This is a genomic window from Rhizobium sp. 01T444 (assembly GCF_056398305.1).
The window spans coordinates 1-112,596 of record NZ_JBFTPD010000018.1; the positions used below are offsets into that span (position 1 = coordinate 1).

Consider the following 112,596-nt stretch of genomic DNA (forward strand, 5'->3'; position numbering starts at 1 on the left):
CCCAGCTCGTGCAGGCGTGAAGCAGCTTCTCGTTGAGCGGCCCGATCTTCGCGATAGCCGTCCTGATCTTTGTCAGCGCCTGCGCGTCCATGTTTTCGATGACGCGGCTGAAGATCGCTTCCTTGTCCTTAAACTGGAGATAAAGAGCCGGGCGAGACATCCCGGCCGCCTTGGCGATATCGCCCATGGTCGTACGAGCGAAACCGTAACGCACGAAAACCGACTCCGCCGCGCAGAGGATATAGTCTTCTTTGTCAGCTCTGGCATCCATGCCTCTTCAGCTTCAGTTCGGCCTGTTCACCGCGCCTGGACTTGTAGACATAAAGCGACCGGTCGATCTTCAGCACCGAGCATGAGCGCCGTATCGAGACCTTCCAGTCGGCCTTGACTGTGTCGACAAGCTTCCGCTTGCGGGCAGGCCTCAAAGCTTTTTTGAGAGCACATCCTGCAGCATGGCCTTGTCCAACGACAGGTCGGCTACGATCCGCTTCAGCTTGGCGTTCTCCTCTTCGAGCTGTCGCAATCGCTTCATCTCCGAAGGCATYAGCCCCGCGTATTTTTTGCGCCAGTTGTAGAAGGTCGCATCGGAAATCCCTGCCTTGCGGCAGACCTCACCGATCGGCGTCCCATCCTCCGCCTGCTTCAAAACGAATGCGATCTGCGCTTCCGAAAACTTCGAGGCCTTCATCGAATTCYCCTCTTCTTCCCAACAGGGATCATAAGTGGAAAATTCCAGGTCCGAATGGCCTAATTTAACGGGGGCACGTCAGTTTCACGGACGAACAGATTATCGGCATTCTCAAAGAGCACGAAGCGGGCACGCCTGTTTCGGAGCTTTGCCTATCTAATCTATAAACGAGGCGGCACGCGTCGCGTTTATTATCTCTAGCGCAAGATTTCATTATTGAACAATATGAGTACTTTGCCCGGACCGAATGCATACTTCACCACGTCCTCCACCGCGGGTAAAATATCTGCATAACTCTTGTCATTGAGGCTGACCAAAAAGATGCTGCGGGCGGCAAAGCCATACTCGCCGGCAATTTCATTCTCAATTTCGTTCGTGGCATCGACCTTAGAAATCAAGAACCGGGATTCAAACAGTCCGGGGTGCCGTAGCAAAAGCTGAGTAACAGCGTGCTTCGCAACTTCACACGGCTCGGCCACATAACAAAAAAGATCGATTGCCATATCACGCTACTCCCCGAATTTTATAATCTTAAAGCCACCTGAACGGTCAATGATGATAGCCTGTTTAAGCCCTGGGATCGCGTAGGCAGTTAGTTGAGCTTCCAGTGCAGCGGGTGATACAGAACTGTCAGCCAGATTGACGACAACCCTTTCCGTTTGGCCGTTCGTTATTTTTCTCGCAATTTCAGATGCTATATTCCGAGCATTGCTGGTAGAGGGCGCATAGTTGTCAAATATCTCTCCGTTAATTCGGTAATCTGGTTCTTTAGGACCGGCGATGACTGGGTTTTGTTCAACTTTAAATCCGTTTTGCGCCAATAGCTCCGCGCTCTCGTTCTCTCTTATCAGCGAGCGTCTCGTTGCCTGTACGAGCAGGATGAACTGGAGGGGAATGATGTCCCCAAGCTCGATGCGCTTCGAGAATCCGCGCGCGAGCATGCCGATAGCTTCATCGTAAAAAGCGATCTTGAGGATGCCGATCAACGGGAGGCGACGCCCGGCGTGCGGGAACAGCCTTGAACAAAATACCGATCTCAGTTGATTGGTGTGTAGCTGTTTCTCCACCAGAGAAGTGATCAATTCGACCTGAGCCGGCGGCACAGCCCTCCCGCGTTCCGCTGCTCCGCGCTGCCTTGCCGTCAGGCGCCGATCTGGCAACCGGGCGAAGCGATGAGGAGACCGAAATCCTGGAAATAAAACGTGGCTATGGAGCCCTTGGCGAATGCCCGCCGAGGGCGAGCCACCTTCTTGCAGGCCGCAGGAACATTTAGATCAGACCGAAGTTTGCTTAAAGGACGCGGCGGCCATGTCTCCTCTCGATGTGTCACGAGAGATGTCGCGTCTCCTGCACGACGCCCTCGATCCCGCCGGATCGGGGGTGTTGCATGATCCGGTCGACCCGGCAGCGCAGACAACCCGTTTCAAGCGCCATTTTGTTGAGAAAACCGGTGCTGGCATGATGATCGATCGAAAGTCAGCGATCCGTGTCGGTGACGGCGCCGCATTGAGGAGAAGTGAGAAGACTCTGTCCCCAAACGCCGACGCCTCGGCAGAGGACGTAACGTTTTGAGTTCAGCTTCTACCCAACCATCGAAACCCGCTTTCTTCGGCTACTCGACACGCTCCGACCGCTGCGCGAGTTGACGCCGTTATCCACTCTGCTCGACGTTTAGCATTCCTGCTCTGACGGGGCGCGTCAGCGACGTCGCAAGAGCCGACCGCTTTGGCTTCCCAGAATTTCTTTTTCAAGTGGAGCTGGAACCAAAGGAGACGTTTTGAGGTTCGTTGACCGACTCGCCGGCCTTGACCTCCCACAAGGCGAGATCGCCCCCCGATCGCTACGTCGCCTTGTTCCTCCGGCGCGGTCTCCCCCAGTCGGAGGAATTTTTATCGTTCGGAAGAGGAAATATGTGGGTCTCAGTTGGTCAACTGACCTGCGGCTCCTGTACGAACCACCAGACCGGAAGTACTGGTGTCACCGATAGGCGAGCGAGCATGATTAGGGCAAGCCTCAGTCTCGCCCAATATCGATCGGGTATCGGATCCCGGATCTGTATGACAGAGTCGGTCGCGGCGACGACTCGAAAAATATCCGCAAACTGGCAGCGACGGTGTTGAGAGGTCGGCAAAACACAAATTACGAGAAAGGGCGAGGTGTCTGAGGAGCGGCGAACCCTGCACCGGGACCAACCGATAGTGGAATTCGCTCGGGGCGTGGAGCAGGTCAGAACTGAAACGACCAGATCAACTTGCGAACTTGTCACCGCTTCCGCGCTGTGGGTTGCTCCAGTTGTTATCGGTCAAAACACGTTTGAGGCGCGCTTGTTCCAGGGCGTGCGTTGATTGAGATCACGAGCTGTGCCGTTAGGGCCTACCAGCCGAGAAGAGGACACGTTAGCAGCTGTAAACGGGCGATCGGACAAGGAACGAATTTGGTCGCCCGAAGTTGAGCTGCGAGCCAATAACGAGGTGCTACGATGGTTGAACATCAGCTGCCGAGCCGCCAAACGCAAGAACGGCCCGAAGTGCCTAAGACGCAATATGCCGAAGGGGGTCATCTCGACTACCCGCCGGTCGCCGATGCCGCAATTGCGCAACAGCGGAAGAAATTGTCACTGCCTGACTACACGCTTTTGATGAAACAATCCCTTGAGGGCCGTGCTTAAGCGCCCCGCCGGCAGTTCCTGCTAATAAGTTCGGCTGGAACGAGAGGCGCATGTACTGGCGGGAGGTACAGCATGAGAGAAGTGTCACCGGCGGGGCTCAGCGATTCAAAGGATATACCGAGACTATTGTCAAATTTGATTGAGGTTGCATATTACCCGCCTTGATTGTCCCCTTACGGTCTGGTGCTGTGAAGCTTAATCCTTGGAGAGAGTTCGAGCCGATTGTTCTCGTGTTCGAAAACAAGAAGAGGCTGATCAGTACCGCGCATGAGGCGGCCGCCGTACTGATCAAAGATTGGCCTGGTGACGACGGTGACGAGTACTGCGTAGCGGTCCGAACTTGCTGGGAAGTTATCCTCGGGAAGATGGACGCCTTTGAACTACGGCGCGCGTTGTTACGTGCCGCAGAAGAGGCGGGAATTGCTGCCATCGCGGCGGTGCATTGATCGACGTCACCGCTCGCGAACGGGACGCCGCTGCCCATACATTCAGATTTGTTGGATCCCCCTGCTCTCCTGGCCGGTGCCTATCCGTTCAAGCGGCCGGTCCGGCTCCTTGGCGTAACATTGTCGTCGCTGATCAATGACAAAGAATCCAAAAACGAGGAACAATCGCAACTCGGCCTCCGTTTCCGAGCAGAAGAAACTGGAGCAAATCAAGCATTGAAAGCCGAAATGTTCCTATCCTGTATTCGCGTTATCGACCTTGAAACTGCCGGCAACGGGCCGAGCGATGTCTGCGAGATCGGGTGGCAGGACGTCGTTCAGGACGAAGATGGGCGGTGGGAAGTTTCGGGGGAGCGTGGCTCGGCGCTCGTGAATCCGGGCCGGCCGATTTCGGCCGACACCATGGCGATCCATCATATTCAGGATGACGAAGTCGCGAGCGCACCGTTCTGGAAGGAGATCGCGCCCAGCATCTTGCGGCCACCGCACCCGATCGCCGCGCTAGCCGCGCACCGTGCCGCCTTCGAGCAGCGTTATTGCACGCCAAGACTGGCCGGCGTTACGCCCTGGATCTGCACGTGGAAATGTGCTTTGCGTATCTGGCCGGAGCTTCCGAGGTTTTCCAACCAGATGCTGCGTTATCAGCGCAGGCCCGAAGGGTTGATCCATGAGATCGGCCTGCCCGCCCATCGGGCCATGCCCGACGCCTATGTCACGGCCCATCATCTGCGTGACGAGCTAAATGCCGCTTCATTGGATGAGCTCCTGTTTTGGAGTTCTGAGCCGGGCTTGTTACCGCGGGTTCCGGCGGGTCCTGATCGCGGCAAAAGCTGGGATCGCCTATCTATGGAGACACTCACCGCCTTCACAAGGGACCGCGACGGCGACATTCGCTTCAGCGCCGAGACGGAGCTTCTGCGGCGAGGAGAGAAAGCACCCACGGTGTCGGTTCCCGCCCAGCAGACGCTTTTGTGACTGATTTGACATTACATGATGAGCCCGGACCGCCAACTTGAAGACACGCCATCCGATGATCGTGACAGCCCAAATTGCGGAGCATGATCTCATCCCTTTCGATCTGCTACGTCAGAAACATTTTCCCCAAGACCGGAATTTCCTGCGGGCTCATCTGACGATGTTTCACCGGCTGCCGGGCGAATATGTTGGAAGGATCGTCGCAAGCCTTCAATTTGTTGCGAAGGAGACGCGCACGATTTCGGCCCGCGCTAGCGGCGTCCGTCATCTCGGAGCCGGCGTGGCATTCACAATTGAAAGCACTGAGCTGAACTCGATCCGCGATGCCCTACGCAGCGATTTCGTCCACTGGTTGGGGTCACAGGACATGCAGACGTGGCGGCCGCACATCACGATCCAGAACAAGGTCTCCGTCGCCGAAGCGAACAAGCTTCATCGCGAACTCGCCGGCAATTTCCATCCCTACGACATCACGATTGTGGGTCTCGATCTATGGAGATATCTCGACGGTCCTTGGGCAAGCGAAGCCACAATGCCATTCGCTGATTAGTTCACTGATACCTTCAGAACCGTTTTATGGCTCGGATCCAATCGAAGGAAACTCGGACTGGGTACAAGTCTGGATTTGCTCCGCCTCCGGTCAAGGACCAAAGGCAAAGCGAACAAAGCCTGCCGTGGGAGGAGGGCTTAAGGAACCGACCAGCGTTCTGAGCCAAGCTGCAACATCTGCCATCGGCCCGGCGATGTTCGACGAACTTTTCAGCAGGCTTGGTAAGATCGAAGGGGCGTCCACGCAACTTCGCGGGACGTTGTCGAATACCTCGCACCCGACATAGTCCGTAAAACTATTTCCTGGGACATCAAGATGAACCGCATCCTCAAGGATGATGCGAACAAGAAGCAGGCTGAGGTGGATGTCGTAGCGATCAATGGCAATGCATCAATCACCTCTTCGAGTGCAAAGGCTACAGTCCTGTGGCGAAATCCCGGACAGTGATTCAAGCGATGGTTACACCACAACGTGCCGGCGGCCTTGAGTGCCATCAAAAACCATCTCCAGGCTCGAGCGGGAAAATGCAGGTTCGCTTCGGCTGATCAAGCCGCCTGAATGGATCCGTCTTCATATCGCTCGCCGAAATGCGGATCGGTATAGGCCCTCAGATCTTGCGGAGGATGTCCGAACATGCGCTTGAACGTCTGGCTGCAGGACGTCCGCGATCGGTATCCATTGTCTTCTGCGATCGTCGCGAAAGCGAGATCCGTCTCGATCAAGGCTCGGCGCACGCGCTGCATCCGCCACCGCGTCACATAGTCGAGAGGTGCGACACCCACGACGGACTTGAACTTCTGTGCAAATGACGAGCGTGACATGCCGGCAGCCGATGCCATTGATGCGACCGACCAATCCGCGGCCACATTGTTGTGGAAGCTTCGCATGGCGCGCGCGAGCTTTGGATCAGCGAGACCAGCGAGCCAGCTTGCCTGGCCCGGGCCATTTTCGGCGAGATAGGCCCGCAAGGCTTGAACGAGAAGGATATCGGCAAGTCGATCAACGATCACATTCTCGCCGGGTGCGCCTCCACCCGCTTCAAGGCCAAGAAGCTCCAGCGTTCTCCGTAGCGGGCCGGCCCCCGGCGATGAGGCTTTGATATGAATGATCGGAGGTAGGGCGCTCCTCAGCCAGGCCGCCCCTTCTTCGTCGAAAACGAACCGTCCGCCAATCACCACCTTGTCGATCGGACCGTCGCCCAACCGGATCGTTCCATCCTCGCCTCGCGCGCCAGCAAAATAGATGTTCCCGTCGATATCCTGGACGTTCTCCGAGTTCGAGGTCCTGTAGGGCAGGCCGTCCGTCAGCAGATAGCAGTCCCCAGGACCAAGCTCGATCGGTATCGGGTTCCCCTTGACCCAGAGTCGGAGACTGCCGGAGAGTACAGCCCCGAACTTGATGTGGTCGTATCCCGCGAACCTGAGAGCGTAGGGGCCGGAGGACTCGAACCGGATCGTGGCAACGCGCTGGACCGTGAACATCGTCAAAATATCGGACAGGGGATCCATTTTACACCTTTGGACGATTGGATACTCATTGCGGACTGTAGAAGACGTAGCGTCCATCGCGCAAGTTTCTTGATGGTGTTATCTGTCACTTCAACCGCAGGAGAGACAGATGCAATACAGTCAACTCGGCACGACAGGCACGTTCGTTTCCCGGCTTTGCCTTGGAACAATGACGTTCGGCGGGACGGCCAATCCCATCGGCAATCTCTCGTTGGAGGAGGCCGACCGGATTGTCGGCAGGGCGATCGATGCCGGCATCAATTTCATTGACACGGCGGATGTCTACACGGGCGGCGGTTCGGAAACCGTGCTTGGAGACGCGCTGACCGGTCGTCGCGCAAATCTGGTTCTGGCCACCAAGGTCAGCAGCCGCGTCGGACCCGGACCGAACGATGTCGGCCAGTCCCGGATCCATATCATGGCCGGGCTCGAAGCAAGCCTGCGCCGGCTGAAGACCGATTACATCGACCTCTACCAGCTCCACAACTTTGACCGCTTCACACCTTTGGAAGAGACACTTGGCGCTCTTGACGATGCCGTCCGGCAGGGAAAGGTTCGCTACATCGGTTGCTCGAATTACATGGCTTGGCAGGTCATGAAGGGCTTGGGCATCTCAGATCTCAATCGATCTGCCCGTTTCGTCTCCGTGCAGTCCTACTATTCTCTGGCTGGACGCGACATCGAGCGTGAACTCGTTCCTGCGTTGACTGATCAGGGGCTTGGATTGCTATGCTGGAGCCCGCTGGCAGGCGGGTTGCTCTCGGGTAAATTCGACCGAAGCGGCACTGAGGACAAGGACTCGCGCCGCGCCAAGCTTCAGTTCCCACCTGTAGACACCAAGCGGGCGTTTGAAATCGTCGATGTTCTTCGCGACCTTGGTCCCAAGCATGCCGCGACGCCGGCGCAGATCGCGCTGGCTTGGCTCTTGTCCCGTAAAGCCGTGACAAGCGTCATCGTCGGCGTCAAGCGCCTTGACCAGCTCGAAGACAATCTCGGAGCGACTGGCGTCTCTCTCGACACCGACGATCTGCAACGGCTCGACGCGGCCAGCCGACTGACGCCGTCCTATCCGGGATGGATACAGACCTACCGTGCAAATTCGCGCGTCCCGCAAGGCCATCCGTTTGCCGGCCCGAGCTGGGGACCGGGCGACGAGCCTGTCTAATTTCTCAACAATACGAACACATCAAGGAGATGATCATGAAAGCCTGGCAGATCGACGGGTTCGGGACCCCGTTTCAACTTCGCGAAGTCCCCATGCCGGAAGTTCGGCCGGGCAGCGTCCTCGTCAAGATCGAGACATCCTCGTTGATGTCCTACCTGAAGGAATATGTCGAGGGCAAGCTGCCCACCTACCGGCCGCCCCACGGCGCATTCACGCCCGGCGGAAATGGATTCGGCACTATCGAGGCCGTCGGTCGTGACGTCTGGCACCTGAAGCCCGGCCAGCGGGTTGTGCTTTCCTCTCACCTCGTTACCAGCGAGAATGTGGCTGACAAAACGCAGATCCTGATCGGTGTGACCAACTTCGGCGGCGCTGGCGAAGCCCAGATGGCTGACTGGCCTGACGGCACCCTAGCAGAATATGCGCTGTGGCCTGTCTCGGCCGTGACGCCTGTAGACGGCCTTGATCACATTCCAGCAGAAGAATTCTCGATCTTCAGCCGTTGCGTGGTTCCCTACGGCGGGCTCATTCGCGGCCGCTTGGCTGCAGGTGAGACAGTCATCATCAACGGCATCACCGGCGCTTACGGTACCGCCGCCGCACTTGTTGCGCTTGCCATCGGCGCGGGTAAGGTCATCGGCGCTGGACGCAACAAATCGAAGCTCGATGCAATCGCGAAGGCAACCGGTGGACGGGTAGCAACGGTGGCGATGAGCGGTGATGTCAAAGCTGATGGCGAAGCTCTCCGGGCCGCTTCCGGCGGTGGCGCAGAACTCGCTTTTGATATGGTTGGCCAGGCAAGCGATCCCAGCACGACCCTCTCGGCGTTGGGGAGCCTCCGGCGAAACGGTCGGCTTATCCTCATGGGCAGCATGACGGTGCCGGTACCAGTTAACTACATGCAGATGATGGGCAACAACCTGGAGATCATCGGTCACTTCATGTACGAGGCTGACGCACACCTGAAGCTCCTCAACCTTCTGAGGATCGGCCGTCTCGACATGAGCCCGATCAAGGCGAATGTCTATCCGATGACTGACCTGCCTAACGCAATGGAAGTCGCCCGATCGGCCGACAGCCTCGAATGTGTGGTCGTTCGAAACGATCTTGGCTGATCTCGGCCGGGAACAGTATCAATTACTCAAAATCGGAAAGGAGAACGCGATGAAGGTCGCTGATATGGTATTCCGTCTTTACGTGGAGACGGACAAGTTTGAAAGCACGATCGCATTCTACGAGACGGCCCAGGCAATCGCCTGCGAGCTGAAATTCGATAATACCGAAAAGCGCATCAAGGGCGCCAAGATCGGCAAGGTTCTGATCCTCGCCGGCGCCAAGGAGGATCTCGCAGCCGTCAACGATATCTCTGCGATTTTCTATGTCGACGCGCTCGACGCGTTCATTCCCTGGCTAAAGGATAATGGGGCGGTGATCTTGCATGATCCGGTGACCATCCCCTTCGGCCGGAACATGACTGTCCGCAATCCCGATGGCCTTGTCGTCGAATATTTCGAGCCAAAAGCTGCGCCGTGATCAAGCCGTCCTTCTCTGGCGCTCAACGGAACTGAAGCGTCAGATTTTATTTGACTGATCGTTCAAGAATTCATAACGTTCCGGTATGGCAAGACCAAAAGTTTTTGATCCCGACGTTGCCCTCGATGTAGCGATCGAGATTTTCTCTCAACATGGATATGAGGGAACCTCTGCAGCGGCGCTGACAGCAGGGATGGGCGTCGGTCGGCAGAGCCTCTATGATACATTTGGCGACAAATGGCAGCTCTATCTCATGGCGTTGCGCCGATACGTCGACAGAAGTGTTGCGAAACAGGTCAAGGAGCTCCGGGCAGCACCCAATGCTCTTGATGGTATCGCAGCCCACTTTTCTGTTCTTATCGATGAAGCCTGCGCATCGATCCGGCCGGCGTGCTTGGGCGTGGGCGCGATTTGCGAATTCGGCCGCGAGAAGCCGGAGGTCACGGAAATCACCGACGCGTCGAACCGGGTTCTGACACAGGCGCTTACAGCACGCATCATGGAGGCCCAGGCGGCAGGCGAGATTGACGCTGAGTTGGATCCAGAAAGCGCGGCAGCGTTCCTGGCCGCTAACCTTGTTGCGATCAAAATGGCGGCCAGGGCAGGGGCTGGACGTCAGAAACTTCAGTCAATTGCAGCGATGGCTGTTCGAAGTCTGCGGTAATTTTTTTGGCTTATTCTGGAATGATCGTTCAATTACGTCGGATGGTCCGCTGCCTAGAAGGAGAATGAATGTGATGAAGGCAATTGTGTTAAGACAGCGCGGAGCTGCCGAAACGCTCGTCCTGGAAGACATCGAAGCACCGGTTGCTCGCGCCAACGAAGCGGTGGTCGACGTCTCTGCGTCCGGCGTCAATTTCATGGATATCGGGGTTCGCAATGGACTACTCTGGAAGGACAAGGCTCTTCCGCTTGTTCCCGGGGTAGAGGGGGCGGGTACCGTCGCCGCAGTCGGCTCTGGCGTCACTGATCTTCGACCCGGGCAAAGAGTTGCCTGGGTTTACGGCCCCGGTAGCTATTCTAAGCAGATCGCACTTCCGGCCGCATCCCTCGTTCCTCTGCCTGACGACATTACGGATGAGACGGCGGCTGCCCTGATGATGCAAGGGATCACGGCAAGCCACTTCGCAACACGGTTCTACGAGACAAAGCCGGGCGACGTGGCGCTTGTGCATGCGGCAGCGGGCGGCGTCGGTTCCCTTGTCAGTCAGATCGTCAAGCTTAGGGGAGGAACCGTGATCGGCCGCGTCTCAAGCGAGGAAAAGATCGGTGCCGCCCGCGCAGCGGGCGCTGACCACATGATCGTCGATAGGGAGGGGAAATTCGCGCAGCAGGTTTTGGATCTGACTGACGGGAGAGGAGCCGATGTCGTCTTCGATGGTTCCGGTGCATCAACGTTTCAGGATTCAATGGGATCTCTGGCAAGACACGGCGTTCTCGCCTACTACGGCCCAGTACTCGGTGCTCCTCCACCGATCAACGTCGCCACATTGCCGCGTAGCATAAAGATCGGCTTCCCAACCTTTGCCGACCATATTCCTGATCGTGATGCGTTGCTGGAGCAAACCGCGATTTTGTTTGAATGGATCCGAAGTGGCGAGCTCAAGATCGAGGTCGGAAGCCGTTACGCGCTGTCGGACGCGGCTCTGGCTCACGCCGATTTGGAATCGCGCCGCACGACGGGTAAGCTCCTGCTAATTCCCTAATGTCGTCGACCCCTCCCGTAACTGTTTGAAGAAATTCACTTTCACGGGTCGGTGGTTCCAGTCCCTTCAACCCAGCCAGTTGCCAGACCGAACAGTCAGGCGGCGGCAACGGTCCTTGAATATCTAATCATTTGAGTTATATTAATGCTCAAAGGAGCACGGCAAGCGATGTCGTGATATTCATATGGAACCTGCAACAGCAAGAGTTACATCGAAGCGCGAAGTCAAGTCTGATCTCGATCAGATGACCCCGGAGGAAAAGCTTCTGCGGGCGATTTTCGGCGAGCCATCGGAACCCGCGCGTCGCGGTAAGCGGAAGAAGACTGTTTCTGTTTCCGACTTCGAGGAAATCTTTCGAGCACCGGCTTGGCAGCGGATTGAGATGATTCGAGAAGGGATTAGCGCACGAGATGTGAAGCATCTGCAGGAGCGGCTTGGCATACCTCAGAGTGTGCTTCTAGAAAGCCTCAGGATGTCAATCGCCACGTTGAATCGAAAGGTGAGTAGGCAGGAAAACCTATCCCCGGAGGATAGCGAGCGTGTGTTGGGCGTTTCCAAGCTCGTGGGCCAAGTTACCGAAATGGTAAAGCAGTCTGGCGATACAAAAGGATTTGACGCTGCAAGCTGGCTGGCCGGCTGGCTACAGCAATCCGTGCCGGCTCTTGGCGGTGCCCGTCCACTCGATTTCATTGATACGCTCGAAGGGCAGGCAATGGTGTCGCAATTACTCGCCCGGATGCAAAGCGGGGCCTACTCCTGATGCCCGCAGCGTGGCGGATCGCGGCGGACACTCCAGATTACGAAGCGGATGACCTCACAGGAACGGGTGCGAAAGTTACCGGAGGGCGATGGAATGCGCCGGGCTTCGCTTTGCTTTACTGCGCGGAAAACATCTCCCTCGCGGCGATGGAGACGCTCGTGCATTTTGCTGCATCTAGCTTACCTTTAAACCGCTACCTCGTCAGAATCGACATCCCTCAAGCCCTATGGGAGGCAAGCGAGCGGCTGGATGCCAAAACGGCGCCGGTAGGATGGGATGCGCTACCAGCGGGGCGCGCCAGCTTGGCCTATGGCTCGACCTGGCTGGCTGAACGTCGGTCTGCCTGTTTGTTCGTTCCTTCGGTCATTGTACCCGACGAGTTGAATGTGCTCGTCAACCCGCTGCACCCAGACGCTGGTAAAATTTCAGCCATGAAGGTCCGCAGGTGGCTTTACGATTCGCGCCTGAAGTCGAAGGCCTAAATCACCTGCAGCCAACCAAGATCAGGCTTCGCCCCGGCGAGCCAGCACCGCACGGCTTCGCGCCGATGAGGCGCGCTCGCGCCCATCGCTGCGTTGACCGTGCGGCTTACGCTCGGAACCGCAAGAATGGCTTGTAGAACCTGACGCCGTACCCTTCGGTCGAAGCACGCAGTTGCGGATCGCAATGAGACCAGACCTCCGCTTGCATGTCGACGATCGCCAGCATGCCGGCGACATTTTCGCCGAGGTTTGCCAGATGCTCCAGTCGCGCGGCGGGATTCACGAACTCTTCGTACACGACTGTTTCGGTCTCTTTGTCATCGAAAAGATGTCGTAGCGGATCGTGCCCGTGTCTTTTTCGCGTGCCAGCCTGATGCTGTCTGCAGCGATGCGCTTGAATTCCTCCAGGCTGCCGACTGGGACGCTTCGAAGGCTGGAGCCATTACGGAAACTGCGCTCCAGCAGAACCCCGATCTCTGTGGCATCATCGACGTCCGGGATGGACAGGGCATCGGAACCGGTGCTTCGATCAAGCGGGCCGGCAAGCAGGATCAGATTCATCACCTCGGGGGCGGCGCGCAGAGCAGGTGTGATGGTCTGTTGTACGGCACCTATTAGATGGTCATCAACTACGACGTCCCGGGCATGGGCCGCGACGCCTCGTGACGGCAATGTCGCGCTCGGACGCCGCGCCGTCACTCACGGCTCAACGCCGAGCCGATCAGCGATGTGATCTTCTCCGTATCCGCTGGAGTCGCCGGATTGTAGACACACAGGCTGAGATCCGTCCGGCCGTCGACCGAGAAGGTCGAATATTCAAAGGCGAGCGGGCCGAGAACCGGATGGCGGATGCGCTTGATGGCCTCGCCATGAATCTCGCGAACATCGTTGTTACGCCACATAGCCCTGAACTCGGGACTGAGTCGGCAGAGCTCATCGACGAGAGGCTCGACCTCCGCCGCGGCCCCGGCACGCGCGGCCTCAACACGGAATGCACCCACGATGTGGCGTGCCACGCTCTCCCAGTCATACTGCAAGGCACGGGAACGCGGATCGAGGAAGACTACGCGCAGCACATTGCGCTGGTGCGGCGGCAGCGAGCCATAGTCGCCCGGCATGACGGTGGCCGCCCGGTTCCAGGCGAGCACGTTCCAGATCGCCGTCCCGGCTCAGTTTAGCAAGGCAATGAGTTCCTGCATGGATGCCATGTCGCTACAACAAGACGGCGACAAAGCTCGCGGAGCTTTCGTTGATGCTGCCCACACCGCGGGGATCCGGGTTTTACCCGATTGATTTCGTGGGCCTGGTTTGTCTCTGCGCTCCAACGCCACCGCTCAACCATGGACATCTCCTGCAGCTCAGTTGGCGACCGTTGCATCTGCGCTATCTCCAATTGGAAACATGGGAGTCGACAGATGAAGGTCCAAAAATTCAGTGTATCTGACGCAAAGCTAGTCAAGTCGCCTGGACAGAATGCCAATATCTATGTCGGAAATCTGATCGACGAGAAAAACGGCGGCCCTGTCACTATCGGTTACGGCAAATACGCTCCTGGTCAGACGCTCACCGAAAAAATGGCCGTCGATGACACGATGATAGTCTTGGAAGGCCGGCTATCCGTTTCCACGCGCGATGGCACCGTCACGGCAGGTCCAGGCGACATCGTCTACATGCCCAAAGGGGAGGCGGTGACTATCTCGACGGAGGGGGAGGGCGCGCTCACTGCTTTCGTTACATATCCGCACTGGGCGGAAGCCCATAAGGGATGAGACGTCATAGTTACACAGCTTGGCATTGCCCAAGCATCCGTCCGTCTGGAGTCTCCAGGAGACGCGCTTGCTAAAAATTTACCGCGATACCGATGGCACCGTCATGTCGGGCGGGGCCGATGAAGATTTGCCGGGCCATGTGATCTGGATGGACCTACTCAATCCCGATGAAGAGGAGATCGACTTCGTCAGACGCCGGGCGAAGGTGAGAGTGCCGACGCGCGAGGCTCTGAGCGAGATCGAGGCGTCAAGCAGGCTGTCGAAGGAGGGTAATCGGATTTATCTCAGTGCGCCGGTCGTCGCACACGCGACGCTCGAGCACGCAGAGCTTTCCCCGGCAGGTTTTATCGTCGGCCCCGATTTTCTTATAACGGTTCGTTACGAGAGCCAGCCCGCTTTCGATGCTGTTGCTGAAAGGCTGGCGCAGGACGAAACCCTGGCCAGCGGCATGGGGGTCTTCGTGGCGCTGCTCGAGGCGATCGTGGACCGCGGTGCAGACGTTCTGGAACATTTGGCGACTGCCGTCGACGAGGTGTCCAAGACGGTCTTTAAGGGAGACCTCAGGGGCTCGGCATCTCCTCGCAGCGCCAATTTCACACTCCGTCGAGCGTTGTCCAAGGTAGGCGCTCTCGGAGACCGATCCTCAAAGGCCCGAGATGTGCTCCTTGGCGTCGGTAGAATGGCCTCGTTCACGCTGGATGTATGTCACGACATGCTGTCGGATGAATTCCGAGATCAACTCCACGCGGTGGCGAAGGATGTTGCTTCGCTGAGCGACTACGAGACACACCTTTCCGATAAGACGCAGTTCCTCCTGGACGCAGTCCTGGGCTTCATCACCATCGAACAGAACGACATCTTCAAGGTGCTGACAATCGCGTCTGTCGTTGGCGTGCCGCCCACTTTGATGGCCGGAATATGGGGAATGAACTTCAAGTTCATGCCAGAGCTGAATTGGCCTTGGGGATATCCCTTCGCGTGGGCCATCATCATCCTAAGCGCCGTCGCACCACTGCTTTGGTTCTGGCGCAAAGGGTGGTTTTGAGATTGCAGAAATTCGAAAGCCCACGGAGATTGGCTCCACCAGGCACTCTCGGATCCCGGCCTTAATCTGTTGAGACGTCATCCGCTGGAGAGATTTCTACGTCGGGCGTCAGAGGAAACCGATCGGATCAAACTTACAGTGCCTTCCTTCCGAACGGCCGTGCTCGTCACGTGCGCGAGGTCGCCCGAGGGAAGGGGGCGTCGGGAACTCTCGAGCTTGGGATTGACTGCTTCCGCGCCCTTGAAGAAGTCGTCCATTGAGATTGACAGCGCTTGTGCGATCTCGAACAGAACGCTGGCACTAACGCGGTTGGTGCCCTTTTCGTATTTCTGAACTCGCTGAAACGTCTCGTCGCGGTTTTCCAACGGAGGCTATCCGCACGTGCGAAGAGGAAAGACTATTGGGTCGCCAGGTCCGGATATTCGGCAACAGCGGCCACCACGAAGTCCATGACCGCACGGACCGCAGGAGTTTTGTGAAGGTCACGGTGAACCAAGAGCCATATGTCGCGTGCGAAGTGTGGTACACGCTCGTTGATCCGAACTAGATCGCGATCGCGGTCGCCAATAAAGCAAGGCAAACCTGCCACGCCCACTCCTGCCCGCACGGCGATTAGGTGTTCGCTTGAGTAAGTCAGTTCACAGACGATCGGACGTCGGCCGGCTATGCCGACCAGCCACGATTGTGCCGGCGTATCGGCAAAAGTCTGGTCCCACCCTATGAACTCCCAGCGGTCGGGGGCGGCCAGATGAGCATAGGAACGGTGTGCATAGAGCCCAAAGGCCATTGTCCCGATCTTCCGTGTCACGCTGCTGATCTCCTCCGGCCTGATGAACCGTACAGCGACATCAGCCTCTCGACGGCTCAGCGAAACCCGCTGCGGTTGCGAGGAGAGCGATAGCCGGATGTCGGGATGCTTCTCCCTGAAACGCGTCAACTGGTCGGTTAGAAGATGCGTTACGAGCACGGGTGGAGCGCTCAGCGTGATCCGGCCAAAAAGCGGGGCGTGAGCGGCTTTCGCCAGACGAGCGATACCATCAGCCGCAGTCTCCATTTCCACGGCCCGGTCGAAAACCTGCCTGCCCACGCTGGTGAGACGGCAGGACCGCGGCAGGCGATCCACCAGTTTCACGTCAAGGTCGGCCTCCAGGGCGGCAAGCCGCCTGCTTACAGTCGCGTGATCCACCTTGAGGCTGCGGGCAGCGCCAGACAGCGTGCCGCTCTGAGCAGCTGCGAGGAAATGCCGAACGTCTTCCCAGTCAATCATCTGTGCAGAATCTCCAGGCTTACCGGCATATATACCGAATTTTCGCAGGGATGCCATCCATGTACTTTGGGCGTCAGAATTTATCATAAGGAAGGCGAACATCATGACCGGACAACGCTTCAAGATCGGCATCGTTGGCGTGCAGCCTGGAAGGAGCTGGGCCGCGCGCGCCCATATTCCGGCTTTGCGCTCTCTCTCCGGCACCTTCGAGATCGTCGGGATTGCCAACACCACCCAGGTCAGTGCCCAAGCGGCCGCAGCCGAAACGGGGATATCAAAAGCCTTCGCCGGCGTTGCCGAGTTGATCACATCCCCTGAGGTCGACATTGTCACTGTCGCGGTGAAGGTACCCCCACATTTCGAAATCGTGAAGGCCGCGATCGAAGCGGGCAAACATGTCTATTGCGAATGGCCGCTCGGAAATGGATTGGCGGAAGCCAGCGAGATGGCTGCGCTGGCCAAGGCACGAGGCGTCCTTGGCGTGGTGGGAACCCAAGCGCGTTTCGCGCCGGAGATCGAGTACCTGAGAAATTTGATCCTCGACGGCTTTATCGGCGAGGTGCTGTCGACGACCTTGGTAGCGCGAGGCGGGACTGCACTCGGCGGCGGCACTATTCCTGACGCGAAGACCTACGGATATTTGCTGGACCGCGCCAATGGTGCAAATATGCTGACGATCCCAGTGGGGCATACGCTGGCGGCGCTGAGGCATGTGTTAGGCGACATCGTGGAAGTTTCTGCTGTAGTAACGACACGGAGACCCATGGTGACAGCAATCGATACCGGTGAAACGTTACCGGTATCGGCACCCGACCAGGTGCTTGTGAGCGGGGTTTTGACCAGCGGCGCACCCATTTCTATCCATTACCGCGGCGGCGCGCCGCGGGACGGCGATGGGTTGTTTTGGGAGATTCATGGGAGCGAGGGCGACATCCGGGTCTCTGGTTTGTCGGGCCACGTGCAAATGGTGCCTCTTTCACTGACGGGTGCCCGCGGCAGGGAGACAGCATTCCGTGCGCTTGAGATTCCCGCCACGTACCGGGCTGGTTGGCCGGAGGATGTCGAGCCTGGGAATGTCGCACGCCTCTATGCAAACATGGCCCAGGATTTACGGGAAGGCACTCATACTGCGCCGAGCTTCGAGGACGCAGTCGCAGTGCATCGAGTGATTGACGCGATAGAGAGAGCGGCCGAAAGCGGACATCGCGTTGTGCTGTCGTGAGGGATTACGTTTTATGCCGTGGGGCTAACACCGAACGTCTACCGCTTCGTCGGCGCTGCCCGCTTGCCATGAAGCTGGCGCTGGAGATCGCACGTATCTTCGATGTCATCAACCGGAGCCGACCACCAGAAACGCAGGATCAGCTTCCGTGTTGGTTTTGGCCGCACTGTTCAAGACGGCGGACGTTCAATCCGGACGCGGCTACGAAAATCAAAACGGAAGCCCGCATTGCGGCACGGAGACGGTGTCGCCTCGGAAGACATTAAAATCGGCATCGCCATTGCGCCGCTCATGGCTGCCAAGCCTATGAGCACGAACTTCAAAAAGCCGCTCATGACAGCTCCTCCAATCGAACTTCAACCTCAAGCGCTGGGCTTTGTTCCTTTCTCCAATCGGATCGTACGCGGGTATGATGTCCCTATACCCGCGACTGATTTCAGCCACACAACTCGGACGACATAGTCCCGCCAATCGAAGCGGTGCCAATTATTAGTGCTTAATGGAGGGAATTATGGTTCAAGATCACTTGCCGCTCGCCGGAAAGGTCGCCTTGGTCACGGGTGGTTCGCGCTGCATGGGAGCGGCGATCGTCAGACGGTTGACCAGGGATAGCGCGCAACGTCGCCTGCAGTTACTCGTCGTCCAAGGACAGCGCTCTTGCGGCTCGATGGCGTTGCTGACGGCGTCGATGCGCCTAAACCTAGTGAAATAGATCGGGGAGCTCAGACATTGCAATTCTTCGCAATCTCTCGGCTTCCGAAGCATCGATCGATCGGTAGGGAAACCGCAGACGAGTTGCCACGGGTCCCCAATTGCCGATCGCACTCAGCAATTTGTCGAGGGCAGCGTTCGAAAAACCCATGTTTTGGCGGAAAGGGACGATATGATTGTCCATGAATGCGCAGATGCGTCGCTCGAGATCGAGTGCGGCATCGATATTGCTGCGCATCGACGCCGTCCACTTTTGCGCGCCGCGGGGACTGAGGCAGGCGACATTGGAAAACGAGCCTGCCGCCACACCCTCCTTCGTGCCGGTTGCAAGATGGTGGCCGGGAACGAAGAGAGACTGGCCTGCAAGATGACGACGAGCCTCTGCATACCAGGAGCTGTCGCCGTCGGCGAGCTTGATGCCGCTCACGCCAGGCACTGACGCGCAGACCACACCCAGTTCCTTGGGCGTGAGGACGCGCTTTGCATGTGGCGGATTGTAAAGGATGAGCGGAATTCCATCAGCCGTTTGCGCAGCACGGTTCAGGAAGTCGACCGCTTCGGCATCGGTGAGCGGCCACCAGTCTGGGAGTATCACCTGAATGGCGGCGGGACGTAGTGCGCGGGCCCGACGGACGCGATTGAGCATGATCAGCGGGTCGGGCTGGCAGGCGCCAATCACAAAGGGCATCGAGGCTGCGCTGCAGCGCTCGGCCAGCAACGCCTGGATCCTGTCGAACTCCTCCTCAGTCTGATTGTGGAATTCACCGGCGGTGCCGTTCGAATAAATGCCATCGACCTTGGCGTCGATGAGGATGTCGATCTCCTCGCCGAGCTTGTCGAATTCGATGCTATCGTCGGGCGCAATCGGCAAAAGCAGGCTAGCCCAGTTTCCGAGCAGGGTTGGTTGCGACGTCTTCGCATTCATCACTTGTTTCCCTGTGGCGTCAGTTCAGTTGAGATCGTTGCGGATGCAGGCCTTGTATTGGCCTGGCGCGACCTCCCGCAGTTGAGGAACTGTGGCGGCGCAAACATCGAGCGCGCTCGGACAGCGCGTGCGAAAGACACAACCGCTCGGCGGATTGGCCGGGCTTGGAATATCGCCTTTGAGGATCTGCCGGTGACGCCGGGCATCCGGATCGGGTGACGGAATGGCGGAGAGCAGCGCGCGCGTATAGGGATGCTGAGGCCTCGCATAAAGGTCGGCGCTCGGTGCGATCTCCATGATGCGGCCGAGATAGAGCACGATGACCCGGTCGCAGATATATTCGACGACAGCAAGATCATGCGAGATGAACAGCATGGTCAGGCCGAGTCGTTGCTGCAATTCGCGCAGAAGGTTGATCACCTGCGCCTGGATCGAGACATCCAGCGCGGAGACCGGTTCGTCGGCGACGATGAATTCGGGCGACAGGGTCAGGGCGCGGGCGATGCCGATGCGCTGGCGCTGCCCGCCGGAAAACTCATGCGCGTAGCGATTGATCGCATCGGCCGGCAGCTCGACCTGCGCCAGGGCGGCTTGGGCTCGTTCAAGCCTGTCGCGGGCCGATCCGATCCCCTGGATCTTCAAGCCTTCCGTGAGGATTTCGCCGATCGTCATGCGCGGTGACAGGCTGGCGAAGGGGTCCTGGAAAATATACTGCATGCGCGGCCGTTGCCGCCTAAGCGCCCAAGCGGAGAGGTCTGTCAGTTCTTTCCCATCGAAACGGACGCTGCCGGACGACGGTTCGACGAGCCGAAGGACGGAGCGCCCGATCGTGGTCTTTCCGCTGCCGGATTCGCCGACAAGCCCGACGACTTCACCCTTGCCGATATCGAAGGAGATGCCTTGCAGGATATTCAGCCGTGCACCGCGGGACGTATAGTGTTTCGAAAGGTCACGGACGGAGAGCAGGGGTTCGCTCATCTAGATCTCCTGCCATCTGATGCAGCGGCTTCGATGCTGCGAATTGATCTTGTCAAGCGCTGGAACCGCGGCGCGACAGGCATCGACCGCGAATTTGCAGCGCGGCGCAAAAGCACAACCGCTCGGCATGTTCACCAGGCTCGGGACCATGCCGGGAATGGCTGCGAGCTTTTCACCCGCCTGTTTCATCCGTGTTGCGTCGCCAAGCCGTGGCATGGAGGCGAGCAGGCCCATCGTATAGGGATGCTTTGGATTGCGGAAAACCTCGCCGACCGGTCCCTCCTCGACGATCCTGCCGGCATACATGACCGCGACGCGATGGGCGATTTCGGCGACGACGCCGAGATTGTGCGTGACGAAGAGCATCGCCATGCCGCGCTCGCGCTGCAGTTTGAGTAGGAGATCGAGAATCTGCGCCTGGATCGTCACGTCGAGCGCCGTGGTCGGCTCGTCGGCAATCAACAGCGCCGGATCGCAGGCGAGCGCCATTGCGATCGTGGCGCGTTGGCGCATGCCGCCGGAGAGTTCATGCGGGTATTGGCCGGCGCGGCGTCTGGCGTCCGGTATGCCGACGCTTTCAAGCAGCGCGACGGCGGCATTCATCGCCGTCTTGCGGTCGGCGCCGCGATGGATGCGGATCGGCTCGGAGATCTGGTCGCCGATCGTGAAGACGGGATTGAGGCTCGACATCGGCTCCTGGAACACCATGCCGATGTCGTCGCCCCTGATCCTGCGCATGCTCTCCTCGTCGAGAGAAACAAGATCCTGGACTGCACCGGAGCGCGTCGTCAGGCGGATGCTGCCCGCGGCGATCACCCCGATGTTGCGGGTGAGCAGTCGCATGACCGAGAGGCTAGTCACAGACTTGCCGGAGCCGGATTCGCCGACGAGCGCGAGCGTCTCGCCGGCGGCGACCGTCAGGTCGATATCGTTGACCGCCGTGATCTCGCTGCCGCGGACGCGGAAGATCGTTCGCAGTCCCTTGATGTCGAGTACGGGTTCGGCGGTCTGTTCCATCGTCCGGCTCAGTTCAGTAGGCCGGTTGCGCGCAGGATTTCGTCGATCCGCGCGGTTTCGGCCTCGTTCAGGGAGGCACGCGGCCGCGGCATGACGGCGGAATCGATGATGCCGAGGCTGCGCATGGCTGTCTTGAAGGCGCCGATGCCCGCGGCGCCGCCGCTGACGCGGCCCTGCGCGACCCAGACGATTTCGAACAGGTGGCAGAGTCGCTCCTGCTCCTTCTTCGCGGCGACCCAGTCGCCGCGCTGCGCGGCATCCCAGAGGCGCACATAGCCGTGCGGATCGACATTGGCGATGCCGGGAACGACGCCGTGGGCGCCCATCAAAAGGGCGTTGTCGACGACGATCTCCGAGCCGGTCATCAGGAAGATGTCCTTGTGTTCGGCAAGGTCGAGGAGCGCATAGCGGAAGTTGCCGTCGTCGCCGCTGGAATCCTTGAGGCCGATGATGGCGCCTTCTTTGGCAAGGGTGACGACGGTCTGGCGCTGCAGCTTGACGTGAACGCAGACGGGAATGTCGTAGGCGACAAGGGGAACGTCCACGGCGTCGCGGATATAACGGAAGTGATCGAGAATCTCTGACTGGCTGGTGACGGTGTAGAATGGCGCCGTCACCACCACCGCATCGGCGCCGGCCGCCTTTGCGACCTTCGAATGGGCGATGACCCGATCGGTGGTCGGATCTATGACGCCGACGATCAGCGGCACGCGGCCATTCACCACCTTGGCCGAATGTTCGATGATTTCCCGCCGGGTCTTTTCGTCATGGAAGACCACTTCGCTCGTTGAGCCGAGTACGAAGACGCCATGGCAACCGGCATCGATCAGATGCTCGAGCACCCGCGTATAGGAGGGATAGTCGACGGTGAAATCCGGATTGAGCGGTGTTACGACGGGGGGGACGACACCCTTGAATTTGGTCATTTCGCTTCTTTCGATTGTCAGTTCAGTTCGGCACGCGGGTCGAAGGCATCTCTGAGGCCATCGCCGATGAAGTTGATTGCAAGCACGGCAAGGATGAGCGCAGCGCCGGGGAAGAGCCATTGCCACGGATATTGTTCGAGCACGGCGGTCGAGCGCGCCGCGTTCAGCATGTTGCCCCAGCTGGCCGCCGGCGGCGCAATGCCGAGACCGAGGAAGGACAGGCCGGCCTCCAGCAGGATGGCATTGGCGATCTGCAAGGTCGCATAGACCATGAGAATATCGATCGAGTTCGGCAGGCCGTGGCGAAAGAGCAGATGCCCGATGCCGGCGCCCATGCCGCGGGCGGCCATGACGAAGTCGCGTTCACGCAGTTCCAGCAGCCGGGAGCGGATCATCCGCGCCAGCAGCGGCCAGGAGAGCAGCGAGATGACGAGCACGGTCGGCCAGATGCCGGTGCCGGCAATCGAGGCGAGCACAAGCAGGAAGATGACGGGCGGCAGGGTCATCACGAGATCGACGAAGCGCATCGAAACGGCGTCCGTCCAACGTCCTGCAAGCGCCGAGATGGCTCCGAAGAGGAAGCCGATGACCGCGGAAAGCGCAGTCGACGCGATGGCGACCAGCAGCGAAATCCGGCCGCCTTCGAGCACGCGCGCAAAGACATCGCGACCGACGCCGTCGGTTCCGAACCAGTGCTTTGCCGTCGGGCCGCTGTTCATCGCCAGAAGATCGATGTCGTTCGGCTGGAACGTCCACCAGAGCGGATAGGACAGGATCAACAGCAGCATCGGAACGGCAATGCAGACGCCGGCAACGGCTGCGCGGTTGAGCAGAAAGCGGCCGAAGGCGCGGGCAAGCGGCCCCGGGCTGCGGCGTTCAGGAGAGCGTGCCAGCATGATCAGCCCACCTTGATGCGCGGGTCGACGACCGCATAGGTGATGTCGGTCAAAAGATTGACGACGATGACGCAAGCACCGATGACGAGCGTCGCTCCCATGATGACGGGGTAATCGCGGGTCTGGACGGCATCGACGAGCAGCAGTCCCATGCCCGGCCAGTTGAAGACGCTCTCGATGAAGATGGCGCCGCCGATTGCAAGCCCGATGGTGGAGCCGATCAGGGTGACGATCGGAAGAAGCGCGTTACGCAGCGCATGTTTGCAGATGACCCAGAATTCGAGAACGCCCTTGGCACGGGCCGTGCGCACGTAATCCTGGTTCAGGACTTCGAGCAGCGAAGCGCGCATGTAGCGCATGATCAATGCGGCTTGCGCGACAGCCAGAAGTGCGGCCGGCAGGATGAGATGGTGGAGGAGATCGCCGACCGAGAACTCCTCTCCCGGCGTCAGCATGCCCCCTGATGGCATCCAGTGCAGGCGGACCGAGAAGATATAAAGGCCGATCAGCGCGCTGAGGAATGCCGGGCTGGAAATACCGGCAAGCGCAACCACCGACAGGGAGAGATCGGCAAGCGAATTGCGGCGGACGGCGCCGATCACGCCGCAGGCAATGCCTGCGACGGTGGCGAAGGCAAGTGCGGTGCCCATCAAGAGCACTGTCGGCCCGATCCGCGACAGCACGAGACCCAGAACCGGCTGGTCGAGACGCTTGATCGAATAGCCGAGATTGCCCATCAGCGCCTGCTGCAGCCAGCCGAGATACTGGACGGGCAGGGGCTGATCGAGCCCGAGGCTGCTGCGCAGATCGGCAAGATCCGACGGTGACATCGGCAGGTTCGGATCGACATAGGCATCGATCGGATCGCCGGGCGTCAGGCGCAGCAGCAGGAAGATCAGCATGCTCAGGGCGAGGAGCATGCCTATTCCTATGATCAGGCGTCTAAGACTGTATCGGAGCATCGTTCATTCGTCCTGTCAGGGTGGCCGGAGCCACCCTTGAGGCCTTGCGGAAAACGCCTATTCGGCGATCGACCATTTCTGCGAATCGGCTTGGTAGGGGCCACCGCCCGGCGCCGGCGTCCAGACGAAATCCTTCACCTTGGTCGAGACGATGCCGTAGCGGTTTGCCACCCAGAGCGTCGCCCAGGGCAGGTTGGTATTCATCACCTTGCAGACGTCCTGATAGGCGGTATCCCGCTTGGCGCTGTCCGGCTCGGCAAGCGCGCTGTCGAGTGCCTTGGTGAGGTCAGGCATGCGAACTCTCGCGACATTCGGTCCGGCCGGGGGGATCTGCTTCTCGTTGAGGCCGACATTGATGCTGCCGGCGTCCGGCCCGTTCTGCAAACCGGCATAAACCATCTGGAACTGGGCGACATCCGGCGTCGCGTTGAGCACGATGCTGTTGTAGGTCGGGGCATCGACGGCGCGCGGGACGATATTGATGCCGACCTGGGCAAGCATCGCCTGGACCGCGGCAAGGACGTTGGTCGCGAGCGGCGTGGTGTAATAGGTCAGAAGCGTGATCGGCTTGTCGCCGTTGATCTGGTCCCAGCCGGCTTCCGTCAGCAACTGCTTGGCCTTCTCGGGATCGTAGGCATAGGTGTCGATGCCCTGCGGTATCAGCTGTTCGGCGACATAGGCGCAGTTGGCCGGCTTGGCGGCGCCGCCATAGAGGCTCTGGATGATGGCATCGCGATTGATCGCGTACATCACTGCCTTGCGGACGCGCACATCCTTCCAGAGCGGGGAATCGTGGTTGAAGCCGAGATAGTTGACGACGAAGGAGTCACCTTCGATGACCTTGAAGTCCTTGTTGTCCTTGAAGGTCGGCACGTCGTTGGAATCGACGTAGGTGAACTGGATTTCGCCGGATCTCAGCGCCGCGATCGCTGCGGCCGGGTTAGCGAAATAGCGATTGATGATGCGTTCCAGCGCGGGCTTGCCACCGCGATAATCGGTGTTTGCGGCAAGTTCGACATACTGATCCGAGACATATTTGGTGAATTTGAACGGGCCGGTGCCGATCGGGGTGGTGGACCACCACGTGTTCTTCGCCAGCTGGTCGGCCGGTATCGAGGAGAGCGCATGCTCGGGCAGCATCATCACCTTGGTCATCGTGTCGAGAAAACTGCTGCTGGGTGCGCCGAGCTTGATGACGACCGTGCGATCATCCGGCGTCTCGACCGACGATATGCCCTTCAGTCGGGCAGCGAGCACCGAGCCGGTTTTCGCATCCGTCGCAAGGCCCATGGTGAACTTTGCGTCCTTGGCGGTGAAGGGCTTGCCGTCATGCCATTTGGCATCGGCCAGCTTGAACGTGTAGGTCATCTGATCCGGGCTGACCTCGTAGGCGCTTGCCAGCGCGCCAACGACCTTCTGCAGCTTCTCGTCATAGGTGATCAACGGCTCGTAGTAGATGCTGAGCCAGGTGAAGCCGGCCGTCGCCGCAAGCGGGTTGAAGTTGCCTTGGAAGCCGCCGGGGCCGACATCGAACCCGCCGGACAAAGTGGCGGCCTGAGCCTGGGTTGCAACGCCCGAAGCGACAAGAGCCGGAACGGCAACCGTCGACAGCAGGGCGCCAAGCGCGATAACGGATAATCTAGACAGTCTTTTCATGTGTTCCTCCCACGTTTGAACTTGTCTTGTTGTTGGCAATCACCCGGGCAATACCCTCGTAGTGACGATCCAGGCGCCTGCGCGCCTCCTCCAGATCCTTTGCCTCGATCGCATCGACAATTGCGGCGTGATCTCGCCAGGTCGCCATCGGATCGACATTCTCGAGGTTGACGAAATCCGATGCCTTGTAGAAGGCGAGCCAGAACACATCGATCAGTCGTACGAGCGTCTCATTGTCCTGGCAGCGAAACAGCAGCCGGTGGAACAGCTGGTCATCCGCGGCGAAGGTTTCGCCGCGTTCGGCATGGGCGCGCATCCTGTTGACGGTCGCACGCAACTCGGCGAGATCCTCCGCGCCGATCATCTCGATCGTCTTGCCGATCAATCCCACTTCGAGCGTGCGGCGGATTTCGATCACTTCTTCGATCTGTCGCAACGCTCCGCCAAGGCCATAGGCAAGGTTGTCGAGGAGCGGTTCGAAGGAAAAGGCCTTCACGAAGATGCCGACACCACGCCGTGTCTCCAGTACTCCGAGCGATTCCAACGCCTTGATTCCTTCGCGCAGCGAATTGCGGCTGACGCCGAGTTGGGCGGCGAGCTCTCCCTCGGCAGGTAGCAGCGTCCCCGGCGCCAGGCCGTTATCATGGACGTAAGCGCGCAGGCTTTCCTGCACGGATACATGCAGCAGCGGCGCGCGTGTCAGCGGCTTCATCGATTTCAACGCCATGCCTGATCTTCTCTTCGCCTCGCCGATAAGATGGGAGTTACATATCCACTTGTAGGATATCTGTCAAATGGGCAGGTTTGGAACTGTCTGTGGAAATCTGGTTTCGACCAAGATGATTGCCCCATCATCTTAATACCAGTATAGATCCAGAGGAGTTTCGCAGAGAAATTTTGAGAGCATCGGTAACGCTATGGCGACGGATGAACTGATCGACGTGATCGGCAAGGAGTTACAGGCCTCGGCATCGGGTCTGCCGCTCTACAAGCGGCTAAAGTCGGCGATCGAAACTGCGATCCTTTCGAATGCGGTCAAGGCAGGCGCCGTGCTGCCCGGAGAGCGGGTGCTTGCGGAAGCCCTGTCGCTTTCGCGCGTGACGATACGCAAGGCCCTGGCGCTGCTTGAGGAGGAGGGCTTTCTCAATCGCCGTCACGGATTTAAGACCGAGGTCGGATCACGGGTCGAAAAGTCTCTTTCCACACTCACGAGCTTTTCGGAGGATATCCTTGCGCGCGGGCTTACTCCCGGATGTATATGGCTTTCCAAGCAGATAAGCCGACCTTCCCCCACGGAAATGATGGCGCTCGGAGTGGCTGGAAACAGCCATATCCTGCGCATGAAGCGCATCCGCACAGCCGATGACGTACCGATTGCCGTCGAAACATCAACGGTCCCCGTTCGCTTCATTCCATCGGAAAGCCTGGTCGGCGATTCCCTTTACGAAGCGCTAGAAGCACGCGGGTTTCTTCCGCAGCGTGCCGTCCAGCGTATGCGTTCGCGGGCGGCCTCCGCGGAGGATGCGCAATACCTCCATTGCGAAGCCGGAGCGCCGCTGCTGATGACGGAGCGCCGCTGTTTTCTCGGTGACGGCCAGATCGTCGAATATTGCGAGAGCCGCTACAAGGGCGATGTTTATGACTTCGTGTTCGAGCTGACGCGATGATACCAGTCATAAACTGGTTGTAATCTGGTACTTTCGAATTATCGTGATGCGGAAATGGAGTGTCACGATTGCAGCGCGACGACATCAAGAAAAGCCTTATCGTCTCCTGCCAGCCGGTCCCCGGCGGGCCGACGGACACGGCTGAATTCGTTATTGGATTTGCGAGAGCCGCCGTCGATGCGGGTGCAAAGGCATTGCGGATCGAATCCGTCGGCTATGTGAAAGCGGTACGCCCTGCCGTGACCGTACCGATCATCGGCATCGTCAAGCGCGATCTCGATGACAGTCCGGTGCGGATCACGCCGTTCGTTGCCGATGCAGAAGCGTTGGCGGATGCCGGCGCCGACATCATCGCCTTCGATGCGACGGATCGTGTTCGGCCGGCATCCATCGAAGCGCTGGTCGAGGCTGTCAGAGCACGCGGCAAGCTGACGATGGCTGACTGCTCGAACCTCGACGACGCGCGCAACGCTTTGGCAGCCGGGGTCGATTTCGTCGGCACAACGCTTTCCGGCTATGTCGGTGGGCCTGAGCCCGTCGATCCGGATATCGACCTGATCAGAGCGATGCGAGCACTCACACCCTATGTCATTGCCGAGGGCCGCATTCGCACGCCCGAGCAGGCAGCAAGTGCCGCCGACGCCGGAGCATTCGCCGTCGTCGTGGGGTCAGCGATTACACGCACCGAGCATGTTACCTCGTGGTTTCGCGATGCCGTTGCCGCGGCCTACGATGCCGACAGCCTGCAGACGGCGCTTGCCATCGATATTGGCGGCACGAAGACGATGGCAGCGCTCGTCAGAGGCAGCGACGTGCTGGATGAAATGACGGTGCCGACGGCACGGGAAGCAGGTCCGGATGCGTGGCTTTCCGTGATCGCGGACGCTACTCGATCCTGGACGGATCGCTATTGCCGCGTCGGCATTGCCGTCACCGGTTTCATTCAGGATGGATGCTGGTCGGCCCTCAACCCGGCAACGCTCGGGATCCCCGACCGCTTTCCGTTGGTTGACAGGGCAAGCGCCGTTTTCGGCAAACCGGTTTTTGCGATCAACGATGCGCAGGCGGCCGCTTGGGGAGAATATCGGTTTGGCGCCGGTGTTGGTGGCGATCTGGTGTTCCTGACCATCTCGACCGGCATCGGCGGCGGCATTATCGTCAATGGTCGTGCGCTAACCGGGCTCGCAGGCCATTTCGGGCTGATCCGTGGTCCGTCCGCCGGGCAGTCGCCGCTTGAAGATCAGACGTCTGGCCGCTGGATCGCGGCGGAGGCCCTAAAGGCCGGACACCCGGGTACCGCAGCCGAAGTGTTCGAGCAGGCCGACCGCGGCGAGACCTGGGCTGGCGAGATCGTCTCGCAATCGGCATTTCGTGCGGCAACGCTCTGCCGTGACATTCAGATGATGCTCGATCCGACGCGTATCGTCATCGGTGGCGGCATCGGCCTTGCGGCGGGTTATCTCGACCGCATGCGCGATTGTTTTGCGGGTGTTGATCCCAGGGTGACGCCTGTTCTGGTGGCCGCCAAGCTCGGCAGCCGTGCGGGTATCATCGGCGTGGCGAGCCTTGCAGTTCAGGGTGACTGATGAATTCCGGAAGACATCGATCCTAACCTAACCAAAAAAGAGGGAACTACGATGACATTGAACAGAACGACCCTATCCGCGCTTGCCGTACTTCTCGCAAGCGTTGCTCTGCCTGGTACGTCCAATGCGACAGTCACCGTTCTCGGCTGGCCAGGCGGTTCGGAAGAAACGGCGCTGCGCGCAGCCGTCGAAGAATACAATAAGACAGCCGGCATCAGCGATGCCGACAAGGTCGAACTTTTGTTCTTCAACCGGGAGGGCTTCTTCGACAAGCTGCAGGCCGACATGGCAGCGGGCTCGACCGCCTTTGATATTAATCTCGTCGCCACTTACTCGATCGGCCGCTACGCGCCGTATATGGAACCCGTCGATCTCGGCGATGGCGCTGCCAAGACGTTTGGCGAATCCGTGCTGAAGACCATGCAGTTCGACGGCAAGCAGTACGGCGTGCCGACGGATCTGTCGCTGCATTTCATGTACTACCGCAAGGATCTGATCGATGCGCTGATGAAGGACGATGCGGCCAAGAAGAAATATGCCGAAATCGCCAAGCAATATCTCGGCAAAGAATTGCAGCCGAGGGATCCGGACAGCTGGACGTGGGACGATTGGGCGGCGACGGCTCTCTATTTCTCCAAGCAGGTCAATCCCGAAAGCCCCGTGCGCTATGGCACGGTCCTGCAGATGAAAAACCTGCTTTTCAACATGATGGTGTTTCAGTCTTTGCCACGCTCCTACGGTGGAAACTGGACCGATGAACAGGGCAATATCACCGTCGATTCCAACGCCTACAAGACTGGCCTCGAACTTTATAAGAAGCTTTACGACGCTGGCGCTTCGCCCAAGGATTCACTGAGTTACGAATATGCCGAGACCAATGCCGCGTTCGGTTCCGGTCAGGCGGCAACAGCTCTTCAGTGGAACGCCGCTGCCGCGGATCTCACCAGTGCCGAGAAAACCCCTGCCGTTGCCGAGGTCACCGGCATTGTGGCGCCGCCGGCCGGGCCGGATAGCCGCGCCGACCATATTCACGGCCTTGGCCTCGGCCTCAACAAGAACGCCAAGAACAAGGACGGCGCCGTCAAATTCCTGAAATGGCTGGCAAGCGAGGATGCCGCCTTGCTCTATGCCCGAAAGGGCGGTTCGCCAGCCCTTACCCCTGACGTGGTGGCGAAAGTTGCCAAGGAACGTCCCGATCTCGTCAAGCTCGGCGAGTTCGCTAGCAAATACGGCTACGTGATGAATGGAGCGACCTCGGCCAACGCACTCTCCGTCTATGAACTGCAGGCCAAAGAGTTCACCGGTTACTGGTCGGGCCAGCAGAACCTCGACGATGCGCTGGCTCACACCAAGGCCGGAATGCAGGACCTCTTGAAGAAGTAATATCAGCCGGACGCCTTGCCTCCTGCAAGGCGTCCGGCCCATCCGGCGGATTGAAATGGCGATCATAAAACGTGCCGAGGCAAGAGCCTATCTCACGCCGCTCGTGGGGTTCCTGCTGCTGTTTCTCGGCTTTCCTGCGGTCATCAACCTCATCTATTCAGTCTCGACCGTTGACTTCCAGACCCTGCGAAGTCCGACGCTGAGCGGCTTTGGCAACTATCTTTCCGTGCTCGCCGATCGCGATTTCTGGCGCGCCACGTCCTTTTCCCTGCGTTTCGGCATTCTGACGGCGATGATCGAATGCCTGCTCGGGCTGTTCCTGGCGATCTTTCTGGCACCGCTTTTATCGAAGCGGTCGGCACTGATGGCGCCGCTCATGCTGCCGCTGATGGTGGCGCCCGCCATGATCGGCCTGATGTACCGCCTGGTGCTGCACGAATTTGCCGGGCCTGTGCCCTATTATCTCTTCATGTGGTTTGGTGACAGCCCGGCCTTTCTCGACGCTTCACATGCATTGTGGACCCTGATCGTGGTCGAAACGCTGCAATGGACGCCGTTCGCCTTCCTGCTCTTCTACATGGCTTATGTCGCAGTGCCGATAGACGTGCGCGAGGCAGCCTCGCTCGATGGGGCTTCGGCCATTAAAACCCTCTGGTTTGTCGAGCTGCCGTTGATGCTGCCGACACTGGTCATCGCCTTTTTCATCCGTTTCATCGACGGCTTTCGGGTGTTCGACAATGTCTACGCCCTGACGGGCAGCGGCGCGGGCGGCTCGACGACATCATTGTCGATCTATATCTACCAGGCGTTTTTCAAGGAGGGCGCGATCGGCAAGGCAGTGGCGGCTTCCGTCGTCCTCTTCCTGACGTCGCTTATCGTGCTCTACGGCCTCAACTGGCTGGCTGGCCGCAGGAGACGTGGGCCATGATAAACGCACTGCGCTGGATCGTCTTTGCCGTTGCCGCTGTCGCAATGAATTTTCCGGTCATCGTCACACTGGTTACGTCGTTCAAAAGCGCGCGTGAGCTCTCGATCAATCCCGGTTTGTGGATCAATCAGCCCACGTTGGAAAATTACCTGCGTGTTCTGACGCAGATCGATCGATTCAACATCTATTTCTATCTTTGGAACAGTATTGTCGCCTCGTTGATCGGCACCGGGCTTGCAATCCTGCTTGCTTTTCCCGCTGCCTATGCGATCGCAAGGAGCGAGGTGGGCAAACACACGCTGCTGCCTGTTGTCATCAATCTGCGCGCCGTGCCGCTCATCATTTTCGCGATCCCGCTTTACATGATGTACCAGTTTCTGGGCCTGCTCGACACTCAGCTTGGTCTCGGCCTGATCCTGACCATCGTCAACACGCCGCTGGCGCTCGTCATCCTCGTCAATGCGATTTCCGACGTTCCGCTGGAACTGGACGAGGCGGCGAGGGTAGACGGGGCGAGTTCGTGGCAGATCATGGTCAGCATCATCCGGCCGGTGGTGCGGCCCTCACTGGTGACGACCTTCATCTTCGGCTTCATCACCGCTTGGAACGAGTTCCTCTTCGGGTTGATGCTGACGACGAACAAGGCAGTGCCGATGACGGTCGGTGCATCGTTCTTCTTTGCCGCGAGCGGGGGCGGCGTCCAATGGGGCACGGCGTCTGCGGTCATGATCCTCGGCGCTCTGCCGCCTGTCCTCCTCGGCTTGCTGATGTATCGGCAAATTTCGGGCTCGATGACGGCGGGGGCTATCAAAGGCTAGGCGAGGCATTTGGATGACAAACGCAAGAATTGCGAGCCTTCCATGATTGCTTGTCCGACCTGAGTGAAAATACCCAAAATCCACCGCGTGTTCGGAATTCGAACAACTTAATATCGCCATCACGTCCAGTACTTTGCCAATCGGAAATGACTGCGTGAGGCGATCGCCCTACAGACAAGGCGGCGTAGGCCCGTTTTCTGCCCTATTGCCTCGAGCTGAGGGTCCTTAGCCCTCCTACAAGAGCACCAAAAGGGCGGGGCTACGGCTGAGTCGTACCGATTGCTGCGAGTCTTTCTGGCAACACCTATGCGGTAACTGAAATCTTGGACGCATTTGACTGGCTTGGAACGTTTCGGTTGCGGTAACAGTAGGACTGCAAAGCAATTTGCACGGCCGGGACAGCTGGAGAAACAACGTCCGCACCACCTGGAGTAGGACCTTGATGAACGCGGATATGATAGCCGCCTGGGCGCTGGAAAACGGATTCCATGCGATCGATCCACGAAATTATCGTCGCCATGACAATGCAGGCGTGATCACGATCGAAATCAAGAGGATGTCATTCCTCCTCATCGATGAGAGGCAAGGATTTCGACCGCGGCTGATATCGCGGTTGTTCAAGGACATTCCCATCAATGTTGGGCGTGGCCGCTTGCACGGTCTTCTTCCTGACCGCTATCCCAATAGCTTAGCATAGTCGAGCAAACGACGGCATCTTGCCGCGCTGATTGGCGCCGGTCTCTTGATCCACAACGACAGTCCGAACGGCAAGCGTTATGCACACAAGAATAGTGCGGAAACGCTTGGGGAGGCCTTCGGCTTCTCGCTGGCGCCGTCGCTTGCGCGCTCGGAAGAGATCAAGACGCTGGCGGCCCAAGTCGGGGCCAGAACAAGAGCAGTCCGAAATCGATGGGATGGAAGGCTCCCGCTCCCCCGGTGCTAGGATGGCATCGGTTAGGATGGACAAACCGGGAGCGTTCGAATGGAATAGATCTCTACTGTTGGCATCGATATAGCGAAATCGGTGTTTCAGGTTCATGCGATTGATGCCGAGGGCAATGTAGTTGTGCGGCGACAGTTGCGTCGCCAGCAGATGTTGAAATTCTTCGGACAGGTGCCGCCTTGCCTCATCGGCCATCGAGGCTTGCGGAACGGCTCATTAGTGGGCCCGCCAGCTTTCGGCTCTCGGGCACGACGTGCGGTTGATGCCGCCAGCCTATGTGAAGCCTTACGTCAAAAGGCAGAAAAATGACGCCGCGGACGCTGAGGCGATCTGTGAAGCAGTGACGCGGCCGACAATGCGTTTCGTGCCGGTGAAATCCGTAGAGCAGCAGTCAGCGGCGATGTTGCACCGTTCAAGAGCTCTGCTCATCAAGCAACGCACGATGCTTCTGCACTCGATCCGTGCCCATCTTGCCGAACTTGGCATTTCGATTGGTGTGGGAACTAGCCAGGTGGTCCGCGTCGTACGGGAGCTTGCGGAAGGTGAGCGATCAGAATTGCCGGAGCTTGCCCGGTTCGTCCTTGAGGCGCTGGCGAAGTTAGTTTGCGACCTGGCGCAACGCCTTCAGGCAATCGAAAAGAAGCTGATCTCCTGGCATTACAAGAATGATCTATCGAACCGACTGGAAACCATACCTGGAGTGGGTTTTGTCACGGCGTCGGCCCTGTCGTCGATTGTCCCCGATCCGCAGGCTTTCAAGTCAGAGAGACATTTTGCCGCCTGGCTCGGCTTGGTGCCGCGACAGAACTCCTCCGGAGGCAAGGCTCGGCTTGGCCGCATCAGCAAGCAAGGAAATCAATATATCCGGCAATTACTGGTGCTCGGCGCAACCTCTGTTTTACGCTACATTCGTCGCGACGGAGGTAGTGGCACAGGATGGATCGGTGGCTTTTTGAGGCGTCGACCGCCAAAGGTCGCAGCCGTCGCTCTTGCCAACAAGATGGCTCGCATCGCGTGGTCGATCATGACGCGAGGCGGCGAATATGAGGAAATCAACGATCTGAGAGCGGTTCAGCCCGCAAATAGCTGAGGCCGTTCGAAGTTTGAGGCCAAAGGGGTAAGTGAAGGCAGCAACTCGATCCCGATGGATCGGCCGAACCCGTTTAGCGTAGCGGACGTCAAAGTCCATCTAATCGATTGGGGGCACGATCCTGGCGGAACCCTTCAAGGCCAGCAGTCGAAAGAAGGGCTGCATCAAAGGCCGGACACACGACTGCACTCGAGATGCGCTGCATAACGAAGCCACTTTCCCTCAACGCGGGAGCCTTCCACACACGATGCCATCCTAGCACCGGGGGAGCGGGAGCCTTCCATCCCATCGATTTCGGACTGCTCTTGTTCTGACCCCAAAAACAGAGCGGATGCGTTCCGTCCCAAACGGCTCACGGTGGAGAGACGGGAAGCCAATTTGCTGACGTCCGAAACGGGAACGCCGAAAACCACAACCGCCAACTTCTGGCGCTAACCGCAGCGCCTAGAGCGGCAGTAGACATCTGCTAGCGCAAGATCGCCCACCATACCGCCGGTCCGTGCGATTCCAACGAGAGCTCCGATTTGTGCAAACGAACGGTCAGTTCTGGCTTGGGCTTTAAGACCGAGCTGCTGCCAATGCATCAAGCATGATCGCCACCCTCGCGAGGTCATCTTCGTTCAAAGCCTCGGCCGCTGACGAGATGCGTTCTTGAAGGCTGCGTTTGGGACTTTTCGCAGACTCATCGGGTTTGTCTGATAGCAGCTCATCGAGGCTCGTCATCAGTACCGCTGAGATTTTTACAAGCGTAGCGAGATCCGGTTGCCGGGTTCCGGAGATGTAATTTCCATATCTGCGTTCACTCAAACCGACGCGTCGAGCAACCTCGGCGTTTGAAATTCCAAGCTGTTCGGCTCGCTTTTTGAGGTTCGAAGAAAAAGTCTCCATGCCCACATTTTGTTCATGACGGGCACCACGGGTCCATGTACAATACGTTGTGAAATTAAAGAACAAAACGTGGGAATCATGGAACTACGCCAGCTATCCTACTTCGTTGCGGTGGCCGAGGAGCTGCATTTCGGCAGGGCGGCAGCCAAGGTGCATATCGCCCAGCCGGCTTTGTCGAACCAGGTTCTGGCACTGGAGAAGGAACTCGGCGTGCAGCTGTTTCTCCGCACGACACGGCGGGTGGAACTGACAAGGGCAGGGGCGGCGTTCTACGAACGCTCGGTCAGGATCCTGAGCGAAGTCGACCTGTCGACCGAGATCGCCCGCTCGGTTGCCGGCAAGACGGCGAAGAGGATTGCGATCGGCACCGTCTATCCTGCCACCATCGGCGTGCTGCCATCCTTCCTGTCTCGCATCGCCCGCAAATATCCCGATATCCGCCTGCATATCGAAAGCGGCACCACCGATGACATCATCCGCCATATCGAGGCAGGCCGCATCAATCTCGGTTTCATTCGGCCGGTGGAGAATATCGGCTCCTTGCGCTTCTTCTCGATTGCCCACGAGCGCTACTTGCTGGCTGTTGCCAGGGAGAGCCCACTATCGCTGAAGAGCGAGATCGACATCGAGGATCTGCGCAATGAGAAGATCATCTCCTTTTCCCGCCAGAACCTCTCCTACAGCGAGCGGTATTTCGCCGAAAAGTTCGAGGAACACGATCTGACCGACAATGTCGCCTACACATGCGACGACACCTTCTCGCTGGTGTCGCTGGTTTCTGCCGGCCTTGGCATCGGCTTCGTGCCGGAATGGACGCAGGATCTGCCGAACCGCGGGTTTGAACTGAAAAAGGTGAGGGGGATCGATTTCAAGATCGGGCTCGGTGTCGCCTGGAACAGGGAGGATCCGACGGCCTCACGCGACGACATCATCGATATCGCCCGGTCGCTCGCGCGGCCGGGCAGGTGAGGGAAGGCAAACCTAGTTGCCTTCCCCTATCTTTACTGGCGCCTTTTGCGCCAGGGTGCATTCTTCTGCCAGTCGCCGGCCATGATGCTCCCGTAGGGGATCACCTCGTCGACCACTTCGGCCAAACCATAGTGTTCGATCTGCGACCGCACGTTCGCAGCACTCTTGTAGGCACTCGGCAGTTCCGACACATCCGCGAAACCGGAGAAGAACCGCGCGTCGAGGCCGCTTGTTTCCTTCTCCAGAATAGCCGCGATGTTGTTCGGGCTAAGGCCTCGCGAATCCGCCCCATATTCTGCAGACAACTGCCTCATATGTGCGCTGCGCGAAAAGTTGCGACCGGCGCCATGTGGCGAGAAGCCGAGACCATGGGCGGCATTCGAGCCCCGAACGATCAGGATCGGTTCCGCCATATTGAGCGGAATGATGGTCAGATCGGTCGCGTCACGCGCCCAATTGTCGAAGGCAGGGGTCGCACCCTTTCCATGGTAGAACAGCCCGTCCGACTTCCGGAAGACGAAGTTGTGTTCGTTCCAGAAACGATCCGCGACCTTGGCCGAAAGCTTTTCCGCCGCCATGTCGTGAAGGACATAGTGGTTTTCCTTCGTCCACTGCCGGATCGTCTGCAGCGCTGACCAGTAGAAGTCACCTTCCTCTGTATCCGCCGGAATCCAGGCGTTTTCCCTATGCGTCTCGGGCGAGATCAGTTCGCGAAACCTGTTCGCGACCTTCATGCCCCTGTCGTAGAGCCGCGCACCCGGTGCTCGCGATCCATGATGGGTGACAAGCGCGGTTTCGCCGGTCGACTTCATCGTTCCGACATAGGCGAAATGATTGCCGTCGCCCTGGGTCGCGAAATGCTCGATGCCAGCGCTCAGCGCACCGTCGCGCAGATAAGGATTCTGCTCGAAGGCCGAAAGCGTCGCCGCGGAAGGCTTGAGCTGAGCACCGCGCGGACGGCCGCCGGGACCGAAATGCGTGACGGCATGCACGGCATCCAGGAGCGACTTCGGGTCCGTGCCTGGAAAGATCGAGATCGCCATCGAGCAGCAGATATCGGCCGAATGCATGCCCGGATGGATCGCTTCGGAGGCGACGACGCCGCCGACCGGGATCGTTCCGACCGGACCGGCCGGGCAGGCGTCCGGCATGATCGCCGCGGCCCGGACGACCGGCGTGCGCACCAGTGCGCGCATCGTCGCATTGACCTTCTCGACATTGTCCTGTTCGAAGCCGTTCTCGGCGCGGATGTTGGAATAGATCTCGATATCGTTGTCCGCCCTCAAGGCAAGCGTCGGCCCGGGCTGGAAGGCCCTTGCCGCTTCCAGAGCATCGGCGACCGAGCCACCCTTGCCCAAAACCGCGTTGGCCGCATCGAGAGCCGGGCGGAACCACTTCCCCTGGCTCATGCCGGCATCGATCAAATCCTGTCCGCTCATTACCGCTATCATTGTCTTTTCTGCGTCTGCAGTCCTTCTTGTTCAATTCTCTTCTATGCGCTGTTTGGCGACGAACCGTGCCGGAGGCCGTGACGGTCGCTCTTAAACGGTTCGTGCCAGATACATTTCAAGTGGCGTGCCAACCGGAGGAAATGAGCCTGAAGAAATCGAAGGATTCTTGTATCTATTGGTTTTAATGAGATAAAAATTCCTGGCGTCGCCGCAAAAATCTCTCGTTGCAGGATTGGTAACTCAGCGAATATTATCTACCCTTATAGTAGCTTATAATTTTGGATAAGACATGAAGCGACGTGTGGCTATCAGCATATTGGGAACCACCCTGGATGCGGGGAAATGGGAAAATCGCTGGAGCCGCTGGCGGCCCAATGTCGCGCTCTGCCAGCAACCCGGGCTCTTCATCGATCGGCTGGAATTAGTTCACGACAATCACGCGCAGCAGCTGTGTGATCGGATCATCAGCGACATCGGGACAGTCTCGCCAGCGACAGAGGTGCGCAGCAATGTCGTCAATTTCCGCGATCCCTGGGACTTTTCGGAGGTCTATACGAAGCTTAGGGACTTTGCCCGCAACTACAGCTTCGATCCTGACACGGAAGACTATCTTGTCAACATCACCACAGGCACCCATGTGGCGCAGATCTGCTGGTTCCTGCTGACCGAGGCCCGCATCATTCCTGGCCAGTTGTTGCAGCTCTCGCCGCCCCGCGACCGGGAGCCAGAACAGGATTTCGCCGGCACGCATCGGATCATCGACCTCGACCTTTCCCGCTATGACGAGATCGCCAAGCGCTTCGCCTCCGAGCGGGAAGACGCCGCCTCTTTCCTGAAATCGGGGATTTCGACCCGCAGTACCACCTTCAACAGGATGATCGACGAGATCGAAAGGGTGGTGATCCGCTCGACGGCGCCCGTTCTCCTGACCGGGCCGACCGGTGCCGGCAAGTCACAACTCGCTCGCCGGATCTACGAACTGAAAAAGAGCCAGCGCAAGGTCAGCGGACCTTTCGTCGAGGTCAATTGTGCGACCTTGCGCGGCGACCAGGCTATGTCCACCCTGTTCGGCCATGTGAAAGGCGCGTTCACCGGTGCTGCCGGCGAGCGCGCCGGCCTGCTCAAGTCCGCCGACAAGGGCGTGCTGTTTCTCGACGAGATCGGCGAACTCGGCCTTGATGAACAGGCCATGTGCCTGCGCGCGATCGAGGAGAAGAGGTTCCTGCCGATGGGGGCAGACCGGGAGGCGTCCGCAGACTTCCTATTGCTTGCCGGCACCAATCGCGATCTCGGCGAGGATGTCCATAAAGGCAGGTTCCGCGAAGATCTCTATGCCCGCCTGAACCTTTGGACGTTCCAGCTGCCGGCTCTCCGTGAGCGCAAGGAAGATATCGAGCCCAATCTCGACTTCGAGCTCAAGCGCTATCTGGAACGTGAAGGCGAAAACGTCACCTTCAACAAGGAAGCGCGCGAACGCTATCTTGCCTTTGCGACCGGCCCGCAAGCCGTTTGGAGCGCCAACTTCCGTGATCTGTCGGCCTCGGTAACGCGTATGGCGACACTCGCGCCGCATGGGCGCATCACGACCGACGTCGTTGATGACGAAGTCCGGAGACTGAAGGCCCTTTGGCGCACAGCAAATGACGATCAAGCAGCCGACGCAATCATCATTGAATTGCTGGGCGCCGAGGTTGCCGATCGTCTCGATCGCTTTGACACAGCGCAACTTGCCACCGTCCTTCACACCTGCCGAGAACACCCAACAGCAAGCGCTGCCGGCAGAGCCCTATTTGCAAACTCGCGTCTGGAGAAGAAGAGCAGCAATGATGCAGATCGTCTGACGAAGTATCTCGCGCGGTTCGATCTCCGGTTCGAGGACCTTAAGAAGTGACATCCGAGACGGAAATAAGCGGGTCGGCGGTTCGAGCCCATTCAAGAGCGTGGGTTGCGGCGCATCGCAGATGCTCGTCATTCAACAATATGGAGAGTGGGAACTTCAAATCTACTTAAAACGATCCTCGCTTTCAGAGCTCGTTGCCACAATATCGAATGGAGTTGACGCTTCAACTTGCTGAGGTATCCGTTCTAATCGGCAGAATACGCGCCATATTTTCATCAACTGAGCTGGCAAAGGTCTTAGGCTCAGAGCACCGAAACAACAGCCTTGGCAAGGTCATCGAGCCGGTCCTCCCTGAGGCCCGCGACATTGAAGCGGGAATCACCGACCATATAGATGCCGAACTCATCTCGCAGGCGGTTGACCTGCGCTTCGGTCAGGCCGAGCCGCGAGAACATACCCCGGTGGTCGGCAATAAAGTCGAAGCGCGAGGAGTTGGACTGGCGACGGAGCGCCTCGGCAAAGCCCTTGCGCAGGTTGAGCATGCGAAGCCGCATTGCTTCGAGTTCGGACTTCCAGTCGGCGCGCAGCTGATCGTCCTCGAGGATAAGGCGGACGGCGGCAGCGGCATGGTCCGGCGGCATGGAATACAGCACGCGAGTGGTAGCGAGCGCCTGACTGCCAGCGATCTTTACAGTTTCTGGGTCCTTGCCCATCAGGATGACGGCGCCGACGCGGTCGCGGTAGACCGAAAAATTCTTCGAGCAGGAGGTGGCGACGGCCATTTCCGGCACCTTGCTTGCGAGCAGGCGAACAGCGGCGGCGTCTTCCTCCAAACCATCGCCGAAGCCCTGATAGGCAAGATCGATGAAGGGGAAAAGGTCGCGTTCGACAAGAAGATCCACGACCGGACCCCACTGCTCGATCGTCAGATTGGCGCCGGTCGGGTTGTGGCAGCAGCCATGCAGCAGGACGACGTCGCCGGCCTTCGCCTGCTTTAATCCCTTGAGCATGGCATCGGCCTTCACCGTGCCGCTGGCTGGATCGAAATAGGGATAGGTCGCGGTTTTGAAACCAGTAGCCTTCAGGATCGGCACATGATTCACCCAGGTCGGGTCGGAGAGCCAGATGGTGGCGTCCGGCCGGGCCTTTACCAGCAGGTCGGCGATCGTGCGAAGCGCGCCCGAGCCGCCCGCTGTCTGGCAGGCGAACATGCGTGAGAGATCGGCCTCCTCGCCAAAGACCAGCCTCAGCATGGCCTTGTTGAAACCTTCATCGCCTGCCATGCCGACATAGGTTTTGGTCGTCTGGCTTTCATAAAGGCGCTTCTCGGCGTCACGCACTGCTCGCATGATGACGGTCGCACCCTGCGAATCCTTGTAGACGCCGACGCCGAGATCCATTTTCCTCGGCCGCTCGTCGTTCTTGTAGAGAATCGAGAGGCTGAGGATCTTGTCCGGCGGAGCGGCAGTGAGAGTTTCGAACATAGCTTTTCCTTCGAATTGAGGTCAAATGCGGAGCTGCGTCAGCCACCCCGCATTGGCTGAATCAATGCTCCAACTCACTTTGCGATCCGGCGCGGATTGCAGAAAGCACCTGCTTTTGAAGCGCAACGAATTCTGACGAGGCAATCATATCCTGGCTGCGTGGGCGGGCGAGGCCGACATGGAAGGTCGCGTTGATGCGTCCCGGATTGATGCTCATCGCCACGATACGGTCGGACAGGTAAACGGCTTCTTCGACATCATGCGTGACGAACAGCACGGTCAGCCGATGCTCTTCCCAGATCTGGGTCAGCAGTTCCTGCATCTGGTGACGGGTCAGAGCGTCCAGCGCGCCGAACGGCTCATCCATCAATAGCATTTTCGGTCGATAGGAAAGGGCACGCGCAATGGCGACCCGCTGCTTCATGCCCCCCGACAGTTGAGAGGGGAATGCATCGGCGAACTTGGTGAGCTTCACCAGTTCGATGTGGTGGCGGGCGACATCCCGGCACTCTGCCTTCGGCAACCCGGCCGCCTGCAGGGCGAATTCGACATTCTGCTGCGCGGTCAGCCACGGCAACAGCGTGTAGGATTGGAAGACAACGCCGCGATCGAGCCCAGGGCCGACGATCGGCGAACCATCCGTCAGAAGAACGCCGTTGTCGAAGCCCTGAAGTCCGGCGACGATAGACAGAAGCGTACTTTTGCCACAGCCGGAAGCACCGACCAGGGAAACGAACTCGTTGTCGGCGAGTTCCAGATCGATATTGCTGAGGGCATGAACGCGGCTCTTCCTGCCACCATACCATTTGTTCAGACCCTCGATCTTGAGTTTGGGATCGCTCATCTCAATGCCTCGAAGCGTAACGGAAGAAGACGCGCTCGAGGGCCTTCATGCTCTGGTCTGTGATCAGACCGAGCAAGCCAAGGAGCAAGATGTAACCAATGATCGTCTGCGTCTGGAAATATCGCTGAGAGACGACGATGCGATAGCCGAGGCCGGATGTCGCCGCGACAAGTTCTGCCAGCACAAGCCAGGTCCAGGCCCAGCCGAGGCTGATACGCAGCGTGTCCCAGATGCCGGGGAGGGTAGACGGCAAGACGATGCGGCGCAGGATCCTGGTTTCTGACATTCCAAGCGTGCGGCCAAGTCCGACGAAGTCGGTTGGCACACGCTTGACGCTGTCCATGACCATGAGCACCTGCTGGAAGAAGGTTCCGATAAAGATGATGACGAATTTCTGAATGTCGCTTGTGCCGGCCCAAAGAATGGTGAGCGGAACGAAGGCGACAACCGGCATGTAGCGAACAAAGTCGACGAAGGGCTCGATGGCCGCTTCCCACGTCTTGAAACAGCCGATCATGATCCCGATCGGGATCGCCAGGGCCGATGCAATCAGAAAACCGACGAGCATGCGATAGATACTGATCCCCGCATCGGTCCACAGCGTGCCATCGGCCGCCAATTCCACCATCTTGGCCCATACCGCTCCGGGCGAGGGCAGGAAAATCGGTTTCACCCAACCGGTAACGGTAGCAAGCCACCACACGGCGAAGAGCAGAGCAAAAACGGCAACTGCAATCATAAAAAACGACTGACCGCTGATCGGATCCCCGATCCGAAAGGCACTGGGTGGTCTACCGACACCCGCGCGCGATTGCGCGCGGGGCCTTTCCTTCGCTGTCGACGACAATTCTGAGCTAGACATTACGGTCCCGTTGGTGGCCAGAGGTCACTTGTTCGCTGCATCGACAAACGATGTGTCGATCATGCTGTCGGCGGAAACGTCCTGGGTCACGAGGCCGGCTGTTTTGGCCGCCTTCAGAACGTCGGCGAAGGTCTTGGTCTTGAAGTCACCGGCAAAGGCCTTGGCTGCTTCGGCAGAGGTATAGTATTGGACACCGTCGAAAGCCGTTTTCAGATCATCCGGGGAGGCGCCGACGGCCTTCGAGATGATGGTGCGGTCCTCGTCCGTATTGGCCTTGTAGTCGGCCAGAGCCGCATCCCAGGCCTTGATCATGGCCAGAACCTGTCCGGGCTTCTGCTTCAGCACCTCCTCGCGAACGACGAGAACGTCGGAAACTAGGCCCGGATCTTTGCCGGCTTCAAAGAGCAGCTTGATATTCTTGTCTTGGGTCAGCGCTGTTGAAATGTAGGGCTCGTAGGTGACGGCGACCGGAACACGGCCTGCAATCAGTGCCGTCCCGGCATCAGCTGCCGGCATTGGCACGCGGACGATATCGTCGATCGTCATGCCGTTGCTGGCAAGCGCGTAGTTCAACAGGATGTCGCTTGTCGTGCCTTCCTCGAAGGCGATGTTCTTTCCTTTGAGGTCAGCGACGCTCTTGATTTCGCTTCCGGCAAGGATTGCGTCCGCCTTCAGGCTGAAATCAAGTAGCGAGACGATCTTCACCGGCAGGCCGGCGGCAACCATGGCCATGGCCGTGTGCGTGGCGATATTGGCAGCGTCGAGCTGACCGCTGGCAAGTGCTGCGTTGATGTCCTTGTCTTCGCTGAAGTTGACAAGCTCGACTTCCTCGAGGCCGGCTTTCTTGAACAGGTCCTTGCTCGCGGCTACGTGCCATTGACCGTAGCCAAGCCACGGCTCGATGCCGATCTTGAAGGTGCCCGGCTCCGGCTTGGACGGGATCTGATCCTGAGCGTTTGCCTGTGCCGTGACAAGAACGCCGACGATCCCGAGCGCGATCGCTGCGCGGGAAAACTGCTTGCTGATGGATTTGTAGTTCATTGGGAACCCCTCTTTTGATGATTTTAACGGATCACATGGCTTGCATCTTCTTAAGTTTGACGCCCGACCATCAAGCTCTTGGCGGGCGGACATCCTGTGTGAGTACGTGTCTCCTTTCGCCGGCGTTAGCGGTTACTGTTTTAGTATGAGGTGCGAGCCACGTTCCTTGAGGTCGGCGATCGAGCCGACGCCCATCAAAGCCAAGGTAATCGAGATCTCGCGGCGCAATGTCTCGATCGCACGGTCGACGCCGGCCTGGCCGGCGGCTGCGAGGCCATAGGTATAGGCTCGTCCCAACATGACGCCGTCGGCGCCCATTCCAATTGCCTTGACAATATCGCTTCCCCTTCGCACGCCCCCGTCGAGCATCAGAGAGAAATCCGGTCCGACCGCGGCGCGGATGTCGGGGAGTGCGGTGATCGTGCTCATGGCACCGTCGAGTTGGCGGCCGCCATGGTTCGAGATGACAATGCCGTCGACCCCGACCGCTTGCGCTTTCGTCGCATCCTCTGGTGAAAGAATACCCTTGATGACCAGCTTGCCTTTCCACCGGTTGCGCAGTGCCTCGATGTCCTTCCATGCGAGCCTTTTGTCGATGCGCCTGGAAAGATTGGCGGCCTGTTCGAGCGCTCCTCTCCCGAAGTCTGTGCGATGCTCCACCGCCCGAACGGAGGGCATGCCGCCGCGACCGACATCGAACAACCAGCCAGGCTTTCGGCAGAGGCTTGCGAACAGTCGCGGTGTGATACGCGTAAGAGATCGGAAGCCGTTTCGCACATCGCGTTCGCGGATGGCGGTGATGGCCGTATCGACGGTCACGTACAGCGCCTCGACACTGGCCTCGTCCGCAGCGCTCAGAAGTTCCTCGCAGAGTGCGCGGTCGTCGAGCACATAGAGCTGAAAATGCAATGCGCCGTCAATCGCTTGGCGGAGGTCTGCCAGCGACGCGATCGAGAAGGTCGAAAGGCAGAAGGGGATGCCGGCAGCGTGAGCGGCGCTGGCTGCCTTTTGTTCTCCATTCCTCGTGTAAAGGCCAAGAAAGCCGACCGGTCCCAGCATAAAGGGAAGAGGATGTCGCCGTCCGAGGTATTCGGTCGACAGATCAGGCTCGGAATAGTCGCCGAGAACGTTCTGACGCAGCCGCAAAAGCGAGAAATCGTCCCTGTTTCGACGATAGGTTTCCTCCGCAAAAGAGCCGCCGTCGATGTAATCGAAGAAGAGCTTCGGCAATCGCTTACGAGCGGCCAGCCGGAGGTCATCGATATTGACGATCGTCACAGTCTACCCCTCCGGATCTATCTTTGCGAGGAAGCCGGTTACCAGGTCCGCGCCATCATCAGGCTCCGCCCCTACCATCATCGCCACTGAAAGGCCGATCAGGGAGGATGTCGGATTGTGGCTTGTAGCACCGGCCCGCAGGTTCATGACGAGTGTCGGGCAGAGGAAAAGCCCGAGCCGGACGACCTTTCGCCAGTCAGAAGGAAGCATGCCCCGTTGCTTGAGGGCGGCAAGCAACGGCTTCCAAATCGCCTCGGCCTTCGTTTCCAGAAGTGCCGCTCGAACCGGACTTAGCGTCCAATCGAAATCGGCAAAGAGACGGCCATTCTCGTACCTTGCTGTCGCGTTGAATTTCTGCTCGGCGATCGCGGGATCATAGAGCCAATAGGGATGAGCAAGGATATTGTGGAAGGTCGTCTTAACCTCTGCGAGAAGCGCCGGGATGTGCTCGCCGGCGAAGGCCGGATCAAAGAATGACAGGCTCGTGCGCCCTTGCTGCCGTTCGAACCAGACATTGGCGTTGTGGGCGTCGCCATGTGCCGTCACGCCGCCACTATCCGCCAGACGGGCAGGGTTCAGTCTTTCGTGCGCGGCGTCGAACAGTTCCCCAAGCGTGTTGCGGTATTCGATGCCATTGATGACGAAGCGGGCTTTCGAGAGCGTGTCCCAGGAAAGCGTGACGCCGGGAAGTTCGAACGCCTTGCCGACGTAAAAGCTCGCCAGCCGGCCACCAGGGTAGGTTCCGTCCGGCGCAGTGACCAGCCGGTCGTAGAATAGCCGGTGGACCGGCTCCTTTGCGACTTGATCAGGCGTGACCGGATGCAGCGTCTTCAAGTAGACGGACAGGACGGCCTCATTGAGCCGGCGCTCCGCATCCACGGCCTGACTTACCATTTGCTCATCATGAAGCTCGTCGAGCGCGCGCAGAACATCGGAAAAGCGCGGATCCGTCCTGCGCCTGTAGACAAGGATCTGTTCGCCCGGAAGGGTCGACATCATGATCGGCTGATCTACCGGCAGGCCGGCCTTGGCAAGGATATCGGCGCGATAGTACTCGCCGCTCATCTCCTCCTCATTTTCCTCCTGATGGAATTTGAAGAAGTACGGCTTTCCGTCTGCCTCAAAGAAACCGTTCAGCGAATTGAGGCTGTATTGATCGTGGTTGATTGCCAGATCATGTGCCTCGACCCCGAACAGATCTCGCAGCAGGTCGGCAAGAAGAGCTTCGGCACTACCGTCGCGCGTCTTGGCCTTCTCCCGAATGGCTGCGGTCCGACTGTTGGGCTGCCCCATGATTTCTCTCACTCCTGGAACGACGCGAAGACTTTTCATTTCTTGGGCGGCAAATATCTGCTGCCAAGCGAGTAGCGGCTTCCGACATAGGTGAAGGTATTGACCGTGGCGATCGTCTGCCCCGTCCACGTCTTGCGGTGCAACACCAGACAACTGTCGCGCTCACGAATGTGCAGGAGGCGTGCATGTCTCTCCGTCGCTGGGATGGCGCTGATGAGATGCTCGACTTCGGTGAGCGGCGTACTGTGCTGCAGGTAATCGTAGGTACCGATGGACGTAAAATCCTGATCGAGATAGTTCTTCACGAGCTCTGTATTGACGTACCGCTCCTCCAGTTGAACAGGCACGCCATTCTCGTAGTGAACGACCATCGAGTGATCGACGGGGCGGAGCTTTTTGAACTCGAACGCGTCCAATAGCATTTTATCCGGCCGCTCGATCCGCTCGAGCAGGATCACCTCGGCGCGGTGTTGACTTCCACGCGCTTTGATCTCTGTGATGATATTGCTGATCTCGATGAGGGTCGACTGTGCCTTCGGAGGCGACACGAATGTTCCGACGCCCTGGACCCTTCGCAGATAGCCTTCAGCGGTCAGTTCGCGAAGCGCGCGATGGACCGTCATGCGAGAGACCCCGAGCGAAGACGTCAATTCATGCTCGGACGGGAGCTTTTCATTCTGTGGCCAATTGCCGTTTCCGATGTTGTCGAGGACGAAGTCCTTGACCTTTTCGTAGAGCGGAAGCGCGGTGTTTGAAAGACCGGGCAATTTCTATCTCCGTCTCACGCCGAGGCGTGTGCTCGATCAATCGGCTATTCGAATGATCGTTTTTAGTTTGGTTGAGCGACCATCGATCAGTCGGTGATACGCATCAGGAATTTCGTCGAGTGAGCTCAGAACCTCGATGAATTGTGAAAGTGAAGACTGCAGTTTTGGCAACAGCGCGATGGCCTCGGCAAGTTCGTCTTCAAAGGCGTGGCAGCCAACGAGGGAAATCTCGCGCTCGACCAGGAGATTGGGATCCAGATCTAGCTGTCCGTGGCTGATGCCCACGAGAACGAATGCGCCGCCCCCGTCCAGAAGTTCGATGCCTTGCGCGATGGCCTTTGTGCTTCCCGTTGCATCCACCGCATAACGCAGTCGCGCGTTACCAAGAGCAGTCCTTGCTTGCGATTTGTCCAGCGCGACCACCGATCCTCCGCAGATGCCGGCCACCATCTCAGCACGGGTGCCATTCAAATCCGCAAACAACAGCTTTCCATCGTGGAGTTGTGAAAGCAGCAAACCGCAGAGACCGCCGATTGTCCCGCAACCGATGAGAATAATCGCTTCGCCTTGGGGCGGATTGAGCCGTCGTACCGCATGAAGGGCGACGGCCAAAGGTTCGGCCATGGCCGCCACTGCGGGATCAAGTGAGGGGTCGTGCTTGTAAACGAGACGGGCGGGTAGTTGGGTCTGCCCGGCAAACCCTCCGTCGCACACCTCGCCGACGAAACCGAGATGTTCGCAGATATTGGTCCGACCTGATCTGCATGCTTTACATTGGCCGCAGTAAAAGCGGGAGTCAGCTGCGACGAGGTCACCGATCGCGAGATCTTCGACGCCCTCGCCAATTGCGCAAACGCGCCCACAGAATTCATGCCCGGCCGTCGATGGACGTCTGCTGATCCACTGGCCGGTTCGGTAGTTGTGAACATCCGAGCCGCAGATTCCCGCGGCGCGAACGTCGATCGTCACGTAGCCGGGGGGCGGCGACGGAGGTCTGTCGACTTCCTCGACCCTAAGATCAAACGCGTCGTAAAGCCGAACCGCCTTCATCCTTTCAGCCTCGTTTTGGCAGATAGTTGTCGCGGACCGCCGAGACTGCATGCGCGTGGGATGAGAAGCCTTCATATTCCGCGAGCTTATGGGCGTGCTTCGCAAACTCGGGATATGCCGACGCTGTCACGTAGCCGATCGAACTGCGCTTCACAAAATCGGTCACCGACAGCGGGCCGAACGTGCGCGCCCACCGGCTCGTCGGCAGCACGGCGTTTGGACCGAGGCAGAAGTTGGCGATGCTGACGGGCGTATGCGGACCCATGAGGATTTCCGCAGCCTCGGTGATCTGTCCGAGATGGGCGAAGGGATCCTGTGACAGGAGTTCGAGATGCTCGGGTGCGTAAGCATTGACGAAGTCGTAGCTTTCCTCGACCGAGGAGGTGAGGATGATGCCACCGCATTTGCCTGAAAGGACGGCGCTCGAGAACTGAACCCTCTGTTCCGTCATGCGTGCCCAGTGTTCGGGCAATGCGGCGAGGGCCTCCTCGGCCACACGTCTGCTATGGGTCACGAGATAGGCCGAGGAGTCCGGGCCGTGCTCGGCCTCGATCAGGAGATCGAGTGCTGCGAGGCCGCCATGGACCGTGTCGTCAGCGAAGATGATCGCTTCCGAAGGTCCTGCGGGCAGGCCCGTATCGATGATGCCTGACAGGCTCCGCTTGGCTGCGACCACCCAAGGGCTTCCCGGCCCGACGATCTTCAGTGCCGGCTTAATCGTTTCCGTCCCGTAGGCGACAGCTGCAACCGCCTGAGCGCCGCCGACCTTGTAGACAGTTTCCACACCGGCCAGACGCGCTGCCACCAGCGTTGCTGCGTCCACGCTACCGTCCGGGGCTGGCGGTGTGACGATCGCCAGGTTCGGAACGCCTGCCACAACGGCCGGGACAGAGGTCATCATCGTAACGGACGGAAACGAACCTTTGCCGCGCGGGACATAGAGCGCAACGGACTTGATCGGGGTGAAGCGGTCGCCGGCGAAGGCGCCCGGCTTTATTTCCTTCAGCCACATTGCTTCTGGTTTCTGTTCCTCATGGAAATGGCGGATATTCTGAATGCCGAAGGTGATGGCTTCGATCACGTCCTCGCTGACTAGCTTGAACGCCGCAACGAACTCGGCATCAGTCACCTTGATCGTTGCTTCTGTGATATCCGCCTTGTCGAGCTCCCGGCCGAAGCGGGCGACAGCGCGGTCGCCTTCGGTGCGCACAGCCTCGAGGATCGGCGCCACTTTCTCGACGAACCCGGAAATGTCCGTTTCGGATCGGCGCAAGAGCGCAGCCTTCTCATCGGGCCCAAGCGTCGAATATTCGTGAAAAGTGACTTCGGTCATTGCTCATATCCTTCTTGGCGCACAAGGGTGCACGCAACGGCAATCGTCCGCGCCCTGACGGCACGACGTTCCAACTTGCTCACAGTTCATGCTGAAACGCACCGCAAGGCGGTGGCCACCGGCGCAATACCCTGCAAGCTATTCGTGCGAGGACGCCGGATATGGTTATCCGGCAAATTCCCAGGAAGTCGAAGACTTCGTTCCCGTTTTTATTGTCTATAGTTGTCTATACATCTACAGACAATATGATCACTCGTGTGCTGTCAAGCGTCATCTTTCGTTTCTAGATCGACGCCAAAAAACCGCCATCGACAGGAATGCATTGGCCGGTGATGTAGGCCGATGCGCCACTTGCGAGGAAGACGACGGCGCCGCCGATGTCGGAGCCATCGCCGAACCGTTTTTGTGGGATCTTGTCCAGCATTTTGGCCGACCAGCCCTCATCCTGATAAAAACCCTCGGTCATCGCTGTGCGGAAATAGCCCGGTGCCACTGCATTCACGCGGATGCCCAGCGGCGCCCATTCGGCCGAAAGCGCTCGTGTCATACCGAGCAGTCCCGACTTCGAGGAGCCATAGGGCACGGCGGTCGGGATGCCGATATAGGAGGTAAGTGAGCAAAGGTTTATGATGCTTCCGCCCCGAGGCTGTTTTGACATCCGCCGCGCCGCGCCTTGCGACCAGAAGAACGCGCCCTTGAGGTTGGTGCCGATGATCTTGTCCCAGATCTGTTCGTCGACGTCGAGTGAGGGAGAGACCTGTTCGTAGCCGGCATTATTGACAAGAATATCGACAGCGCCAGTGATGTTTTCGAATTTGCTTAGCGTTTCGTCGATGGACGAGACGTCTGTCACGTCCTGGGCGCTCGTGATGCACGTCCTGCCAAGGGCTTCGATCTTCTCTTTGGTTTCGCTTAGCGAATTTTGATCGCGCGCCGTGACGCAAACATCGGCACCCGCTTCGGCAAGCGCCAGCGCAATCCATTGGCCTATGCCACGGCTCGCACCGGTCACAACTGCCATTCTTCCTGCCAGATCGAACATCGTATTGGCCATGACGATCCCCTTGCTTTTGCAGGATAGAAGCATCGTTCATCAATAATGTCTATACATGTATTGACGAACAGAGACCTTCCGATTTGTGCCTGAAAGACGCGTCATGGCTAAAGTTGCCACAGGACATTACGCTCAGAAATCCCGAACGGCAGCCGCAGAGACAATCGTTAGGTCTGAGATTGATTGCCCAGGATCTGCCGATTGGATCGAATGCCTGTCGATGGCTTTAGTTTCAAATCAGTGCGATCAAGGTAAAGATGTGAGATTTCAGATAGTTGGGAAGAGGTGGTCGCAGGTTCCGATCGCTTCAAGGCGAAGAAGCTCGTCCGGCAGACCGCCCGATGCTAAACCCGGTGGACTCTCAGCGGCGGCCTCGCACCTTTATTTCGGCCGTAAGAGGACCCTTCGCCATTGCCTGAAAGCTGTCGATCGGCTGAGGACCGGCCGGCCTTTGCCAAGTTCTCGATCGTTTTTAATAGGGTCGATGGCGGCATCTGATACAGTACATCGTCCCGATCTGGAGGCGTCGGTGTCGGCCATGATCTATGCCCGGAGCGGAACGAGGCTTGAACGTGGCCGAGTAGAACCCCCGCACAATTGCGATAAGATGTTGCATCATTTTCGGTTCTTGAGGTCCAATGTCTGAAGTCGATTGGTTAAGCCATCTCCTGCAAATCGTCACTGTTACTGGTCAGCTCGAGGTCCGCTGTGCCTATGGTGCGCCGTGGCGCGTGGCCTGGAGCCGGGCCTCGGCGAACGAAATTCCCTACCACGTCATCGTCAAGGGCCGGGCCATTTTCGAAGATCCGGAGACGAGAACAGCGCGGGAACTGGTGAGCGGAGATATCGTGTTTCTGCCTCACGGCGCGGCGCATGTGCTTCACGACGGTAGTGGGCAAACGCCGATCCCCACCCAGCAGCGCCAAGGGTCTGCCGGATGGATGTTGAGCGAGAACGATGGGCAGGGCGAGCAACTGGATCTGCTGTGCGGGAGATTTTTTATCGCACCGCCCCATGACCGGCTGATCCGCAATTATCTGCCCACGAACCTGGTAGCACGGACGATCGGCGGCCTCGGAAAAGACGGTATCGGATCTGCTACCGATCAACTGGCCAGTTTGGTGGGGCTGATGCGAATGGAGTCCGCCGGCGACCGAGCAGGAGGGCGGGCCGTTCTCAACGCCCTTTCTTCCGCCCTGTTCACACTGGTGCTGCGAGCAGCGAGCGAATCCGAGGAAGCCCCCGAAGGTTTGTTGGCCCTGGCCGGCCATCCGCGATTGGCTCCGGCAATTGCCGCCATGCTCGCCGATCCGGCCCAACCATGGAAACTGCCCGATCTGGCGGACTTGTGTGGCATGTCGCGCGCCACATTCATGCGGCACTTTCAAGACAGGCTGGGTTGCTCCGCGCTCGACCTGTTGACCGATCTCCGCATGAGCATGGCGGCCAACGAGCTAAAGAAGCCAGCAATCAGCACCGAGGCTGTGGCCGAAACGGTCGGCTATCAATCTGTCTCGGCATTCCGTCGTGTATTTACTGAGAGAATGGGAATGACCCCCGGGGAATGGCGCCGACAAGCGCATGCCGGGCCGGCGCGTTCCGAGGAATGATCCTTTCGCGCATTATATTGAGGTAATCCAGTCTCGATATTCTCACTGACGACCGTAAATTGGGCTCCGTAATCACTTGATGAGGGAGCCACCCAATGAACTACATCAGCAACGCAGCCAACGAACTGACGCCGACGAACGCCGTCATCGAAACCATCCTGAGCCGTAGTGCCGCCAAGTATTATGACCGCGCCGCCACCCTGAGCGACGATGAGATCCGCGACCTGGTGCGGATCGGCACGTCCGCACCGACATCGTTCCACCTGCAGAACTGGCGGTTTATCGCCGTCCGTACACGTGACGCCAAGGCACGGCTCCATCCGATCGCCTGGAAGCAGCCCGCGATCCTCGACGCCGCCGTTACCTTCATCATCGTCGGCCAGCTGGCCAATGCCAGCACGGTCCCCGCGCGCCTGGCGCCGGTCGTGGAAGCCGGCATCATGCCGGCCCATCTGGTGCCGGAATGGGAAATCCCCGCCCGCGGCCTGTATGACGACCAGCCGCAGCGCCAGCGCGACGAGGCGGTGCGCTCCGCTACCTTTGGGACCGCCGCGATCATCTATGCCGCGCGCTCACTCGGCCTGGGTTCGACACCAATGATCGGTTTCGATGCAGAGGCCGTGCATCGCGAATTCGGCCTGGCCGAAGACGAAATCCCGGTGGTGCTGCTGACCGTCGGGCCGGAGCGGGCCGGCAACTGGCCACAGAAGCCGCGGATGCCGGTCGCCGACGTCCTGTCCTTCGCCTGATAACCAATCCAATCAAAAAACTTATGGAGATCACAATGTCCAGAACCGTTGCTCTGACGCCGGAACAGGTGCCGGCTGAATCGAAACAGACCCTCGATACGTTCACCAAGAACATCGGGTTCACCCCAAACATGATGGCGGCCTTTGCGCAAAGTCCTATCGCATTCAACGCCTGGGCCACCCTGCTCGGCTCCCTGAGCAAGGCACTCGATGTAAAGACACGCGACAGCATCGGCCTTGCCGTCTCGGAGGTGAACGGGTGCAACTATTGCCTGACGGTTCACAGCTTCACCGCCGAACACATGGCCAAGCTGCCAGCCAATGACATCATTCTTGCCCGCAAGGGTCACGCCAACGACTCGAAGCGGGACGCCGCCGTCCAGTTTGCGCAAAAAGTCACAGAGACCCGCGGGCAGGTCAGCGATGCCGATCTCAAAGCCGTCCGCGATGCTGGCTACACAGAAGCGAACATCATCGAGATCGTCGCGCTTGTGGCGATGTACTCCCTGACGAACTTCTTCAACAACGTGTTCGACCCCGAGAAGGACTTTCCCGCCGTGACACCAGCCGGCTCGATCTGAGCCTTCACCTACGCAACCTCCTGAAGCTGTTGGGATCATTGACATGCATATTCTCCATATCGATAGCAGTCCGCGTCGGGAATCGCACAGCCGTCGGCTTTCCGCGGCGATCGTCGAAAAGCTTCTTGAGGTTACGCCGGGCGCGAGCATCGTTCAGCGTGACCTGGGGGCCGACCCCCTGCCGCAGACCGAAGCCCTCTACGCCGCCGCATTGGCGTCGCCGGCAACGTTGGCCGCCCCGCCGATGGGTTCTCTCGATCTTTCCGAAGCGCTTATTCAGGAAGTCGAAGCCGCCGATGTGATTGTCATCGGAACGCCGATGCACAATTTGACGATACCCTCGGTCCTCAAGGCGTGGATCGACCAGATCCTGCGCGTCGGCCGCACGATGAAGTCGACGCCATCAGGCAAGGTGGGGATGCTCCGGGACCGTCCTGTCTTTGTCGGCGTGGCTTCTGGTGGCTTCTTCACCGGCGAGCGCGCCAACCAGCCGGATTTTCTCACGCCCTATCTGTCGCTGGCACTCAGCTCCATCGGGCTGAGGACGCAACAATTTCTCCCGCTACAAGGCACAGCCTTCCTGGATCGGAATCAGGCGCCGGCAGCGAGGGAGAAAGCGCTCGCCGCTCTCGACCTGACCGTCATGAGAGAGTTTCGAGCCGCTCCCGGTCGCCCTACAGTGCCGTTGAGCACCGATCGGCGCGATGCCACTCTGCTTTCGAGAACATCGCCAGGAGCATTTTGAGGGCGCGCCACAAGCTTTTGGCGCCCGGATCCGAACCCTCCGGCCTCGGCCGGACCATTGAACATGAGGCTTCCGATGATTTCACCAAACAGTACCCCCTCCCAAATCGGCGACAGGATCACCAGCAAATCAGAGCCGCCCGATGACAGCGCCATCCGCGAATGGATCGGACCAGAGGCATTCGGCCGTTGGACCGAACTGCGGACCTGGATCGACGAATTTTATCCGGGAGTTTTCGCGCCGGACTGGCTCTACGGCGGCAAGAACCGCGGTTGGTCCCTGCGCTACAAAAAAACCAAAGCGTTCACCACCTTGGTGCCGGAATACCGGCGGTTTTCGGCGATCTTCGTCATGGGTGGAGCAGAGCGTGAGAAGTTCGAGGAGCGGCGTTATCTCTGGCGCCCGCAACTGGTCAAGCTTTACGATGAAGCCAAAACATACATCGACGGAAAATGGTTGACGCTTGCCATCTCATCGGCAGACGATCTGCATGATGTGACCGACCTTCTGACGATGAAGCGCCCGCCACCGCCGCGAAGTTGAAGCGGAAATAAGCCCCGCTTGTCGCGCGGCATCAGACAGCAATTCGACAAGGTCTTGCGGAAGGCGTCGAGCCGACAACGAGTCGCGCGAGAGATCGAAAAGACCTTCCGCCCCTGCAATTTCCCCAAATCCACAAATATCTAAGGAGACAATTCCCATGAAAGCGATCGTAGTGTCCGACCAGGCTGCGGGAACAGCCGGAATGAAGCTTGTGGAGCGGCCCGAGCCGCAGGCCGCGATAAACGACGTCGTCGTTGAGGTCCATGCAGCGGGCTTCGTCAATACCGAACTGGAGTGGCCCTCGACCTGGACCGATCGGACCTTTCGTGATCGGACGCCATCGGTCCTCGGCCATGAGCTGGCTGGTGTGGTCACCGCGCTCGGCTACGGCACCACCGGACTGTCGGTCGGTCAGCGGGTGTTCGGCCTGACGGACTGGTATCGCGACGGCACACTTGCTGAGTACGTCGCGGTGGAGTCCCGCAACCTCGCGCCGCTGCCCGGCGACGTCGACTTCACGGTGGGCGCAAGCCTGCCGATTTCCGGCCTGACTGCATGGCAAGGGCTGTTTCAGCATGGCCGCCTTCATGCGGGGCAGAGCGTGCTCGCTCACGGCGCGGCTGGCGCCGTCGGCTCGATCGTAACGCAGCTTGCCCGGGAAGCCGGCGCCTATGTCATCGGTACCGGACGCGCCGCTGACCGCCAGAAGGCGCTCGACTTTGGTGCAAATGAATTCTTCGATCTCGGAAACGACACCTTGGAGGACGTCGGCGGCGTCGATCTGGTATTCGACGTTATCGGCGGCGACATACAGAAACGGTCCGCAGCGCTGATCCGGGCCGGTGGAACGCTTGTGACAGTCGTCGGACCGACGGATATTCGGCCTTTGGAGGGCCTGACGGTTGACTTCGTCGTCGAGGCTGATCGTGCCCAGCTATCCGAGATCGTTCAGCGGGTCCGGGACGGAAGACTGCGGACAAACATCGGTAAGGTTTCAAGCCTGGACGATGCTGTCGCGACCTTCAATTCGACGGAGCGGCGCGGGGGAAAGACGGTCATCCGCGTTCGTCCGTGAGGACGCCACGCGCACTCCCGGGAAGGGTTCCCCCAGGGGTGCGCATTGCATACAAGCAGCGCATACCGCCTTAGATTTACTTACGCGCCTTCGTTCCGGCCGTTCGGGCAGTGTTGGCGATATCCTAAGCGCTGCCGTTCGTCATCGCTTCCGCGGATGACCAGATCGGGTGGGATTCCGACTGGCGAGCGGGATCGATGGTGTCTTATTTTACTGCCGAAAAGGCGGTCGGTGACAACAGCTGGTTAGAGATATTGGAGAGGATTTGCCCGTCGCGCTCTGACTCGTCGCGGGCCTTAAGCCATGCGGGATCAGTGGTGAAAGCTTTCCATCTCACCTCGCGATCGGCTAACGATTCCCAGGCGATGAGATAGGTGAGACGCTGGCTGCTTTCGCCCACGATTGTGGTGAAGAAACCTGCCTGCTTGATGCCGTGCTTGTCCCATATTGCCAGCGTATGTTCGGCAAAGCGGTTGAGCAGCGCGGGCAATCGGCCGGGCAGGCAGTCGTAAATTCTGAGCTCGTAGATCAAAGTCTTGCTTCCTTATGTGCCTTGAGAAGGACATGTGTTTGGCGCTTTCTCCCTGCGCCCACGATGTCCTCAGAACTTGCTGCAACGTCATTTTCACTATTAGAAAGGGCTCTGCAGGTATCTTCGAACCGGTAATCTTCTGTCAAGCTGATCGCCTGTGTTTAGGCGCCGATTGGCCATGATGTTACGAACGTCGAGCACGGTGGCCGTGTCGGCAGCCGATCGTGGGAATGCGCCCGTAGAGCGCCTCTTGGCAATTAATTTGAGACGGGCCGCCCAGGTTCCGCACTGGCCAATCTCCGACAGCGATCTCTGCCGGCTTGTGCAGCCTTCGAGGTTCACTATCTCTAGTGTACCCCAACACCGAAGCATGGCCATGGATCGAAGCGCGGCCGATATGCCGAAAGTATGCATCGAAATTCTTCCGCCGGACCGCGATGAGAAGTGTGCGTCGGATGCAACGGCATGTCCTTGCTGTCGAAGGTTACGTCCGGCCTCGAGCATGGATGACGATGGCTGCGGGATCTGCGACGAATGCCTGGCACCATGACCGCCGACGGCAAGAAACCTCCATCGATCGAGGCGACATTCGAAGACGCGCTCGCGAAATTGCCGAACGGCTATGTCGATGGACATTTTGGTAAGCGACCATGGGGCGTGACCGTCAAGCGGTCGGAGGATCGCAAACGGACATGGCTCTATGGCGAGGAGCTTAGTGGAACCGATATCGTCAGCTTCAACCTCTATCGACTGGCTGGACCTGGACCAACACTAAAGCCGTGCGAAATGTCCTCCGCGAAGGTGGTCGAATTCGTTCTCGGTTTCGAGCCCGGCACAGCGAAAGCCGCGTCTCGACCATAATGGCGAAAAAATGAGCGCAGGATCTATATTGCATTGCAGCAAGTGCATGGCTGCACTGCGATCTGAGCGCTGGCCGTCGAGGCAGCCTCTGATATCTTCAGGTTAACGAAGCAATGCACCTCCTCCCGCAGAGCTTCGTGGTTCAGGCGGCCCACTCTCCTCCCAAGGGGCGCCTGACGGAACAGCGGCACTCCTCCTCCCAGCCGTTGTTCAATTCTTTCGAAGAGCCTGCCGCACCTCCTCCCGCGGCAGGCTTTTTCGTTTCCGATTCAAGTCCGGAACTCAGGGGTCAAAGCAGACTGCCCTGTTCCACCAGCTCTCCGGATTTCGAGACAATCGTCGATCCGTACGGCTCGCGCGACGAAATGATCAGCGCGTCGTTGGGTAGTGGACGGGCCAGTTCCTTGGCTTCATCCCAGCGTGCCCGCATCCAGGTGTCTGTTTCTTCCTTGGTCAGCAACAGGACCGGCATCGCCTTCTCATGGATCGGCTTCACCAGGTCGTTGGGATCCGTGGTCAAGAACCCGTAGAGATCATCGGTGGTCAGGCCGTCCCTGACCTTTCGGACACTCAGCCATTGCGGCACATGGAGACCGGCAAAGAACATCAGTGATTTCTGCTCATCGCGGGCGAACCAGGCATTCGGCACGTTGCCGCCATCTTGCCGGCTGGCCGGATCCGGTTCCGCGAAACTGGTGACCGGGACCAGGCATCTGTTTTCGACCCCGAACCACCGCTTCCAGTGCGGAAAACTGAGCTTGCGCACGTTGGTCGTGCCGCGGTCGGCCTCCATGCGGATCAGCTCTTCGAGATCGAAAGCCTTGCCCTTGGCAGCAAGTTTCTCGGCCTTGGCTTTGGCCGTCTTCTCAAGAGCGAACCGCGGCGAGGGCAGTCCCCAGCGCGCATGGACCAGCTGCTTCTTGCCGTCGGCGGTGTTGCGGACGATCGGTCCCGTCTGATCGGGGTTCATCTGGTAGGCCGGCATCAGGTTGATCAGGCTTTCAGCATCCTGGGCCCACTTCGCGACCCAGTCCCTGTCTTCCATGCGATAAAGGTTGCACATTGCAGGCCATCCGCTCCGCTTGAGCTCGAACGAGCACAATCTAATGCATGGCGCTGATTTCGCTAGTCGAGCCGGAAGACATCGGCATTGTCCCGGCGTTCGCGCAAGCCCTTGTAGGACGGATGGCGGAGCTTACCATCCGACGTCCACGCCCGAGACTCGATCTCAGCAATCAACGTTGGCTCAACCCAGACAATGTCGGCATTTCCGGAATAGGGTAGGGGCTGCTTTCGCTTCCATCGCAGCGTGTCCAGCATCTTCCGCAATCGGATCGCCTCGGCTTCACTGAAGCCCGTGCCAACGCTTCCGACGTTTACGAGATCGCCACCACGATACGCTGCGAGCACCAACGAGCCGAAGCCGGCAGGGGACGCTGCCGACCTCTCATAACCGACGATGAAGAAAGCCTCGCTCTGGACGCATTTGACTTTTACCCAATCCCCGGTCCGGCCGGAGCGATAGGGCTGATCGAGGTGCTTGCCGACGATGCCTTCCAGGCCTAGGCGGCAGACATGCTCCAGCAGGACAGCTGGTTCGCCATCGAGTGTTTCCGATAGCCTGATGGCGCCGACCTGATCACTCGTTGGGCCGTTCAACGTGTCCTCGAGAAGGTGGCGTCGAGACCGGTATTCGACACCGCGCAGATCGTGGCCATCAAGGTAGATAAGATCGAAAGCGTAAAGGACGGCGTCGGAGGCGCGGTTGCCAGCTTGTTTGCCGGATGCGCCCAGCGATTGCTGCAGCAGACCAAAATCCGGCCGGCCCTCTTCGTCGAGCACGACGGCTTCGCCATCGATGATCATCGTCGCCGGCCCAAGTGCTCGGGCGGCCTGCTCTATCGCCGGAAACCGATGCGTCCAGTCATGGCTGCCACGGGTGAGGATCCTAATCCCTTGCGGCTCGATATGAACGGCAAGGCGATATCCATCCCATTTCAGCTCCCAGCTCCACTCGCTACCCTTTGGGGGATGAGCCTTCAGTTGCGCGAGCGCAGGCTCAACGCGCTCGGGCATGGGATCGAACAGCAGCTGTGGTTGGGCCGGATTTCGTTTCCTGCGCGGCCGGGAACGGATCGGGGCCTCGGCGTCACGAAGGAGGGGTTTTGATCTCGGAGGCTTCGTCATGCCGGGAGTTCAGCAGAAAAATTAAAGACACTGTGACGATGCCGACTTGTCCCCGCAATTCACACAAAGGGAGTAGCGCTCGAAAACGCTCGGAAAAAAATCTGCAGGCCGCTATTCAACGGCTCGTGCAGCGGCCGAACCCCATCAAGCGACAATATAGTGAGAAGGTCGGTGATGGATAACTGGTTTTCTGTTCTCATGTCCGCCAATCCCCCATCCTCGCCCGGACTGCCAAAGGTTCGCCGACATCGTGGACCATTATATGCACCTCGACGCAATGAAGGTGAATACAGGGAAATTCAGATAGTCGGGAACGACGTGGTCGCAGGTTCCGATCCCTTCAAGGCGATGCATTGTTTTGATCCAATGCGTTGCACATCAAAACCCAGCAGTAGCCCTGAATGACTAAAGGCGCAGTCTGTGAAGACCACGCCTAGCCAAATCCGTTTAGACTCTCCAAGTGCCATGGTAAGGCCATAGGCTCGCAACACCATTGTGCCACCACTCAGCGAGTAGCTATATTATAGGGAAAAGAGACTCGCATTGCAAGGGGAAGCAAGTGTCCAGCATCACCAAGCGGCATGTGCCGACATCACAGCTACTGGGTGAATACCTGACATTCGTCCCCACCCCGCAGCAGGTGGATCACTTCAAGGCGGACATGCGCACCCTCAACCCAACCCTTTTACGCGACAGTATCCGCGAAGGGGTTCAGGTCCAGGCCCTACAGCAGATACCCATACCTGAGCAGAGGCTAGTGATCCACAGGATCTATACCCGCAAGGTGAAGGAATTTTCGTCGATTTACCCCTTCGTCTTCGCGGTAGAGAACGCCTTGCGCTCGGTGCTCGCCGACTACCTGGAGGAACGCTTCGGGCGGATGGAATGGTGGACGCTGATCCGCAATGCCCGGCAGAACGGGCAGACCTATACTGCCTTTCCCAACATCCTCGGTACGCCCGTCAATCCAGCCTTCGTGAAAGCTGTCTGGCGTGTCTTCGACAATATGGTCAATCCGCAGCAGATTAACAATGTCACCGGCAACAACAAGACCGACGAGTTCTATTATTGCCTTACCTTGGGGGACCTCTGGACGATTATGCAGGCGGATTGGCCTCTGATCCGCGACATGTTCGCTACGGATGCTGTTCTCGGCTTCACGTTCACGAAAACCATGTTCAACGACACGTTGCGGGTCATCAAGGAGACACGCAACGAGCTGTTTCACAGTAATCCGATTAAAGACCGCAAGAAGATCGTCGACGCCTGCGAGCGGATCCTGAACGGGCTGCAATTCCACCTTGGTGACTATGACCATGATCTTGGGGCCACGCAATATGTGCGCGTTCCGGCGACCGTCGCCAGGGCGCAGCGCCATGTCATACCGGCGCGATGACGGGCGGAATACACCCTTTTTGGGCCCGATTGCAGCTCTAGGCGGGTGCCTCCTAATGGTTCAGATGTAGTCACACAACGCAAACGGATTGATAAGCGTTTGGATACAATAGCTGTTTTGGGAAAATCGCGGGACGTCAGTTCATATCCGTTCAAGACCAAGGCTACGCCTATTGTCAGTCGCCTTAGGCTCCCGAAGCAAATTATACGGCCAGTGTAGGAACTTGGCCCCGCTTAACAGCAAGTCCCTCACAAAACGAAGTTGCTGCGATTGTAGATATGCACGAAGCCCATTTTCGCTAAATTGGCGTTCGAGATGTTAGTCTTTTCGGCCGATGGCACCTCTGTCTCGACCACGAAAGTCGAAACGCCACGATCCGCGCCTTCTTGCAGGCGAGCTTGAATCAAAGCTTTCTGCGCACCGCGGTTTCGAAAGCTCGGCACGGTCGCTCCCCCGCCGAGCCAGGCGAAAGATCCTGAAGCAAACATCGCCCCGTTCCCACAGGTGTGTCTCCGTCTAGCGCGTAGAAACACGACCATCCGTCTCGTCCAACGATTGCTGCCCATAGGACAGTCAGGCTTTCCGGAAAGCCAAAACCGGCACACATCATGGCGCCGAATACCTGGGCTTCATCGGGCCGGACTTTTCGTGTTTTCACAGCGGCTGCCGATGGAAGAGAGACCGCGTCCGTGGTTCGTCTCAGCTTCGCCCAACCAGGACCATAGGTAATCAACCCTTTCGACTGGATCCAACGTCTCACCTCGTCGGATGCAGCGTCCGTGTTGACCTGCAAAAACCGTTTTCCCAGCCTCTGTCTCATCCAGTTGTAGGCTTCGTCTAGGTCTTCACTATCAGTGAGGCCGAGGATGCGGTTAAGGCCGATCGCAGGCGCGCTCGGAAGAGAGATCGTGCATCCACCATTCATGGAAATGCATTCGAATCGTTCTTCGTCCGCCAATTGGCCGCGGGCGGCGTTATGCAGATCAATGAAAGCTTTTGCCTCAATGGCGTCTTCTTTTGTAGGGCAGGGGTAATCGGAAGAACAAGAATCCAATGGAGTGCTCCTAAGGCAGAAACTTCGCCAAAAGCGGATAAATGAATTCTTGGAATAAAAACTGAATAATCACAGCGCCGACTTCCTGCACATTTGACGATTTCCCAATGTACCCTCAAGGATCTGAGAAGTGACGTGGTATCCATCATCTCCGGGCAGCATGTGGTGCATGCAACCATCTCTCTTAACGTCTTGAAAATTGGCTAAGGCAGTGTAACGTCGAGCTTTTGTGGTTTGTGAGAGCAAAGTGTCACACGATGGCGGTTCCCAGGCCTTGTCGAAGCAAAAGGCCTACCAGTTCGGCGACTTCCGTCTGTTACCTGAAGCCCAAGCCCTCCTGTACAAGGGGCAGTCCGTCGCGCTGGGTGGGCGAGGGTTCGATATACTGACCCTGCTCGTGGCGCGGGCTGGCGAGGTTGTGAGTAAAGCCGATCTGTTCTCGCACGTATGGCCGGACTATATCGTCCACGACCATAATTTGAAGGTCAATGTGGGCAACCTTCGACGCTCGCTGGCCGAACTCGATCCCACCGCGGAATACATCGCAACGATCGCTGGCCGCGGCTACAAGTTCGTCGCCGCGGTGGAGAACGACCGCCCAGCGGTAGCACGGCAAGTTGCTTCAATCACGAGTCATCATACCGCCCCACCGGAAGTGCGGCAGCTCCTCGGCCGCGATGACGCGATCCGGCAAATCTCCGAACAGCTTGATCACCCGGGTTATGTCACCATCGTCGGGCCAGGCGGAGCCGGGAAAACGTCACTCGCGGTCACCGTTGCTCAGCATTGCTGCAACGAAGGCAAAGCCATTGCCTTTGTCGATCTCTCTACGGTCACCGATCCCCGATTTGTGGTGCCCGCAATAGCTTCCGCTCTCGGCATCTCCCTCGGATTGGACGATCCGATCGCGGGTGTAATTGACCTCCTTCGAAGCAACAAACTGCTTCTCATCATCGACAATTGCGAGCACGTCATTGCAATGGCAGCGACGACGGTCGAGCGGATCTCAGCAGCGGTGCCGGGCGCCCGTATCCTCGTGACCAGCCGCGAGCCGCTTCGGACGAGACACGAGCAAATCCATTTTCTCTCCGGGCTCGCTTATCCGGACCAGACGGCTGAGCTCTCCACGACCGACGCGCTTCAGTTTCCTGCGATCCAGCTCTTCATCTCAACGGCCCACGGCGCTGGCGTTTCGGAACCAACGGACGAATACGTTCGCAGTGTCGTCTCAATCTGCACTCGGCTGGACGGCTTGGCACTCGCTATCGAATTGGCCGCCGGCACGGCCAGTGTCCTTGCTCCCTCAGCGCTTGAAGGCCTGTTCAAGAATGGTTTTGACGCGATGGGTCGTGGAGCAAGGGATGCGCCTTTGCGCCACCAGTCGCTGGAGGCTACGCTGGACTGGAGCTATCGGCTTCTTCCCGACCGCGAGGCTATCTTGCTCGCCTTGCTTTCGGTGTTTTCGGGGCGATTCAACGCCGACGACGCAGAAGCCATGTATTCCGCTGGTGCCCTCGTGCCGATGGCAGGACGTGATGCCCTTTCGCAGCTGGTGGCAAAGTCACTGCTCTCCGCGCAATACGACGGCGGGACTGTGCATTACAGGATGGCCGAGAGCACCGGCACCTATGCTGCACGGCGTCTCTTTGGTTCACGCTACAGAGAGGAAGCCAGGCGACAATTTGCCATCCGGATAAGGGACAAGCTGCAGATCGCCGAACGGGAATGGTCCTCACAGACGTCTCGCGAATGGTTGGGGAAATATAGGAGGCAGATCGACGATGTCCGTGCCGCGATCGCCTGGGCGTTCGACCCTGCAGGGGACGCTGCGTTGGGTGTCGAACTGGTGGTCGCCGCATTGCCCCTGTGGCAAGAGCTTTCGGCGTTCAGGGAAATGCTGGAGGCCATCGATCTTGCAAGCTCAAACAGTGCGGCACTGGTAGGGCTCGCGCCTCTGGGACGAGCAAAGCTCTCCACGGCGCGGGCTTGGGCTATGACGCTGGCACGCCACATGCACCCGCAAACCGAGGACGCTTGGCGCGAAAGCATCTTTCATGCGAACGGGTCGGGCGACGCCGGGTTTCAAGTGCGCTCGGTGTGCGGACAGGCCGTCTTTCTTGCTTATTCCGGCCGGCCGCGCACGGCGTTACGCAGCATGAACGATTTTGCGGCATCAAAGGGTTTGGACTGGACGACAGTGCCCGACGGGAAGCGGCTGTTGGCGCATATCGAAATCTACGCAGGTGAGCTCAATTCGGCATCGGCCCATCTGGAGGCACTGATGAACGATTCGGGTCACTTGGAAGAAGGCCATGGACTCTCGCGATTCCAAGTCGACTTGCCGGCTGGCATACGCTTGTCTCAGGCATTTCTGTGCTGGTTACAGGGTGACTCTGATCGTGCCGCCGTTCTGGCCAGTCGTGCCATCGATCGTGCCGTCGACCTCGATCACATGATATCCCTCGGCAATGCGATCTCGCTCGCGGGCCTTCCGATCGCATTCGTGGACGGCAATCTCGAAACCGCTTCGCAGCTTCAGCGGCAGTTGGCTGACGTCAGCCGCCGTGAAAGCGTCGGCATTTATGAGGGGACAGCAACGTTTTTCGCCGGTGCTATCCAGTCGGCTCGAGGTGAAAGAGCAGGTTTCACCTTGATGCAGGACAGCATCGCTGGATTGCTTCGGGGAAGCTGGCGTGCTCGCGTTCCTTTCTACCGCAGCCTATTGGCGGAGGCCTATATTGCTGAGGGTGAGATGCAACTTGCAGAAAACAGCCTGCGCGCCGTGCTTAGCGAAATCGGGATTCGTGAGGAACGCTGGTGGCATCCTGATCTCTGGCGCGTTGCGGGAATGATTGAAGCCGGGAACGCCCGTCCAAACAAAGCGATGCGCTATTTCCAGAAGTCTTTGGATAGCGCCCTCGCCATGGGGGCTGGCGCCGCGATCAAACGGACCCAGCTTGCCATGGCTGCGGTGGATGTGCGCTGACCTTGGCACTTCAATCTTTTCTTCGCGTGTCGATGCGCTCCCGCAGCGACGCATTTTCTCGCTCCAGCTGAGCAATCTTGTCGATCAGGTGCTGTGAGGCTGAAAGAAATTCGGCTTCGGTGTAGCGTTGCTCGATATGCTGTGGACAGTTCCAATCGAACGCCTCGAGCTTGAGCTTGAAAATGCGTTCAGTCTTGGCGCCATAATCACCATCGGTGATTTTCGCCGTGAGCACTGGGTCCGCATCGAGTCCCAGCTTCTCGGCGCGGGCATAGATCTTCAGACGTGTGTGTGCGGGATAGTCCATCAGAAACAGGCAGGTCCGGTCGTTCTCAGCCAGATTGCCGGTGCTGATATACTGGCGATTGCCGCGGTAATCGACGAAGGCAAGCGTGCGATCATCGAGCACTTTGAGAAAGCCTGAAGGTCCGCCGCGATGCTGGACATAGGGCCAGCCTGTCTCCGAAACCGAGGCCATGTAGAAACTGTCGCGCTGTGCGATAAACGCGGTTTCTCTTACTGAGAACCTGTCGAATTCGCGGTGCCCCTTGAAGTCCGACCACAGACGATCCGCTCCCATTTCCGCTTGCGCCCTGCGAACTGATGGAGTGATCGCGATATCCATAAAGCCATAGGTCACATCGTGTCTCCTCATTGCATTGTCGGTTCGCAGGGCATCGGGAATGCGAGGCTATATTGCCTCTCGCGCGGCCTGCTGCGCGCGGGCATAGCTTTCGGCCACAGCAGCATAATTGGGAGCGACAAGACCATAGAGCTTGCCGAGTTCGGTAGCTTCGGGACGTGCCCAGGTCCGATGAAGCTCGGACAGCAATGCGTTGGTCGATGTCGGCTTGACGCCGCCCTGCACGAACCTGGCAAGTGAAATGCGCGATGCCATTTCGCTCGGATCCCCCGATGCATCGAGAACAGCATAGACATCGTAGCCGGCGGCACGGGCGTCGAGCGCCGGAAACATCACGCAGACGCTGGTCCAGACGCCCGCCATGATGAGAGTGTTGCGGCCGGTCGCGCGAACTTTTGCGACGAAATCGTCATTGTCCCATGCATTCACTTCGCCCTTACGCGGCACATAGACTGCATGCGGAGCCAGTTCGTGGATCTCTGGCATCAGCGGACCATTGGTCCCTGCAGGTTCCGAGGCCGTGGTGATGACAGGGATATTCAAGAGGGTGGCGAGCTTGGAGATCACCTCCACATTTCGGCGCAGATCGGACACGGAAATGTCCTTTACTGTCTGGAACAGTCCGGACTGGTGATCGAGCAGCAGGATGAGGGCGTCGGAGGGGTCGATGAGGGCTGCGCCGCCACCGGTCGGAAGTACGCTCGGCTTGGATTTGCTATTGTACATGGTTCTTATCCTTCTTTGGGGTTGAGTTATTTGGTCAGATTTCGAGCAAGGAAGTCGCGCATCACGGGGATCATCTCGTCCGCCGTGTCTTCGAGGGCGAAATGTCCAGTGTCGAAGAAATGAAGTTCGGCTTCGGGAACGTCGCGAAGGTAAGCGCGCGCGCCGTCGGGCAGGAAGATGGGATCATTCTTGCCCCACAGAATCAGCGTCGGAGGCCGATGCTCGCGCAGATAAGCCTGAAAGGCGGGATAGAGCGCGACGTTGGTCCGATAGTCGTAGATGATGTCCAACTGAATTTCGACGCTGCCCGGACGGTCGAGGAAGAGCTGGTCGTACAGCCACGACGCGGGGTCGATCCGCGCCTCGTCCTTTGACCCAGTGAGATACTGGAAGCGTGTGCCGTCGAGCGACAGAAAAGGCCGCATCGCGTCGCGGTTCGTCGGGCCGTTGTTGGCCCAGTAAGCGCGCGTCGGTGCCCAAAAGTCCCCTATGCCCTCTTCATAGGCATTGCCGTTCTGGACGATCAGGGCGGTAACCCGGTCGGGATGCGCGAGCGCCAAACGAAACCCGGTCGGCGCACCGTAATCCATGACATATAGCGCATACCGCTCGACACCCAGCTGTTCGAGAAGGTTGGCGACAACGGTTGAGAACGTGGCAAAGTCATATTCGAAGTCGCTCGACGAAGGCATTTCCGACAGACCGAACCCCGGAAGGTCTGGTGCAATCACATGATAGCAGTCAGCGAGCGCTGGAATGAGGTTGCGGTACATGTGCGAAGAGCTTGGAAAGCCGTGCAGCAACACCACCACAGGTGCGCCGCGCTCTCCTGCCTCGCGGTAGAATATGTTGACGCCGGCAATGCTGGTGGTTCGGTGGTAGGTGACGGGCCGGGTCATTGTCCGGCTTTCCGGATAGTGCTTACGACTGCTGCTACGATGAACGCTGCGACGTCCTGCGGGTGCGACATCATCACGGCGTGACTGCTATCGATTTCAGTGATCGCGGCTGCCGCGCGCTGAGCCATGCGGCGCTGCGCACTCGGAGGTACCATCCTGTCGGCGGAAGCGACGAGATAGAAGCTGGGTTTGGTCTTCCATGCGGCATGAGTGAGGGGCGCAATGACCGCCGCAAGGCCCCAGGGTAGCTGGGCGGCAGCCATGAACCGCGTGGTGGCGGGATCGACATCGGCAGCAAACGCTTCCGAAAAACGGGCCGGGTCCACAACGAGGTAGCCATCCTGCGGAGGCAACAACGGCGCCTTCGCTTCGCCGGGCTCTTCCGGCGCTTCATTCAGCGCTGCGACGGACTCGCCGACATCCGGCACGAAAGCCGCGACGTAGGCCAATGACTTGACCTTGGGATTGGCGCCGGCTTCGGTGATAACCGCTCCGCCGTAGCTGTGGCCGACCAGCAGCACCGGATGGCGAGCCGATGCGATAAGACGCTCGGTGGTCGCAACGTCACCTTCAAGTGAGGTCGTCGGGTGTTGGGCGACAAGCACTTCGAACCCGCGGTCTACAAGTTCGCTATGGACTTGTTGCCATCCGGAGCCATCGACAAAAGCGCCGTGCACGAGGACGATCGAACGGGCTGGCTCCCCAGCCGCCTGGGTGCCCGAAAGAGGATTGGTCATGATCTTTTCCTTTGAGGGGGTTGGCCGCGGGGCCGTTAGCCCCGCGGAGCGGATGAACTCTGGATTAGTTACAAACCTTGCGGTCGAGGAAGTCGCGGATCAACGGCGCCATCACGTCGAGCTTGTCTTCCAGGGCGAAATGGCCGCTGTCGAGAATATGCATCTCGGCGTTCGGGAGATCGCGAAGATAGGGGTGCGCGCCGGGTTCGGGGAAGATCTTGTCGTTCTTGCCCCAGACGATCAGTGTTGGCGGTTGGCGCTCGCGGAAGAAGGCCTGGAACTGAGGGTAAAGCGGCACATTACTACCGTAGTCGCCCAGGAGATCCAGCTGGATATCCTTGTTGCCCGGGCGATCAAGTAATGCCTGATCGACGACCCAGTTGTCGGGGCTGATATGTGCAACATCACCCATACCGTCGGTATATTGGAACTTGGTGGTCTCGAGCGTGACCAGGCCGGCAAGTGCTTCCCGGCGTACCGGCGTCTGTTCGGCCCAATAGGCCTTGATCGGATCCCAGAATGCGGCGAGACCCTCGGTATAGGCGTTGCCGTTCTGCACGATCAGCGATTCAACCCGCTCGGGATGTTTGAGCGCGAGCCGATATCCAATCGGTGCGCCGTAATCCATGACGTACATGCTGTAGCGATCGGCTCCGACCTTTTCGGTCAGCTTGTCGACGATGTTGGTCAGATTCGCGAATGTGTAGTCGAACTTGGTGTGGTCGGGCGCGTCACTCTGGCCGTAGCCGGGATAGTCAGGCGCAATCACGCGGTAGCGGTCAGCGAGCAGGGGGATGAGGTTGCGGAACATGTGTGACGAGGTCGGAAATCCGTGCAGGAGCAGGAGGACCGGCGCGTCCTTCGGGCCGGCTTCGCGATAGAAGACCTTCACGCCGTCGATCGTCGTGTTTTTGTACTGAATTACGGGAACAGCGTTCGCGGCGATGACCGCGTCATTCGGCACGCAGCGGGCTTCGGCCGCAACGGGAGAGATGGCAATAAGAAGTGCGACAGTGGTGAGAAGATGTTTTTTCATGATGTTTTCCTTTTTCAAAATTGGGTGCCGATCCACATCAGCGCCTCTGGAAAAAGGACTAGCATCGCCGGTCTTCGGACCTGGGATAAATAAGGGTAAAAAGTTGGACAGTCGGCCGCGGTTAAAGGCGCAACGAGCAGCATGAACTACTCGCTCCAAACGAAAGCCGGTCCTTTAGAGCAAAGGAGGCTTTGCCCGCTTGCCCGGCTCTTTTAGCGACCGCAAACTATGTTGATTATAGAGGACATTTCCGCGGGAAATCAGCAAGATAGGTTCTTGGGTTTGCTGGTTCTGGGTCCGATTCCGTTCAAGGCGATAGGGCTAGCATCCTATCTTGCGGCCTATTCTCTCGACCGTTATACTGTTTTTGAAAAACGGTATAACGCCGGAGCCAAGCCTATGAAGCCCATCGACCTCATGTATCAGACGATGCTCGCCGAACTCAGTCAGCGCTCGCTCGACGCCGCTTGGACGGCCGATTTCCCTCCGGAAGGTCGGTTCACCCCGGCGAACATCAAAGGGCGCAAGTACTGGTACTTCGACATCCCAGATGGACATGGTGGCACGAAACGTCGTTACGTCGGTTCTGCTGATGATCCGGATATCGCGCAGCGCGTAGCTGATCATAAGCGGGACAAGGACGATCTACGCGCTCGCAGGCGCTTGGTAAATACCCTCATCCGCGAAGGCGGGATGATTGCCCCTGACGCCATGTCGGGCGACATCGTCGAGGCTCTTGCCGATGGCGGTCTTTTCCGGCTCCGGGGCGTCCTCATCGGCACGGTAGCCTTTCAGTGCTATTCGGGACTGCTGGGGGTCCGGCTTCCCATGGCTGCAATCCTGACGGGCGATGCGGACATCGCCCAGGACTATGCCATCAGTCGGGAGGTTGAAGACAGCCTACCCCCGATCGTTGAGCTGCTGCAGGGCGTCGACGCCAGCTTCCGGCCAGTTCCGCATCGATCGGGGTCCGCGGCCTCGTCGGCGTTTCAGAATGCGGACGGCTACCGGGTCGAATTCCTGACGTCTAACCGCGGTTCGGATGACTACATCGACCAGCCGGCGAAGATGCCCGCCCTTGGTGGCGCCAGCGCGGATCCATTACGCTTTCTCGACTTCCTCATAAGGGAACCTGTCAGGACAATGCTGCTCCACCGAAGTGGTGTCCCAGTTGTCGTCCCTGATCCGTCCCGCTATGCGGTCCACAAGCTCATCGTCGCCAGTCGCCGACACACTGACGGGCAGGGGCCGGCAAAGCAAGAGAAGGACATTCGTCAAGCTGCGTTGCTCTTTGAAGCCCTGCAGCAGACAAGGCGATCTGCTGACTTGGCGCTCGTCTACAACGAAGCATGGGAGCGCGGGCCCGCGTGGCAAGAAGGTATTCGAACCGGGGCGGGAATGCTGCCGGCACAAGATGCCGAGCGGTTCAGCGCGGTCCTGATCGAGGGCGCAAAAAAAATCCGCGAAGAAATTGAACTTCCGTTTGGGGAATAGGCCGTCCTCGGCTTCGAAAGCCAAGCAGTTGATTTCATTCGAAGTGGAGACAAATCTGGTGCCGAGAGTTCGAGTCCGCTCAAGGCGACCATTGCGTCTACGACCACCCGCACAGCTTCACGAAGCGCTTGGTGAGCCGGAGCCAATAGGCTACTCCAGTTCCGATTTTCGTTTGAGCAGCAGACGCGCGCCGGTGTAGTCCCCGTTGGTTATCTCGACACCGTGCAAAGCGAACGCCGCCTTGATTTTGTCTTTCGTCGTTTCGGTCGCGAGTCCTGTAGCTTCAAATCGATGCACCGTAGAGAAAGCAACTCCGGCATGGTCAGCGAGCTCTCTTACCGACCATTTAAGGATAGCGCGGGCTGCCCTGTTTGCCTCCGGAGTGAGTGCTGCCATTTAGGTCGACCAAAAAAATGAATACAGGTGTAGCGAAAAGTGCTTGACCAGCGTTCGCCAAGCATCTATGAATACGCTTGTAGGCATTGTGTGGCTATTTAGCCAGAGGAAGCACGCCTTTCTGCACCTGAAATCCGTCTCGAATCCGCCGTTCTCGTGCGGAAGCGCATTCTCGTCCTCTTGCTCCGGTGGTCACATGGAACTGCGCCAGCTATCCTACTTCGTTGCGGTGGCCGAGGAACTGCATTTCGGCAGGGCGGCAGCCAAAGTGCATATCGCCCAGCCGGCGCTGTCGAATACGGTGATGGCACTGGAGAAGGAGCTCGGCGTGCAGCTGTTCATCCGCACGACCAGGCGGGTGGAGCTGACAAGGGCAGGGGCAGCCTTCTACGAGCGCTCGGTCAGGATCCTCAGCGAGGTAGACCTGTCGACCGAGATTGCCCGCTCGGTGGCCGGCAAGACGGCGAAGAGGATTGCGATCGGCACCGTCTATCCTGCCACCATCGGCGTGCTGCCGTCCTTCCTGTCGCGCATTGCCCGCAAGTATCCCGATATCCGCCTGCATATCGAAAGCGGCACCACCGACGACATCATCCGCCATATCGAGGCAGGCCGCATCAATCTCGGTTTCATAAGGCCGGTGGAGAATATCGGCTCCTTGCGCTTCTTCTCGATTGCCCATGAGCGTTACCTGCTGGCGGTTGCCAGGGAGAGCCCACTATCGCTGAGGAGCGAGATCGACATCGAGGATCTGCGCAATGAGAAGATCATCTCCTTTTCCCGCCAGAACCTCTCTTACAGCGAAAGGTATTTCGCGGAAAAATTCGAGGCGCACGATCTGACGGACAATGTCGCCTATACATGCGACGACACGTTCTCGCTGGTGTCGCTGGTTTCTGCCGGTCTTGGCATCGGCTTCGTGCCGGAATGGACGCAGGATCTGCCGAACCGAGGGTTTGAACTGAAAAAGGTGAGGGGGATCGATTTCAAGATCGGTCTCGGTGTCGCATGGAACAGGGAAGATCCAACCGCCTCGCGTGACGACATCATCGATATCGCACGATCGCTCGCGCGGCCGGGCAGGTGAGGGAAGGGCGGCGGGTCGATGGTTGCGGCGGTGGCGATTGTCTGCGAGGCCGGCCGAAAAGCGGAACACGAGGGCGTGGGGCAGTCGGTCCCGCATCTCGTTCGGACCGCTTCGCTGATGCTCCTGCGGCTGCTCTTCGCCACGCCCTCGTGTGACGCGAATTCCCGCTTTCCGGCGCTCGGGCGCCGCCGCTATGCTGAAAGCTCCGATACGCTTCTTTGTGTGTTTGATCGATCCAAGCGAATCGGCGATCACGCTGTGCGTGCGATCCATTTCTCGCGGATTCAGCGATCATCGACTCGACTCATTCGAATCCCATCCCATGTGAGTCTGTCGAGACATCGAGAGGTACTGCGTCATGAATAGTCTTCAGAATTCGACACCGATCCGTCCGCTTCACGTCGAGACAGATGGCATAGCACGATATCGCCAGGCCCACAGCGTCGAAGATCTCGCTGCCTTTCTGATGGGCGAAAAGGGCGCATCCCGAAAACGACCCGGCTTCCTTCCATCATGGGGTGGCGACCTCGATGGACGCCATGCGCCTTATGGAATCCGGAGCGTGCGCGGCTTTGTCGAGGCCGCCCATGTATCGAGGATGCATGTTCTGGCGACCGACATGGAAGAGACGAAGGCCGATGTTCGACTGGTGACAAAAGCCTCGCCGATGCGCAAAACAACATTTCTCTAGAAATCCCTGATGTAATCCCCAGATGATCAATCGACCCCGTTCCAAGCCACTACTTTCCGAAGACAAGCCCTTGAAGGGCTGCGTACGAAAGCGGCGTGACCCCGCCAGCCGAACCTGCTGCTGGATCCGATGCCCGACCGCGTCGAGCTGGCGCTCGCCGTGCTGAAGGCCAATTCGCCGAGCGATCCGCGCCATTTCGCCGAACTTAAGTTCGACGGACCGGCTGGCGATCCACATCGCCCGCAAAGGCAACCACCCGCAAATGCCACTTCGTTGGAAATCCTCGGGAAGTTCGGCAGCTTGGCGGTGGTTTGCGGCTTCAGCGCTTCATCACGAATATCAGGTGGTCCATGAACCAGAAGAAAAGCCAGGAAGAGCAGATTACGAGCAACGCAAGCGCGATAATTCCTGGCGGGATACTGGGCATACGACGGACAGATCGTCGCCATGTCACATGGGGTTCTATCAGGTTGGTGAAAAAGATGTCTCGATCTTCCACCGATGCTGAAATCAGTTCCTCATATCGGCCGGAGCTGATGCCTTCTGCGCGAGCCTTATCGCCATCGCGATATACGATCTCAAGGCTCTGGTCTTGACTGTTGTACTTGAGTTTCTGCAGCTTTCCAGATTCGAAGGAAGTCCAACTCATTGTCTCTTCCGACCCCGTGTTCCACTGAGCTCGGCGAGATAGCTAATCCGTCTAAAATAGCAACGTCCCACCGCCCCAACAAAGCAGCGTCTGAGTGATCAGATCGTGATCGTGACTCCTTTAAGTCTGCCGACCTTCGTGATGCCCCATCGCCCCATCATCTTAAGCGCGAATATTTCAACTGCCTTAAGTGGCGAATCAGCTCATGATGGGTGAGATCCTTTGGGAGGAGGAAGTCAAGATGACACGCGCTCATCATCTGCTCGTCGCCGCGGCGATATCTCTGCTGTTGTGGGCAGCCCTCTTTAAACTAGTGGGTTGGATGTAGCCTCGGTTACAACTTTTCGGCCCGGCGTAACTTGGAAATAGCGCCGGGCCGAGGCCAAAGCCTACGCCGTGGTGACGACCCATTCTCGACGCTTCGTCAAAGTGCCTCCACCGACTTCGCAAAGATATCCGCTAAAGTACGTGGTTTTCGTCATCGGAAGAAAAAGTTGGGGAGGCGCCGACCCCTGGTATTCCGGGTAACCGTTGGGTGTAATGTCAACCGGTCGAAGGAGTCGGCGCGAGAATATGGTTCAGACGAGCTTTTTGGAGCAAGCCGCCAATTGGGGTTAACCCCACTGCACATCATCGCTATCCGTCATAGTTGGGAGATGCCTTCAGTCTTTCATTGTGGTATTCTTTAAGTTGTAAGTCATGGGGAGTGCAGTCATGACTTGGGAAGCCCGCGTCAGGATGCTTGATCTTCGGATCAAGGACCATTCGAATTACCTAAAAGAGCTGCGTGTAAAGCGGGCAATGATTGCTAGATTGGGAACTTGGGCAGTCGATCAAGAGATTAATCGGCACGAGAGATGGCGTTCAATCCTAGAACGGCTGCGGGACTTGTTGGCCAAGGAGCAGGCTAGTTGAAAAGGGTGCCTCCCGGTCAGGGAAAGACACCCTTTTCGTGCTGAGTTCGCGTCAGCAGCTGGAGTTGCCCCCAAAGGCCGGAAATGCTCAGGTTTGAGATTGCGAGCTGATGAACTCGCGCGTGGATTGATATCTAGGTGCCAAGCGGGACGGCCTCACCTACCATCTCGCGCTCATTCCCAATCAATTCGACGTCGAATCCAAGAACCGTTCGATCTCAACTACATGCATCAACTCTACAAACTCGGATACCAGCGAGGAAAATCCGGCAAGAACTGGCTTTCCGCTCCGCCGGGCTTCGAATGAGACCCCAGACGATACTGCGACGCCCAGCGCCTTGCCGGATCGATGAAATCACATGCTCATGGATCGCTTTTCAACTGGAAGCGAATGGTTGCTCTCGCGACGCCACCTAAATCGCATCTGGATTGCCTAACCCACAGGTGACGATACGCCGGTAATCAATCCGCCTGATGGCCTGACGTGGCCTGCGCAATGACCGTTGCGGCGGTGCGTAGCGGCAATCAAGGTGAGATTCGTCTCATCTTGATCGCAGCGCTATACGGCGGATCGCCGCTCTAGCGGCTTCGATCTGGGGTGTCGTCTTTCGTGACCCGACATCCGAAGTTCAGCCACCATTGGGCGATTTCTTCGTTGACATGAATCAATGCCACCGTGGCTAAATTAGACGATCCTAAAATCTGAACGGAGATTGATCAGATGCCTCGCCCCCGGAAAACGAGCAAGCGCAGAGCCGCGAAGCCAATTGCAGGATTGAGCCTTTTTCTTGCCTTGGGTGCAGTGTCTGGCGCTAGCGCCAATGAGGCGGACCCCAATAGCCTGCTCAAGGCCATGTCTGACTATATGGCTGAGCAGACGGCCATATCGTTCTCGTACGATACTAACCTCGAGATCGTCACCAAGGATCACCAGAAGCTTCTCCTGGCCAGTTCTGGCGCAGTAGACCTCAGCCGGCCGGACAAGTTGCGCGCCAACCGACACGGTGGATTTGCCAATGTCGAGATGACGTTCGACGGCAAGACACTGACGCTGCTTGGCAAGGACGCCAATCTCTACGCTCAAGCTGATATCCCCGGCACGATCGATCACTTGGTCGATGAGCTGCGGGACACCTATCACCGGCACGTCCCTGGCGCCGATCTTCTGCAGTCGAACGTGTACGAAGAGCTTATGCGTGATGTGGTCGACGTCAAGGATCTCGGCAGCGGCGTAATCGGGGGCGTCGAATGCGATCATCTGGCGTTCCGCGCCAAGAAGGTCGACTGGCAGATATGGATCGCCCAGGGCGAGCACCCCTATCCATGCCAATACGTGATCACCTCCAAGAAAGTGGACCAGGGGCCGCAATACAGCGTCCAGATCCGCGACTGGAAGACCGGTAGCGAGGTCGCCGCGCCTGACTTTGCCTTCGCCAACAAAACCGGCGCAAGGAAGATCGACCTGAAGAACCTCACCGATATCGATGAGTTGCCCAACCAGTTCTCACCAGGAGGCGTCGAATGACCACGTTAAAGAATTTGAAGCTCGCGCTGTTCATCTGCGGCGCCGGTCTTGTCGGAGTGGAGGCGTTGGATCGCCTCCCGCCTCTGGATACGTTCAGTTTTGTCTCTTCCGCCGAAGCCAGGGTCGGGCGTCCGATGACGCCGGTCAGCGCGGCCGGAGTGGCGCGTCGCACCGTGCGCCGCTGTGCCGTCGGCGTGTATTACTGTTAATCCAGCGGACGAGTATGAGCCAAACAGGCTCATTGCCTTCGAGCTATTGGGTACAGCGCAACATGGCCGCTGGGGTCACCAGGAAGCAGCGGTGCGGCCTGTCCTGCTGATGGGGCCACTCCGGCAGGGCACAGGGTGTTAGGGCGGCATCGCTGTCTATGGGTGAGGCGGAATGATGATCAAGCTTTTATCCTGGCTTCTAGTCGCTGCCGCTAGTCTCCGGACCTGCATTGTAGCGTCAATTACCCTCTTGATTCTGCAAAGCGCATCGTGGGCGCAACCTATTGCGATCGACGATCCCCCGCCCGAGAAGGTGCGACAGTTCCTCGAACTGGCAAGCAATCCTGAAGTTAAGGCGTGGCTGGAAGGGAAGGTTATAACCCCCGTCGCAGGGCCCGGCTTTTCGGTTGCGGAAGCAATCTCGATTTGGGAGGCGGCCGTCGAGGGTCGTATCGCTGCCCTTGCGAATGCAATTACCCGCGTACCGGCGGAACTGGCGAATGCCCTTGCTGTGATCACACGTGACGTGAATTCGGGGAGGCCGGGGCTGATCGTCGGTATTTTGGCGCTTTTACTTATGGTCGGTTTCGGCTCCGAGTGGCTGATCCGGCGCGCGCTCACCCGCGTGAGAACGCCGGGAGTGGGAGAGGACTCCAAAAAGACGATTGCGCTGGACGCCGTAGAGGTGCTGACGTTTGCGTTGGCGAGCGTCGGCTCGTTCTTGACATTCGATTGGCCACTGCTGCTGCGCAAGGTCGTACTGACACTGCTTCTTGCCTTCATCGCGTTCCGGATCGTCTACACGATCGTGCGATTGCTGTTTGCTTTCGGGGGCGCCGGCAGCGGCTCATCAGATCAATCAACGCCTATTGCGGAAATTGATGCAGCCGGGTGCTTCTGGCTTCGGCGAGTCAATATCATTGTCGGATTCTTGTTGGCCGGCTGGGCCGTTGTCAGCCTCATGCCCTCATTGGGCTTCTCCATAGACGTAGCAAGGCTCGCGTCATTTGCATTCGGATTGGGTATTCTGGCGACCGCGATCGAAGCGGTTTGGCGACGGCCCGGCACATCCGCCGCTCCCGTCGTGCGCTCGCTGCTTACTCTATATCTCATCCTGCTGTGGCTGGCATGGGTTGCCGGTCTCGTCGGACTGCTGTTCGTCGGCATCTATTCACTGGTCCTGCCAGCTCTGACGCGCGGCGCCGGCCACGTGGCGCAAGTCTTCGCCGATAGGAAGCAGTTGACGGGAGCTCTCGGCGTCCTGTTAAACGTGACGATCGTCAGGGGCGCCCGAGCGCTCGTAATTGCAGCGGCGGTCGCGTGGCTGGCATATGTCTGGCGCTTCAGCGCTGCCGCTTTGGTCGGTAGCCAGATTGGTACGATCGTGGTCAACGGAGTACTAAATGCAATTGTCATCCTGCTGGTTGCCGATTTGCTTTGGCAAGCGTCGAAGGCGCTGATCGCCTATCGGATGGACCTTGCCGAGCATGCAGCCGGCAGCGCAGACGAGGTGGCACGCAGCGGCAGGCTTCGTACGTTGCTACCCATATTTCGCAATGCGTTGGCAGTTTTCATCGGCGCGGTCGCCGTGCTGACAATCCTGTCAGGCCTGGGTGTGCAGATCGCGCCTTTGATTGCAGGCGCCGGCATCTTTGGTGTCGCCATCGGCTTCGGTTCGCAGACCCTGGTCAAGGACGTTTTGAGCGGGGTCTTCTATATGCTGGACGACGCCTTTCGCGTCGGTGAATACATCCAGAGTGGCAGCTACAAGGGCACCGTCGAATCGTTCAGCCTGCGATCGGTGCGGCTCAGGCATCATCGTGGACCCGTTTTCACGGTTCCGTTTGGACAGCTTGGTGCGATCCAGAACATGAGCCGGGACTGGGTGATCGACAAAATGACGATCAACGTAACCTACGATTCTGACATTGGGTTGGCACGCAAGGTCATCAAGAAGGTAGGTCAGGACCTGGCGGCAGATCCGGAATTCGCCGCAGATACGCTCGAGCCGTTGAAAATGCAGGGCGTTGACAGCTTCGGCGACTTTGCAATCATACTGAGGCTCAAGCTCATGACCAAGCCGGGCGTGCAGTTTGCCATCAGGCGGCGTGCTTTCATGATGATCAAGAAGGCATTTGACGAGAACGGCATCAAAATTGCGGTCCCCACCGTACATGTGGAAGGTGGCGGCGAAGCCGCCGCCGCCTTCCAGCTTCAACAAGGCATGAAGAAGGCTCAGGCTGCCGAGATCGCAGAGGGAGAAGCCGCAGCGTGACCAATCTGGGGTGTGGGAGGGTGACTACCCGCTAACGGTTTTGATCGGTGACGGAAATTAAGGGTGGCGTCGCCTTGCGACGGTATTTGCCGGCATGCGCCCGAAACCATCGACTCATGTTACGATGCCCCGTTACAAGCGTCATCGTTTCCCACTGAGTTCATGGCGTATGCAGATGTGGCTCCACTTCCGCTTTCCGCTGAGCCTGCACCATGTGGAAGATCGGCCGACTGATCGCGACATTGAAGTCTCGTTCTAGGCGGTTGCGGAGCGGGCCGCCAAGTTCGGTCGAGCATATGCCCGTTCAGCACGTGTCGTCTTGGCTTCAGCCACTAAGCTGGCGCGCAGGCCGAGGGCTGTAGTACACTTATCTTGCCAATCAAGACGAGATCGGTGACGATTACAGAGCGGGAGGGAGGCTGCTGTGCAGCGGTTCATTCTCCGGCGAAATATCGGCCTGTTTCGCACGCGGCTGCTGGAGCAAACATATCACCCGGCTTGGGTGGCAGCATATCAGTCTCACCGGAGATTACATTTGGACTCCGACAGACAGCTGCGAATTCGGGCCGTTGCGGCGAAAAACCTCTATTCTCGCAGGCTGATCACCATGTTTTCCCGAAATCGAGCAAGTTCGCTACTTTCGCGTGGTGAACCAGATGCTATTACTACTCCAAGTGCAAGTCCGGGTTTACTGTCCTTCAGACACGGCCGTTAAGAGAGGATGCCGAACAAATGTCGATGTATCTTCAGGTATCCTTTCGGTTTCTGCTCTCCAGCATCGTCATGGCCGCCCTGATGGTATCCACGGCGGTCGCCGCCGACCTTGCGACGGTCAAGGTCGAGAGCGGGGTAGTTCACGGTGTTGCGGCAACTGACGTGATCAGCTTCAAGGGCATTCCCTACGCCGCGCCGCCAATCGGCGAGCTGCGCTGGCGCGTGCCTCAGCCGGTGACGCCGTGGGAGGGGGCGCGGGAGGCCAGCAAGTTCGGGCCGGCCTGCATGCAGACCGACGATCTGCCGAAATCCGAGGATTGCCTGACGATCAATGTCTGGCGGCCGGCGGCGGAATTTCGCGAACCCTACCCGGTGATGGTCTGGATCTATGGTGGGGCGTTGGTGCGGGGTAATACCGCCCAATATCCGGGCGACGCTCTCTCCGCGCAAGGCGTCGTGGTCGTCAGCATGAACTATCGCCTGGGTCGGCTCGGTTTCTTCGCCCACCCAGCCCTGGCGGAGGAATCTCCCGGCGAGCCCATCGGCAACTACGGCTACATGGACCAGCTTGCAGCGCTGAAGTGGGTTCAGCGCAACATCGCCGTCTTCGGCGGAGATCCCGCCAAGGTGACCATATTCGGCGAGTCCGCCGGCGGCGGTTCGGTGATGTCGCACCTGGTTTCGCCGCTGTCGCGCGGCCTGTTCCGGGCAGGAATTTTGGAGTCGCCCGGCATACCCACGGGACGGATCGCATCCATTCCGGTGACGCCGCGCGCCGAGGCGGAGGCGACGGCGGTCGCCTATGCACGGTATGTCGGCGTCAATCGCGAAGGAACTGAAGCGCTCAAAGCGCTTCGGGCACTTCCGGCCGAAAAGCTGGTCGAAGGAGCCTCGGGCGAAGAGGTCATTCCCGCTCTGGGAAACGGACAACGCATCGTGGGTCTCGCCGGATCGATCGTTGACGGAAAGTTCCTCACCGATACACCAGAGGCTGCCTTCAAGGACGGCCGGCAGGCGATGGTGCCCATGATCATCGGCGCCAACAATCGTGAACTCCACGTCGGCGAGGCGGCCACGAAAGAAGACCTGTTTGCGTTGTTTGGCGACTACGCCGCCGAAGCCAAGGCCATCTACGATCCTGAGGGCGGCGAGACGCTCGAAGAACTGAAGCAGCAGGCGCTTGCGGACCGGACCCTTGTCGAGCCTTCGCGCAACCTGGCGAACCTGGCGGCGGCGAGGGGGCAGCCCACCTGGCTCTATCGGTTTTCCTATGTGGCGGAGGCGCTGCGCAGCAATCCCCAATGGCAGGGAACGCCGCATGGCATGGAAATTCCTTACGTGTTCGGTATTCCGGCAGCGATCGTTCGTGACAAGGTGACCGACGCCGACAAGGAAATGGCGAAGCTGGCGAGTGCCTATTGGGTTGCCTTTGCCAAAACCGGCGACCCAAATGGAGAGAGCCGGCCGGTCTGGCCCAGGCACAACCCTTCGGCGGACACCATAATCAACTTCACGAACGATGGCATTGTGGTTGGGCCTGACCCTTTGAAGGCACGGCTCGACCTGTGGCAGAAGGTTTTCGACGCGAACAAGTGAGAACGGATGACCTAAATCTGAAACGGTGAGGAGATCTTGCAATGACGTGGGGTAGCGCAACCTCCGGTATCGCAGGTTTCATGGCAATGGTCGGGCCGGCCATGCTGGTGGTGTCCCAGACGCGAGAGTTTGGGAAACTGAACCATAGCCAGACCATGACAACAATCGACAAGCAGGACGTGGTCCGGATGAATCGCGACACGCTCTACTGCTCTGGCATCTTCGACCTCGATGCGGCTCCCGTGAGGCGACTGTCACATAAGATGGTACGGCGAGGCCAGCTTCCTCGCATGGCGCCTGATCCCATCGACCACGGGAGCAAGCGGAGACGGTCGTGCGAGGCAGTAATGCCGTCACCGTGCGATCGGCGCGATAACGCGCGAGGAGATTGTAGATCTGCCGAGTGGTCAGCAGCCGGTCGAAGTTGGCCCTACCCCGGTAGACCTTACCTTGGGCGGTGACGTCGCGCTCGTTCCAAACCCGCGACGATCGCGTTGTATTCAGGATTGGGATCAGGTTGCGGACGAAAACGTTGCACGACGGGCCTGTTTCCGTGAACAGGGCGTCAAGGGCTGAAAGGCAAATTGCGGCGTCTTCTGGATCCAGTAGGGTCGATAGTGACGTCGTTGGGCTGACCTTAAACGTCGTATATTAGCGCCTGTGTGGATTTTACTGTAGGCCCACGGTGAAGACCGCCTTGTGAGGCGGCGCTGAACATCGGAAGTCCTAGTCCGAACACTGGGATAGTCCTTTGACTAAGCATCCGATTGAAGTCATCACGTCTGTGGAGCGTCGCCGTCGCTGTCTTTGGTTGATAAGGGCCGCGTACGATTTCGGACTGCTCTTCTGTGGTTGCCGTCCGTTGCGCAAGTAGTTTCTGACCTTTTTGAGGTGATCGAGTGCGGTCTTCTGTCAGGCCTTTCTTTGCGGCACTTTCAGAGGCCGCTGGCCGGTATGGTGACCTGCGAATCCGGCCCAAATCTTGTTCCCGAGCTCGTGGCTCCAAAAGCAGTAGTGGTTTTCCCGATCCAGATCGTTTCGATCACGCGCCCATTCGGGTCAAGCGGTGATTCTTATAGCTGATGATGGACGTGCTCATCTCACTGCCATTGTCCATCAACCGTTAAGCTGCAGACAACGTTACAACGCCCAAGCAGCGGTTCAAGGCAAAACGGTGCTGACGCATCAAAATATTGATTTCAGACATCAATAGGCACATCATAGATGTCAATTGTCAGAGACTGCGCAAGATAAGCGATGTTTCAGTCGTGATCACCGCCGCTCAGATGCGGGCCGCCCGGGCCCTTCTCGGTATCGACCAGCGCCAACTGGCCGAACTGGCGGGCATATCTGTCCCGACAATTCAACGCATGGAAGCGAGCGCCGATGTGGTGCGCGGCAATGTCGACTCCCTAATGCGTTTGCTGGCCGCGTTGGAAAGCGCCGGTGTCGAGGTGATCAACGAGGGGGCTGCCAGCACCGATGGTGGGCGAGGCGTCAGGCTCAGGGCGAAACTCAAGTCATCCGAGAGCGGAGCGACCGAACCATCAAGACCCTTTCCTGCAGCGAGGGATGAACCGTGACATCGGTTTCCGTCCTGTTGTCATGTGTTGCGGCGCTCCTCGGGACAGCTGTGCTCGCCGTGTCGATCGCCCGTTCGGCTTCGTCCACGCCTGTCATCTACGGTGCAAGCCTGGTTTTTTCCGCCATCGCTTTCGTTATTGCGTTCGCTTATCTTGCTGCGGCTCTCCCTGCCGCTGAAACTCCGGCGCTTGTCCTTCCTCTCGGCCTGCCATGGCTCGGGAGCCATTTCCGGATCGATGCGCTTGCGGCCTTGTTCCTTGTGATCGTCAATCTCGGCGGCATGCTCTCCAGCCTCTACGGTCTCGGCTACGGCCGTCACGAACACGCGCCGCATCGGGTGCTGCCGTTCTTTCCGGCTTTTCTCGCCGGCATGAACCTTGTGATAATGGCCGATGATGCCTTTACCTTCCTCATTTCCTGGGAGTTTATGTCGCTCGCCTCGTGGGCCATGGTGATGGTCCATCATCGCGACGCCGGCAACCGCAAGGCCGGCTATCTCTATATCGTCATGGCGAGCTTTGGCACGCTCGCGCTGCTGCTTGCCTTCGGGCTGCTTGCCGGGGCTGACGGAGGCTATGGTTTTGCCGCCATGCGGATGTCCGACCATACGCCGTTCACGGCTGGTCTCGTGCTCATCCTGCTGTTGCTCGGCGCCGGTTCCAAGGCCGGCCTCGTCCCGTTGCATGTCTGGCTGCCGCTGGCACATCCGGCTGCGCCGAGCCATGTTTCGGCACTGATGAGCGGCGTCATGACCAAGGTCGCCGTCTATGCGTTCATCCGCGTGATCTTCGACCTGATCGGCGCGCCGACATGGTGGTCGGGCGTCATCGTCCTTGTGCTCGGCGGCGGCACGGCTGTGCTGGGCATCCTGCATGCGATGATGGAGAGGGACCTCAAACGTCTGCTTGCCTACAGCACGATCGAAAATATCGGCGTGATATTCGTAGGCCTCGGCCTGGCGCTTGCCTTCAAGGCGAACGGCATGGATCTGGCGGCCGCGCTGGCGCTGACGGCTGCGCTGTTTCACGCTCTCAACCACTCGTTCTTCAAGAGCCTGCTCTTCTTCGGCGCCGGTGCGGTGCTGACGGCAACGGGCGAGCGGGACATGGACAAGCTCGGCGGCCTCATCCACCGCATGCCGGTTACCAGCTTCCTTTTCCTCATCGGTTGTGTCGCGATCTCCGCCTTGCCGCCGTTCAACGGCTTCGTCTCCGAATGGCTGGCATTCCAGGCGATTCTGCAAAGCCCTGCTTTGCCGCAATGGGGCCTGAAGATCCTGGTGCCGGCGGTGGGCGGGCTGCTCGCCCTGTCGGCGGCGCTGGCTGGCGCCTGTTTCGTCAAGGCATTCAGCGTCACCTTCCTCGGCCGTCCTCGAACCGTCGTCGCCGAACAGGCGCTGGAGGTCGATCGCTTCTCGCATGCGGCAATGTCCATATTGGCGGCGCTCTGCCTTCTTGCCGGCATCCTGCCGGGGATCGTCATCGACGGCCTTGCGCCGGTGACGCTGTCGCTGATCGGCGACCGAATGCCGGTCCAGGCGGATATTCCCTGGTTGTCGATCGTGCCGATCGCCGAAAGCCGCAGTTCCTACAACGGCTTGCTGGTCTTCCTCTTCACTCTCGCTTCGGCGTCGCTGACGGCCTATCTCATCCACCGTTTCGCGTCGCGGCGGCTGCGCCGGGCGCCCGCCTGGGATTGCGGCTTCCCCGAGGTCAATCCGATGACGCAATATGGCGGCGGCAGCTTCGCCCAGCCCGTCCAGCGCGTTTTCGGCACGCTGATCTTGCGGGCGCGCGAGCGGGTCGACATGCCGGCGCCCGGAGATCTCCGTTCCGCACATTTTGCCGTCGAGACACATGATCTGATATGGGAAGGGCTTTACCTGCCGATCGCAGGCGCCGTCGGATTTGTGGCCGAAAAGCTCAACCGCCTGCAGTTTCTCACGATCCGGCGTTATCTGAGCCTGGTCTTCCTCGCGCTCGTCTTCCTGCTTCTGGTGCTGGCGCTATGGTCCTGATCACAGCTCTTCTCGTCCAGGCATTCCAGATGGCGCTCGTCGTGCTGCTTGCGCCGCTGCTGACAGGGTTCATACGCCTCATCAAGGCGCGGTTGTTGCGTCGGAGGGGGCCTTCCGTGATCCAGCCATACCGTGACCTGCTGAGGCTTCTGCGCAAGGAGGTGGTGCTCGCCGAAAATGCCTCCTGGCTGTTCAGGGTAACGCCCTACCTGATTTTCGCCGTCACTTGGGTTGCAGCGGCCATCATCCCTACCTTCGCCACCGGCCTCATCTTCAGTTGGACCGCGGACCTGATCTCTATCGTCGCGCTGCTCGGCAGCGCCCGCTTCTTTCTGACACTCGCCGGCATGGATGTTGGCACCAGCTTCGGCGGCATCGGATCGAGCCGCGAGGTTATGATCGCGACGCTCGCCGAGCCTTCGATGCTGCTTATCATCTTCACGCTCGCCCTCATCGCCGGCTCGACCCAGCTTTCGTCCATAGCCGCTTTCATGACCTCATCGCAGGTTGGCCTGCGTGTTTCCCTGGCGATCGCCCTGATCGCCCTGGTCATGGTCGCGATCGCCGAAAATGCCCGTATTCCGGTCGATAACCCTGCGACCCATCTGGAGCTCACCATGGTGCATGAAGCCATGGTGTTCGAATATTCCGGACGCCATCTCGCGATGATCGAGCTCGCGGCATCGCTCAAGCTGTTGCTCTACATCTCGCTGATCGCCTGCATTTTTGCGCCGTGGAAACAGGCCGTCCTGGGCGCCGGCCCTGCCGCCTATCCGGCCGGCCTGCTCGCCTACCTCGCCAAGCTTGCGGCCGGCGGAGCGCTGCTCGCGCTGTTTGAAACCGCAACGGCCAAGATGCGCGTGTTCCGCGTGCCCGAATTCCTCGGCGCGGCACTGATGCTCGCGCTGCTCGCCACCCTCCTGCGGTTCGTCTCGAGGAGTCTTTGATGGACGGACCGGTCTTCGACATCGCCCACATGCTCGCCGGCGGTCTGGTGCTGGCCAGCATGATGATGCTCTATCAGGATCGCCTTTATGCGCTGCTCAACGTCTTCACCCTGCACTCGCTGATACTGACGCTGTCAGTGGCCTGGCAGGCCTTCACCCAGGATGCGCCGCATCTTTATGTAACGGCGGCAATCGCCCTCGTCTTCAAGGCGATCGTCATTCCGGTCGTGCTCCACCGCATGATCCGCCAGCTCGGCATTCACCGCGAGATAGAGACGGTCGTCGGCATCGGCCCCACGATGCTTGCCGGTATCGGGCTCGTGGCGCTGGCGACGGTGGTCATGCTGCGGGTGACGCCGGAGGCGGATCCGCTGGCGCGGGAGGATCTCGCCTTCGCCTTGTCGGTGCTATTGCTCGGGCTTTTGATCATGGTCACCCGCCGCAATGCCGTCAGCCAGGTCGTCGGCTTCATGTCGCTGGAAAACGGGCTGGTGCTTGCCGCAACCGGTGCCAAGGGCATGCCGCTGGTGGTCGAGATCAGTGTTGCCTTCTCGATCCTCATCGCCTTCATCGTCATCGGCGTCTTCCTGTTCCGCATCCGCGAGCGGTTCGACACCGTCGATGTCCGTGCGCTCGATGATTTCAAGGGAAGGAGGCGAAAATGAACATTTTGTCCCCTGTCTTGGCCTTCGATGCTGTAACGGCCGTCCTCTTGATACCGATTGCGGCGGCGGCCCTTCTGGCGCTCCTGCCCGGCTACCGGATGACAGCGAGACTCAACGTCCTTGCAAGCCTGCTGACCCTGCTTGCCGCCCTTTGCCTGTTCGTGACCGATCGCCCGGCACCCGGACAATATCTCCTCGTCGACGATCTCAACATCGTCTTCATCGTCCTCAACACCTTCGTCGGCTTCACCACCAGCGTTTTCAGCGCCAGCTACATTGCCCACGAGCTGGAGACCGGGCGGCTGACACCGGCAAACATCCGCTTCTACCACGCCATGTATCAGATCATGATGTTCGGTATGAATCTCGCATTCGTGTCGAACAATATCGGCCTGATGTGGGTTGCCGTCGAACTTGCGACGCTGACCACCGTGATGATGGTCGGCCTCTACCGCACGCATGAAGCGCTCGAAGCCGCCTGGAAATATTTCATACTGGGAAGCGTCGGCATCGCCTTCGCGCTCTTCGGCACCATTCTGGTCTATCTGGCGGCGCAGCCGGTGGTGGGCGAAGGTTACGACGCCATGGTCTGGACCATCTTGATCGACCATGCCGCCGCCTTCGATCCGGCGCTTCTCAACGTCGCCTTCATCTTTCTGTTGCTCGGCTACGGCACCAAGGTCGGTCTCGCACCGCTGCATGCCTGGCTGCCGGACGCCCATGCCGAAGGGCCGACGCCGATCTCGGCGGTCCTTTCCGGCCTGCTCCTGAATGTCGCGCTTTATGCCGTGCTGCGCTTCAAGATGCTACTGTCGGCCAGTCCCGAGGCGCTTGCTCCCGGACCGCTGATGATGACGATGGGCCTTGCCTCGCTGATCTTCGCCGCCTTCATGCTTTACCGTCGCCGCGACATCAAGCGCCTGTTCGCCTATTCCTCGATCGAGCACATGGGTATCATCGTCTTTGCCTTCGGTCTGGGCGGGCCGATCCTCAATTTCGCCGGGCTGCTGCATATGGTCATGCATTCGCTGACCAAATCGGCGATCTTCTTTGCCGTCGGCCATATCGCCCAGATCAAAGGAACGCAGAGGCTTTCCGCCATCCGCGGCCTGAGCGAAACGCATCCGGGACTTGGCTGGGGCTTGTTCACCGGCGTCATCGCTATCGCCGGCCTGCCGCCGGCGGGGATATTCATGAGCGAGTTCCTGATCGTCAGCTCGACCTTCGCCAAGCAGCCGTTGCTTGCCATTCCGCTGGTCTTCGGATTGCTGATCGCTTTCGGCGCTCTGCTGCTCAGGCTAACAGGGGCCGTCTTCGGCCAGCCGCGCGGCAACACGGCGCCGGCCCAGGTGTCATATCTGCCGATGTACGCTCATCTCGCGCTGGTGCTCGTCGCCGGCGTCTATCTGCCGCCATCGCTGGTCGCCTGGTTCCAGAATATCGCCAACCTTCTTCGATGATGCGGGGGAAGAGATGTCGGCGCTAAGCGATCTGATTGAGAACGGGGGTGCGGTTCAACATCATGCGCCCTGGCCGCGGGCTGTCGTCGATCCGGCGGTATGGGCATCGGCGACACTAGAGCTCGCGAAAGGGCATTTGACCCTGCTCGGCCTTTGGGGAGAGAAGCACGCCGTTCACATGGCTCTCCTGGATGAACCCGCCAGTACGGTCGCTATTGTCAGTCTTGAGGGGCAGGCAGATGGCTATCCATCCGTTGCCCGGCATCATCCGCCCGCGCTGCGGCTGGAGCGGGCAATTCGCGACCTTACCGGGTTGGAGCCACAGCATCTGCCGGACATCCGCCCATGGCTGGATCATGGACGCTGGAATCTGCGCTACCCACTTGGCGAGCGGGCGGCAACCCTGACCGAGCCTTTTCCCTACACCTTCCTGCGTGCAGAGGGTGACGGTCTGCATCAGATCCCTGTGGGCCCGGTGCATGCCGGCATCATCGAGCCGGGGCATTTTCGATTCACGGCCAACGGCGAAACGGTCGTCCGTCTCGAAGAACGTCTCGGATATGTCCACAAGGGGATCGAGGCACTGATGGTCGGCAGGGATTTGCTCGGCGGAGCGCAGCTCGCTGGGCGGACGTCCGGCGACAGCACGGTCGCCTATGCCTATGCGTTTGCTCAGGCGGCGGAGGCAGCGGCCGGACTTGTTGTCCCGCCCCGCGCGGTATGGCTGCGGGCCCTGATGGCCGAACTGGAGCGGCTCGCCAACCATCTCGGCGATATCGGCGCCATCTGCAACGACGCCGCGTTTCCGTTGATGCTGGCCCATTGCGGCGTGCTGCGCGAACGTGTGCTTCGTGCGTCCGATACAGCCTTCGGCCACCGGTTGATGCGCGATCGCATCCTCCCCGGCGGCGTTGCGGTCAACCTCGGCGCAGATGGACGCGCCAGCCTGGAGGCTCTGCTTGATGAAATCCCGCGAAAATTGCCGGCCTTGGTGGAACTCTATGACAACACGGCCTCGCTTCAGGACCGAATGGTCGGGACCGGCAGGCTGCAAGGCGAACTTGCCCGCCAGTATGGTGCCGGCGGTTACGTCGGGCGGGCCTCCGGGCGCGGTTTCGACGCGCGGGATGCCCTGCGTTATCCGCCCTACGACCAGCTTTCATTCGAGGTTCCGGTGCTGAACGAGGGCGATGTCAACGCCCGCGTCTGGATCCGCATTCGCGAAGTCGAGCAGAGCCTATCCCTGCTGGGCCAGATCCTCGATCGGTTGCCGGATGGTCCGATCGTGAGGGATATTCCCTTCATCAATGAAAGCCGGCAAGGCATGGCGCTCGTCGAAGGCTTTCGCGGCGATGTGCTGGTCTGGCTGCGGCTGAGCCGGGAGGGCGGGATCGAACGCTGCCATTTGCGCGATCCATCCTGGTTTCAATGGCCGCTGCTGGAGGCAGCGATCGAGGGTAATATCGTTGCGGACTTTCCACTCTGCAACAAGTCGTTCAACTGTTCCTATTCCGGTCACGATCTCTGAAGGAAGGCCTTGATGCGCAAGCTCCTCTTTGAAAGTCTCATACGGTCGCCGCTGACAGAGCCGAGGCCACCGGTTTCCGACGCAGCGATGACAGAACTCGCCGCCGCCATCGAAAGGAGCGCGCGCCGACGGCTTGGACGCAGCCTGTCGATCCGCGCCGTCGATGCAGGGTCCTGCAACGGCTGCGAGCTGGAAATGCACGCCCTCAGCAACGCTTTCTACGATATAGAGCGCTTCGGTCTTCGTTTCGTCGCCTCGCCGCGGCATGCCGATGTGCTGCTGGTGACCGGCCCGGTGACCAGGAACATGGCGCAGGCACTCGAACGCACCTACATTGCCACGCCCGACCCCAAATGGGTCGTTGCCCTCGGCGACTGTGGTCGCGATGGAGGCTGCTTCGCAGGCAGCTATGCCGTCTTTGGCGGGGTTTCGAAGGTCGTGCCCGTCGATCTGCATATTGCAGGATGTCCCCCTTCACCGGTGGATATCCTCAAGGGTCTGCTCGGGCTGCTTGAAGATGTGAACGAGGAGGGCCGCGTTTCGTGACGGGCAGTTTCGATGGTTCGACTTGTGAAGGCTGGAATCATTGCAATCATTACACTGACCGCGGCAACGGTCAGGCTATTCGCGACAATCTGCCACTGGGTCGCGCCACCGATACCACCGCCGCGCCGGCAGCATAAACCTGCGCTGGGCGGTCATCGGGCGGATCCCCCTGCATGCATGGCAACGGATGCTGTCGAGAAGATGTTTGTCCGGGATTTCAAGTGGTCTTTTCGCAGGCTGCCCTATTCGAAGGTCGGCATCGATGCACGAGCTGAGATTCTTGATAGCGGTCGGCCAACTGGAAAGTTCCTGCCCCTTCAAATCAGATCGATACCATCATGGGCGGAGGACGGTGGCGATTACATCCATCGTTGCCGACACAATCACGTCGATTACTGGGCGAAGCACTTGTTGCCGGTCTGTATCGTCATCGTCGATGCCCACAGCGGGATGATGCGATGGCAAAGAGCTGACAAGGGGAGCCGCGCGGAAACCGGATCGGGGTGGGAGGTGGTTGTTCCGGCAGCCAACATGTTGGACGCTAACGCCAGGCTGTTTTTTGACGACGTCATTGCCTCCGATCAGGAGTCGCTGATGCGCTCTGCCTTTGCTCTTGATCGAGAACTCATGGAGGAGGTTCAAGATCGAACAACTTTTTTCGTGTGGGACGAGTGGGGTGATAGAACCGCGATCTTTTCCAACCTGCAGATCTATATCGGCGAAGGGGAGGGGGATGAGCCGGATCTTCGGGTCGACTATCATCTTCGGGCAGACAATCTGCATGACGTCATGACCAGGCTATTCCCCTGGGCGACCTACTCCTACGCCGAGCCTATCAAGGAATATTCCGAAGAAGTTGCCGTGCATGTTCTCGAGGTCGAACTTCGAACCGAAGCAGAGGCCTACCTCGAGGCCGAAGAATTTCTGGCGACGGGCTATCCCGACGAAGAGGAGCCGCGCGCCCCGGAATCCGAGGGTTATGTCACCGCGCAAGAAGAAGAGGCGTTCTGGCGGAGCCGGGGTGTTTCTCGCGGAGATCGTGATCAAGACATATGACGATGCCGCGCAGATCGGATTTGGGGATCAAAGAGGCGGCAGGCACAACGCTGAGCAAGATAAAGCCGGTACGTATAAGCTCAGCGAAGATGGCGCCAGCATCGCTCCTGGTCCAGAAACCATTATTTTGCGATCGCGTAGCATTGCTCGCAACGCCGGGGGCGGCGCGGGATTGTTCAAGGTCAGCCGGGCAATTGCTCCGCACGTCCGGCGACGTCGCGCCAAACGACGCCCGTGGCGGCCGCTGCCATCCCCTAAAAGATCAAGCGTTCGCCCCTAAAACGATCGGAGCAGGGAGTCGACGGACGCGCGAGAGCGGAGATGGGCGTTGGTGCGGGGATCGAAGCTCCTTCAGAATCTGGTCTTTGATACCGTCGTTTATGCTGTGGTTTCAATGAGGCGAACGGACTTCGGGCGGCCGCATGCTACCATGCGGTTGAGGATGGCGCAGCCGATGGCAACTTCCGTCTGCTGTGCTGCGAAGGACCGAGCTCGCAGTCGGTGTCCGATGATCGACTTGTACCTGCCTATCGCGGTCTCGACGAGCGAACGCTTGCCGTAGCCGGTCGCAGCTTGCCATTTCATCCGCCCGTCGGCGTTGATCGACGCTATATTCCGATCGCGTTGGTTGGTGGTCTCTGTATCCGGGCGGCGCCCGCGTTGGAGCGCGGCGGAATGACGACCGTGGCGCCGGTGCTGTGCCTCGTGACGACATTGTAGGTCGGCTTCCCGTCATAGGCACCATCGGCGGTAAACTGTCCGATGGTGGCGTCGATCTGTTCGAGCAGCGGCTCCACATGCGAGGCGTCGCCGATATCCTGGTCGGTCACAACGTGAGCGATGATCTCGCCGCTGCCGGCATTCATAGCCAGATGCAGTTTGCGCCATCCCCGCCGTGACTTAGCACCGTGCTTTTGCTCAAGCCATTGGCCGGCACCGTAAACTTCAAGGCCGGTGCTGTCGATGAGGACGTGGATAGGTCCTTCTGCTGAAACCGAGCGGCCTTGCCGCAAGTCAAAGGATCGTTCCGTCCGTGCCCGTCGGCTTAGCATCGTGTGATCGGGCACGGAGAGATCCAATCCCATCAATTGCAGCACCGATGTCAGCAAACCCTCCGTCTGACGCAGCCGCAGGCCGAACACCAGGCCCAGCATCAGGGCTCGATTGCCAGATCGGAATAACGCGGCTCGCCGCCACGCGTTGTGCGCTTCGGTGCCTGCCATGACGACAGAGCTTCCGCGCTCATCCAAAGCGTCAGGCTGCCGCGCGGGCGAAGGCCTGCCTCCTACTCCGCCCAGTTCGTCACCTTGAAGTTCATCTTGCCGATGTGATGGCGGCGGGCCGAATTGTGCTTATGCGGCATCGTATTCAGATCAATCCCGCTGCTTGCGACCAAACACTCATAGGCGTAACCGTTGAAATTCGATCCCTGCACCAATGCTCCAGACATCGTTATTGCAGCGACAGGTTATACAGCTGATCTCCTAAGTTTTAATTCCCCCAAAATTATCGTTACCTTTCCTCTTTCAGTTTTAGGCATGCATGTTTTATGTCCTCAAGACCATCTGCTTGGACTTGAGCATCTCTCAACAAATCTTCCGCGTAGTTTTGCGCATCGACTATGTCTCGGAAATGAAGCCCCAGATTTCGGCCGGCAATCTCGACGCCGCGCAGTATATCTGCGGTCAGGTCTGCCGTTTCCTGTCCATCGTGGAGACTGAGCAACCTTATCGAGCAACTCAAAGCGATAAGCTCGAGAACAAGAAGGCGGGCTTCAATCTCTCCACTTGTTGGTGCAGTGGCAATACTGTGGTCACCAGAATTTTGACCTTCGATTTTTGGCATGGCAGAAATCCTTTGGTCAGACGAGAAAGCGGCTCTTTGCTTTCTTCACTTCGCGAAATCTCCCTCGGTTAGCTTGCCGTGGCGCGGCCGCTTACATCGACTATATCGAGCGCAAAGAAGATGTGCGTCTTTGCAACTGCATCTGTCCATCTGGATGGCGGCTTCAAAGCGCCTGGCTCCCACCAATCGAGACGTCGCGCGAGCAGAGACCAAGCCTGATGCTTCTCTTCGCGACTTTCGTCGCCTTCAAGATCAATATATCTCGCGTCGATAATTACACTTTTCCAAGAGTGCTTGCTTTTGAGCTGGTCAATTTGGACGCAAACATTTGGGTTCTGTCTCATGATCTCCAACTTTTTGCCGGGCAAAGTGAAGATATACAGCCTGTCATCGGCACATGCATATTGAACAGGGACAACATAGGGGATGTCGGCGTGAGCGCATGCCAACCTTGCAAGCCGTTGTCTTTTAACGACGGCAATACACTCCTTGTATGGCATTTCCCGAATGTTCATAATTGCCTTACCTTGTTATATGGATCTTCGATCGGGTAACGATAGGCCCGCTGGCTATGGATTTCGGCGGTTCGAGTGTCCGCCTGAAGCGATATCGGTGACGCGTAATCAAAACTGATTGACGTGATGACGTCGGATCCTGAAGTCGGCGACGACTGCCGGATTGCCCTTTCCTACTCAGGGCTCAGGACCTCACTGCCTTGGAGCTGCAGATCCACCTGCCATATCCAGAGCTTCGTCAAACATCTCTTTTGCATATTTCGAAGCAGCGGCGATATCAGCGCCAGGCAATTTCGCCCGCGCACATTTTCGTTCGATAGTGCGCTGAAGTGCCTTTATGAGCTCGGTTTGGCCGTTGGCATCACGACGCCTCAATAGCCTCGTTAGGGAAACAGTCGCCATCACCCGGAGAACGAAGGCACGGCCCTCAAATTCCCCCAAAGACGGTATCGCGCTGCCTTGCGGGCCACCGATACTGTCGCGCTTTGCTCTCAGCATAGTATCGCTCCTGAAGAGGGATGCGTTCATCCAAACTGTTAGGATGACCTTCAATTCGATTAGTGCATTGAGGCAAATCAAGGATCATTGTAAAAATACCGAGTTGGCGCCGGCCGTTCGGATCCGATCCGGTTGGACTTGCTTTGAAGACGGCCGCATGTAGTATCCAGACGTCATCGGACTTAACGATGATTTGGGCGTCCCAGACGGCGGACCGGAACCGCCTTCAACAAGTTTCCCGGCCCGAAGTGCCCGCAGCTTTTCCAACGCTTAAGGAATGCCCTTGAAGGTGACGATGCCGTGCGACGTGCTTCCCTCGAGTTGACCAGAATCGATGGTCGCGCGGGCGGAGTCGGCCGAAAGCACTGGCCCCGCGATGGATACGTTGCAATCGGTAGGGCAAGGAATAAACAGGAAGTGAGAACTTGGATGGTTCTCATGGCATTTCCATTCCGTTGCTAAGAACTGATGGTCTGGGCAGTTTCCGACGCCTTGTCACTTGCGCACCAATCCAACATACAACTTCGGGGATGGGCGCTATTCATGGGCAGCTATCTCCGAAACGCACTCGCCTTACGGGTCGGTCTAGAACCAGCAAAGACTCGATACAAGCATGCAGGCCGCAGCCGTCGCGGCTGCAAAGAATCCGATCGTCGCACCGACAATTCCCCGCCTCTCTTGTTCTTCCCTAGCTTGTGAGATGAACACGATCACAACCGAGGAGCGGCTTGTTCGCCGTCAACCCGTTGCAACTGGGTCTTGACTGCCTTTGTGACGAAAGACGAAATTTCGACGTCACCATTGTGACGTCTTATCCGGGTGATGATGTCAGGCCGAAGCCGGTCATTCGCGTCCGACAACGCGATTGCGAAATCCAAAAGAGTGATCGTTATGTTGCAGACCTCGGTCATCCATCTGTAGCGGACAATCTCGTTGAAGGTGATATCCCATAGCTGACCGCTTGCTGCGTCTGCCTGATAGGCATGGACCTCGTCCTTGAGGGCGGCTAGTCGCCTCTCGAAACTTTCGAGGTAGCCCTATCGGTAGCGGGGGTCGTCCTTTCAGCCTGACCAACGGGAAAGCTGATGGACCTCGCTTCACCGGCTATGTCATGGAAAGCGGTTGCGGTTATTCAACCTAATGCGGAATTGAGGCTAGATACGAGCGGTCGGCTGGCTCGGTCGGTTGTGGCGACTGCAGTTGCTCTGCGCTAGCCTCCGGCGCGACCGCTCACGGAGCGCGACCGTGTCCTCCCCCGTCAATGTGCCATGAATATTGGCGTGCTGCTTTGCTCGATCATGTTGCGTGTCACGCCTCCGAAGAGCGTCTGCTGCCAGCGAGGGTGATTGTATGCGCCCATGACGATCAGATCGGCGTTTACGTCCATCGCATGCTGCCTCAGGACCTCGTCGGGCCTGTTTCCGCCGCTGGCCACACGATCCACCTGAACCTTGACCCCGTGACGGGAGAGGAAGCTTGCGATGTCGGCGCCTGGTTCTTCTCCATTCACCCGCTCTCGCGAGACTGGATCGACCATCGTCACGTAGACGCATTCCGCCGTCTTCAACAGGTCGAGGGCCTGCCTTGCGGCACGCGACGCCTCGTCGCTCGAATCCCATGCCAGTACGATCGACTTTGAAGTGGAAGAGAGCGGCCGCCGTCCGCGGTTGATGATGACCGGCGTCGGCGTCTGGAACAGCGCGCCATCCATGACCCGTTTCTGGAGTTCCTCGTCCTTGCACGCTTGGCGGCCGACGAGGACGACGTCGGCATAGAGCGCGCGTTCTGCAATGTCCTCCCGCGCAAAGGCATATTCCGTATAGACATCCTGCACATCGTAAGACAGTTCGGTGCGCGAGAGATACGCCTTGATCTCTTCGGCTTTCTTGACGAGTTCCTCGATTTCGCGCTGGCGTTCGTCCAGCCAAACGGTCGACAGGGAGTTGTGTTCTCCCATCATCGGCGACGCACCCATGCAGATCACGACCGCGCTGAGATGCGCTCCGGAGGCTCCGCAAAACTCCACGGCGGCCTTCAGGTCTTCGTCGAAATATTTGGAAGTCAGGATGCTCATTACCGTGCGAATGGACATTTCGATCACCTCTCTTGTTGAAGATCGAAAGGATAGCGGCACTTGCGCTGACGTCTTTGATCTTCGTCAAGCAACACGGGATGAACGATCGCGGCGTCTCCGGGAGAAGAACTTGTCGACCTCGGTCACGAGAACGAGGGAACTCGCCATCAGCATGCTGAGACCCCATTCAAGAGGCGTGATCGGCGAAAGGCCAAGAGTTCTGCTAAGCCATGGCACGTACATCGCCGAGATGTGGATCGTCTGTGCCGCGAGCACGCTGATGAGCAGGAAGCGGTTCCGAAGGATATCGATGGAGAATATCGATCGTCTTTCGGAGGAGCATGCCAGAGTCTGGACGTTCTCGAACAGCACGAAGATGAGAAGCGTCATGTTGCGGGCTTCGAGAACGCCATATCCATGCGCAATCATCCACTGGAACGCCAGGAATGCTACTCCGCCGATCACGACCGTCGATTGGATGACGCGCCGGATCATCGTCCGGTCGAGGACGGGCTCGAGCGGAGAACGCGGCGGCCCCGCCAGTTCGTCTCCTTCCGGCCTGCCGCCGGCAAGGGCGACGTCTTGGATGCCGTTTGTCACAAGATTGAGCCATAGAAGCTGAACAGGGAGGAGTGGCATAGGCAGGCCGAACGGCAGCGCGAGCATGAAGAGCAGGACCTCGGCGGCGCCTGTTGCTACCGACATCAGCACCACCTTGCGGATGTTGCGATAGGCGGCCCGACCTTCTGCGATCCCCGCGACGATGGATGCGAAGTTGTCGTCCGTGACGACGAGATCGGCGCTTTCCTTTGCCACCTCGGTTCCCCTGAGCCCCATTGCGACGCCGACATGCGCCTTCTTCAACGCCGGACCGTCGTTCACGCCGTCTCCGGTGACTGCGACGATGTGGCCATTGCGGATCAGGGATGCGACGATCGCCGACTTCTGCGCCGGCTGCACGCGGGCGTAGATGCGGGCCTCTCTCGTAATCTCGTCCAGCCGTTGGTCGCCCGCTCGAGCAGCTTGATCGACGTCGTGGCCCGAAATGACCTGGCTGGCGTGAAAGCCCAGGGCGGCATCTCTGGCAATCGCGGCAGCGGTCCGCGGGTCGTCCCCGGTTACCATCACGACCTCCACGCCGGCCGCGCGGCAGTCTTTCATAGCGTTGGGCACTTCAGGTCGAACCGGGTCCTGCAGTCCGGCCAGTCCCAAGAACACGAGATCGACAAGGTGACCGTGTCCGAGGCTTCCGGCCAGCTTCGCGCCGACTTCCCCTTCGGCGAACGCGAGCCCCCTGAGCCCCCGAGCGGCCATTTCTTCCTTCTGCGCCAAAAGCGACGCACGGTCGATGTCGACGGCATTGCCCGCGACGTCCATCCGATCCGCCATTTCGATGAGCACTTCCGACGCCCCCTTGACGAAGACATGGATCCGATCGCTGCCGTGGTGGAAGGATGCGGCGTATTTGTGCTCGGGCTCGTAGGCGATCCTTGCCGCCAGCGGGTATCGGTCGTTCAGCTCTTCCTGTGCCAGCCCCGCCTTTCGCCCTGCTGCAAGAAGCGCCACGTCGACCGTGTCGCCGGCAGCCACCCAGAGATCGTCCCGGCGAACGAGGCTTCCTTCGTTTGCAAGCAGTGCGGCGCGTAGCAGACTGCGCGCCCTCTCGCGGACCAGGTCGCCGCCCAGGCCGCTCGCCCTGATCTCGCACCTGTCGAGATCAGCATGCGCGTCCAAGGCGATGTCCGTGCCGTCCGGCAGTCGAATTTCGGTCACTGTCTGCACGTTGCTGGTCAAGGTCCCTGTCTTGTCGGTGGCGATCATTGTGGTCGAACCCAGGGCCTCAACGGCCGGCATGCTTCGGACGATGACGTTGCGGGCGGCCATCCGCCGCATGCTGACGGCAAGCGCGACAGAGACCGCGATCGGGAGCCCTTCGGGAACAGCGCTCACCGCCAGACCTACGGACATCATGACCAGATCGTGCAGAGGGAGGCCTCGCATAAAGCCCGCGACGACCAGCACCAACGCTGCCAATCCTACGAAAACCGCGAGCGCATTCGTGAACTTCGCCAGACGGACAACAAGCGGGGGCTGCGACGAACTGGCTCTTCCCAACTCGGTGGCGATGCCGCCAAGCATGGTCGCGGTACCCGTAGCGGTCACGACGCCCTGGGCTCGTCCGCGTGTCACCAGCGAACCCGCGAGCAGCATGGAACTGGGGGGTTCATTCGACGATCCTCCGACGGTCCGCCCTTTGGCGACCGGTTTCGACTCGCCGGTCAGAAGCGACTCGTCGCACCGGAGATCACTTGCATCGACAAGCATCAGTTCGGCAGGGATTCGGTCGCCGGATTCCAGAAGAACGAGGTCGCCGACGACCAGCCGCGTGGCCTCGATCCGGCAAGCCACGCCGTCCCGGATGACCCTGGCCGACGGCTGCTCGAGCTTGCGAAGGGCGGCGGCCGCCCGATCTGCAGAATACTCCTGATACGTGCCGATGGAGGCATTGATCAGAAGCACGACGAGAATGAACAGGGCGTCTTCGATCCTGCCGGTCGCAAACGAGAGGGCCGACGCCAGCAAAAGGATGTAGATGATCGGGTTGCGAAATTGAACGAGGAAGACCTTCAGCGGCGATGGAGGCTCAGGCTCGGGCAGCGTGTTTGGCCCGAGCTCGGCAAGGCGTTCCTCGGCCTCGACGCTCGTCAGTCCGTTTGCCTTGGGCGTCGCGGGGGCGGGTGTCTGCGCCGTGAGATTCATGATGGGTTCCGGGCTTGTCGCAACGATTTCATTGAAAGCTCACGCGACAGCCTATGCACCCTCGGGCACGCGGCATTGACCGGGATCAAGGAGCTCAGATCGGATTAGATATGCTGCAGACGATTTGACGTGCATGGATCGGTATTCCGACGTCATCGCGTGTGGACGGAGATTGATCCGGCAAGATCGAAGGGCGATAAAAACGAATAAAAGCTCGGTACAGACCGCTTTGCAGAGAATGAAGGACGAGCTTGTCCGTCGGCTCGGAGCCATTAACGCCCTCCGCGCCCTCTAATGGGCAAGAAGCACTGGTAGCTCGGCCTTGACGAGAAGTTCCCGAGTGACGCCGCCGAGGATGAATTCACGAAGCCGGGAATGGCCGAATCCGCCCGCGACCAGGAGGTCCGCTTTTCGTTCCAGCGCGGCCGATTGGATCGCAGCGGTCGCGGTCTCTCCACCTGCCTGGATCGATACGTCTTCCACTTCGAATCCCGAGTGCTTCAAAGAAGAGATCAGTAGCGAGCGGTTCGCCGCGTCGATCTCCTTGTCGTCGGTGATCGAGATGACCTGCACCGTGGTCGCACGTTCGACGAAAAGGTGGGCGCCGGATAGGGCACGTGCTGCGGTGGCGCTGCCGTCCCAGGCAATGGCGATCGTGCCCACACGAGAGCAGACGCTGGTGGCAGGAAACAGCACGAGTGGACGGCCGCTTCCGAACAGCAGCGTCTCGGAAAGTTGGCGGGAGAGTTCCGAGGCCTCGACGATGGAAAGGTCGTGGCACCTGGCAATTTCGGAAAAGCGTTCGTACACGAACGGCTCAGTCGCCTCGAATCCATGGATTCCCACCTCGAAGCCAGTTTCTGAAACAGCGTCGGCGACGTGTTTCCCCAGCGAAGTCCCGCTGTCCCGGCTGTAGCCCTCTGCTTGTTCCCGCCATGTGTCAACATCGATAAGAGTGGGAAAGGGCTGATGAATCGGGGGGATCCGGACTTGCGGGATGCTGGCGATGAGCTCGGCGTCGTTCTGCCGAGCGAGGTCGATAGCATTGTCGATTATGGTGAAGGAACTCGAGTCGGGATAGGTCGATAACGGGAGATGGAACTGCGGCTTCATGCTGGCCTCCTGTGGTTAATCTGCCGTCATGATGCATTCCGCAGAGAGAGGCCACATTGCGCTTTGTCAAGGCCCCGGCGCAACGAAGCTCCTATGATCTTTCCTTTACTAAAACTGGAGGACACGGCCATGACGATCAAGCTGACAGAGATCAATCCCGGTGAGTGCTACCGGATCCTTGAGAACGAGCGCTTCGGTCATCTCGCCTGCGGCAAGGATGGGCAGCCTTACGTGGCGGCGATCTATTTCGCCTTTTCCAGCGGCGTCGCCTATAGCTTCACCATGCCTGGCAAGAAACTCGACTGGATGCGAGGGAACGACAAGGTCTGCCTTCACGTCGAGCAGCGTTCCGCCGCCGGCGGTTGGAAAAGCGTCGTCGTCGACGGTCGGTTCGAGGAGTTTCCAGACAGCGACCCGCGACGAAGCGAAAGGCTCCATGCTTGGTCGCTTCTCCAAAAGTATTCCGACTGGTGGGAGATCGGCTCCATGAAGCCCCACGAGCTCCCCATACTCGAAGGCTCACCGCATGTCTTCTACGGCATTGTCGTCACGGCCGTGTCTGGACGGAGCGCGATCAGATCGGAATGACCGTCGATGCCCAAGCCATCCTACATCTCACAAAGGGAGCACCACATGCCATATCTCCCCAGCCTCCATCCAAGCGCCACTTTTAACTTCAACCTCGCACCCATCTTTCGCGCGGGGCTCTGATTCAAGACGAGACCCTCCCTGCGTCGGTCAAGGTCACCACGGATTTGGGGTCTGCCGCACGACGGGGCTACGATACTGTGAATTCCTGGCTCGACTTGTCTGTAGCATCGACAACGGTGATGCGGTCGAGGTCCTTTCGGACTACGTTGAGAGCGAGCTGGAATAATATTCCAAGGTAGTGGCGCGGCTGTACGAGGTCGGGTCACGAACGTTGTCGCACGCGGCCGAACTGCGTCGTGACGTCGCCGCCAGTCAGGCTCTCGAGGCCGAAGCAAAGACGGTTGTGCGAAGCGCGCGACGTCACCGGGTCGTTCGCAAGACGAGCACGGAGCATGGTGCTCGCTGCACGACATGATCCACGACTGAGCCGAAGACCCGGTCGAGCACGTCGTCCCGGTGAGAGGCGATCACAACGAGATCGGCGGCGATCTCCTTTGCAATGGCGACGATGACCTGCGACGGGTTGCCCGCGCGGACTTGTATCGAAGCACGAGTGTCGGTCGACCGCAGAGCTTCCGAAAGTCTGGTCTCGGCGGCGGCCATCACCTCGACCGCCCAATCGTCCGGCGAGGCCGACGAGGGCAGGCTCTCCACCGCGTGAACGAGGTGGAGGCTTCCGTTGGCGGCAAGCTGCGCTCGGCCAGCTTCGATAAGCTGAATCACGCGTTGCCGCGATCCTCGGCCGATGGCGCAGACGACTGTGGTGAACATGTCAGTAAATGTCCTTGCCACACAGGCTGACGAACTCGGTGGTCAGTCCATCGCCATGCGCTTCCTTGAGAAGCCGATCGGCGCTCATGATGTCGAGACACATGGTGCCAGTGAAGGATTGCCGGAGCGCGCAGCAGAAATGGTCTCTCGCCCACGCCTCGCCTCGCGGCGTCGCTGCCGTCACTTCCCAGCGGTCCTCGTCTCGACGTCCGAGAACAAGGTCTGCGGACGTTCGCTCGACGGGAGGAATGGTTGTGGCCAAGTCGGTTGCTGTCTTGCGTGCCTCTTCTTGTTCGCGCATGTCGGTCTCCAATGAAAGAACACAAGGGGGCAAAACACCAGCATTTGCGGGCTTTTCCTTGGGTTCATTTGTTATTTGACCGGCATTTTCGCCGATCGGCTAAACGTCTATCTTCCGCAGGACAAAGATGTCCTTCGGTTCTCGAACCATGCTCCAATTCGTGATCCTGATGCCTCGGCTTCGGTCACAGAGTGGCGTTCGGCTCCCGGTTTCCCATTCTCCTTGAAGAGCGCAGCCCAGTCCTGCCGGGCTCGCTAGAACGACATCAGGACAACCGGGATATCGTCGACGCGCCTTCCGTGGTGCTGGTGCCGCGCGGCTCGTAGGCGCGCTGGTCACGCAGGATCTGGAAGGCGATCGTCAAAAGCTTGCGCGCAATCGCCACGCGCGCCTTGTTGGTTCCTCTGATCTTCAGGTGGTCGTATTGGGCTCGAAGCTGCGCATCTGTAGCGATGGCGGGAGAAACCGCTTCCACGAAGGCCCAACGCAGCCACTTTTTGCCCTGCTTGATGATCTTGCCGTGGAAGGTCTTGCCGCCGCTCGAATAGGTCGACGGCACAAGCCCGGCATAGGCGGCAAGCTTCTTCGGGTTACGGAAGCGGGATATATCGTCAATCTCCGCGTCGATCAGCCGGGCGAAGAACTCGCCAATGCCGGGGATTGTCTTCAACACCTTCACATGGGCATTGGCCTTGGTCATCGCCCGGATCGTTGCTTCCGACTGCTTGATGCGCACGTCAATGTCGCCGATGAAGTCGAGGCCACGGTCGATCTGGACGCGGTCGATCTCTGGGACGTTGACCTGCGCCAGCTGAATGCGGCCGGCCTTGCCGAACAGATCGCCGAGCTTCTTCAGCTGTGCCGTTTGCTCGGGATAGCGATCAAACACCGTGACAATGCGGTTCTTCGTCATCGTGCGCAGCCGCACGTAAAACATCCGCTCGCGCAGCGCGACGCGCAGTTCTCTTGCGCGTTCGCCAGGTGCCCAGGCCTCCGGCACCAGGTCGGCCCGCAGCAGATGCGCCAGCACCGTSGCATCGATCTTGTCGGTCTTGATCTTGGCGTCGGCGATCGCCTTGACCTTCAASGGGTGGGCGAGAACGACATCATCACAAATGTCGTCGAGCCAGTCGTACATCACCATCCAGTTGCGCGTCGCTTCGACAACCGCATGCGAGTTCTCGCGGTACCGCTCTAGAAACCCACCGAGCGACTGGCGATCGTTCTTCACGCGGTCGGATCGCAGCGTCTTGCCACTGCTATCCTGCACCACCAGGTGACTATAGGATTTGTGGTAATCCACGCCGATATGGTAATTATAAGAGGCAGTCATGCTTCCAACTCCCTTGTTGAGATCTGCGAAACCCCAACAGGATAAGCCGAAAGGCTGGAAGTGTGACTGTCCCTCGATCATCACCTGCATCTCAGTGATCCGTTCTCTCAATGGGCGCGGCCTCTTTCATGCCACCTCCTTTGGATGAGGTCGTGGCGCTGTGTCCAGAAGCCTATCTCCCGCAAGGCAATCCGTCTTTGACGAGCATCAATCCGGATGTTCGACCGGGGTCAAGCCAAGGTCGGTGCTGATACGATTACAGCGATGGCCCGTGCCGATCGGGGGGAACTGAGGGCGATGGTACTGAACAGGTGGCGCGGCCGCTCCGTCTCGTGGAGCGGCAGGACCCGGCAGCGCCGCCTGGCCAGCTCGTCGTCAAGGTGGTGACCTGCGGCGTCTGCCGGACGAACCTTCATGTCTGCGACGGAGACCTTTCCCAGCCAAAGCTTCTCGTTCCAGGACATGAACTTGTGGGAACCGTGATCGGAACGGGCGAGGACGCTCCTGGGCGTCTTATCGGTCGAAAAGTCCGGGGTACCCTGATTGGGCCACACCTATGGCCATTGCGCATTTTTGCGGAGAGGGCCGCGAGAACCTTTGCGACGAGCCTGGCTTCACTGGGTACACCATCGACGGCTTCTTCACGACGCATGCGGTCGTCGAGGCGGGCTACGCGTTCGAACTGCTTGACGACATGGATCCGGTGGCTACCGCGCCTCTTGTCTGCGCGGGCCTTATCGGGTGGCGATCCCTGAAGATGGCGGGCGAGGGAGGACGATCGGCATCTACGGGTTCGGCGCAGCCGCCCACATCCTCGCGCAGGTGTGCAAGCATCGGGGCCAGAGCGTCTATGCGTTCGTGCGTCCTGGAGACGAGGCCGGACGGAAGGTCGCTTGATCTTGGCGTCGTCTGGGCCGGGTTCTCCGGTGAAAGGCCGCCGGTGCCGCTCGACGCCGCCATCAATCTTCGCACCGGTCGGTCAGCTCGCGCCGATGGCGCTCGACGTGGTGCGGAAGGGAGGAACGGTGGTCTGCGACGGCATCCACATGTCAGACATCCCAAGCATGCCTTACCGTCTACTCTGGGGCGAGCGGCGGGTCGTCTCGGTGGTGAACCTGACTCGAAGCGACGGGGCGGAATTTTTCTCGATGGCGAAGGCGGCCGAGGTCAGATGCGTCACGAGCGTCTACGCGCTTGAACATGCAAACGAAGCTCTCGAGGACCTGCGGGCAGGCCGCATCACCGGTGCAGCCATTATCGTGCCATAGCCGCCATCCTCGTTGACGAGGATCAGTGCGGATCGGTCGGTCAAAACGGGAGCTTCTTCGTCAGGATTTCCACCGACAACCTGCGGCGCAGTCGCGAGGAGACCAGACATGTCGCTTCGTTACCCTCTCGCGGACGTCGAGATGGCGAACTCGCCCGACGATCTCGGCGCACGTGTCGTCATCGCCGAAGGTTCGGTCGCGGCACAGGCCGGCCTGCAGCCGGACGAAGTTATCGTCGCTGTCGACCAGCAGCCGGCGACGGAAGTCGGGCGACTACTCGCAATTCTCGTGAAGGAGCATGCCCGCGCTCTCGTCACCGTCGTGAGGAGCGGCCACCGCCTCTTCGTGGCCGTCGGCGTGCATTGTCAGTAGCGGCCCCGGAGACGGTGTACTGTCCGCTGAAATCCCAGCGTCGCTCTCGTGCTTGATGAAGATCAACGACGAGATTCTGCGGCTGCTGTCACGATCGGCATGTCCCAAACCTGAAGGAGGTTGTCATGAACGACATTCAACTCAGACAGAACATTCTCGACGAAATGGAATTCGAGCCGAGCATCGATGCGGCCGATATCGGCGTCGCGGTCGATAGCGGGATTGTCACACTGACCGGTCACGCGCGCACCTACGCGGAGAAAGAAGCCGCAGAGCGGGTGGCTAGTCGCGTGAAGGGCGTACGCGGAATAGCAGCAGATATCGAGGTCCGGATTTTCGGGCCGAAGGAAACAGACGACGACGACATCGCCCGGCGAGCTGTCAAAATGCTCGACTGGAACGTTTCCGTGCCAAAAGATTCGGTGCAGGTGCGGGTCCTCAAGGGGTGGGTCACCCTGCGGGGCGAGGTCGAGTGGCAATATCAAAAGAACGCAGCTTACGACGCAGTGCGCGATCTCGCCGGTGTGGTGGGGGTATCCAACCTAGTGGAGCTGAAGCCCCGCGTTACGGCCGTAGATGTCAAGAAGCGCATAGAGGATGCATTCCAGCGCGACGCCGCTCTTGAGGCCGATGCAATCAGGATCGACGTCAAAGGCAGAAAGGTTATCCTCTCCGGCAAGGTGAAGACATGGTCGGAACGGCAAGCGGCGGAGCGCGCTTCATGGTCCGCTCCGGGGATCAGCACTCTCGGCGATCGGCTGACGGTCGGATGATCGAATATCGGGGGCGGTTAGACGTTAGCCGCTCCCACCGCACTCAGCAGCAACGGCGCCGCTGAGCGCTCTTGCATAGCCACAATTTTTGAGATCGACTTGCGCGCAGCTTTCGTCTTCGAAATGAAATTCCGCACCTGCCAATACAGAGCCGCCGTCGCGAGCGCAGGGAAACCTATGTTGTTCTTGGAGAGCGACTTGGGGACGTAGGCTGCTGGGATCTTCCGCGAAGATAGATATCGGCCTCGATGCCGTCGGCGCAGCGGCAGCGCGATTGAGGTTCGGGTTCATTTCTCTGAATTGATATCCTTCAGTCGAGCAGAATCGCTATCATGGCTCGCGTCGAGCAGCAGCCTGAGACGGGTCGACATCTCCGACGCCGTGTACGGCTTCTTTAGCCAGCCCGCGCCCGCTTCGATCTCTTTCTCCGCAGCGTGGGGCTCCGAAAAGCCGGACGTGAGAAGAATTTTCACCCTCGGCCAGCGCTCGCGAACCTTACGGGCGAGTTCGTCGCCATTCATGCCGGGCATCGCTACGTCTGAAAACAGCAGTTCAATGTCGTGCCCCGCCGCCAGCACCTTCAACGCGTCGAGCCCGTTTGTGGCTTCGATCACGAAGTAGCCAAGAGCCTGCAGACGGCTGACCGTGACTCTGCGAACTCTCGCGTCGTCTTCGACCACGAGAATGGTTTCGGTTCCGTGAGACGGGGCGTCCTCGGCCTGCTGTTTGTCCGGATGGGAACCCTTTCCGGCGTCGGCACGTGGAAGAAAGAGACGTGCCGTAGTCCCCTCGCCAGGTTCGCTGTAGAGCTGCAGGTGCCCTGCGGATTGCTTGGCGAAACCGTAAACCATGCTAAGTCCCAGCCCCGTTCCCGAGCCCGTCGGTTTCGTGGTGAAGAACGGTTCGAAAGCCCTCTCCATTACCTCGGGCGTCATTCCGGTGCCGGTATCGGTGACCGATATGAGGACGTATCTACCGGGGCGGATCGCCGGGTACATCCCGACGTAGTCTGAATCGATCTCGACGCCGGATATCTCGATCGTTAGCCGACCGCCGGCGGGCATCGCGTCCCTCGCGTTGATCGAAAGGTTGAGAATCGCGCTCTGGAGCTGCGCCTTGTCCGCCATTGCGCTCAGCCGCCGTCCAGGAATGATCGTCCGGAGCTCGACGGAGTCGCCGAGCGTTCGCTGGACGAGGTCTGAAAACTCTCCAAGCAGGGCGCCGACGTCCAGCACCTTCGGAGCGAGAGCTTGCCGCCTTCCGAACGCCAGAAGCTGCGAGGTCAGTCTGGCGCCGTCGTCGGCCGCGGACTGCGCCTCTCGCAGCAGGGACAACTGCCCCGGCTCGGCAAGACGGGCCTCCAGCATTTCGAGATTTCCGCTGATGACGGCCAGCAGATTATTGAAATCGTGGGCGAGCCCTCCGGTCAACTGTCCGACTGCCTCCATCTTCTGCGACTGCCGCAGCTCGGCTTCGACGCGATGGCGGCTCGTCAGATCCCTGACGAAGCCCGTGAACGTCCGCTTGCCGCCGGCGATCGCCTCGCCGACCGAGAGCTCCATCGGAAAGGTGGTCCCATTCTTCCGTATGCCGACGACCACGCGCCCGTAACCGATGATCCGGCGGCGTCCGGTCCGAATGTATGAATCCAGATATCCGTCGTGAGCCTCCCTGTCTGGAGACGGCATCAACATCGAGACGTTCTGCCCGATGGCCTCGTGCGCGGAGTAGCCGAACAGCTTTTCCGCCGCGGTGCTGAACGAGGCGATGCAACCCTTGTCGTCTATCACGATCATTGCGTCGGGGACCGTGGCTAGGATGGACTGGAGGTGTGCCTGCCGCTCCCGCAGCTCGTCCTCGACCTGATGCATGAAGGTCACGTCGTTGTTCGACTGGACGATGAGCGTGTGCGGCTTGCCAAGATCCAAAGCCGTCCAACGTGTCACGATCGCCAGCCGGCCCCCGTCCTTTCGCCGGTGCGACACCTGTCCCGTCCAGAAGCCGTTGGCACGAACTTCCGCCCGGAGCTCGTCGACGCCGGCCGGCAACTGCGTTTCCAAGAGATCGTGGACGACCTTTCCGACCGCCTCCGCCGCCGACCATCCGTAGAGCTGCTCGCAGCCCGAGGTCCAGCGCTGGATGACGCCGTCGAAGCCGTGGACGATCAGGTTGGCCCCGTCGAACATGCGCACGATCCGGTCCAGGTCCGTCTCACTGGTAGCGTGTTCCACCATAGCGCGCTCCTGCGTCTTCGTCCTCGAACACGTCGTCCGGGTCTTCGTCGGCGGCGCGGGCCAGTGACGACCGGCTTGCAACCTTGAACTGATGCTTGTCCGCAGGCAATAGTATGCCCTTGGCGACCAGCTTGGTAAGCGTCCTCGACACGGTCTCGATCGTCATGCCGAGATGGTCGGCGATGTCGGCGCGCACCATTGGCAGACTGATCGCCCGGCCGTCCCGCCCCTCGTTCCGCTCCAGCCGATGAAGAAGGAAGGTGCAGACACGCTGCTCGGCGTTCTTATGCGACAGCAGGAGCATGTGGTCCTGTGCCGCCGAGATTTCGTCGCGAAGTTGCGACAGAAGCTGAAGCCGGAAATCAGGCACGAGTTGCAGTTCCTCTTCCAGCGTCCGCTTGTTCATCCGGGTGAAGGCCACGTCATCGATAGCCTCGCCTGCAAACATGTAGCGGTTACGAAATGACAAGCCGACCAGGTCGCCCGCGCCAAGGAAACCGATGATGAGGCGGCGGCCGTCGGGAAGGAACCGGCATATGCGGACATTCCCGCGGACGATGCGAAACACATGGCGGGCGGCGTCGCCCTCGAAGAAGATCGTGGTTCCCGACTGGGCAGCCTCGATGGTCTGGCGCATGAACAGGGGCGCGAAGTCGATCATTCCATGCGGCGGTGGCCGTTCGAGTGAATGGATGTTTGATACCGCTTGCATGTCGTGGCTCCATCTGCCGTTGCGTGGCCTGGATTTGACCGAAGCCTGATGACACCGGAATGCGAGAAGCGTAAGACTTAGTGCGATTGTGTAACAATCCGTAACAGGCGAAGAAAGCCGGAATGACGAGCGGAACTCTCAGACGGACCCGCATACTTGTCGTGGACGACGATGTCCGGATCCAGAGAATGCTTGCGCAGTATCTCGGCGAGGAGGGATTCGACGTCGACGTGGCAGGCAGCAGCTCACAGATGCGCGCCAGAATGGCGGGGACGAAATTCGACGCCGTCCTGCTCGACGTCGTCCTGCCGGGAGACTGCGACGGACTCCAACTCGCAAGGGAAATCCGTTCAGGTTCGGACGTTCCCATCATCATGCTGTCCGGCCGCGACGATGTGATGGACCGCGTCGTCGGTCTGGAGGTCGGCGCGGACGATTATATAGGCAAGCCATTCCATCTCCGGGAGGTCCTCGCCCGCGTGAGGACGGTTCTGCGAAGACGAACAGTTTCCAACGCACCCGCCCCCCCGGAAGCCGGCGTGCTCCGTTTCGCGGGATGGCGACTTGAAGTGGAACGGAGAGCGGTGACCAACCCGGCCGGGAACGAAGTGGCGATGTCGACGGGAGAGTTCGACATGCTGCATGTATTCGCCACCCATGCAGGGCGTGTCATGACCCGTGACATACTGATGGACTTGACGCACAAGCGTGGCCGCGACGGCTTCGACCGCACCATCGACGCGCTGATCGTGAGGCTGCGGCGCAAGATAGAGACGGATCCGGCCAATCCTAGCCTGATCAAGTCCGTCCGCGGCGTCGGATATCTCTTTACAGCAAGGCCGGAGACGGCTTCTGGTCAACCCTGACCATGAGGCCATGATCCCAGCGACGAAAACGGTCTTCACTTTCGATCTCTGAGAAATCACCTGGAAACTGCGCCCAGAACCGCATGAAGTCGCATCCCGCCGATCGCCTTCGCAGCGAGGTGAACAGGAGGTTCGCGATGGTCACGTCGTCAATGACGCTCGCCACCGCGAAGATCGGAATGTCCATCAATCGACCGGCGATCGGATGCGTGCCGATCCGGTAGACGGCCAGCCCACGCACGTAACCTGCCGGATCCTTTAACGAGACGAGCGTCCACCGATCGGCGCTCGCCACCACTTGCGCCCAATCCTCGGCAGAAAAGCACGGAGCCGCCACCTGGATTAGGCTGTAGGCGCGCAGCGCATCGTCCATATGGAGCGGGCGGACAAAATATTCCGACGGCATGGCGTTTTCCTCGTCGATCGACAGGAATGTTTGCATGGTCCTGCGGTTGGGGCTTTGTCCCAGGTCAATCCTGACTCCCGGGGCAGGGCCCGAAAGACAAAAGCCAGGGCGATTGACGGTGATCAAAGACGGCGAATGCAATCGACTATTCTATCTGCGCGTCGCCGCCTCTGAACGACGGCATTGTTGAGAGAAGGAGAATGACAATGGCAGATGCATCGAAACTTTCCGTAAAGACAGAAGCAAGGCCGGCGGCGCCGGTCGAGCGCTGGTGGCCCCTCCACAGCCTCCGGTCCGAGATCGACCGCGTGTTCAGCGAATTCGGAAGCGCGTCGATCTTCGACCGGGCCTTCAGCAGGATGCCGGCTGCGTTCTCGCCCGGCTTGCTAGCCGTCGACCTCGTTGAATCCGACAAGGCCTTCGAGCTGTCAGCCGAGCTTCCGGGCGTCGACGCCAAGGATCTCGACGTCACACTCGCCGACGGTGTGCTGACCATCAAGGGTGAGAAGAACGAGACCAAGGAGGAAAAAGAAAACGACTATTACCTCTCCGAACGGCGTTACGGATCCTTCCATAGAAGCCTGGAATTGCCGCGCGGCGTGGACAGCGAGAAGATCGAGGCGAACTTTTCCAACGGGGTTCTCAAAGTCTCGCTGCCGAAGACGCCCGAGCGGCAGCAGAACGGCAAGAAGATTACGGTCAAGGCGGCCTGACGGTCAACCCTCCGCTACGCCGAGGGGTGGCGTACGGTGGGCGGGGAGAGAGGGAGGGGGCGACGACCCCTCCCTCTTTTTCAGTTGATGCGGATGTAGTTCTCGACGGTGGCAATGCCTGGAACAGACCAGGCCGTCCGTTCTGCGACGCCGCGCTCGTGCCAGGCGTGCACACCGCCTTCGAGAACAGCCTTGTGGTCCTGAACCTTGACCGAGATGCCTCCAGCGTCGACTTCGGCACTCCGTTTCAGCGCGTCCTCGATCCGACGGCGGACGTCCGGCACCGTCGGGCACGGCCGTATCGTCAGCAGATTGAGGACGCCGACCACGCCGCCGAGCTTCGTGACGGCATGCTCGGCGGCAGCTTTCTGGAACTGCCAGCGCACCTCGCCAGACAATGTCACCCAGCCGTCGTCCACCTTTACATGAACCGGTCCGTCGGGGAGCGCCGTGTTCCAGGCGATGATGTCGATCGCCCGCGAGGCGATCTGGTCGTCCGCATGCTGCTTGCGGCCTAGGCATCGCACCTCAATCTCCACAGCCACCGCCCGGACGCCTTTCATCCGCGCTGCAACGTCCTCCGCCGTCAGCTTTTTCTGCATACGTCGGGACATGACCGGAGAGGGTCGCAATGCCATTTTCCACCGAGACGCCGATATGGGCGGCATCGATGCTGGGTTCGAACGCCAGGTCGAGTATGTCCTGTTGGATTCCTAGGTCCGTCATTTCTACCTCCTGTTGGGTTCCGAAGCCCGTTGGCCTCGCGGGGTATGATGCGCTGTCCAAAATTTCTGGTGTCGCGCTTCGTCAATTGAACCCGGCGACGGCCTGCATCTCCCCAAAATTGCCCGTCAGGCGAGCCGCGAACACCTCTTTGACCTTCGTCAACGTGCGGTCGTCCGGGGTGCCTTAAAGTGTCTGACAACACATAGGAGCTATCATGGCGAATCCGATCCTTCACTTCTACGGCGCCGCGGGCTCGGTGACCGGATCGTGCTTCCTGCTGGAGACGGCTGGGGCGCGCATTCTCGTTGATTGCGGGATGTTTCAAGGATCCAAATCGGAAAAGGAACTGAACTACAAGCCGCTGCCATTAGATCCAGAAAAAGTCGACGCAGTGCTGCTCACACATGCGCACATCGACCATTCGGGCCTGCTTCCGAAGCTCGCGAAGGCGGGATATGGCGGGCCAATCTTTGCAACGGCAGCAACGATCGACCTATGCACGATCATGCTGCAGGATTCGGGTCACATCCAGGAGTCGGAAGTCCGGCAGCTCAACCGAAGGAATCGAAGAAGGGCGCGAGAGACGGTGGAGCCCATCTATACCGCCGATGACGCCCGCAGCATGCTGCCGCAGTTCATCGCGGTCGAATACGGCGAGTGGCGGGAGACCGTTGGCGCCGTAAGGTTCCGTTACTGGAATGCAGGACATCTGATGGGTTCCGCATCGATCGAAGTCGAGACTCCTGGCGCCGACCGCGCGACGAGAATTTTGTTCTCCGGCGATGTCGGCGCGAGCAACAAGCTGTTCGAAAATATCCCTAGGGCGCCTTCCGGGGTTGATTACCTCATCTGCGAAAGCACATACGGAAACCGGGAACGAGAAGAATACGCTCTGAAGGATCGACGGGACCGGCTGCGCGAAGTGGTCGCGACCTCGAACAGCCCCGGCGGCGTTCTTCTTATTCCCTCCTTCGCTGTCGAGAGGACGCAGGAGGTGCTGACTGACCTCGTCGCCCTCATGGACGAAGGAGAGGTGCCGCGGTGCCCTATCATGATAGATTCACCGCTCGCGTCGCGAGCGACCGAGACATTTAAAAAGCATGCGGCCGACCTCGGACACGGCAAGGCGTTCCTTCGCGCGCTCAACGCGCCGAACGTCCGCTTCACCGAGACGGCCGAGCAGTCGAAGGCGCTCGATCTCGTCCGTGGCTTTCACATTATCATCGCGGCAAGCGGAATGTGCGAGGCGGGACGAATCCGCCACCGCCTGAAGAACTGGCTCTGGCGAAAGGAGTGCACAGTGCTGTTCGTCGGGTTCCAGGCGGCGGGCACGCTCGGCCGCATCCTGCAGGAGGGCGCGACCGATATCCGCATCCAGGGCGAGGAGATTCACGTCTGCGCCAGGATGGCCACGCTCGACGCCTACAGCGGACATGCCGATGCAAGCGAACTGGATGCGTGGGTTGCCGGTCGGCAACCGATCCGGAAGGAGATCTTCCTTGTCCATGGAGAGGAGAGCGCTCGTGAAGCGATGTCCGCCCGGCTCCCGAAGCAAGTTTCTGCAAAGGTCGTCTGCCCGTCGCTGGATGATGCCTACGAGCTTTCACCGGCGGGTGCACGCCTCATCGAAGACGGAACGCCCGCGCGTATCAAGCCGGTCGTGCCCGGCAGGCCTGACTGGAACAACGACTATCAGCGGTTCGTTCTGGACCTGTCCGATCGTCTGAAATCCGTCGCCGACGAGAAGGGCCGCGCGGTCGTGCTGCGCAGACTTCGACGCGCCCTGGACCCGGATGATGTTGCTGCGGTCGAAGGGAGGAGAGACGGCAATGTTAATCATGGATTGTGACTGCAAGCGCGGCGGAGAGCGCTTTACGATACCGACCCAGGGCGAGGTGCAAGGCAAGCTAACCGTCCTGGAGGTCGTCGCTATAACCTGCCTGAGGGAGGTTCTCATTTCGAAGAATTCCTTTGCGGTCGCCGCTTTGAAGAAGAAGGTCCTGCGGCCCATGAAGGAGCAGTGCGCGCCGTTCGGACTGTCGTCGGAAGACGAGAAGGCCGTCTTGGAGTATGCATGCGAGTTCTTCGAAGAGGCAAACAAGGAGCCAGCCGGTCAGGCCGCAACGAAGGTGGCAGGGAAATCTGCTGGGACGGCACGCTCCAGGGCTTCGGGCCATGGATAGGGTTGCCGTCACTTTCAATGCCGGGGCCTCCAGCCTCAAGGTCGGCGTCTTCAGGCTGAAGGAGGGTCTGGCACTCCGGCTGGGAGGCGGTGTTGCCACGCTCGGAGACCAGTCAAGATTCACCTTCCGATTTTCTGACGGGGACGAGGCCGTCGATCTTCCCTCCAGCACAGCGATCGACGCGCGGCTGGTTTCGCAGGTCGTCGATTGCATCGTCCGCAGAGGATTCGACCCCGTGGTGGCCGGCCATCGCATCGTCCATGGGGGACAGGTCTTCGATGGCCCCGTTCTGCTGGAACCCAAGGTCGTCCTCAGAATGGAAGACCTGACGCATCTTGCGCCGGT

Annotated in this window: 110 protein-coding genes and 11 pseudogenes (1 of these 121 only partly in view); 64 read left to right on the forward strand and 57 right to left on the reverse strand. The window is 59.2% G+C overall.

Going from position 1 to position 112,596, the window contains the following annotated elements; translation table 11 throughout:
* The 4 genes and pseudogenes from AC1DTN_RS22625 to AC1DTN_RS22640 all read right to left on the reverse strand — a co-directional run.
* Positions 1-271, reverse strand: a 271-nt coding sequence (locus tag AC1DTN_RS22625) for a TetR/AcrR family transcriptional regulator (protein WP_477922663.1), incomplete at its 3' end; no start/stop codon positions are given.
* A pseudogene (locus AC1DTN_RS22630) lies at positions 258-688 on the reverse strand (transposase); the annotation flags it as partial. The pseudogene AC1DTN_RS22630 and the gene AC1DTN_RS22625, both read right to left, overlap by 14 nt.
* A gap of 197 nt (positions 689-885) precedes the next feature.
* Entirely contained in the window at positions 886-1,191 is a 306-nt protein-coding gene (locus AC1DTN_RS22635) for a hypothetical protein (protein ID WP_477922665.1), read from the reverse strand.
* Between the two features lie 6 nt (positions 1,192-1,197).
* Positions 1,198-1,629, reverse strand: a complete 432-nt coding sequence (locus AC1DTN_RS22640; RefSeq protein WP_477922844.1) for a CdiA C-terminal domain-containing protein — start codon at positions 1,627-1,629, stop codon at positions 1,198-1,200.
* Between AC1DTN_RS22640 and AC1DTN_RS22645 the strand changes: the two are divergent.
* The 8 genes and pseudogenes from AC1DTN_RS22645 to AC1DTN_RS22680 all read left to right on the forward strand — a co-directional run.
* A pseudogene (locus AC1DTN_RS22645) lies at positions 1,591-1,710 on the forward strand (DUF2934 domain-containing protein); the annotation flags it as partial. The gene AC1DTN_RS22640 and the pseudogene AC1DTN_RS22645 sit on opposite strands and share 39 nt — an antisense overlap.
* 202 nt (positions 1,711-1,912) lie before the next feature.
* Positions 1,913-2,260 (forward strand): hypothetical protein, encoded by a 348-nt coding sequence (locus AC1DTN_RS22650; RefSeq protein WP_477922667.1) that lies wholly within the window; start codon positions 1,913-1,915, stop codon positions 2,258-2,260.
* Between the two features lie 907 nt (positions 2,261-3,167).
* A complete protein-coding gene (locus AC1DTN_RS22655) occupies positions 3,168-3,356 on the forward strand; it encodes a hypothetical protein (RefSeq protein WP_113325639.1) in 189 nt (62 codons plus the stop codon).
* Positions 3,357-3,544: 188 nt separating this feature from the next.
* Complete coding sequence (locus AC1DTN_RS22660; protein WP_477922668.1) at positions 3,545-3,802, forward strand: DUF982 domain-containing protein; 258 nt, start codon at positions 3,545-3,547, stop codon at positions 3,800-3,802.
* 66 nt (positions 3,803-3,868) lie between these two features.
* Positions 3,869-3,982: pseudogene (locus AC1DTN_RS22665) on the forward strand (DNA polymerase IV); the annotation flags it as partial.
* A 48-nt stretch (positions 3,983-4,030) separates the two neighbouring features.
* Entirely contained in the window at positions 4,031-4,777 is a 747-nt protein-coding gene (locus tag AC1DTN_RS22670; RefSeq protein ID WP_477922847.1) for an exonuclease domain-containing protein, read from the forward strand.
* A 37-nt stretch (positions 4,778-4,814) separates the two neighbouring features.
* The gene (locus AC1DTN_RS22675; protein WP_310390004.1) at positions 4,815-5,327 is read left to right on the forward strand and encodes a 2'-5' RNA ligase family protein; all 513 of its coding nucleotides are present in this window, start codon (positions 4,815-4,817) and stop codon (positions 5,325-5,327) included.
* A gap of 315 nt (positions 5,328-5,642) precedes the next feature.
* Complete coding sequence (locus tag AC1DTN_RS22680; RefSeq protein WP_477922669.1) at positions 5,643-5,774, forward strand: hypothetical protein; 132 nt, start codon at positions 5,643-5,645, stop codon at positions 5,772-5,774.
* 98 nt (positions 5,775-5,872) lie between these two features.
* On the opposite strand, the gene AC1DTN_RS22685 is transcribed toward AC1DTN_RS22680, so the two are convergent.
* Positions 5,873-6,835, reverse strand: a complete 963-nt coding sequence (locus AC1DTN_RS22685; protein ID WP_477922671.1) for an AraC family transcriptional regulator — start codon at positions 6,833-6,835, stop codon at positions 5,873-5,875.
* A gap of 109 nt (positions 6,836-6,944) precedes the next feature.
* Here AC1DTN_RS22685 and AC1DTN_RS22690 point away from each other — a divergent pair, with 109 nt between their 5' ends.
* From AC1DTN_RS22690 to AC1DTN_RS22720, 7 genes are all read left to right on the forward strand, one after another.
* Positions 6,945-8,000 (forward strand): aldo/keto reductase, encoded by a 1,056-nt coding sequence (locus tag AC1DTN_RS22690; protein WP_477922673.1) that lies wholly within the window; start codon positions 6,945-6,947, stop codon positions 7,998-8,000.
* Between the two features lie 35 nt (positions 8,001-8,035).
* Positions 8,036-9,115 (forward strand): zinc-binding dehydrogenase, encoded by a 1,080-nt coding sequence (locus AC1DTN_RS22695; protein WP_477922674.1) that lies wholly within the window; start codon positions 8,036-8,038, stop codon positions 9,113-9,115.
* A 49-nt stretch (positions 9,116-9,164) separates the two neighbouring features.
* Positions 9,165-9,533: a VOC family protein gene (locus tag AC1DTN_RS22700; protein ID WP_477922676.1), complete on the forward strand. Its 369-nt coding sequence runs from the start codon at positions 9,165-9,167 to the stop codon at positions 9,531-9,533.
* An 85-nt stretch (positions 9,534-9,618) separates the two neighbouring features.
* Entirely contained in the window at positions 9,619-10,197 is a 579-nt protein-coding gene (locus AC1DTN_RS22705; RefSeq protein WP_310389991.1) for a TetR/AcrR family transcriptional regulator, read from the forward strand.
* Positions 10,198-10,270: 73 nt separating this feature from the next.
* Positions 10,271-11,239, forward strand: a complete 969-nt coding sequence (locus AC1DTN_RS22710; RefSeq protein ID WP_477922848.1) for a quinone oxidoreductase family protein — start codon at positions 10,271-10,273, stop codon at positions 11,237-11,239.
* Positions 11,240-11,423: 184 nt separating this feature from the next.
* Complete coding sequence (parS, locus tag AC1DTN_RS22715) at positions 11,424-11,999, forward strand: type II RES/Xre toxin-antitoxin system antitoxin (RefSeq protein ID WP_477922678.1); 576 nt, start codon at positions 11,424-11,426, stop codon at positions 11,997-11,999.
* Entirely contained in the window at positions 11,999-12,481 is a 483-nt protein-coding gene (locus AC1DTN_RS22720; protein WP_113325648.1) for an RES family NAD+ phosphorylase, read from the forward strand. The genes parS and AC1DTN_RS22720 overlap by 1 nt, the downstream gene beginning before the upstream one ends.
* A gap of 106 nt (positions 12,482-12,587) precedes the next feature.
* Here AC1DTN_RS22720 and AC1DTN_RS22725 read toward each other — a convergent pair whose 3' ends face one another.
* From AC1DTN_RS22725 to AC1DTN_RS22735, 3 genes and pseudogenes are all read right to left on the reverse strand, one after another.
* Positions 12,588-12,764 carry a hypothetical protein gene (locus AC1DTN_RS22725; RefSeq protein ID WP_477922681.1) on the reverse strand — a complete coding sequence of 59 codons (177 nt, stop codon included), beginning with the start codon at positions 12,762-12,764 and terminating at the stop codon, positions 12,588-12,590.
* The gene (locus AC1DTN_RS22730) at positions 12,761-13,180 is read right to left on the reverse strand and encodes a hypothetical protein (protein ID WP_477922683.1); all 420 of its coding nucleotides are present in this window, start codon (positions 13,178-13,180) and stop codon (positions 12,761-12,763) included. The genes AC1DTN_RS22725 and AC1DTN_RS22730 overlap by 4 nt, the downstream gene beginning before the upstream one ends.
* Positions 13,177-13,644: pseudogene (locus tag AC1DTN_RS22735) on the reverse strand (MmyB family transcriptional regulator); the annotation flags it as partial. The gene AC1DTN_RS22730 and the pseudogene AC1DTN_RS22735, both read right to left, overlap by 4 nt.
* Before the next feature lie 22 nt (positions 13,645-13,666).
* On the opposite strand from AC1DTN_RS22735, the gene AC1DTN_RS22740 reads away from it, so the two are divergent.
* The 3 genes from AC1DTN_RS22740 (at position 13,667) to AC1DTN_RS22750 (ending at position 15,295) form a co-directional block, all read left to right on the forward strand.
* Positions 13,667-13,774: a DUF982 domain-containing protein gene (locus tag AC1DTN_RS22740; protein ID WP_477922849.1), complete on the forward strand. Its 108-nt coding sequence runs from the start codon at positions 13,667-13,669 to the stop codon at positions 13,772-13,774.
* A gap of 122 nt (positions 13,775-13,896) precedes the next feature.
* Positions 13,897-14,250 (forward strand): cupin domain-containing protein, encoded by a 354-nt coding sequence (locus AC1DTN_RS22745; protein ID WP_405049791.1) that lies wholly within the window; start codon positions 13,897-13,899, stop codon positions 14,248-14,250.
* A 67-nt stretch (positions 14,251-14,317) separates the two neighbouring features.
* On the forward strand, positions 14,318-15,295 hold the full coding sequence (locus AC1DTN_RS22750; RefSeq protein ID WP_477922685.1) for a magnesium transporter CorA family protein: 978 nt from the start codon (positions 14,318-14,320) through the stop codon (positions 15,293-15,295).
* A gap of 265 nt (positions 15,296-15,560) precedes the next feature.
* Here AC1DTN_RS22750 and AC1DTN_RS22755 read toward each other — a convergent pair.
* Positions 15,561-15,642: pseudogene (locus AC1DTN_RS22755) on the reverse strand (helix-turn-helix domain-containing protein); the annotation flags it as partial.
* Positions 15,643-15,692: 50 nt separating this feature from the next.
* A complete protein-coding gene (locus AC1DTN_RS22760; RefSeq protein ID WP_477922687.1) occupies positions 15,693-16,562 on the reverse strand; it encodes a LysR family transcriptional regulator in 870 nt (289 codons plus the stop codon).
* Between the two features lie 103 nt (positions 16,563-16,665).
* On the opposite strand from AC1DTN_RS22760, the gene AC1DTN_RS22765 reads away from it, so the two are divergent.
* Positions 16,666-17,784 carry a Gfo/Idh/MocA family protein gene (locus tag AC1DTN_RS22765; RefSeq protein ID WP_113325651.1) on the forward strand — a complete coding sequence of 373 codons (1,119 nt, stop codon included), beginning with the start codon at positions 16,666-16,668 and terminating at the stop codon, positions 17,782-17,784.
* A gap of 170 nt (positions 17,785-17,954) precedes the next feature.
* On the opposite strand, the gene AC1DTN_RS22770 is transcribed toward AC1DTN_RS22765, so the two are convergent.
* Entirely contained in the window at positions 17,955-18,119 is a 165-nt protein-coding gene (locus tag AC1DTN_RS22770; protein ID WP_162748193.1) for a hypothetical protein, read from the reverse strand.
* 176 nt (positions 18,120-18,295) lie between these two features.
* Between AC1DTN_RS22770 and AC1DTN_RS22775 the strand changes: the two are divergent.
* Positions 18,296-18,446, forward strand: a pseudogene (locus AC1DTN_RS22775) (oxidoreductase); the annotation flags it as partial.
* A 38-nt stretch (positions 18,447-18,484) separates the two neighbouring features.
* On the opposite strand, the gene AC1DTN_RS22780 reads toward AC1DTN_RS22775, so the two are convergent.
* From AC1DTN_RS22780 to AC1DTN_RS22815, 8 genes are read right to left on the reverse strand one after another with little or no spacing between them, the layout of a single operon-like run.
* On the reverse strand, positions 18,485-19,420 hold the full coding sequence (locus AC1DTN_RS22780) for a dihydrodipicolinate synthase family protein (protein ID WP_477922691.1): 936 nt from the start codon (positions 19,418-19,420) through the stop codon (positions 18,485-18,487).
* A 24-nt stretch (positions 19,421-19,444) separates the two neighbouring features.
* Positions 19,445-20,398, reverse strand: a complete 954-nt coding sequence (locus tag AC1DTN_RS22785; RefSeq protein WP_477922692.1) for an ABC transporter ATP-binding protein — start codon at positions 20,396-20,398, stop codon at positions 19,445-19,447.
* On the reverse strand, positions 20,399-21,415 hold the full coding sequence (locus tag AC1DTN_RS22790) for an ABC transporter ATP-binding protein (RefSeq protein WP_477922693.1): 1,017 nt from the start codon (positions 21,413-21,415) through the stop codon (positions 20,399-20,401).
* A gap of 8 nt (positions 21,416-21,423) precedes the next feature.
* Positions 21,424-22,341 carry a dihydrodipicolinate synthase family protein gene (locus AC1DTN_RS22795; RefSeq protein WP_113325453.1) on the reverse strand — a complete coding sequence of 306 codons (918 nt, stop codon included), beginning with the start codon at positions 22,339-22,341 and terminating at the stop codon, positions 21,424-21,426.
* Positions 22,342-22,358: 17 nt separating this feature from the next.
* Positions 22,359-23,237, reverse strand: a complete 879-nt coding sequence (locus tag AC1DTN_RS22800) for an ABC transporter permease (RefSeq protein ID WP_477922695.1) — start codon at positions 23,235-23,237, stop codon at positions 22,359-22,361.
* Positions 23,238-23,239: 2 nt separating this feature from the next.
* Complete coding sequence (locus AC1DTN_RS22805; RefSeq protein ID WP_477922697.1) at positions 23,240-24,199, reverse strand: ABC transporter permease; 960 nt, start codon at positions 24,197-24,199, stop codon at positions 23,240-23,242.
* A gap of 57 nt (positions 24,200-24,256) precedes the next feature.
* Complete coding sequence (locus AC1DTN_RS22810) at positions 24,257-25,855, reverse strand: ABC transporter substrate-binding protein (RefSeq protein WP_477922699.1); 1,599 nt, start codon at positions 25,853-25,855, stop codon at positions 24,257-24,259.
* Complete coding sequence (locus AC1DTN_RS22815) at positions 25,839-26,582, reverse strand: FadR/GntR family transcriptional regulator (RefSeq protein WP_113325457.1); 744 nt, start codon at positions 26,580-26,582, stop codon at positions 25,839-25,841. The genes AC1DTN_RS22810 and AC1DTN_RS22815 overlap by 17 nt, the downstream gene beginning before the upstream one ends.
* Positions 26,583-26,772: 190 nt before the next feature.
* Between AC1DTN_RS22815 and AC1DTN_RS22820 the strand changes: the two genes are divergently transcribed.
* From AC1DTN_RS22820 to AC1DTN_RS22855, 8 genes and pseudogenes are all read left to right on the forward strand, one after another.
* The gene (locus AC1DTN_RS22820; RefSeq protein ID WP_113325458.1) at positions 26,773-27,522 is read left to right on the forward strand and encodes a GntR family transcriptional regulator; all 750 of its coding nucleotides are present in this window, start codon (positions 26,773-26,775) and stop codon (positions 27,520-27,522) included.
* Positions 27,523-27,590: 68 nt separating this feature from the next.
* Positions 27,591-29,108 (forward strand): putative N-acetylmannosamine-6-phosphate 2-epimerase, encoded by a 1,518-nt coding sequence (locus AC1DTN_RS22825; RefSeq protein ID WP_477922850.1) that lies wholly within the window; start codon positions 27,591-27,593, stop codon positions 29,106-29,108.
* 51 nt (positions 29,109-29,159) lie between these two features.
* Positions 29,160-30,491 (forward strand): extracellular solute-binding protein, encoded by a 1,332-nt coding sequence (locus AC1DTN_RS22830; protein ID WP_477922701.1) that lies wholly within the window; start codon positions 29,160-29,162, stop codon positions 30,489-30,491.
* A gap of 55 nt (positions 30,492-30,546) precedes the next feature.
* Complete coding sequence (locus AC1DTN_RS22835; RefSeq protein WP_113325461.1) at positions 30,547-31,419, forward strand: carbohydrate ABC transporter permease; 873 nt, start codon at positions 30,547-30,549, stop codon at positions 31,417-31,419.
* Positions 31,416-32,237 carry a carbohydrate ABC transporter permease gene (locus AC1DTN_RS22840; RefSeq protein ID WP_477922702.1) on the forward strand — a complete coding sequence of 274 codons (822 nt, stop codon included), beginning with the start codon at positions 31,416-31,418 and terminating at the stop codon, positions 32,235-32,237. Before AC1DTN_RS22835 ends, AC1DTN_RS22840 begins: the two co-directional genes overlap by 4 nt.
* Positions 32,238-32,679: 442 nt before the next feature.
* A complete protein-coding gene (locus AC1DTN_RS22845) occupies positions 32,680-32,934 on the forward strand; it encodes a hypothetical protein (RefSeq protein WP_477922703.1) in 255 nt (84 codons plus the stop codon).
* 9 nt (positions 32,935-32,943) lie between these two features.
* Positions 32,944-33,141, forward strand: a pseudogene (locus AC1DTN_RS22850) (helix-turn-helix domain-containing protein); the annotation flags it as partial.
* An 87-nt stretch (positions 33,142-33,228) separates the two neighbouring features.
* A pseudogene (locus AC1DTN_RS22855) lies at positions 33,229-34,270 on the forward strand (IS110 family RNA-guided transposase).
* A gap of 558 nt (positions 34,271-34,828) precedes the next feature.
* Here AC1DTN_RS22855 and AC1DTN_RS22860 read toward each other — a convergent pair.
* Positions 34,829-35,158: a helix-turn-helix domain-containing protein gene (locus AC1DTN_RS22860; protein ID WP_477922704.1), complete on the reverse strand. Its 330-nt coding sequence runs from the start codon at positions 35,156-35,158 to the stop codon at positions 34,829-34,831.
* A 78-nt stretch (positions 35,159-35,236) separates the two neighbouring features.
* Between AC1DTN_RS22860 and AC1DTN_RS22865 the strand changes: the two genes are divergently transcribed.
* Positions 35,237-36,127 (forward strand): LysR family transcriptional regulator, encoded by an 891-nt coding sequence (locus AC1DTN_RS22865; protein WP_477922706.1) that lies wholly within the window; start codon positions 35,237-35,239, stop codon positions 36,125-36,127.
* Between the two features lie 32 nt (positions 36,128-36,159).
* Here the strand turns inward: AC1DTN_RS22865 and AC1DTN_RS22870 are convergent, their stop codons facing one another.
* Positions 36,160-37,566, reverse strand: a complete 1,407-nt coding sequence (locus tag AC1DTN_RS22870) for an RtcB family protein (protein ID WP_477922707.1) — start codon at positions 37,564-37,566, stop codon at positions 36,160-36,162.
* Positions 37,567-37,867: 301 nt separating this feature from the next.
* Here AC1DTN_RS22870 and rtcR point away from each other — a divergent pair, with 301 nt between their 5' ends.
* The gene (rtcR, locus tag AC1DTN_RS22875; RefSeq protein WP_477922709.1) at positions 37,868-39,469 is read left to right on the forward strand and encodes an RNA repair transcriptional activator RtcR; all 1,602 of its coding nucleotides are present in this window, start codon (positions 37,868-37,870) and stop codon (positions 39,467-39,469) included.
* 251 nt (positions 39,470-39,720) lie between these two features.
* Here rtcR and AC1DTN_RS22880 read toward each other — a convergent pair whose 3' ends face one another.
* The 10 genes from AC1DTN_RS22880 to AC1DTN_RS22925 all read right to left on the reverse strand — a co-directional run bounded on the left by AC1DTN_RS22880 (position 39,721) and on the right by AC1DTN_RS22925 (position 50,424).
* Positions 39,721-40,902 carry an amino acid aminotransferase gene (locus AC1DTN_RS22880; protein ID WP_477922710.1) on the reverse strand — a complete coding sequence of 394 codons (1,182 nt, stop codon included), beginning with the start codon at positions 40,900-40,902 and terminating at the stop codon, positions 39,721-39,723.
* A 61-nt stretch (positions 40,903-40,963) separates the two neighbouring features.
* A complete protein-coding gene (locus AC1DTN_RS22885; protein ID WP_439018643.1) occupies positions 40,964-41,746 on the reverse strand; it encodes an ABC transporter ATP-binding protein in 783 nt (260 codons plus the stop codon).
* A 1-nt stretch (position 41,747) separates the two neighbouring features.
* A complete protein-coding gene (locus tag AC1DTN_RS22890; protein ID WP_477922711.1) occupies positions 41,748-42,608 on the reverse strand; it encodes an ABC transporter permease in 861 nt (286 codons plus the stop codon).
* A gap of 24 nt (positions 42,609-42,632) precedes the next feature.
* Positions 42,633-43,649, reverse strand: coding sequence for an ABC transporter substrate-binding protein (locus tag AC1DTN_RS22895; protein ID WP_477922713.1), 1,017 nt, complete (start codon positions 43,647-43,649; stop codon positions 42,633-42,635).
* 132 nt (positions 43,650-43,781) lie between these two features.
* Complete coding sequence (locus AC1DTN_RS22900; protein WP_477922715.1) at positions 43,782-44,927, reverse strand: alpha-hydroxy acid oxidase; 1,146 nt, start codon at positions 44,925-44,927, stop codon at positions 43,782-43,784.
* Between the two features lie 3 nt (positions 44,928-44,930).
* Positions 44,931-46,220, reverse strand: coding sequence for a hypothetical protein (locus tag AC1DTN_RS22905; RefSeq protein WP_477922716.1), 1,290 nt, complete (start codon positions 46,218-46,220; stop codon positions 44,931-44,933).
* A 35-nt stretch (positions 46,221-46,255) separates the two neighbouring features.
* Positions 46,256-46,987, reverse strand: a complete 732-nt coding sequence (gene hutC, locus AC1DTN_RS22910; RefSeq protein ID WP_477922718.1) for a histidine utilization repressor — start codon at positions 46,985-46,987, stop codon at positions 46,256-46,258.
* A 36-nt stretch (positions 46,988-47,023) separates the two neighbouring features.
* Entirely contained in the window at positions 47,024-48,037 is a 1,014-nt protein-coding gene (locus AC1DTN_RS22915; protein WP_477922719.1) for a zinc-dependent alcohol dehydrogenase, read from the reverse strand.
* Positions 48,038-48,041: 4 nt separating this feature from the next.
* Positions 48,042-49,370, reverse strand: coding sequence for a histidinol dehydrogenase (hisD, locus tag AC1DTN_RS22920; RefSeq protein ID WP_477922721.1), 1,329 nt, complete (start codon positions 49,368-49,370; stop codon positions 48,042-48,044).
* Between the two features lie 283 nt (positions 49,371-49,653).
* Complete coding sequence (locus AC1DTN_RS22925) at positions 49,654-50,424, reverse strand: SDR family NAD(P)-dependent oxidoreductase (RefSeq protein ID WP_477922723.1); 771 nt, start codon at positions 50,422-50,424, stop codon at positions 49,654-49,656.
* A 638-nt stretch (positions 50,425-51,062) separates the two neighbouring features.
* Here AC1DTN_RS22925 and AC1DTN_RS22930 point away from each other — a divergent pair.
* From AC1DTN_RS22930 to AC1DTN_RS22955, 6 genes are all read left to right on the forward strand, one after another.
* Entirely contained in the window at positions 51,063-52,034 is a 972-nt protein-coding gene (locus tag AC1DTN_RS22930; RefSeq protein ID WP_477922725.1) for an AraC family transcriptional regulator, read from the forward strand.
* A 95-nt stretch (positions 52,035-52,129) separates the two neighbouring features.
* A complete protein-coding gene (locus AC1DTN_RS22935; RefSeq protein ID WP_477922726.1) occupies positions 52,130-52,783 on the forward strand; it encodes a nitroreductase family protein in 654 nt (217 codons plus the stop codon).
* Positions 52,784-52,818: 35 nt separating this feature from the next.
* A complete protein-coding gene (locus tag AC1DTN_RS22940) occupies positions 52,819-53,364 on the forward strand; it encodes a carboxymuconolactone decarboxylase family protein (protein ID WP_477922728.1) in 546 nt (181 codons plus the stop codon).
* Between the two features lie 43 nt (positions 53,365-53,407).
* Positions 53,408-54,109 carry an FMN-dependent NADH-azoreductase gene (locus AC1DTN_RS22945; protein ID WP_477922729.1) on the forward strand — a complete coding sequence of 234 codons (702 nt, stop codon included), beginning with the start codon at positions 53,408-53,410 and terminating at the stop codon, positions 54,107-54,109.
* A 75-nt stretch (positions 54,110-54,184) separates the two neighbouring features.
* A complete protein-coding gene (locus AC1DTN_RS22950) occupies positions 54,185-54,652 on the forward strand; it encodes a DUF3788 domain-containing protein (protein ID WP_477922852.1) in 468 nt (155 codons plus the stop codon).
* 157 nt (positions 54,653-54,809) lie between these two features.
* Complete coding sequence (locus tag AC1DTN_RS22955; protein ID WP_477922730.1) at positions 54,810-55,727, forward strand: NADP-dependent oxidoreductase; 918 nt, start codon at positions 54,810-54,812, stop codon at positions 55,725-55,727.
* Positions 55,728-55,932: 205 nt separating this feature from the next.
* Here the strand turns inward: AC1DTN_RS22955 and AC1DTN_RS22960 are convergent, their stop codons facing one another.
* On the reverse strand, positions 55,933-56,259 hold the full coding sequence (locus AC1DTN_RS22960) for an NIPSNAP family protein (protein WP_477922731.1): 327 nt from the start codon (positions 56,257-56,259) through the stop codon (positions 55,933-55,935).
* 534 nt (positions 56,260-56,793) lie between these two features.
* Here AC1DTN_RS22960 and AC1DTN_RS22965 point away from each other — a divergent pair.
* Entirely contained in the window at positions 56,794-57,120 is a 327-nt protein-coding gene (locus tag AC1DTN_RS22965; protein WP_477922732.1) for a hypothetical protein, read from the forward strand.
* 289 nt (positions 57,121-57,409) lie between these two features.
* On the opposite strand, the gene AC1DTN_RS22970 is transcribed toward AC1DTN_RS22965, so the two are convergent.
* Together AC1DTN_RS22970 and ligD are read right to left on the reverse strand one after the other, a co-directional pair.
* On the reverse strand, positions 57,410-58,183 hold the full coding sequence (locus AC1DTN_RS22970) for an SOS response-associated peptidase family protein (RefSeq protein WP_477922733.1): 774 nt from the start codon (positions 58,181-58,183) through the stop codon (positions 57,410-57,412).
* A 62-nt stretch (positions 58,184-58,245) separates the two neighbouring features.
* Positions 58,246-59,307 (reverse strand): non-homologous end-joining DNA ligase, encoded by a 1,062-nt coding sequence (ligD, locus tag AC1DTN_RS22975; protein WP_477922735.1) that lies wholly within the window; start codon positions 59,305-59,307, stop codon positions 58,246-58,248.
* A gap of 559 nt (positions 59,308-59,866) precedes the next feature.
* Here ligD and AC1DTN_RS22980 point away from each other — a divergent pair.
* Complete coding sequence (locus AC1DTN_RS22980) at positions 59,867-60,703, forward strand: hypothetical protein (RefSeq protein ID WP_130767643.1); 837 nt, start codon at positions 59,867-59,869, stop codon at positions 60,701-60,703.
* A gap of 248 nt (positions 60,704-60,951) precedes the next feature.
* Here AC1DTN_RS22980 and AC1DTN_RS22985 read toward each other — a convergent pair whose 3' ends face one another.
* Positions 60,952-61,191, reverse strand: coding sequence for a GNAT family N-acetyltransferase (locus AC1DTN_RS22985; RefSeq protein WP_477922737.1), 240 nt, complete (start codon positions 61,189-61,191; stop codon positions 60,952-60,954).
* Between the two features lie 813 nt (positions 61,192-62,004).
* Here AC1DTN_RS22985 and AC1DTN_RS22990 point away from each other — a divergent pair.
* Positions 62,005-64,743, forward strand: a complete 2,739-nt coding sequence (locus AC1DTN_RS22990; protein WP_477922739.1) for an ATP-binding protein — start codon at positions 62,005-62,007, stop codon at positions 64,741-64,743.
* 10 nt (positions 64,744-64,753) lie between these two features.
* Here the strand turns inward: AC1DTN_RS22990 and AC1DTN_RS22995 are convergent, their stop codons facing one another.
* The 5 genes from AC1DTN_RS22995 to AC1DTN_RS23015 all read right to left on the reverse strand — a co-directional run bounded on the left by AC1DTN_RS22995 (position 64,754) and on the right by AC1DTN_RS23015 (position 68,784).
* The gene (locus tag AC1DTN_RS22995) at positions 64,754-65,383 is read right to left on the reverse strand and encodes a pyridoxamine 5'-phosphate oxidase family protein (RefSeq protein WP_477922741.1); all 630 of its coding nucleotides are present in this window, start codon (positions 65,381-65,383) and stop codon (positions 64,754-64,756) included.
* 51 nt (positions 65,384-65,434) lie between these two features.
* Entirely contained in the window at positions 65,435-66,112 is a 678-nt protein-coding gene (locus tag AC1DTN_RS23000) for an isochorismatase family protein (RefSeq protein ID WP_168325820.1), read from the reverse strand.
* 26 nt (positions 66,113-66,138) lie between these two features.
* Positions 66,139-67,011 carry an alpha/beta fold hydrolase gene (locus AC1DTN_RS23005; protein ID WP_477922743.1) on the reverse strand — a complete coding sequence of 291 codons (873 nt, stop codon included), beginning with the start codon at positions 67,009-67,011 and terminating at the stop codon, positions 66,139-66,141.
* Positions 67,008-67,748, reverse strand: a complete 741-nt coding sequence (locus tag AC1DTN_RS23010) for an alpha/beta hydrolase (RefSeq protein ID WP_477922745.1) — start codon at positions 67,746-67,748, stop codon at positions 67,008-67,010. Before AC1DTN_RS23010 ends, AC1DTN_RS23005 begins: the two co-directional genes overlap by 4 nt.
* 64 nt (positions 67,749-67,812) lie before the next feature.
* The gene (locus AC1DTN_RS23015) at positions 67,813-68,784 is read right to left on the reverse strand and encodes an alpha/beta fold hydrolase (RefSeq protein ID WP_477922747.1); all 972 of its coding nucleotides are present in this window, start codon (positions 68,782-68,784) and stop codon (positions 67,813-67,815) included.
* A gap of 399 nt (positions 68,785-69,183) precedes the next feature.
* Between AC1DTN_RS23015 and AC1DTN_RS23020 the strand changes: the two genes are divergently transcribed.
* Positions 69,184-70,278, forward strand: a complete 1,095-nt coding sequence (locus AC1DTN_RS23020; RefSeq protein WP_477922855.1) for a nucleotidyltransferase family protein — start codon at positions 69,184-69,186, stop codon at positions 70,276-70,278.
* A gap of 150 nt (positions 70,279-70,428) precedes the next feature.
* Here the strand turns inward: AC1DTN_RS23020 and AC1DTN_RS23025 are convergent, their stop codons facing one another.
* Entirely contained in the window at positions 70,429-70,674 is a 246-nt protein-coding gene (locus AC1DTN_RS23025; protein WP_477922749.1) for a helix-turn-helix domain-containing protein, read from the reverse strand.
* Positions 70,675-70,870: 196 nt separating this feature from the next.
* On the opposite strand from AC1DTN_RS23025, the gene AC1DTN_RS23030 reads away from it, so the two are divergent.
* Complete coding sequence (locus AC1DTN_RS23030; protein WP_477922751.1) at positions 70,871-71,761, forward strand: LysR family transcriptional regulator; 891 nt, start codon at positions 70,871-70,873, stop codon at positions 71,759-71,761.
* A 358-nt stretch (positions 71,762-72,119) separates the two neighbouring features.
* Positions 72,120-72,452, forward strand: coding sequence for a DUF982 domain-containing protein (locus AC1DTN_RS23035; protein ID WP_477922754.1), 333 nt, complete (start codon positions 72,120-72,122; stop codon positions 72,450-72,452).
* A gap of 319 nt (positions 72,453-72,771) precedes the next feature.
* Here the strand turns inward: AC1DTN_RS23035 and AC1DTN_RS23040 are convergent, their stop codons facing one another.
* Positions 72,772-73,101, reverse strand: a complete 330-nt coding sequence (locus AC1DTN_RS23040) for a hypothetical protein (protein ID WP_477922756.1) — start codon at positions 73,099-73,101, stop codon at positions 72,772-72,774.
* Between the two features lie 1,635 nt (positions 73,102-74,736).
* Between AC1DTN_RS23040 and AC1DTN_RS23045 the strand changes: the two genes are divergently transcribed.
* From AC1DTN_RS23045 to AC1DTN_RS23105, 13 genes are all read left to right on the forward strand, one after another.
* On the forward strand, positions 74,737-75,540 hold the full coding sequence (locus tag AC1DTN_RS23045) for a DUF2092 domain-containing protein (RefSeq protein ID WP_477922757.1): 804 nt from the start codon (positions 74,737-74,739) through the stop codon (positions 75,538-75,540).
* The gene (locus AC1DTN_RS23050; protein WP_477922759.1) at positions 75,537-75,749 is read left to right on the forward strand and encodes a hypothetical protein; all 213 of its coding nucleotides are present in this window, start codon (positions 75,537-75,539) and stop codon (positions 75,747-75,749) included. Before AC1DTN_RS23045 ends, AC1DTN_RS23050 begins: the two co-directional genes overlap by 4 nt.
* A gap of 172 nt (positions 75,750-75,921) precedes the next feature.
* Entirely contained in the window at positions 75,922-78,024 is a 2,103-nt protein-coding gene (locus AC1DTN_RS23055) for a mechanosensitive ion channel domain-containing protein (protein ID WP_477922761.1), read from the forward strand.
* Between the two features lie 738 nt (positions 78,025-78,762).
* Entirely contained in the window at positions 78,763-80,334 is a 1,572-nt protein-coding gene (locus tag AC1DTN_RS23060) for a carboxylesterase/lipase family protein (RefSeq protein ID WP_477922857.1), read from the forward strand.
* A gap of 155 nt (positions 80,335-80,489) precedes the next feature.
* Positions 80,490-80,795 (forward strand): hypothetical protein, encoded by a 306-nt coding sequence (locus AC1DTN_RS23065; RefSeq protein ID WP_477922859.1) that lies wholly within the window; start codon positions 80,490-80,492, stop codon positions 80,793-80,795.
* 732 nt (positions 80,796-81,527) lie between these two features.
* Positions 81,528-81,917, forward strand: a complete 390-nt coding sequence (locus AC1DTN_RS23070) for a helix-turn-helix domain-containing protein (protein WP_477922763.1) — start codon at positions 81,528-81,530, stop codon at positions 81,915-81,917.
* Positions 81,914-83,935 (forward strand): hydrogenase 4 subunit B, encoded by a 2,022-nt coding sequence (hyfB, locus tag AC1DTN_RS23075; protein WP_477922765.1) that lies wholly within the window; start codon positions 81,914-81,916, stop codon positions 83,933-83,935. The genes AC1DTN_RS23070 and hyfB overlap by 4 nt, the downstream gene beginning before the upstream one ends.
* Positions 83,926-84,882, forward strand: coding sequence for a respiratory chain complex I subunit 1 family protein (locus AC1DTN_RS23080; protein WP_477922767.1), 957 nt, complete (start codon positions 83,926-83,928; stop codon positions 84,880-84,882). The genes hyfB and AC1DTN_RS23080 overlap by 10 nt, the downstream gene beginning before the upstream one ends.
* On the forward strand, positions 84,882-85,547 hold the full coding sequence (locus AC1DTN_RS23085) for a hydrogenase-4 component E (protein WP_477922769.1): 666 nt from the start codon (positions 84,882-84,884) through the stop codon (positions 85,545-85,547). Before AC1DTN_RS23080 ends, AC1DTN_RS23085 begins: the two co-directional genes overlap by 1 nt.
* On the forward strand, positions 85,544-87,007 hold the full coding sequence (locus AC1DTN_RS23090; protein ID WP_477922771.1) for a hydrogenase 4 subunit F: 1,464 nt from the start codon (positions 85,544-85,546) through the stop codon (positions 87,005-87,007). Before AC1DTN_RS23085 ends, AC1DTN_RS23090 begins: the two co-directional genes overlap by 4 nt.
* Before the next feature lie 13 nt (positions 87,008-87,020).
* A complete protein-coding gene (locus AC1DTN_RS23095; RefSeq protein WP_477922773.1) occupies positions 87,021-88,535 on the forward strand; it encodes a hydrogenase large subunit in 1,515 nt (504 codons plus the stop codon).
* Between the two features lie 12 nt (positions 88,536-88,547).
* The gene (locus AC1DTN_RS23100) at positions 88,548-89,081 is read left to right on the forward strand and encodes an NADH-quinone oxidoreductase subunit B family protein (RefSeq protein ID WP_477922775.1); all 534 of its coding nucleotides are present in this window, start codon (positions 88,548-88,550) and stop codon (positions 89,079-89,081) included.
* 177 nt (positions 89,082-89,258) lie between these two features.
* On the forward strand, positions 89,259-90,137 hold the full coding sequence (locus AC1DTN_RS23105; RefSeq protein WP_477922777.1) for a DUF4365 domain-containing protein: 879 nt from the start codon (positions 89,259-89,261) through the stop codon (positions 90,135-90,137).
* Positions 90,138-90,515: 378 nt separating this feature from the next.
* Here AC1DTN_RS23105 and AC1DTN_RS23110 read toward each other — a convergent pair.
* From AC1DTN_RS23110 to AC1DTN_RS23145, 8 genes and pseudogenes are all read right to left on the reverse strand, one after another.
* A pseudogene (locus tag AC1DTN_RS23110) lies at positions 90,516-91,395 on the reverse strand (IS5 family transposase).
* A gap of 27 nt (positions 91,396-91,422) precedes the next feature.
* A complete protein-coding gene (locus AC1DTN_RS23115; protein WP_477922779.1) occupies positions 91,423-91,587 on the reverse strand; it encodes a hypothetical protein in 165 nt (54 codons plus the stop codon).
* A gap of 62 nt (positions 91,588-91,649) precedes the next feature.
* Positions 91,650-91,982, reverse strand: coding sequence for a hypothetical protein (locus AC1DTN_RS23120; RefSeq protein ID WP_310389139.1), 333 nt, complete (start codon positions 91,980-91,982; stop codon positions 91,650-91,652).
* 68 nt (positions 91,983-92,050) lie between these two features.
* The gene (locus AC1DTN_RS23125) at positions 92,051-92,497 is read right to left on the reverse strand and encodes a pyridoxamine 5'-phosphate oxidase family protein (RefSeq protein ID WP_310389137.1); all 447 of its coding nucleotides are present in this window, start codon (positions 92,495-92,497) and stop codon (positions 92,051-92,053) included.
* Between the two features lie 192 nt (positions 92,498-92,689).
* Positions 92,690-92,995: a hypothetical protein gene (locus AC1DTN_RS23130; RefSeq protein WP_477922781.1), complete on the reverse strand. Its 306-nt coding sequence runs from the start codon at positions 92,993-92,995 to the stop codon at positions 92,690-92,692.
* 1,258 nt (positions 92,996-94,253) lie between these two features.
* Complete coding sequence (locus tag AC1DTN_RS23135; protein WP_477922783.1) at positions 94,254-95,087, reverse strand: universal stress protein; 834 nt, start codon at positions 95,085-95,087, stop codon at positions 94,254-94,256.
* A gap of 66 nt (positions 95,088-95,153) precedes the next feature.
* A complete protein-coding gene (locus AC1DTN_RS23140) occupies positions 95,154-97,832 on the reverse strand; it encodes a cation-translocating P-type ATPase (RefSeq protein ID WP_477922861.1) in 2,679 nt (892 codons plus the stop codon).
* A 288-nt stretch (positions 97,833-98,120) separates the two neighbouring features.
* Positions 98,121-98,942: a universal stress protein gene (locus AC1DTN_RS23145; protein ID WP_477922785.1), complete on the reverse strand. Its 822-nt coding sequence runs from the start codon at positions 98,940-98,942 to the stop codon at positions 98,121-98,123.
* Positions 98,943-99,071: 129 nt separating this feature from the next.
* Here AC1DTN_RS23145 and AC1DTN_RS23150 point away from each other — a divergent pair, with 129 nt between their 5' ends.
* On the forward strand, positions 99,072-99,530 hold the full coding sequence (locus AC1DTN_RS23150) for a pyridoxamine 5'-phosphate oxidase family protein (RefSeq protein WP_477922787.1): 459 nt from the start codon (positions 99,072-99,074) through the stop codon (positions 99,528-99,530).
* Between the two features lie 423 nt (positions 99,531-99,953).
* On the opposite strand, the gene AC1DTN_RS23155 is transcribed toward AC1DTN_RS23150, so the two are convergent.
* The 3 genes from AC1DTN_RS23155 to AC1DTN_RS23165 all read right to left on the reverse strand — a co-directional run bounded on the left by AC1DTN_RS23155 (position 99,954) and on the right by AC1DTN_RS23165 (position 101,998).
* The gene (locus tag AC1DTN_RS23155) at positions 99,954-100,364 is read right to left on the reverse strand and encodes a universal stress protein (RefSeq protein ID WP_477922788.1); all 411 of its coding nucleotides are present in this window, start codon (positions 100,362-100,364) and stop codon (positions 99,954-99,956) included.
* 1 nt (position 100,365) lies between these two features.
* The gene (locus AC1DTN_RS23160) at positions 100,366-100,665 is read right to left on the reverse strand and encodes a hypothetical protein (protein ID WP_477922789.1); all 300 of its coding nucleotides are present in this window, start codon (positions 100,663-100,665) and stop codon (positions 100,366-100,368) included.
* Between the two features lie 265 nt (positions 100,666-100,930).
* Positions 100,931-101,998, reverse strand: a complete 1,068-nt coding sequence (locus AC1DTN_RS23165; protein WP_477922790.1) for an IS110 family RNA-guided transposase — start codon at positions 101,996-101,998, stop codon at positions 100,931-100,933.
* Positions 101,999-102,295: 297 nt separating this feature from the next.
* Between AC1DTN_RS23165 and AC1DTN_RS23170 the strand changes: the two are divergent.
* From AC1DTN_RS23170 to AC1DTN_RS23180, 3 genes and pseudogenes are all read left to right on the forward strand, one after another.
* Positions 102,296-103,266 (forward strand): annotated as a pseudogene (locus AC1DTN_RS23170) (zinc-binding alcohol dehydrogenase family protein).
* Positions 103,267-103,374: 108 nt separating this feature from the next.
* Positions 103,375-103,638: a PDZ domain-containing protein gene (locus tag AC1DTN_RS23175; protein ID WP_477922791.1), complete on the forward strand. Its 264-nt coding sequence runs from the start codon at positions 103,375-103,377 to the stop codon at positions 103,636-103,638.
* 125 nt (positions 103,639-103,763) lie between these two features.
* Positions 103,764-104,411: a BON domain-containing protein gene (locus tag AC1DTN_RS23180; protein ID WP_477922792.1), complete on the forward strand. Its 648-nt coding sequence runs from the start codon at positions 103,764-103,766 to the stop codon at positions 104,409-104,411.
* A gap of 287 nt (positions 104,412-104,698) precedes the next feature.
* On the opposite strand, the gene AC1DTN_RS23185 is transcribed toward AC1DTN_RS23180, so the two are convergent.
* Together AC1DTN_RS23185 and AC1DTN_RS23190 are read right to left on the reverse strand one after the other, a co-directional pair.
* The gene (locus tag AC1DTN_RS23185) at positions 104,699-106,645 is read right to left on the reverse strand and encodes a hybrid sensor histidine kinase/response regulator (RefSeq protein WP_477922793.1); all 1,947 of its coding nucleotides are present in this window, start codon (positions 106,643-106,645) and stop codon (positions 104,699-104,701) included.
* On the reverse strand, positions 106,623-107,357 hold the full coding sequence (locus tag AC1DTN_RS23190) for a helix-turn-helix domain-containing protein (protein WP_477922795.1): 735 nt from the start codon (positions 107,355-107,357) through the stop codon (positions 106,623-106,625). The genes AC1DTN_RS23185 and AC1DTN_RS23190 overlap by 23 nt, the downstream gene beginning before the upstream one ends.
* A 122-nt stretch (positions 107,358-107,479) precedes the next feature.
* Between AC1DTN_RS23190 and AC1DTN_RS23195 the strand changes: the two genes are divergently transcribed.
* Entirely contained in the window at positions 107,480-108,223 is a 744-nt protein-coding gene (locus tag AC1DTN_RS23195; RefSeq protein WP_477922797.1) for a response regulator, read from the forward strand.
* Here the strand turns inward: AC1DTN_RS23195 and AC1DTN_RS23200 are convergent.
* Positions 108,186-108,629, reverse strand: a complete 444-nt coding sequence (locus AC1DTN_RS23200; protein WP_477922798.1) for a hypothetical protein — start codon at positions 108,627-108,629, stop codon at positions 108,186-108,188. The two genes, AC1DTN_RS23195 and AC1DTN_RS23200, sit on opposite strands and share 38 nt — an antisense overlap.
* A gap of 200 nt (positions 108,630-108,829) precedes the next feature.
* On the opposite strand from AC1DTN_RS23200, the gene AC1DTN_RS23205 reads away from it, so the two are divergent.
* Positions 108,830-109,342, forward strand: a complete 513-nt coding sequence (locus AC1DTN_RS23205; protein WP_477922800.1) for an Hsp20/alpha crystallin family protein — start codon at positions 108,830-108,832, stop codon at positions 109,340-109,342.
* 80 nt (positions 109,343-109,422) lie between these two features.
* On the opposite strand, the pseudogene AC1DTN_RS23210 reads toward AC1DTN_RS23205, so the two are convergent.
* Positions 109,423-110,068, reverse strand: a pseudogene (locus AC1DTN_RS23210) (BON domain-containing protein).
* Positions 110,069-110,282: 214 nt separating this feature from the next.
* Here AC1DTN_RS23210 and AC1DTN_RS23215 point away from each other — a divergent pair.
* The 3 genes in view from AC1DTN_RS23215 to AC1DTN_RS23225 are tightly spaced (each overlapping or abutting the next) and all read left to right on the forward strand, a layout consistent with a single transcriptional unit that may run on beyond the window.
* Positions 110,283-111,917 (forward strand): MBL fold metallo-hydrolase, encoded by a 1,635-nt coding sequence (locus AC1DTN_RS23215; RefSeq protein ID WP_477922802.1) that lies wholly within the window; start codon positions 110,283-110,285, stop codon positions 111,915-111,917.
* Positions 111,898-112,251, forward strand: a complete 354-nt coding sequence (locus AC1DTN_RS23220; protein WP_477922804.1) for a hypothetical protein — start codon at positions 111,898-111,900, stop codon at positions 112,249-112,251. The genes AC1DTN_RS23215 and AC1DTN_RS23220 overlap by 20 nt, the downstream gene beginning before the upstream one ends.
* Positions 112,244-112,596, forward strand: partial view of an acetate/propionate family kinase gene (locus tag AC1DTN_RS23225; protein ID WP_477922805.1) — the beginning only. 820 nt of this gene lie beyond the right edge of the window; only the first 353 of its 1,173 coding nucleotides appear in the window; it begins with the start codon at positions 112,244-112,246; its stop codon lies beyond the right edge, outside the window. Before AC1DTN_RS23220 ends, AC1DTN_RS23225 begins: the two co-directional genes overlap by 8 nt.

Bases quoted from the DNA above. Each gene is read 5' to 3' on its own strand.
- AC1DTN_RS22770 (WP_162748193.1), bottom strand. From the start codon at position 18,119: ATGAGCGGCTTTTTGAAGTTCGTGCTCATAGGCTTGGCAGCCATGAGC.
- AC1DTN_RS23100 (WP_477922775.1), top strand. From the start codon at position 88,548: ATGCGCAAGCTCCTCTTTGAAAGTCTCATACGGTCGCCGCTGACAGAG.
- AC1DTN_RS22955 (WP_477922730.1), top strand. From the start codon at position 54,810: ATGAAAGCGATCGTAGTGTCCGACCAGGCTGCGGGAACAGCCGGAATG.
- AC1DTN_RS23085 (WP_477922769.1), top strand. From the start codon at position 84,882: ATGGACGGACCGGTCTTCGACATCGCCCACATGCTCGCCGGCGGTCTG.
- AC1DTN_RS22895 (WP_477922713.1), bottom strand. From the start codon at position 43,649: ATGAACTACAAATCCATCAGCAAGCAGTTTTCCCGCGCAGCGATCGCG.
- AC1DTN_RS22650 (WP_477922667.1), top strand. From the start codon at position 1,913: ATGCCCGCCGAGGGCGAGCCACCTTCTTGCAGGCCGCAGGAACATTTA.
- parS (WP_477922678.1), top strand. From the start codon at position 11,424: ATGGAACCTGCAACAGCAAGAGTTACATCGAAGCGCGAAGTCAAGTCT.
- AC1DTN_RS23105 (WP_477922777.1), top strand. From the start codon at position 89,259: ATGGCAACGGATGCTGTCGAGAAGATGTTTGTCCGGGATTTCAAGTGG.
- AC1DTN_RS23130 (WP_477922781.1), bottom strand. From the start codon at position 92,995: ATGCTGAGAGCAAAGCGCGACAGTATCGGTGGCCCGCAAGGCAGCGCG.
- AC1DTN_RS23015 (WP_477922747.1), bottom strand. From the start codon at position 68,784: ATGAAAAAACATCTTCTCACCACTGTCGCACTTCTTATTGCCATCTCT.
- AC1DTN_RS22705 (WP_310389991.1), top strand. From the start codon at position 9,619: ATGGCAAGACCAAAAGTTTTTGATCCCGACGTTGCCCTCGATGTAGCG.
- AC1DTN_RS23175 (WP_477922791.1), top strand. From the start codon at position 103,375: ATGTCGCTTCGTTACCCTCTCGCGGACGTCGAGATGGCGAACTCGCCC.
- AC1DTN_RS23160 (WP_477922789.1), bottom strand. From the start codon at position 100,665: ATGCGCGAACAAGAAGAGGCACGCAAGACAGCAACCGACTTGGCCACA.
- AC1DTN_RS23020 (WP_477922855.1), top strand. From the start codon at position 69,184: ATGAAGCCCATCGACCTCATGTATCAGACGATGCTCGCCGAACTCAGT.
- AC1DTN_RS22745 (WP_405049791.1), top strand. From the start codon at position 13,897: ATGAAGGTCCAAAAATTCAGTGTATCTGACGCAAAGCTAGTCAAGTCG.
- AC1DTN_RS22795 (WP_113325453.1), bottom strand. From the start codon at position 22,341: ATGACCAAATTCAAGGGTGTCGTCCCCCCCGTCGTAACACCGCTCAAT.
- AC1DTN_RS23060 (WP_477922857.1), top strand. From the start codon at position 78,763: ATGTATCTTCAGGTATCCTTTCGGTTTCTGCTCTCCAGCATCGTCATG.
- AC1DTN_RS22740 (WP_477922849.1), top strand. From the start codon at position 13,667: ATGAGTTCCTGCATGGATGCCATGTCGCTACAACAAGACGGCGACAAA.
- AC1DTN_RS23125 (WP_310389137.1), bottom strand. From the start codon at position 92,497: ATGAACATTCGGGAAATGCCATACAAGGAGTGTATTGCCGTCGTTAAA.
- AC1DTN_RS23180 (WP_477922792.1), top strand. From the start codon at position 103,764: ATGAACGACATTCAACTCAGACAGAACATTCTCGACGAAATGGAATTC.
- AC1DTN_RS23205 (WP_477922800.1), top strand. From the start codon at position 108,830: ATGACAATGGCAGATGCATCGAAACTTTCCGTAAAGACAGAAGCAAGG.
- AC1DTN_RS23010 (WP_477922745.1), bottom strand. From the start codon at position 67,748: ATGACCAATCCTCTTTCGGGCACCCAGGCGGCTGGGGAGCCAGCCCGT.
- AC1DTN_RS22680 (WP_477922669.1), top strand. From the start codon at position 5,643: ATGAACCGCATCCTCAAGGATGATGCGAACAAGAAGCAGGCTGAGGTG.
- AC1DTN_RS22940 (WP_477922728.1), top strand. From the start codon at position 52,819: ATGTCCAGAACCGTTGCTCTGACGCCGGAACAGGTGCCGGCTGAATCG.
- AC1DTN_RS22655 (WP_113325639.1), top strand. From the start codon at position 3,168: ATGGTTGAACATCAGCTGCCGAGCCGCCAAACGCAAGAACGGCCCGAA.
- AC1DTN_RS22935 (WP_477922726.1), top strand. From the start codon at position 52,130: ATGAACTACATCAGCAACGCAGCCAACGAACTGACGCCGACGAACGCC.
- AC1DTN_RS22690 (WP_477922673.1), top strand. From the start codon at position 6,945: ATGCAATACAGTCAACTCGGCACGACAGGCACGTTCGTTTCCCGGCTT.
- AC1DTN_RS23030 (WP_477922751.1), top strand. From the start codon at position 70,871: ATGGAACTGCGCCAGCTATCCTACTTCGTTGCGGTGGCCGAGGAACTG.
- AC1DTN_RS22870 (WP_477922707.1), bottom strand. From the start codon at position 37,566: ATGAGCGGACAGGATTTGATCGATGCCGGCATGAGCCAGGGGAAGTGG.
- AC1DTN_RS22865 (WP_477922706.1), top strand. From the start codon at position 35,237: ATGGAACTACGCCAGCTATCCTACTTCGTTGCGGTGGCCGAGGAGCTG.
- AC1DTN_RS22720 (WP_113325648.1), top strand. From the start codon at position 11,999: ATGCCCGCAGCGTGGCGGATCGCGGCGGACACTCCAGATTACGAAGCG.
- AC1DTN_RS22890 (WP_477922711.1), bottom strand. From the start codon at position 42,608: ATGTCTAGCTCAGAATTGTCGTCGACAGCGAAGGAAAGGCCCCGCGCG.
- AC1DTN_RS22970 (WP_477922733.1), bottom strand. From the start codon at position 58,183: ATGTGCAACCTTTATCGCATGGAAGACAGGGACTGGGTCGCGAAGTGG.
- AC1DTN_RS23155 (WP_477922788.1), bottom strand. From the start codon at position 100,364: ATGTTCACCACAGTCGTCTGCGCCATCGGCCGAGGATCGCGGCAACGC.
- ligD (WP_477922735.1), bottom strand. From the start codon at position 59,307: ATGACGAAGCCTCCGAGATCAAAACCCCTCCTTCGTGACGCCGAGGCC.
- AC1DTN_RS22840 (WP_477922702.1), top strand. From the start codon at position 31,416: ATGATAAACGCACTGCGCTGGATCGTCTTTGCCGTTGCCGCTGTCGCA.
- AC1DTN_RS23135 (WP_477922783.1), bottom strand. From the start codon at position 95,087: ATGTCCATTCGCACGGTAATGAGCATCCTGACTTCCAAATATTTCGAC.
- AC1DTN_RS23095 (WP_477922773.1), top strand. From the start codon at position 87,021: ATGTCGGCGCTAAGCGATCTGATTGAGAACGGGGGTGCGGTTCAACAT.
- AC1DTN_RS22670 (WP_477922847.1), top strand. From the start codon at position 4,031: ATGTTCCTATCCTGTATTCGCGTTATCGACCTTGAAACTGCCGGCAAC.
- AC1DTN_RS22885 (WP_439018643.1), bottom strand. From the start codon at position 41,746: ATGAGCGATCCCAAACTCAAGATCGAGGGTCTGAACAAATGGTATGGT.
- AC1DTN_RS22985 (WP_477922737.1), bottom strand. From the start codon at position 61,191: ATGTTTGCTTCAGGATCTTTCGCCTGGCTCGGCGGGGGAGCGACCGTG.
- AC1DTN_RS23185 (WP_477922793.1), bottom strand. From the start codon at position 106,645: ATGGTGGAACACGCTACCAGTGAGACGGACCTGGACCGGATCGTGCGC.
- AC1DTN_RS22810 (WP_477922699.1), bottom strand. From the start codon at position 25,855: ATGAAAAGACTGTCTAGATTATCCGTTATCGCGCTTGGCGCCCTGCTG.
- AC1DTN_RS22945 (WP_477922729.1), top strand. From the start codon at position 53,408: ATGCATATTCTCCATATCGATAGCAGTCCGCGTCGGGAATCGCACAGC.
- AC1DTN_RS22835 (WP_113325461.1), top strand. From the start codon at position 30,547: ATGGCGATCATAAAACGTGCCGAGGCAAGAGCCTATCTCACGCCGCTC.
- AC1DTN_RS22710 (WP_477922848.1), top strand. From the start codon at position 10,271: ATGAAGGCAATTGTGTTAAGACAGCGCGGAGCTGCCGAAACGCTCGTC.
- AC1DTN_RS22785 (WP_477922692.1), bottom strand. From the start codon at position 20,398: ATGAGCGAACCCCTGCTCTCCGTCCGTGACCTTTCGAAACACTATACG.
- AC1DTN_RS22880 (WP_477922710.1), bottom strand. From the start codon at position 40,902: ATGTTCGAAACTCTCACTGCCGCTCCGCCGGACAAGATCCTCAGCCTC.
- AC1DTN_RS22685 (WP_477922671.1), bottom strand. From the start codon at position 6,835: ATGGATCCCCTGTCCGATATTTTGACGATGTTCACGGTCCAGCGCGTT.
- AC1DTN_RS22790 (WP_477922693.1), bottom strand. From the start codon at position 21,415: ATGGAACAGACCGCCGAACCCGTACTCGACATCAAGGGACTGCGAACG.
- AC1DTN_RS23005 (WP_477922743.1), bottom strand. From the start codon at position 67,011: ATGACCCGGCCCGTCACCTACCACCGAACCACCAGCATTGCCGGCGTC.
- AC1DTN_RS23035 (WP_477922754.1), top strand. From the start codon at position 72,120: ATGAATAGTCTTCAGAATTCGACACCGATCCGTCCGCTTCACGTCGAG.
- AC1DTN_RS22830 (WP_477922701.1), top strand. From the start codon at position 29,160: ATGACATTGAACAGAACGACCCTATCCGCGCTTGCCGTACTTCTCGCA.
- AC1DTN_RS22765 (WP_113325651.1), top strand. From the start codon at position 16,666: ATGACCGGACAACGCTTCAAGATCGGCATCGTTGGCGTGCAGCCTGGA.
- AC1DTN_RS23040 (WP_477922756.1), bottom strand. From the start codon at position 73,101: ATGAGTTGGACTTCCTTCGAATCTGGAAAGCTGCAGAAACTCAAGTAC.
- AC1DTN_RS22800 (WP_477922695.1), bottom strand. From the start codon at position 23,237: ATGCTGGCACGCTCTCCTGAACGCCGCAGCCCGGGGCCGCTTGCCCGC.
- AC1DTN_RS22820 (WP_113325458.1), top strand. From the start codon at position 26,773: ATGGCGACGGATGAACTGATCGACGTGATCGGCAAGGAGTTACAGGCC.
- AC1DTN_RS23090 (WP_477922771.1), top strand. From the start codon at position 85,544: ATGAACATTTTGTCCCCTGTCTTGGCCTTCGATGCTGTAACGGCCGTC.
- AC1DTN_RS22805 (WP_477922697.1), bottom strand. From the start codon at position 24,199: ATGCTCCGATACAGTCTTAGACGCCTGATCATAGGAATAGGCATGCTC.
- rtcR (WP_477922709.1), top strand. From the start codon at position 37,868: ATGAAGCGACGTGTGGCTATCAGCATATTGGGAACCACCCTGGATGCG.
- AC1DTN_RS22760 (WP_477922687.1), bottom strand. From the start codon at position 16,562: ATGATTGACTGGGAAGACGTTCGGCATTTCCTCGCAGCTGCTCAGAGC.
- AC1DTN_RS23120 (WP_310389139.1), bottom strand. From the start codon at position 91,982: ATGCCAAAAATCGAAGGTCAAAATTCTGGTGACCACAGTATTGCCACT.
- AC1DTN_RS22965 (WP_477922732.1), top strand. From the start codon at position 56,794: ATGCCTGGCACCATGACCGCCGACGGCAAGAAACCTCCATCGATCGAG.
- AC1DTN_RS23195 (WP_477922797.1), top strand. From the start codon at position 107,480: ATGACGAGCGGAACTCTCAGACGGACCCGCATACTTGTCGTGGACGAC.
- AC1DTN_RS22695 (WP_477922674.1), top strand. From the start codon at position 8,036: ATGAAAGCCTGGCAGATCGACGGGTTCGGGACCCCGTTTCAACTTCGC.
- AC1DTN_RS23065 (WP_477922859.1), top strand. From the start codon at position 80,490: ATGACAACAATCGACAAGCAGGACGTGGTCCGGATGAATCGCGACACG.
- AC1DTN_RS23000 (WP_168325820.1), bottom strand. From the start codon at position 66,112: ATGTACAATAGCAAATCCAAGCCGAGCGTACTTCCGACCGGTGGCGGC.
- AC1DTN_RS23050 (WP_477922759.1), top strand. From the start codon at position 75,537: ATGACCACGTTAAAGAATTTGAAGCTCGCGCTGTTCATCTGCGGCGCC.
- AC1DTN_RS23045 (WP_477922757.1), top strand. From the start codon at position 74,737: ATGCCTCGCCCCCGGAAAACGAGCAAGCGCAGAGCCGCGAAGCCAATT.
- AC1DTN_RS22640 (WP_477922844.1), bottom strand. From the start codon at position 1,629: ATGCTCGCGCGCGGATTCTCGAAGCGCATCGAGCTTGGGGACATCATT.
- AC1DTN_RS22700 (WP_477922676.1), top strand. From the start codon at position 9,165: ATGAAGGTCGCTGATATGGTATTCCGTCTTTACGTGGAGACGGACAAG.
- AC1DTN_RS23220 (WP_477922804.1), top strand. From the start codon at position 111,898: ATGTTAATCATGGATTGTGACTGCAAGCGCGGCGGAGAGCGCTTTACG.
- AC1DTN_RS22905 (WP_477922716.1), bottom strand. From the start codon at position 46,220: ATGGGGCAGCCCAACAGTCGGACCGCAGCCATTCGGGAGAAGGCCAAG.
- AC1DTN_RS22860 (WP_477922704.1), bottom strand. From the start codon at position 35,158: ATGGAGACTTTTTCTTCGAACCTCAAAAAGCGAGCCGAACAGCTTGGA.
- AC1DTN_RS22930 (WP_477922725.1), top strand. From the start codon at position 51,063: ATGTCTGAAGTCGATTGGTTAAGCCATCTCCTGCAAATCGTCACTGTT.
- AC1DTN_RS22815 (WP_113325457.1), bottom strand. From the start codon at position 26,582: ATGGCGTTGAAATCGATGAAGCCGCTGACACGCGCGCCGCTGCTGCAT.
- AC1DTN_RS23115 (WP_477922779.1), bottom strand. From the start codon at position 91,587: ATGTCTGGAGCATTGGTGCAGGGATCGAATTTCAACGGTTACGCCTAT.
- AC1DTN_RS22950 (WP_477922852.1), top strand. From the start codon at position 54,185: ATGATTTCACCAAACAGTACCCCCTCCCAAATCGGCGACAGGATCACC.
- AC1DTN_RS22635 (WP_477922665.1), bottom strand. From the start codon at position 1,191: ATGGCAATCGATCTTTTTTGTTATGTGGCCGAGCCGTGTGAAGTTGCG.
- AC1DTN_RS22925 (WP_477922723.1), bottom strand. From the start codon at position 50,424: ATGGCCAATACGATGTTCGATCTGGCAGGAAGAATGGCAGTTGTGACC.
- AC1DTN_RS23215 (WP_477922802.1), top strand. From the start codon at position 110,283: ATGGCGAATCCGATCCTTCACTTCTACGGCGCCGCGGGCTCGGTGACC.
- AC1DTN_RS23190 (WP_477922795.1), bottom strand. From the start codon at position 107,357: ATGCAAGCGGTATCAAACATCCATTCACTCGAACGGCCACCGCCGCAT.
- AC1DTN_RS23080 (WP_477922767.1), top strand. From the start codon at position 83,926: ATGGTCCTGATCACAGCTCTTCTCGTCCAGGCATTCCAGATGGCGCTC.
- AC1DTN_RS23200 (WP_477922798.1), bottom strand. From the start codon at position 108,629: ATGCCGTCGGAATATTTTGTCCGCCCGCTCCATATGGACGATGCGCTG.
- AC1DTN_RS23150 (WP_477922787.1), top strand. From the start codon at position 99,072: ATGACGATCAAGCTGACAGAGATCAATCCCGGTGAGTGCTACCGGATC.
- AC1DTN_RS23025 (WP_477922749.1), bottom strand. From the start codon at position 70,674: ATGGCAGCACTCACTCCGGAGGCAAACAGGGCAGCCCGCGCTATCCTT.
- AC1DTN_RS23145 (WP_477922785.1), bottom strand. From the start codon at position 98,942: ATGAAGCCGCAGTTCCATCTCCCGTTATCGACCTATCCCGACTCGAGT.
- AC1DTN_RS22915 (WP_477922719.1), bottom strand. From the start codon at position 48,037: ATGAAGGCGGTTCGGCTTTACGACGCGTTTGATCTTAGGGTCGAGGAA.
- AC1DTN_RS22845 (WP_477922703.1), top strand. From the start codon at position 32,680: ATGAACGCGGATATGATAGCCGCCTGGGCGCTGGAAAACGGATTCCAT.
- hisD (WP_477922721.1), bottom strand. From the start codon at position 49,370: ATGACCGAAGTCACTTTTCACGAATATTCGACGCTTGGGCCCGATGAG.
- AC1DTN_RS22780 (WP_477922691.1), bottom strand. From the start codon at position 19,420: ATGAATGCGAAGACGTCGCAACCAACCCTGCTCGGAAACTGGGCTAGC.
- AC1DTN_RS23055 (WP_477922761.1), top strand. From the start codon at position 75,922: ATGATGATCAAGCTTTTATCCTGGCTTCTAGTCGCTGCCGCTAGTCTC.